The 115,343-nt window shown below is 28.4% G+C and carries 96 protein-coding genes, 1 tRNA gene, 1 other RNA gene and 1 pseudogene (2 of these 99 running past the window's edge); 25 read left to right on the top strand and 74 right to left on the bottom strand.

The features are described 5' to 3' along the window. The 4 genes from AC0B4N_RS02070 to AC0B4N_RS02055 all read right to left on the bottom strand — a co-directional run. Positions 1-1,624, bottom strand: partial view of a hypothetical protein gene (locus AC0B4N_RS02070; protein ID WP_465102223.1) — the 5' portion only. 914 nt of this gene lie to the left of the window's left edge; only the first 1,624 of its 2,538 coding nucleotides appear in the window; it begins with the start codon at positions 1,622-1,624; its stop codon lies off the left edge, out of view. A gap of 209 nt (positions 1,625-1,833) precedes the next feature. Beyond that, the gene (locus AC0B4N_RS02065) at positions 1,834-2,925 is read right to left on the bottom strand and encodes a M42 family metallopeptidase (RefSeq protein ID WP_465102222.1); all 1,092 of its coding nucleotides are present in this window, start codon (positions 2,923-2,925) and stop codon (positions 1,834-1,836) included. Between the two features lie 64 nt (positions 2,926-2,989). Further along, positions 2,990-3,073, bottom strand: a tRNA-Leu gene (locus AC0B4N_RS02060). A 14-nt stretch (positions 3,074-3,087) separates the two neighbouring features. After that, on the bottom strand, positions 3,088-3,588 hold the full coding sequence (locus AC0B4N_RS02055; RefSeq protein WP_465102221.1) for a dUTP diphosphatase: 501 nt from the start codon (positions 3,586-3,588) through the stop codon (positions 3,088-3,090). Between the two features lie 399 nt (positions 3,589-3,987). Here AC0B4N_RS02055 and AC0B4N_RS02050 point away from each other — a divergent pair, with 399 nt between their 5' ends. Further along, complete coding sequence (locus AC0B4N_RS02050) at positions 3,988-5,268, top strand: transposase family protein (RefSeq protein ID WP_465102220.1); 1,281 nt, start codon at positions 3,988-3,990, stop codon at positions 5,266-5,268. A gap of 483 nt (positions 5,269-5,751) precedes the next feature. Here the strand turns inward: AC0B4N_RS02050 and AC0B4N_RS02045 are convergent, their stop codons facing one another. From AC0B4N_RS02045 to AC0B4N_RS01970, 16 genes are all read right to left on the bottom strand, one after another. Then, positions 5,752-6,135 (bottom strand): hypothetical protein, encoded by a 384-nt coding sequence (locus AC0B4N_RS02045; RefSeq protein WP_465102219.1) that lies wholly within the window; start codon positions 6,133-6,135, stop codon positions 5,752-5,754. Positions 6,136-6,207: 72 nt separating this feature from the next. After that, entirely contained in the window at positions 6,208-6,522 is a 315-nt protein-coding gene (locus AC0B4N_RS02040; protein ID WP_465101385.1) for an HNH endonuclease, read from the bottom strand. Between the two features lie 14 nt (positions 6,523-6,536). Beyond that, the gene (locus AC0B4N_RS02035; RefSeq protein ID WP_465102218.1) at positions 6,537-7,799 is read right to left on the bottom strand and encodes a hypothetical protein; all 1,263 of its coding nucleotides are present in this window, start codon (positions 7,797-7,799) and stop codon (positions 6,537-6,539) included. A gap of 538 nt (positions 7,800-8,337) precedes the next feature. Further along, a complete protein-coding gene (locus tag AC0B4N_RS02030) occupies positions 8,338-9,174 on the bottom strand; it encodes a hypothetical protein (RefSeq protein WP_465101382.1) in 837 nt (278 codons plus the stop codon). 173 nt (positions 9,175-9,347) lie between these two features. Continuing rightward, positions 9,348-10,217, bottom strand: a complete 870-nt coding sequence (locus AC0B4N_RS02025; RefSeq protein ID WP_465102217.1) for a hypothetical protein — start codon at positions 10,215-10,217, stop codon at positions 9,348-9,350. A 270-nt stretch (positions 10,218-10,487) separates the two neighbouring features. Next, a complete protein-coding gene (locus AC0B4N_RS02020; RefSeq protein WP_465101889.1) occupies positions 10,488-11,672 on the bottom strand; it encodes an IS30 family transposase in 1,185 nt (394 codons plus the stop codon). Positions 11,673-11,843: 171 nt separating this feature from the next. Then, on the bottom strand, positions 11,844-13,640 hold the full coding sequence (gene dnaK / locus AC0B4N_RS02015; RefSeq protein ID WP_465102216.1) for a molecular chaperone DnaK: 1,797 nt from the start codon (positions 13,638-13,640) through the stop codon (positions 11,844-11,846). 97 nt (positions 13,641-13,737) lie between these two features. Continuing rightward, positions 13,738-14,553: a nucleotide exchange factor GrpE gene (grpE, locus tag AC0B4N_RS02010; protein WP_465102215.1), complete on the bottom strand. Its 816-nt coding sequence runs from the start codon at positions 14,551-14,553 to the stop codon at positions 13,738-13,740. Next, positions 14,537-15,574 carry a heat-inducible transcriptional repressor HrcA gene (locus AC0B4N_RS02005; protein WP_465102214.1) on the bottom strand — a complete coding sequence of 346 codons (1,038 nt, stop codon included), beginning with the start codon at positions 15,572-15,574 and terminating at the stop codon, positions 14,537-14,539. Before AC0B4N_RS02005 ends, grpE begins: the two co-directional genes overlap by 17 nt. Positions 15,575-15,820: 246 nt before the next feature. Further along, positions 15,821-17,005, bottom strand: coding sequence for an IS30 family transposase (locus AC0B4N_RS02000; RefSeq protein WP_465102213.1), 1,185 nt, complete (start codon positions 17,003-17,005; stop codon positions 15,821-15,823). Positions 17,006-17,143: 138 nt separating this feature from the next. Then, positions 17,144-18,475, bottom strand: coding sequence for an ABC transporter ATP-binding protein (locus AC0B4N_RS01995; RefSeq protein ID WP_465101377.1), 1,332 nt, complete (start codon positions 18,473-18,475; stop codon positions 17,144-17,146). Continuing rightward, positions 18,456-20,687, bottom strand: coding sequence for an ABC transporter ATP-binding protein (locus AC0B4N_RS01990; protein ID WP_465102212.1), 2,232 nt, complete (start codon positions 20,685-20,687; stop codon positions 18,456-18,458). The genes AC0B4N_RS01995 and AC0B4N_RS01990 overlap by 20 nt, the downstream gene beginning before the upstream one ends. A 10-nt stretch (positions 20,688-20,697) precedes the next feature. Then, positions 20,698-21,738, bottom strand: a complete 1,041-nt coding sequence (locus AC0B4N_RS01985) for an ABC transporter permease (protein WP_465102211.1) — start codon at positions 21,736-21,738, stop codon at positions 20,698-20,700. Further along, positions 21,731-22,768, bottom strand: a complete 1,038-nt coding sequence (locus tag AC0B4N_RS01980) for an ABC transporter permease (RefSeq protein ID WP_465102210.1) — start codon at positions 22,766-22,768, stop codon at positions 21,731-21,733. The genes AC0B4N_RS01985 and AC0B4N_RS01980 overlap by 8 nt, the downstream gene beginning before the upstream one ends. 2 nt (positions 22,769-22,770) lie before the next feature. Further along, positions 22,771-25,788 carry an ABC transporter substrate-binding protein gene (locus AC0B4N_RS01975; RefSeq protein ID WP_465102209.1) on the bottom strand — a complete coding sequence of 1,006 codons (3,018 nt, stop codon included), beginning with the start codon at positions 25,786-25,788 and terminating at the stop codon, positions 22,771-22,773. Between the two features lie 8 nt (positions 25,789-25,796). Next, positions 25,797-31,151 carry a PDxFFG protein gene (locus AC0B4N_RS01970; protein WP_465102208.1) on the bottom strand — a complete coding sequence of 1,785 codons (5,355 nt, stop codon included), beginning with the start codon at positions 31,149-31,151 and terminating at the stop codon, positions 25,797-25,799. 142 nt (positions 31,152-31,293) lie between these two features. On the opposite strand from AC0B4N_RS01970, the gene AC0B4N_RS01965 reads away from it, so the two are divergent. Beyond that, positions 31,294-34,167 (top strand): hypothetical protein, encoded by a 2,874-nt coding sequence (locus AC0B4N_RS01965; protein ID WP_465102207.1) that lies wholly within the window; start codon positions 31,294-31,296, stop codon positions 34,165-34,167. A 32-nt stretch (positions 34,168-34,199) separates the two neighbouring features. Here AC0B4N_RS01965 and AC0B4N_RS01960 read toward each other — a convergent pair whose 3' ends face one another. From AC0B4N_RS01960 to AC0B4N_RS01910, 11 genes are all read right to left on the bottom strand, one after another. After that, entirely contained in the window at positions 34,200-36,272 is a 2,073-nt protein-coding gene (locus AC0B4N_RS01960; RefSeq protein WP_465102206.1) for a type 2 periplasmic-binding domain-containing protein, read from the bottom strand. Between the two features lie 13 nt (positions 36,273-36,285). Next, positions 36,286-37,071 (bottom strand): ABC transporter permease, encoded by a 786-nt coding sequence (locus AC0B4N_RS01955; protein WP_465102205.1) that lies wholly within the window; start codon positions 37,069-37,071, stop codon positions 36,286-36,288. After that, entirely contained in the window at positions 37,064-37,897 is an 834-nt protein-coding gene (locus AC0B4N_RS01950; RefSeq protein ID WP_465102204.1) for an ABC transporter permease, read from the bottom strand. The genes AC0B4N_RS01955 and AC0B4N_RS01950 overlap by 8 nt, the downstream gene beginning before the upstream one ends. Beyond that, on the bottom strand, positions 37,881-39,263 hold the full coding sequence (locus AC0B4N_RS01945) for an ABC transporter ATP-binding protein (RefSeq protein WP_465102203.1): 1,383 nt from the start codon (positions 39,261-39,263) through the stop codon (positions 37,881-37,883). The genes AC0B4N_RS01950 and AC0B4N_RS01945 overlap by 17 nt, the downstream gene beginning before the upstream one ends. 254 nt (positions 39,264-39,517) lie before the next feature. Further along, positions 39,518-39,778: a 30S ribosomal protein S18 gene (rpsR, locus tag AC0B4N_RS01940; RefSeq protein WP_465102202.1), complete on the bottom strand. Its 261-nt coding sequence runs from the start codon at positions 39,776-39,778 to the stop codon at positions 39,518-39,520. Positions 39,779-39,787: 9 nt separating this feature from the next. Then, positions 39,788-40,348: a single-stranded DNA-binding protein gene (locus AC0B4N_RS01935; protein ID WP_465102201.1), complete on the bottom strand. Its 561-nt coding sequence runs from the start codon at positions 40,346-40,348 to the stop codon at positions 39,788-39,790. Between the two features lie 51 nt (positions 40,349-40,399). Next, the gene (gene rpsF, locus AC0B4N_RS01930) at positions 40,400-40,783 is read right to left on the bottom strand and encodes a 30S ribosomal protein S6 (protein ID WP_465102200.1); all 384 of its coding nucleotides are present in this window, start codon (positions 40,781-40,783) and stop codon (positions 40,400-40,402) included. Positions 40,784-41,129: 346 nt separating this feature from the next. Beyond that, positions 41,130-42,314 carry an IS30 family transposase gene (locus AC0B4N_RS01925; protein WP_465101889.1) on the bottom strand — a complete coding sequence of 395 codons (1,185 nt, stop codon included), beginning with the start codon at positions 42,312-42,314 and terminating at the stop codon, positions 41,130-41,132. 306 nt (positions 42,315-42,620) lie between these two features. Then, positions 42,621-43,127: a transposase gene (locus AC0B4N_RS01920; RefSeq protein ID WP_465102199.1), complete on the bottom strand. Its 507-nt coding sequence runs from the start codon at positions 43,125-43,127 to the stop codon at positions 42,621-42,623. 138 nt (positions 43,128-43,265) lie between these two features. Further along, positions 43,266-44,240, bottom strand: a complete 975-nt coding sequence (locus AC0B4N_RS01915; RefSeq protein ID WP_465102198.1) for a hypothetical protein — start codon at positions 44,238-44,240, stop codon at positions 43,266-43,268. Next, complete coding sequence (locus AC0B4N_RS01910) at positions 44,227-46,332, bottom strand: S8 family serine peptidase (protein ID WP_465102197.1); 2,106 nt, start codon at positions 46,330-46,332, stop codon at positions 44,227-44,229. The genes AC0B4N_RS01915 and AC0B4N_RS01910 overlap by 14 nt, the downstream gene beginning before the upstream one ends. Before the next feature lie 129 nt (positions 46,333-46,461). Between AC0B4N_RS01910 and topA the strand changes: the two genes are divergently transcribed. Next, on the top strand, positions 46,462-48,276 hold the full coding sequence (gene topA, locus AC0B4N_RS01905) for a type I DNA topoisomerase (protein ID WP_465102196.1): 1,815 nt from the start codon (positions 46,462-46,464) through the stop codon (positions 48,274-48,276). Positions 48,277-48,317: 41 nt separating this feature from the next. On the opposite strand, the gene AC0B4N_RS01900 is transcribed toward topA, so the two are convergent. Beyond that, complete coding sequence (locus tag AC0B4N_RS01900; RefSeq protein WP_465102195.1) at positions 48,318-49,814, bottom strand: DUF2130 domain-containing protein; 1,497 nt, start codon at positions 49,812-49,814, stop codon at positions 48,318-48,320. 571 nt (positions 49,815-50,385) lie between these two features. Between AC0B4N_RS01900 and AC0B4N_RS01895 the strand changes: the two genes are divergently transcribed. The 4 genes from AC0B4N_RS01895 (at position 50,386) to AC0B4N_RS01880 (ending at position 55,880) form a co-directional block, all read left to right on the top strand. After that, positions 50,386-51,570 (top strand): IS30 family transposase, encoded by a 1,185-nt coding sequence (locus AC0B4N_RS01895; protein WP_465102145.1) that lies wholly within the window; start codon positions 50,386-50,388, stop codon positions 51,568-51,570. A gap of 127 nt (positions 51,571-51,697) precedes the next feature. Beyond that, positions 51,698-52,357, top strand: coding sequence for a DUF4357 domain-containing protein (locus AC0B4N_RS01890; RefSeq protein WP_465102194.1), 660 nt, complete (start codon positions 51,698-51,700; stop codon positions 52,355-52,357). Positions 52,358-52,834: 477 nt separating this feature from the next. Continuing rightward, positions 52,835-54,901, top strand: coding sequence for a S8 family serine peptidase (locus AC0B4N_RS01885; protein ID WP_465102193.1), 2,067 nt, complete (start codon positions 52,835-52,837; stop codon positions 54,899-54,901). After that, entirely contained in the window at positions 54,888-55,880 is a 993-nt protein-coding gene (locus AC0B4N_RS01880; RefSeq protein WP_465102192.1) for a hypothetical protein, read from the top strand. Before AC0B4N_RS01885 ends, AC0B4N_RS01880 begins: the two co-directional genes overlap by 14 nt. 234 nt (positions 55,881-56,114) lie before the next feature. Here the strand turns inward: AC0B4N_RS01880 and AC0B4N_RS01875 are convergent, their stop codons facing one another. From AC0B4N_RS01875 to AC0B4N_RS01860, 4 genes are all read right to left on the bottom strand, one after another. Next, complete coding sequence (locus AC0B4N_RS01875) at positions 56,115-57,302, bottom strand: phosphopentomutase (RefSeq protein WP_465102191.1); 1,188 nt, start codon at positions 57,300-57,302, stop codon at positions 56,115-56,117. Between the two features lie 149 nt (positions 57,303-57,451). Then, a complete protein-coding gene (locus AC0B4N_RS01870; protein WP_465102190.1) occupies positions 57,452-57,943 on the bottom strand; it encodes a hypothetical protein in 492 nt (163 codons plus the stop codon). Positions 57,944-58,022: 79 nt separating this feature from the next. Beyond that, positions 58,023-58,721: a 23S rRNA (guanosine(2251)-2'-O)-methyltransferase RlmB gene (gene rlmB, locus AC0B4N_RS01865; protein ID WP_465101346.1), complete on the bottom strand. Its 699-nt coding sequence runs from the start codon at positions 58,719-58,721 to the stop codon at positions 58,023-58,025. A gap of 37 nt (positions 58,722-58,758) precedes the next feature. After that, positions 58,759-59,979 carry a class I tRNA ligase family protein gene (locus tag AC0B4N_RS01860; RefSeq protein ID WP_465102189.1) on the bottom strand — a complete coding sequence of 407 codons (1,221 nt, stop codon included), beginning with the start codon at positions 59,977-59,979 and terminating at the stop codon, positions 58,759-58,761. Between the two features lie 70 nt (positions 59,980-60,049). Here AC0B4N_RS01860 and argS point away from each other — a divergent pair, with 70 nt between their 5' ends. From argS to AC0B4N_RS01820, 8 genes are all read left to right on the top strand, one after another. Next, positions 60,050-61,702, top strand: coding sequence for an arginine--tRNA ligase (gene argS, locus AC0B4N_RS01855; RefSeq protein ID WP_465102188.1), 1,653 nt, complete (start codon positions 60,050-60,052; stop codon positions 61,700-61,702). Between the two features lie 675 nt (positions 61,703-62,377). Next, positions 62,378-63,484, top strand: coding sequence for a hypothetical protein (locus tag AC0B4N_RS01850; protein WP_465102187.1), 1,107 nt, complete (start codon positions 62,378-62,380; stop codon positions 63,482-63,484). Positions 63,485-64,163: 679 nt separating this feature from the next. Continuing rightward, positions 64,164-64,445, top strand: a complete 282-nt coding sequence (gene rpoE / locus AC0B4N_RS01845) for a DNA-directed RNA polymerase subunit delta (protein WP_465102186.1) — start codon at positions 64,164-64,166, stop codon at positions 64,443-64,445. Between the two features lie 8 nt (positions 64,446-64,453). Continuing rightward, on the top strand, positions 64,454-65,320 hold the full coding sequence (gene fba, locus AC0B4N_RS01840; protein ID WP_465102185.1) for a class II fructose-1,6-bisphosphate aldolase: 867 nt from the start codon (positions 64,454-64,456) through the stop codon (positions 65,318-65,320). A 322-nt stretch (positions 65,321-65,642) separates the two neighbouring features. Continuing rightward, positions 65,643-65,804 carry a hypothetical protein gene (locus tag AC0B4N_RS01835; protein WP_465102184.1) on the top strand — a complete coding sequence of 54 codons (162 nt, stop codon included), beginning with the start codon at positions 65,643-65,645 and terminating at the stop codon, positions 65,802-65,804. Beyond that, the gene (locus tag AC0B4N_RS01830) at positions 65,791-66,558 is read left to right on the top strand and encodes a hypothetical protein (protein ID WP_465102183.1); all 768 of its coding nucleotides are present in this window, start codon (positions 65,791-65,793) and stop codon (positions 66,556-66,558) included. The genes AC0B4N_RS01835 and AC0B4N_RS01830 overlap by 14 nt, the downstream gene beginning before the upstream one ends. A gap of 93 nt (positions 66,559-66,651) precedes the next feature. Beyond that, complete coding sequence (locus AC0B4N_RS01825; RefSeq protein ID WP_465102182.1) at positions 66,652-67,242, top strand: thermonuclease family protein; 591 nt, start codon at positions 66,652-66,654, stop codon at positions 67,240-67,242. Positions 67,243-67,311: 69 nt separating this feature from the next. Beyond that, a complete protein-coding gene (locus tag AC0B4N_RS01820; RefSeq protein WP_465102181.1) occupies positions 67,312-69,258 on the top strand; it encodes a DNA topoisomerase subunit B in 1,947 nt (648 codons plus the stop codon). 90 nt (positions 69,259-69,348) lie between these two features. Here the strand turns inward: AC0B4N_RS01820 and AC0B4N_RS01815 are convergent, their stop codons facing one another. Then, positions 69,349-71,040: an MAG3090 family protein gene (locus AC0B4N_RS01815; RefSeq protein ID WP_465102180.1), complete on the bottom strand. Its 1,692-nt coding sequence runs from the start codon at positions 71,038-71,040 to the stop codon at positions 69,349-69,351. Between the two features lie 262 nt (positions 71,041-71,302). Between AC0B4N_RS01815 and AC0B4N_RS01810 the strand changes: the two genes are divergently transcribed. The 5 genes from AC0B4N_RS01810 to AC0B4N_RS01790 all read left to right on the top strand — a co-directional run bounded on the left by AC0B4N_RS01810 (position 71,303) and on the right by AC0B4N_RS01790 (position 77,124). Next, positions 71,303-72,487, top strand: coding sequence for an IS30 family transposase (locus tag AC0B4N_RS01810; RefSeq protein WP_465101920.1), 1,185 nt, complete (start codon positions 71,303-71,305; stop codon positions 72,485-72,487). A 252-nt stretch (positions 72,488-72,739) separates the two neighbouring features. Continuing rightward, entirely contained in the window at positions 72,740-73,177 is a 438-nt protein-coding gene (smpB, locus tag AC0B4N_RS01805) for an SsrA-binding protein (protein WP_465102179.1), read from the top strand. A gap of 4 nt (positions 73,178-73,181) precedes the next feature. Next, positions 73,182-73,552, top strand: a transfer-messenger RNA (tmRNA) gene (gene ssrA / locus AC0B4N_RS01800). Positions 73,553-73,725: 173 nt separating this feature from the next. Next, positions 73,726-75,351 carry a GmrSD restriction endonuclease domain-containing protein gene (locus AC0B4N_RS01795; protein ID WP_465102178.1) on the top strand — a complete coding sequence of 542 codons (1,626 nt, stop codon included), beginning with the start codon at positions 73,726-73,728 and terminating at the stop codon, positions 75,349-75,351. A 294-nt stretch (positions 75,352-75,645) separates the two neighbouring features. Beyond that, positions 75,646-77,124 (top strand): type I restriction-modification system subunit M, encoded by a 1,479-nt coding sequence (locus tag AC0B4N_RS01790; protein WP_465102177.1) that lies wholly within the window; start codon positions 75,646-75,648, stop codon positions 77,122-77,124. Here AC0B4N_RS01790 and AC0B4N_RS01785 read toward each other — a convergent pair. Together AC0B4N_RS01785 and AC0B4N_RS01780 are read right to left on the bottom strand one after the other, a co-directional pair. Further along, positions 77,104-77,562, bottom strand: coding sequence for a restriction endonuclease subunit S (locus AC0B4N_RS01785; protein WP_465102176.1), 459 nt, complete (start codon positions 77,560-77,562; stop codon positions 77,104-77,106). The two genes, AC0B4N_RS01790 and AC0B4N_RS01785, sit on opposite strands and share 21 nt — an antisense overlap. Position 77,563: 1 nt before the next feature. Next, complete coding sequence (locus AC0B4N_RS01780; RefSeq protein WP_465102175.1) at positions 77,564-78,049, bottom strand: restriction endonuclease subunit S; 486 nt, start codon at positions 78,047-78,049, stop codon at positions 77,564-77,566. Between the two features lie 3 nt (positions 78,050-78,052). On the opposite strand from AC0B4N_RS01780, the gene AC0B4N_RS01775 reads away from it, so the two are divergent. Together AC0B4N_RS01775 and AC0B4N_RS01770 are read left to right on the top strand one after the other, a co-directional pair. Beyond that, positions 78,053-79,096, top strand: a complete 1,044-nt coding sequence (locus AC0B4N_RS01775; protein WP_465102174.1) for a restriction endonuclease subunit S — start codon at positions 78,053-78,055, stop codon at positions 79,094-79,096. Positions 79,097-79,127: 31 nt separating this feature from the next. Continuing rightward, complete coding sequence (locus AC0B4N_RS01770; protein ID WP_465102173.1) at positions 79,128-79,928, top strand: tyrosine-type recombinase/integrase; 801 nt, start codon at positions 79,128-79,130, stop codon at positions 79,926-79,928. Between the two features lie 2 nt (positions 79,929-79,930). On the opposite strand, the gene AC0B4N_RS01765 is transcribed toward AC0B4N_RS01770, so the two are convergent. Together AC0B4N_RS01765 and AC0B4N_RS01760 are read right to left on the bottom strand one after the other, a co-directional pair. Further along, positions 79,931-80,455 carry a restriction endonuclease subunit S domain-containing protein gene (locus tag AC0B4N_RS01765; protein ID WP_465102172.1) on the bottom strand — a complete coding sequence of 175 codons (525 nt, stop codon included), beginning with the start codon at positions 80,453-80,455 and terminating at the stop codon, positions 79,931-79,933. 34 nt (positions 80,456-80,489) lie between these two features. Beyond that, complete coding sequence (locus AC0B4N_RS01760) at positions 80,490-81,110, bottom strand: restriction endonuclease subunit S domain-containing protein (RefSeq protein ID WP_465102171.1); 621 nt, start codon at positions 81,108-81,110, stop codon at positions 80,490-80,492. Between the two features lie 189 nt (positions 81,111-81,299). On the opposite strand from AC0B4N_RS01760, the gene AC0B4N_RS01755 reads away from it, so the two are divergent. Both AC0B4N_RS01755 and AC0B4N_RS01750 read left to right on the top strand, forming a co-directional pair. Further along, positions 81,300-84,410: a type I restriction endonuclease subunit R gene (locus tag AC0B4N_RS01755; protein WP_465102170.1), complete on the top strand. Its 3,111-nt coding sequence runs from the start codon at positions 81,300-81,302 to the stop codon at positions 84,408-84,410. Between the two features lie 65 nt (positions 84,411-84,475). After that, positions 84,476-86,068: a type I restriction-modification system subunit M gene (locus AC0B4N_RS01750; protein ID WP_465102169.1), complete on the top strand. Its 1,593-nt coding sequence runs from the start codon at positions 84,476-84,478 to the stop codon at positions 86,066-86,068. A 165-nt stretch (positions 86,069-86,233) separates the two neighbouring features. On the opposite strand, the gene AC0B4N_RS01745 is transcribed toward AC0B4N_RS01750, so the two are convergent. Next, entirely contained in the window at positions 86,234-89,368 is a 3,135-nt protein-coding gene (locus tag AC0B4N_RS01745) for a type I restriction endonuclease subunit R (protein ID WP_465102168.1), read from the bottom strand. Between the two features lie 851 nt (positions 89,369-90,219). On the opposite strand from AC0B4N_RS01745, the gene AC0B4N_RS01740 reads away from it, so the two are divergent. Next, a complete protein-coding gene (locus tag AC0B4N_RS01740; protein WP_465102167.1) occupies positions 90,220-91,638 on the top strand; it encodes an ICP22 family protein in 1,419 nt (472 codons plus the stop codon). Between the two features lie 98 nt (positions 91,639-91,736). Here AC0B4N_RS01740 and AC0B4N_RS01735 read toward each other — a convergent pair whose 3' ends face one another. The 32 genes and pseudogenes from AC0B4N_RS01735 to AC0B4N_RS01580 all read right to left on the bottom strand — a co-directional run. Then, on the bottom strand, positions 91,737-92,522 hold the full coding sequence (locus AC0B4N_RS01735) for a hypothetical protein (RefSeq protein WP_465102166.1): 786 nt from the start codon (positions 92,520-92,522) through the stop codon (positions 91,737-91,739). After that, positions 92,509-94,533 (bottom strand): S8 family serine peptidase, encoded by a 2,025-nt coding sequence (locus tag AC0B4N_RS01730; protein ID WP_465102165.1) that lies wholly within the window; start codon positions 94,531-94,533, stop codon positions 92,509-92,511. Before AC0B4N_RS01730 ends, AC0B4N_RS01735 begins: the two co-directional genes overlap by 14 nt. A gap of 251 nt (positions 94,534-94,784) precedes the next feature. Continuing rightward, on the bottom strand, positions 94,785-95,225 hold the full coding sequence (rplO, locus tag AC0B4N_RS01725; protein ID WP_465101307.1) for a 50S ribosomal protein L15: 441 nt from the start codon (positions 95,223-95,225) through the stop codon (positions 94,785-94,787). A 2-nt stretch (positions 95,226-95,227) separates the two neighbouring features. Further along, positions 95,228-95,908, bottom strand: a complete 681-nt coding sequence (rpsE, locus tag AC0B4N_RS01720; protein WP_465102164.1) for a 30S ribosomal protein S5 — start codon at positions 95,906-95,908, stop codon at positions 95,228-95,230. A 2-nt stretch (positions 95,909-95,910) separates the two neighbouring features. Continuing rightward, a complete protein-coding gene (gene rplR, locus AC0B4N_RS01715; RefSeq protein WP_465102163.1) occupies positions 95,911-96,261 on the bottom strand; it encodes a 50S ribosomal protein L18 in 351 nt (116 codons plus the stop codon). Positions 96,262-96,282: 21 nt separating this feature from the next. Continuing rightward, on the bottom strand, positions 96,283-96,825 hold the full coding sequence (gene rplF, locus AC0B4N_RS01710) for a 50S ribosomal protein L6 (protein WP_465101304.1): 543 nt from the start codon (positions 96,823-96,825) through the stop codon (positions 96,283-96,285). An 8-nt stretch (positions 96,826-96,833) separates the two neighbouring features. Further along, the gene (gene rpsH, locus AC0B4N_RS01705; RefSeq protein WP_465101303.1) at positions 96,834-97,229 is read right to left on the bottom strand and encodes a 30S ribosomal protein S8; all 396 of its coding nucleotides are present in this window, start codon (positions 97,227-97,229) and stop codon (positions 96,834-96,836) included. Between the two features lie 2 nt (positions 97,230-97,231). After that, a complete protein-coding gene (locus AC0B4N_RS01700; RefSeq protein WP_465101302.1) occupies positions 97,232-97,417 on the bottom strand; it encodes a type Z 30S ribosomal protein S14 in 186 nt (61 codons plus the stop codon). Continuing rightward, positions 97,417-97,962: a 50S ribosomal protein L5 gene (gene rplE / locus AC0B4N_RS01695; protein WP_465102162.1), complete on the bottom strand. Its 546-nt coding sequence runs from the start codon at positions 97,960-97,962 to the stop codon at positions 97,417-97,419. Before rplE ends, AC0B4N_RS01700 begins: the two co-directional genes overlap by 1 nt. Before the next feature lie 6 nt (positions 97,963-97,968). Then, positions 97,969-98,301, bottom strand: a complete 333-nt coding sequence (gene rplX / locus AC0B4N_RS01690; protein ID WP_465101300.1) for a 50S ribosomal protein L24 — start codon at positions 98,299-98,301, stop codon at positions 97,969-97,971. A gap of 9 nt (positions 98,302-98,310) precedes the next feature. Beyond that, positions 98,311-98,676, bottom strand: coding sequence for a 50S ribosomal protein L14 (gene rplN, locus AC0B4N_RS01685; protein WP_465101299.1), 366 nt, complete (start codon positions 98,674-98,676; stop codon positions 98,311-98,313). After that, entirely contained in the window at positions 98,676-98,936 is a 261-nt protein-coding gene (gene rpsQ / locus AC0B4N_RS01680) for a 30S ribosomal protein S17 (RefSeq protein WP_465101298.1), read from the bottom strand. Before rpsQ ends, rplN begins: the two co-directional genes overlap by 1 nt. Then, positions 98,936-99,130, bottom strand: a complete 195-nt coding sequence (gene rpmC / locus AC0B4N_RS01675) for a 50S ribosomal protein L29 (RefSeq protein WP_465101297.1) — start codon at positions 99,128-99,130, stop codon at positions 98,936-98,938. Before rpmC ends, rpsQ begins: the two co-directional genes overlap by 1 nt. A gap of 3 nt (positions 99,131-99,133) precedes the next feature. Beyond that, positions 99,134-99,550 (bottom strand): 50S ribosomal protein L16, encoded by a 417-nt coding sequence (gene rplP / locus AC0B4N_RS01670; protein WP_099309247.1) that lies wholly within the window; start codon positions 99,548-99,550, stop codon positions 99,134-99,136. After that, positions 99,550-100,200 (bottom strand): 30S ribosomal protein S3, encoded by a 651-nt coding sequence (gene rpsC / locus AC0B4N_RS01665; protein WP_465101295.1) that lies wholly within the window; start codon positions 100,198-100,200, stop codon positions 99,550-99,552. The genes rplP and rpsC overlap by 1 nt, the downstream gene beginning before the upstream one ends. Continuing rightward, entirely contained in the window at positions 100,200-100,544 is a 345-nt protein-coding gene (rplV, locus tag AC0B4N_RS01660) for a 50S ribosomal protein L22 (protein ID WP_465101294.1), read from the bottom strand. The genes rpsC and rplV overlap by 1 nt, the downstream gene beginning before the upstream one ends. After that, positions 100,544-100,822 (bottom strand): 30S ribosomal protein S19, encoded by a 279-nt coding sequence (gene rpsS / locus AC0B4N_RS01655; RefSeq protein ID WP_099309244.1) that lies wholly within the window; start codon positions 100,820-100,822, stop codon positions 100,544-100,546. The genes rplV and rpsS overlap by 1 nt, the downstream gene beginning before the upstream one ends. Then, positions 100,822-101,667, bottom strand: coding sequence for a 50S ribosomal protein L2 (gene rplB, locus AC0B4N_RS01650; protein WP_465101293.1), 846 nt, complete (start codon positions 101,665-101,667; stop codon positions 100,822-100,824). The genes rpsS and rplB overlap by 1 nt, the downstream gene beginning before the upstream one ends. A 116-nt stretch (positions 101,668-101,783) precedes the next feature. Further along, the gene (gene rplW, locus AC0B4N_RS01645) at positions 101,784-102,251 is read right to left on the bottom strand and encodes a 50S ribosomal protein L23 (RefSeq protein WP_465102161.1); all 468 of its coding nucleotides are present in this window, start codon (positions 102,249-102,251) and stop codon (positions 101,784-101,786) included. A gap of 2 nt (positions 102,252-102,253) precedes the next feature. Beyond that, on the bottom strand, positions 102,254-103,030 hold the full coding sequence (gene rplD, locus AC0B4N_RS01640; RefSeq protein WP_465102160.1) for a 50S ribosomal protein L4: 777 nt from the start codon (positions 103,028-103,030) through the stop codon (positions 102,254-102,256). A gap of 131 nt (positions 103,031-103,161) precedes the next feature. Further along, positions 103,162-103,821, bottom strand: a pseudogene (gene rplC, locus AC0B4N_RS01635) (50S ribosomal protein L3); the annotation flags it as partial. A gap of 20 nt (positions 103,822-103,841) precedes the next feature. Then, complete coding sequence (gene rpsJ / locus AC0B4N_RS01630; RefSeq protein WP_465101290.1) at positions 103,842-104,150, bottom strand: 30S ribosomal protein S10; 309 nt, start codon at positions 104,148-104,150, stop codon at positions 103,842-103,844. A 193-nt stretch (positions 104,151-104,343) separates the two neighbouring features. After that, positions 104,344-104,682 (bottom strand): thioredoxin family protein, encoded by a 339-nt coding sequence (locus AC0B4N_RS01625; RefSeq protein ID WP_465101289.1) that lies wholly within the window; start codon positions 104,680-104,682, stop codon positions 104,344-104,346. Between the two features lies 1 nt (position 104,683). Next, positions 104,684-105,874 (bottom strand): hypothetical protein, encoded by a 1,191-nt coding sequence (locus AC0B4N_RS01620; protein ID WP_465102159.1) that lies wholly within the window; start codon positions 105,872-105,874, stop codon positions 104,684-104,686. 1 nt (position 105,875) lies between these two features. Further along, positions 105,876-107,534 (bottom strand): ribonuclease J, encoded by a 1,659-nt coding sequence (locus AC0B4N_RS01615; RefSeq protein ID WP_465102158.1) that lies wholly within the window; start codon positions 107,532-107,534, stop codon positions 105,876-105,878. Positions 107,535-107,761: 227 nt separating this feature from the next. Beyond that, positions 107,762-110,266, bottom strand: coding sequence for a hypothetical protein (locus tag AC0B4N_RS01610; protein ID WP_465102157.1), 2,505 nt, complete (start codon positions 110,264-110,266; stop codon positions 107,762-107,764). A 123-nt stretch (positions 110,267-110,389) separates the two neighbouring features. Beyond that, positions 110,390-110,770 carry a hypothetical protein gene (locus AC0B4N_RS01605; protein WP_465102156.1) on the bottom strand — a complete coding sequence of 127 codons (381 nt, stop codon included), beginning with the start codon at positions 110,768-110,770 and terminating at the stop codon, positions 110,390-110,392. Then, positions 110,770-112,170, bottom strand: coding sequence for a glutamate--tRNA ligase (gene gltX / locus AC0B4N_RS01600; protein WP_465102155.1), 1,401 nt, complete (start codon positions 112,168-112,170; stop codon positions 110,770-110,772). Before gltX ends, AC0B4N_RS01605 begins: the two co-directional genes overlap by 1 nt. Before the next feature lie 63 nt (positions 112,171-112,233). After that, positions 112,234-113,520 carry a glucose-6-phosphate isomerase gene (locus AC0B4N_RS01595; RefSeq protein ID WP_465102154.1) on the bottom strand — a complete coding sequence of 429 codons (1,287 nt, stop codon included), beginning with the start codon at positions 113,518-113,520 and terminating at the stop codon, positions 112,234-112,236. A 98-nt stretch (positions 113,521-113,618) separates the two neighbouring features. Beyond that, on the bottom strand, positions 113,619-114,074 hold the full coding sequence (locus tag AC0B4N_RS01590) for an MscL family protein (protein WP_465102153.1): 456 nt from the start codon (positions 114,072-114,074) through the stop codon (positions 113,619-113,621). Continuing rightward, the gene (locus tag AC0B4N_RS01585) at positions 114,067-114,810 is read right to left on the bottom strand and encodes a pseudouridine synthase (RefSeq protein WP_465102152.1); all 744 of its coding nucleotides are present in this window, start codon (positions 114,808-114,810) and stop codon (positions 114,067-114,069) included. Before AC0B4N_RS01585 ends, AC0B4N_RS01590 begins: the two co-directional genes overlap by 8 nt. Next, on the bottom strand, positions 114,810-115,343 hold the end of the coding sequence (locus AC0B4N_RS01580) for a nicotinate-nucleotide adenylyltransferase (protein WP_465102151.1). Its footprint extends 540 nt past the window's final position; 534 of the gene's 1,074 nt are visible here — the last part of the coding sequence; its start codon lies off the right edge, out of view; the stop codon is at positions 114,810-114,812. The genes AC0B4N_RS01585 and AC0B4N_RS01580 overlap by 1 nt, the downstream gene beginning before the upstream one ends.

The raw sequence follows: 115,343 nt of genomic DNA, 5'->3' as shown, positions 1-115,343 counted from the left end.
CTTTTTTAGATTTATCTTCACTAGTTAATGCATTATCAGAAAATTCTGTATTATTTGGAATTTCAAAATTTTGTGTGATTTCTTGATCACCAATGCGATATGTTATTGTTAAAATTCTAGTTGTTTCATCATATATTGATGGAATTTTTTGATCTTTTTTCCAAGGTGCTACAACTCCTTCTTTTACATATAAAACACCATTTTTACCTCTTGAAGCAGTAATAGAAAGGAATGGTATTCGCCTTTTTGTTGTAACAGTATACCATTGCAAGGTAATAATTTTATCTTGCTCAAATTTTGTTTTGTTTGAACTTTTTGACTTATATTGAGCTAACATATCATCAAAAATTTTACCAAAGTTTTGATCCTTGTTGTTTAAAAACAATATTCCTTGGTTAGTTTGCTCGTTATTTTTTGAATCAATGGTACCTTTATTTTTACCATCTAAACCTTGACCAGTATTTTCACGGTTTTCGTTAGTTTCTCTAGAATCAGTAGCTTCATCTTCTTTTTGAATTGGCGGTTCTGTTTTATCTTTACTATTATTTTTGTTATCATCTTTTGGTGCTGGCGTTTTATTATCCAGTTGGCGGTCTTTATTTTGATCCTTAGGTTGCTTAGGTTTTTGACGTTTTGGAATAATAAATTCTCTTGTATAGTTTTTATCACCCATTTGGTATGTTAATATTAATGATCTTGTTTCTTCATTAAAAGTTGCATTTACAATATAACCGTTTTCTCATCCTGTTGTCTTACCTTCTTTAACATAAAATAAGGCATATTTCTCATTTGAATTATCAAATGATAAATAAGGTTTAGAACGGCTTTGGTTTTTTCCGTATCATTTTAATTGAATTTCTTTTTTATTTTGGTTTTTTTCTTTGTTTTTAGTGTTTTTTATATACCCTTCGATCATATTATCAAATACATCACCAATATTTCCACCCATATCATTTAAAACTAGTAATTCATGTGCAGTTGAATCTTCTGATTCAACTGCGTTTTTGTTTTCTGTTTGATTGTCTTGATTATTTTTTGGTTCTGGTGATTTATCACTAGAATTTTCGCTACTATTATTTTTAGGTGTTGTATTTTCTTGTTTAGTTTGGGTTGTTTTAAATTCAAAAATTTGACTAAAAACTTCTTTTGAATAAATAAATTTGTCTCCATCTTTTGTTGCATATTTATAGTAAATTATTAATTTATCATCCTTAATTTCATAAGTAATTAGATAATTGGGTTCAGTTTGATTTCTATGATTTACAATAAAATAGTTGTTATTTGGATTATTAGCTCTAAAAACGGTTGTGGTTTCGTAATCTACATCAGCCCAATCAAACTCTTGATCTTTATCTCATGCAATGATAGATTTTTGGTATGTACTATAAAATAATTTTTGTTGGTTTGATACCACCTGTGATAAAAGATTATTATCACTTAAGGTAAATAAATTACGATTATCTTTCCCATATTTGTCTAACTCGTTTTGGATGTTTTGAGTAGTATTTTCAGAATCATTTTGATCATCTTTAAGTTTTCTATCTATATTTGTTACGCTATTACAACTTACAACAAAACCAATTGGCGCAAGTGCTAAGGTTAACTTTAAAAAGTGCTTTTTCATTGTTTCATTCCTCCCGTTTAAATAAGTATAGTTTCAAACTTAAAACAAAAGAAATAAAAACTTAGAAAAAATGGAATAAAAAATATTTGTTCAGCATTGTGGCAATTTTCCAGAATATACCATATTAATTTTATTATTTATTTGGAAAACAAACCTATCTAGATTATAATTGAAAGTTTTTAAAAATACCTTGACAAGTGCCAAGGTTCTTAATTGTATTGCAATTTTTGTTTATATGTGTCTTTTGTAAGATCTTTGATAAATTCAGTTAATAAATCAATTGTTGCTTGAATATCAACTAAAGATGAAACACCAATAGGGCTATGAAGATATCTTTGAGGAATTGAAATAGTCATTACAGCCGCTCCACCTGGTGCAAATTGTAATTCAGCAGCATCAGTTCCACCGCCACCAGCAACATATTTATAAGCTGGAATATTTTTCTCTTTAGAAATTTCAAATAAATATTTAATTAATTTTGGATCTGGTAACGTTCCTCCATCTTTAACTAAAATACTTACACCTTTTCCTAATACTGGTGTACCTTCTTTGGCGCCAGTTGTATCATGTGCGGCGCCAGTGTCTAAGGCAAAGGCAATATCAGGGTTAATAAGTTGTACAGCAGTCCTTGCTCCTCTAGTTCCAACTTCTTCTTGAACTGTACCTACTAAATATACATCGCATTCTAATTCTAAATCTACAATATTATTAGCAATAAATTCTAGTGCTGTAACACCAGCGCGGTTATCCATTGCTTTACCACCTACTAAATTATTAGCTAAGTTAATTGTCTCACCAGTCATTAAAATTTGATCACCAATATTAATGTTATTGTCTTGAACTTCTTGTTTAGTTTTAAATCCTAAATCAACATATAATTCATCATTAGTCATGGCTGATTTATACTTTTCATTAGTAATAATGTGAATGCTTGTATGCCCAAAGACTCCAGTAAATCTTTGGTTAGTTTCTGATGATATAACAATAGCTTTTGTTCCAATCACTGTGGAAGGTCAAATTCCTCCAATTGGTGTTACCATTAAATTTCCATTATCTTTAATACTACGTATCATATAGCCAACCTCATCCATATGGGCTGCAATCATTACTTTAGGTACATTTGGTTTATTTGATTTTTTATAAAAAATCACTGAACCAAGTTTGTCTCGTGAAATTTTAAACGTTCCAGGTTTAATTCCTGATTTTAAGCTATTCACAATAGTTTCTTCAAATCGAGAAATTCCTGATAGTTCCATATAATGTTTTAAACGTTCAAATAATATTTGATATTTAATATCCATTTTACCTCCTATTATGTAAAAATAATTAAAAAGCTGATTTATAATCAGCTATATATAATTTATTTGGTGCCTTAGACAGGACTTGAACCTGCACGGATTGCTCCAGCGGATTTTGAGTCCGCAGCGTCTACCATTCCACCACTAAGGCAAAATTAAAGCAAATTAGTAATTGCTATATAATCTTTTATAGTTTTTTTGATTCTTAAAAAAGTAAGCTTCAAATAACTCATTATAATTATACCCTAACATTTCAAAACAACCTAATGCTATTTCAAAAGAAATTTGAATATTTTCTTGACTAGGACTTTTTAAAATATCACTAATATTTATAAATAAATTTTTGAACTGTAAGTTTAGATCATTATACTCATTAACCTTTGGAGTCAAAGTATATGGAACGTTATGTTGGTATGATAAACTAATAAAAAAATGAAGCAAGTCCACAAATTCTTCTAAAATTTTGTGTTTTGAAATATTTTTATTTTGTTTTCAATATTTAAAGGATTGAACTTCATTAACAAATTCACCAGCCTCAACTATTAGAGCAAGAGTACGCTGCAAGATAATTTCTTTTTTATTTAAATTAGGTGATAAAGATTCTTGTTTTTTTTCGATCTTTTCATCTAATTTTTTTTGCATTTCAAATAATTGAATCAAATTCATAAGTTAACTTTATTATACTATTTTTGTGAATTTTCATAATATATTTTTATATGAGTGTTGGAACGTGTCCAATGACAACTATTTAGGCCCATATATAAATCCCATGGAAAGTGAACTAATTTAATTAAAATATGGTATAAATTATTTATGAGAATCAAACATAACATAGATAAGTACAAAAACTTAACAAACTACGAACTAAAAAAATAGCAATCTCTCATATTAATTGCTGCTAATATTGAAAAATCTTTATCTCAACTTAGTTTAATTACAAACCTTAGTGTATCAACTGTAAAAAGATATAAAAAAATAATAAAAAGTAATCAAGAAATTGACATCAGTCATAAAAATAAAAATCAACAAAGAAGTTGCAAAGTTACAGATTCAGAAATTGAATTAGTGTTTAAAGATTATTTAAAAACATGTGAAATTATTTTAAATAGCATTCTAACAAATAACCGACTTTCGTTTAAAAGTTATTATTATTCAGAATATGGTTCTTTTATAAGGCAAAAAATTTCTTACAAAACTTTGGTAAGAAGATTCAACCAATTAGGATTATTTAATATACATACAACCAAAAGAGGAAGAAAAATAGCAAAATTATCAAAGAAGAAAACTTCACAAGAGACAACATTGCTATTAAAAAAATATTATAAACAAATTAAACAAAATGAAAAACAAAGACAAGTTTTGGGTCTAAAGAAAAATTTAGAATTTGGTGAAATTGTTGAAATCGATGCTCAGCTTGAACCATATTTAAAAAATAATAAACCATTCTATCTTTATCATGCAATTGATGTTGCCACTGGAACATTATTAGCAGCATGATTTGAAGAACAAGAAACAACATTAGGATATCAAAGACTGTTAGAAATAGTATTTAAGAAATATGGATTTCCAAAGAAAATTTATACTGATAAAAGAAGAACTTTTTGGGGAAACGAAAACACACAAACAATTTTTGAAAAAGATTTAAATAAAAAAGGAATAGAAGTACTCAGTTCATCTAATCCCAAACATAAACCACACGTTGAGAGATCTTTTAGAACATCATTAGATCAATACCCATTATTAATTCATGAAAACGGATATAAAGATATTAATGATTTAAAGCAAAATAACGAAGTATTTCAAAATTATTACAACACGAGGAATAAAAAAATAATTTCTAAACATAATGTCTTTCAAAAAGAAGGAAAGAAAAACGGCAATTGAGCCGTTGATTTAGAGATTAATAGAAAAGTTTTAAATGGTGTTGTTAGATACCAAGGTAAAAACCTTGCAGCTTTCGATATGCATGACAAAAGGATTATATTTCCTTATAATTCTGATGTTGTGTTAGTACATTCTTCTGATGATAATTTGTATTTTAAATATAATGGAAAAAAATACTTTGCCAAAGAACCTAATGGAAAATATCTAAGCTTTACAGAAATGTGAGCTCTTGAGAAAGGTTTAGATTATTCTATCCCTGCCGTTGGAAAACTAGCATTTATCCATAAGAAAACAAACTCATTTTTTAAAACTCTTGAATTATACATCTCAAAGTTTAATAGTGTCTCTGTGAATGCACAAGGAAATAACCTTGAAGCCAATAAGATTATGGCCGAGTATTTAGAGATACTTCGAACATTACACAGAAGCATCAATGATGAAATAAAAATTGATGCATATTAATTTTAATATTTTTTAATAAAAAAGAAAATAATAAAAATAGAAAACACGGGACGTGTTTTCTGGGAGTTTTGCTTACTTTTTCAAAAGTAAGGCCCCTTTGATTGCAATCAAAGGCGGGGGGTTTAAAAATCTTTTTGTTTCATTTTGAAATTTTATAGTTAATTTAACAATATACATAATTATGTCTTGATTTTTTAGACAGTAAAAATATCAAAAAATATATAAATTTTCCAATTTAGTTGCAAAAGAAGAAAAAATTTTTTTCTTTGTTTTTTCATTATTTTTTTTTGGAACAAAAGCATCATAATATAAATCAAAAAATAAAAAAATGATTAACCCCAACAGTCTGGGCAGAAAATTAAAAATGTAGTTCAAAAAAGTAGTTATTCTACATTAGGCTTGTAAACAATTTTTAAAAATTTTTGTGTTTGTTTTTTGGAAAAGTCGTTTGCGAGTTATTAACAAAATAATTATGCTTTAATTTTATCATAATTTTTTACTTAAAAAAGATATGGGAAAATAGAAAACACTTAGTGTTTTCTCGTTTGTTTTGCTTACTTTTGTCAAAAGTAAGGCACCTTTAATTGCTATTAAGGGTGGGGAGATTAAAAATATTTTGGTTTGCTTTGGTGTTTCACCAAACGAAAGTCCTGCTTGGCTTCATTTGATTACTTGTTCTTTGTTAGTTTGTTGGAACATAACTATGCTCCTTCCAAGCCTCAATGGACAAGTAACTATAAAACTGCTCATTTTCAGGCAATAAAAAAGAGTCATAGCGGTTAAGCTACAACTCAATTTTGAAATCAACTTAATTTTTGCTACCATTTCCTTGATAACTGCTGTTATTCGGATTATGCTGATTTGCATAATGATTTAATTGCTGCTTAGTGTGTGTATTACTAGAAACTTTGTGTCCTTTTGACATTTTATAACCTCCTATTATTCTTGTTCATATATTTCATATTTATTTCTTGTGCCTCTGACACGCTTGGCTAGATATCTAGTGCCATTTGCCGCCCAATGAGGAAATAAATCATCTTTTTCTTCATTGGTATCACGATGGCAAATTATAATGTTTTCTAGAATATCGCTTCCGCCTTTGGCAAGTGGTCTAATATGGTCTATAGTTGGAAAAAACTTGCTATCTGGATTACCACAAGCCGACTTTTTTATAAGCCTCCCTGCGTAATCTTCAAGCTCAGTTCTATTTCCAAATACCTTATTTCACACTTCGATAGTATTGTACTTTGACATTTTGATTACCTCCATTAATTTTCAAGGAGTTCATTATTCATTACTAAATGGTTTTTAATATCAATGATTTTATTATGAATCTCATTTAACTTTTCAATTTTCGCTTGGATTTCAACATCCTTTGATTTAACGTCAACTCGGATAATATTTGTTGCTACTACATCACAATGATCTCTATAGTTAAAAAAATCGAAAGTTATGATATCCTTTTCTTCACTTATATGATAATATCTCAAAACATCGGCTATTACGTCTTGAAAACTCCTATTTACATGTGGATTTTTTTCAATTAGTTGAGCCACTTTAAGAATCTCATTTTTTAGAGCGGTATAAGTGTTTTTGTTATGTGAAATTGCCACATCAAGTAGCATTGATGCTTTACTATTACACATTTTTACAGCATGAATAATGAGTTTATCAAAGAAAGGATATAACCATAAAAATTTTCTCTCTTCTTTCCGATACGACACCACCACATACTCTTCACAAAAATAACTGATAACTTTTTTAGACTTCGATTGTAAAATCACATCAATGAATGTTTCGTCATAATAATCGCCAAAATTAAGTTCTCTTGGACAATATCTAAACATATAGGTAGACATGGTATGTTGAGGAGGTATTTCTCTTGCCCTCATTTTCTCCAACACATCACAATCACCATTTTCTAAAGCCATTGAAATAATTTGAGTTCTCAGAATCTTGTTTTCGTAAAATGCATCCTCAAGGGTTTTTGCTTCGTATGGTCTTGTTTTTATGGATGTTCCAGCACCAAAATTAAAGTCACCATTCCAGCTTTCGTCTGAAATTAAAGCTATATAACCATTTTCTATTAAAAACTTAATAAAACCATAATTTTTGAATTCAATAGCGTAGTCAACAACCGTTTTACCAAATTCATCTGCATATGCTGCAATACAGTCCTCTCGATTAATATATTCAATCCAATCTTGTTTATTTTTTGAAAAGGCTATATTGTAGTTGGTTCGTCTATTAATTATTGGTGTAAAATATGATCCTGCACTAAGCATTTGTTCACAAGATACATCTAACAGCCTAGAGAATATTGGCAAGTCGTAAGTTTGAATACCTTTTTTTCCTTTGAGTATTTGTGAAAGCCTATTTGTCATTTTTCTTATTTCACCACTACGCAAGTCTTCTGGATCTACCGCCAAATCAACATAAGCTTTACAAAACTGCCTATCTGAAGGATATTTTGATGAAATTAACTTTTTTAAATAAGCACCAATTTCTTTATTTGATCTAAGTTTAAACATGCTATTCAACTCCTTGTATGAATATTATATCATTATCAACTTTTTCTGTGTATCCAGTTATCGTGTACATTAAAAGCATACACTTTTTTGTTACTAATAATTATATACACTTTTGGTGTATATGTCAATCATTTTGGACCAAAAAGAAAAAGCCTACCCAGGATGTTACTCCCAAGTAGGGTAGTTCTTATTTACTATTCTTTAAGATATTAATTGTTGCCTCCAGCTGCGTATTAAGTCAATTCTCAAGGTCACGATAGTTCTTGGTTATGTATTCTTGATACCGTCAATCATTTGAACAAGTGCCTCTACTTTACCTTTGTAAAGGCGATTTTTTGGCTTTCTAGGTCAAATGTGCCGCTCTTCTTATGAATGTCCACATAAGTTTGAAAGATGCTTCTATCAGCATTCATGACAATTTTGCTGGATACGGTAAGCTGAATTTTACCATTCCATCTTTACAGAGTTAAATTTATTAATCAGTTCTTTATTTTATTTATAGATAAAAGCCAACAAATATTGTTGGCATTTCCCTATATTATTCGTTAAAATGTTTCTTAAATTTGCCATTATACCATTCTAATAATACTCTTTGAAAATTTAATAAATATTCTAATTCAGATTCTGATTCTCTATATTCAACACTAACTCTTTTAACTGAAACTGTTTTATCTTTTGGTAAACTAAAAACGGCTCAAGTTGTATATGGAATTACATCAGTTGTTACCCATCTACGTAATACGTCATCAATTATATTTAATTCTATAGAATTATCTGATTCAAATGGTACCATATGATAATATTCAAAAGCTGTATGCGGATCATCATCATCAATATAAATATCATTGGTTTTTAAAAATTCATATACATCTTGATTTTTAAGAAATATTTTTTGAAATTCTTCTTTGATTTCTGTTTCACTTATTATTAAATCATCACGATTATTTAATTCTTGGAACCTTTTAATAATTATTTGGTCAAATTCTTCTTTAGTTTGAATTTTAGTTCAATTGGCAACTTTTTTGCTTGCATCAACTGGTTGGAAAAAATTCATATTTAACATATAGTAAGGGCCACCAAGAATTTTATCTCCATTAAATGAAGTTGTCGGGGTATTAAAAACGTTTATTGTGACAAGATCTTTAAATTTAGGTTCAAGTTTATCATAAATCTTTTGAATTTCTTCTTGTGCTTTTCATTTAGGTTCCTGACTCTTTCTAAATGCAGCGAAAAAAGGATCATTTATTGGTTCAGGATCCCAAGGGTTAGTTGGTTTTTGTGGAGTTTCTCCGCTATTACAAGATACAGTGGCAAATGTTGCAATAGGCAAAATTGATAATGAAATACTTAAAAATAGTTTCTTTCTTGTGGTCATGGTACATCCTTTATAATAGTTATTATATCGAATTAAAAATGCTTATATTTTAATTATATAATAATTTTAGGATAAATATTACTTACAATTCAATAATAAATTTGCAATACTTAAAGGAAATAAAGTAAAAAATAAAACTACTTATTAAAGTGAAAATAAGTAGTTTTATATAATTACTCGATAGCTTGCTCTTTATAAAAATTTACATACTCAGTGTTATATCATTTAAACAATTTAGGGAAAAACTCTAAAATGCCGGTCAATGCATCTTCTGATTTCATAAAATCAAGAATTTTGAAGGTAACATTTTTGCTTTTAGGTAATGTGAAAACATTTCAAGTTGAAGTTTGTAGTTGAAGTAAATTTTCAAATTGAGCTTGCTGCTCATTAGCACCTGTGCCGGGGAAGAGATTTATCACAATTGAATCACCAGAATCAAATGGTACTACAATATTAGATAAAAATCCATTTGTCAAATTAAGTCCTGTGCCCATATCAGCAACATAAATATCATTATTTTGTAAAAATGCATAAACATCTTGATTATTTAAATAATTTTTCTCAAATTCTTGCTTTATTTCTGCATCACTTGTTACAACACCATCTTTATTGTTTAATTCTTTAAATCTATTGATAACTAATTGGTCAAATTCATCTTTAGTTGTAATTCTGATTCAAGCAATTGAATTATGTAATTTATTCTTTTGTGGTACATTATCAAAAAATCCTTTGTTAAGCCTAGTTCCTGCTGGTGCTAATTTATTTAAATTTTGCTTAGCTGTAGGAGGAACAAAGTCTCTAGACTTAACTAAATCTTGCATCTTATCAGCAATATTCTTAGAAACTTTTACGGATCTTGGTATATTATTCTCGTTAGTTGCTGCAAAATTTTGTTTTTCTTGCTCTGTTAATTCTATATTTGAAATTACTTCTATTACTGGTGTTTTAGAAGTTCCCGGTTCTGAGGAATTGGTGCATGAAAATGTAATAATTGGGGTTAATATTGAAAATGTTAGAGAGGTAAATAATAATTTTTTCTTCATATTGAATCTCCTTTATAATTTAATAGTGTTATTATATCATAAATATATTTTTATTTAAATATACTATTTATATAAAGTATAAATGTTTTTTGGAAAAGTCACTTGCGAGATATTAACAAAATAATTGCGTTTTAATTTTAACATAAATTTTACATAAAAAATGTATGCGAAAACAGAAAACACGGCAGTGTTTTCTCGTCGGTTTTGCTTACTTTTGCCAAAAGTAAGGCCCCTTTGATTGCAATCAAAGGCGGGGGATTAAAAAAGTTTTTAGGTTATCTTATATTGCCTTACAACTTGCCGATAGTTATTTATTTTATCCATCATATAATCAATTTCTTGCTGAGAGTATTTATCTAGACTTTTTCCTTTGGGAATGTAATACCTAATTAAGCGGTGCATATTTTCTATTGAACCTTTTTGTCATGAACTATATGGTTGGCATTTAAATAGTCTTTCAGTTGGAATAACCTGGTGCAATAAGACATTTTCACTACCATTATCAACTGTTAAAGTTTTAATGTCTAAGTTATGTTTCTTGATTAGCTTTAGAAGAGTTTGTTTTATAGCTTTGGAGTTGCGTTTTGAGAGCATAGCATAAGACATTCTGGTTTGCCGTTCAATTATGGTTACAATACAATATGTATCATTGATTGTACCAATAACGGTGTCTAATTCAAAATGGCCGTGTTCAGAGCGATCATTAATATAAGCTGGACGTTTCGAAATTTCTGTAGCATATTTTAATGTTTTAGGTTTGGTTTGTTTCTTCTTCCTTATGCCATATTTTCCTTCAGATTTTTTAACAATGTGGTCAAATTCAAGGAAATAAGGGTATTTTTTGATTATTTTATAAATTGTACTAGGTGAAGGAGCGAATTCATCAGGTGATAATTTTTTAAAAGAATTCACAAGATAGGTAACTGATTTCTTAACTTCTTTTTGCTGCAAATTCTTTTTATTTCTATTTTTATTGTATGTATTAAGCTCACTATACCAATATTTTCTGTAGGCCTTTCATTTCTCTTTAATTGTATCACTTACAAAAAAGAGTCGCGAAAACGAATACCCTGATAAATGTTCATATAGTTTGGTAAAATTAAGGGTTTTAACCCGCATTACTCTTTTTGAACACTTCGGACAAACATAGCGATTTTGTTTATCTAAACTAAGTGGTCTGCGATTTGTAATAATTTGGATTTTGCTTTTTATACTTCGAATGTCTCTATCAAAAATCTTGGCTACTTCTTGGATTGAGAAGCCTTCAGAAAGTTCTTGTAAAATATTATAAAGTTGTTCTAGATCGATTTGATCTGATCGTAATTTTCGTTGTGTCCCAAGAGCTCCTTGCATTTTCAAAATAGTGTTGTAATTCTCTTCGATTTTAAAGTGTTGATATTTATTTTCTTTTCGATATTTGTCAAAAACACAAATATATTTTTCTAAATTTTTCATATAATTTTAAAGTCTCCTTTCATTTTTTTAAAATTTATTAATACAACTATTTTATTACAAGGTAGACAAAAACAATGTCACATGCAAAAAACTTGCATGTGACATTTCCAATTAATATATAAAGTATAAATTAGAAAAATATTCGTTTAGAAAACGAATATTTTAATTTAATTATTCTTCAACAACTGTTGCTGTATCTTCATCAGCTTCTGATTGGTTAGCTTGATTAGTAGCATTTTGTTGTGCAGCATAGTTTGCAAAGTTACGCATCATGTTTTCAACTTCATCAAGTTTAGTTTTAAGAGCTGGGATGTCTTTTTTATCTAATAAATCTTGTAATTCTTTGATAAGTTTTTCAGATTCTTCTTTAGATTTAGCATCAAGTTTATCACCTTGTTCTTCGTTTGCTTTTTTTATTTGAGCAATTAAAGATTCAGCACGTACAACTGTTTCTGCTTCTTCTTTACGTTTTTCATCTGCTTCTTTATTAGCTTCAGCTTCTTTAATCATTCTTTGGATTTCTTCCTCAGAAAGTTTTGATGAATTAGATATGGTTATTGTTGCATCTTTATTAGTTTTTAAATCTTTTGCAGTTACGGTTGTAATACCGTTAACGTCAATTGAAAAGCTAACCTCAATTTGAGGAACTCCTCTAGGGGCTGGCTCAATGCCACCAAGGTTAAATTGCCCAAGTAATTTATTATCTGAAGCCATTGGACGTTCCCCTTGTACAACTCTAATGGTAACTTCTGATTGATTATCAGCAGCTGTTGAAAATACTTGAGATTTAGTTGCTGGAATTGTGGTATTTCTTGCAATTAAAGGTGTTGAAACTCCACCCATTGTTTCAATTCCTAAAGTTAAAGGTGTAACATCTAATAATAAAATATCATCAATATCTCCAGCTAAAACAGCTCCTTGAATAGCAGCACCAATTGACACAACCTCATCAGGATTAATTGAACGGTTTGGTTCTTTACCTAAAGTTCTTTTAACCATATCTTGCACAGCTGGCATTCTAGTTGATCCACCAACTAATAATACTTCATGTAAATCTCTTGCAGTAACTCCTGCTTCTTTTAAAGCATCTTCAATTGGTTTACGAGTTCTATCTAATAAGTGGGCTGTCATTGTTTCAAATTCACTACGTTTTAATTCTAATTCAACATTAACCGGTCCATTTTCTGTTACAGCTAAAAATGGTAAATTAATAGTAGCAACAGCTTGACTTGAAAGATCAATTTTAGCTTTTTCAGCAGCTTCCTTCAATCTAGCTTTAGCCATTTTGTCATTAGTTGCATCAAAGTTATATTCTGATTTAATTTTTGCAACTAATCATTTAACAATTTCGTTATCTCAATCATCTCCACCAAGGTGGTTATCTCCACTAGTTGAAAGAACTTCAAAAGTTCCGTCTTCTAATTCTAAAACCGAAACGTCAAATGTTCCTCCACCAAGGTCATAAACTAATACTTTCATTGATTTATCAGTTTTTTCTAAACCAAATGCAAGTGCCGCAGCAGTTGGTTCGTTAATAATTCTTAAAACATCTAAACCAGCAATTTTACCGGCAATTTTTGTTGCTTCACGTTCAGCATTATCAAAATATGCTGGAACTGTAATAACTGCTTTAGTTACTTTTTGTCCTAATTTTGATTCTGCGTATTCTTTCATATATGAAAGGATCATTGCTGAAATTTCTTCCGGTTTATAATCTTTGTTATTTGCACGTACTGTTTTATCAGTACCCATTAATCTTTTAATTGATGTAATTGTGTTTGGGTTTGTTTCTACTTGACGTTTTGCAACATCTCCAACAATTACTTCTGAATTTTTAAAACTTACTACTGAAGGGGTTGTGCGTTTTCCATTTGGATTTTCTAATACAATTGGGTTTTTCCCTTCTGTAATTGATACAACTGAGTTAGTTGTACCTAAATCTATTCCTAATACAATTTCTTTTGCCATTAACTCTCCTAATAATATTTATATTTATTTGTTTTTCTAAAATAGTTGTCTAATCCAACTAAGAATATTATAGCACATAAATTAGCAAATGAAGTAATTAATTGCTAATTTTTTTAGAAAGTACTACAGAGGCAGGAACAATAACTCTGCCATTTAAATATAGTCCATAACGAACTACTCTTAAAATTTTATTTTCTAAACCATTTGATTCCTTAAAATCAACTGCTTCTTGGCTTTTAGGATCAAATTCCTCATTTAAAGCTGGAATAATTAATTCTATTCCATGATTATTTAATAATTCTTCAAATTGCTTTGATACAATATTGAAACCATAAATATAGTTTTTAACTTCTGTTGATTGTGAAACTTCCCCAGCTCTTATAGCTGCCATAAAATTACTAAATGGAATTGCAAAGTCTTGTGCAAAACTTTGAATTGCATATTTTTTTACTTCAAGCTTTTCTTGATCTAATTTATTTTTGTATTCTAAAGTAGCTTGATCAATTTTTTCTTGTGCTTTTTGACTAAATTCTTGTGCCTTATTTTTATATGTTTGATTTAAATTAAATAATTCAACATCTTTAAGCATTAATTTTTTTTCTAGTTCTTCAATTTTTGCTTTTAATTCAAGAATTTGAGCATTTTGCCCTTCGCTCACTTTTATTTGTTCAACTAATATTAATGCTTTTTTGCCAGCAAAATTACTAATTTCATAATTTCTTGGAAAAGTTAGTTTAATTTCTAAAGCGTCTTTAACTTTGCGACCTTTTAAATAATCATCAAAGTTTGGTAAAAATTCATTTTTACCAATAGTAATTTGCTTTTCAATTGAATATTCTTTAATTTCATTTCCATCAATTAATAATTTAAATCTCGCTGTTAATAAATCATTATGTTTAATTTTTAAATTCACTATTATTTACCTCTTTATTTTTATTTGATTCTTTGAAAAATGAATCAAGTACATTTATTGCAGTTTTCATGACATCAAAATCAGTGTTAGTAGCACCAACGGCTGATATTTCAGTTATTTTAGAATTATTTTCAATACGTTTCGACATAAATGTACCAGATGGCCCAACTGAAATTTTAATATTTTGATCAACCTCACTAGCATCTTGAATTTTTTCCCATACTGAACTATGCTCAATTAAATCGATCATTTTAGTTAAATCCTGGCGCTGAATTTGTTTACTTAAAATAATATTATTTTTTCCGTAAATGCGTTTTTGTGTTTCTTGTTGTTTTAAATACGTATTAAAAACTTGGTTTACAATTGAATCAATAATTGATTGATAATTATTTACTGATTCAGATAACAAATCTTTAAGCAAAGCAACTTTGCCTGGTAATTCTTGCAACTTAGAATCAATTAAGCGTTCTTTAAAAATCCGAACCGCAATTTTTAGATCACTAACTAAAACTTGTCTGTCAAATGTAATTATTTTAGAAAATACTTCACCTGTTGAAATAACTAATACAACTGTTGCTTTGTTTAAAGCAATTGGGACTATATCAATGCTTTTAAGCAATGAATCTTTAATAATTTCGTTAGTTACTAAAGTAATTCCAGCCATATCAGTTATGATACTTGCGGCTTCCTCTACAGTTTGATCAATACTAATATGTTTTTGCATTAAAATCTTATCAACTTTATCTTTCATCTTTTGATCTCAAGATCGTGATAAATATTTAGCATAATAATCCAATCCTTCAACAGTTGGGGTACGCCCGCTAGAATTATGTGATTTTTTAAGATATCCATCTTTTTCTAATTCATTCATAATATAGCGTACTTTAGCACTAGAACAATTTAATTTCTCACCGTATTTTTCAATTAAATATCCACTACTAATTGGATTTCCTTCTTCAATATATAGTAAAACAGTATACTGTAAAATCGGTTCTTTTTTCTTACTAATTTTTTGATGCATAGACGTATTATACCATAAGAAATAAAAAAATTAGCAACATAATTATTTTATTGCTAATTTGTTTTTTGGAAAAGTCACTTGCGAGATATTAACAAAATAATTATCTTTTAATTTTAACATAATTTTTAAATAAAAAAATGTATGCGAAAACAGAAAACACGAAAGTGTTTTCTCGTCGGTTTTGCTTACTTTTGCCAAAAGTAAGGCCCCTTTGATTGCAATCAAAGGCGGGGGATTAAAAAAATTTTAGGTTATCTTATATTTCCGGACAATTTGCCGATAGTTATTTATTTTATCCATCATATAATCAATTTCTTGCTGAGAGTATTTATCTAGACTTTTTCCTTTGGGAATGTAATACCTAATTAAGCGGTGCATATTTTCTATTGAACCTTTTTGTCATGAACTATATGGTTGGCATTTAAATAGTCTTTCAGTTGGAATAACCTGGTGCAATAAGACATTTTCACTACCATTATCAACTGTTAAAGTTTTAATGTCTAAGTTATGTTTCTTGATTAGTTTGAGAAGAGTTTGTTTTGTAGCTTTGGAGTTGCGTTTTGAGAGCATAGCATAAGACATTCTGGTTTGCCGTTCAATTATGGTCACAATACAATATGTATCATTGATTTTACCAATAACGGTGTCTAATTCAAAATGACCATGTTCCAAGCGATCATTAATATAAGCTGGACGTTTTGAAATTTCTGTAGCATATTTTAATGTTTTAGGTTTGGTTTGTTTTTTCTTCCTTATGCCATATTTGCCTTCAGATTTTTTAACAATGTGGTCAAATTCAAGGAAATAAGGGTATTTTTTGATTATTTTATAAATTGTACTAGGTGAAGGAGCAAATTCATCAGGGGATAATTTTTTAAAAGAATTCACAAGATAGGTAACTGATTTCTTAACTTCTTTTTGCTGCAAATTCTTTTTATTTCTATTTTTATTGTATGTATTAAGCTCACTATACCAATATTTTCTGTAGGCCTTTCATTTCTCTTTAATTGTATCACTTACAAAAAAGAGTCGTGAAAACGAAAAGCCTGATAAATGTTCGTATAGCTTTGCAAAATTAAGAGTTTTAACACGCATTACTCTTTTTGAACACTTAGCACAAACATAGCGATTGTGTTTATCTAAACTAAGTGGTTTGCGATTTGTAATAATTTGGATTTTACTTTTTATACTTCGAATGTCTCTGTTAGAAATCTTAGCTACTTCTTGGATTGAGAAGCCTTCAGAAAGTTCTTGTAAAATATTAAAAAGTTGTTCTAGATCGATTTGATCTGATCGTAATTTTCGATGCGACTCAAGAGCTCCTTGCATTTTCAAGATAGTATTATGATTCTCTTCGATTTTAAAATGTTGATATTTATTTTCTTTTCGATATTTGTCAAAAACACAAATATATTTTTCTAAATTTTTCATATAATTTTAAAGTCTCCTTTCATTTTTTTAAAATTTATTAATACAACTATTTTATTACAAGGCAGACAAAAACAATGTCACATGCAAAAAACTTGCATGTGACATTTCCATTTAATATTTATTGCTAATTTTTAATTATTAATAGTGTCCATTCTTTCACTCATTGATTTCACGGGGTGTGCCTAAAACATAATGATCATCATTTATCTTAATTCATTCAGGCTGGTTATCTTCATTATAATCATGCATATTTATATCATATACATAACCAATTAAACTACCTTTTTTAGCTTTAATTGATGGAACTGCATCTAATAAACTTTTGGTATAAGGATGAAGTGAATTATTCATAATTTCTTCAGTTTTACCAACTTCTAATAAGCGACCTTTATTCATAACTGCAATTCGATCAGAAATATATTCCACCATACGTAAATCATGGGCTATAAATAGGATTGTTAAGTTATATTTTTCTTTCAGTTCGTTAAAAATATTAACAACTTGCGCTTGGATTGAAACATCTAACGCGGAAATTGGCTCATCTGCGACAAGAAGTTGCGGCCTTAAGACAACGGCACGCGAAATACCAATCCGTTGCTGTTGACCTCCTGAAAATTCAAGTGGATATCTACGTAAAACTGATTCATCAAGCCCAACAGAAATTAGGATATCACGAACTAAAAGTCTCCGAGCTTCTTTTTCAGTAAGGTTACTCATTTGATCTCGTTCAAGTTTATATTTTTCTAAAACTGATAAAGCTGCTGGAAGTCTTTTAACTTGTAATTTATGTAAAAATTTATTATATAAAGCTTCATAGGCAGCAAATTCATCTTGGTAAATATTTTGATTTAATTCATCTAAATATTTACCAAAGAAATCTTTATTTTGGTCATTATTCTCAATTTTCTCATAAACTTCTTTCAAAGTATTTTGATCAAAATTATAGAATAAAATTTCACGTGAGTTTTTAGTATTTAATAAACCTTCTGAAACAATGGTTTCAACATTTGCATGCGGATTTAAAGAGTTTGCAGGATCTTGGAAGATCATTTGAACTTTATTAGTTAAAAAGTTTTCAATTGCTTTATATTCTTTTAGTGCTTTTCCAATTTTTAAGCCTCTGGTAAGTTTTTTAGGTAAAACCTTATCAAAAAGTTTAATTTCACCAAAACTGTATGGAACTAACCCAACTAAAGTTTTTCCAATTGTACTTTTCCCAGAGCCTGATTCTCCAACTAAACCTAGCACTTCACCATGGTAAATATTTAAATTTAAATCTGAAACTGCTTTAAATGATTTATGCCCTTCCCCATAAGTAATGTCAACATTGCGCAATGTTGCAAGAATCTTCTCGTTATGTTTAGGAGTAAGCATATCTTCAACACCAGGTGTTTGGTAACGAACTGTAGTTACTTTTTGGAATAAAAATTTATTGTGAGTATATTCAACTTTAGTTCTTTCTGGTTTCATTTTTATTGAGATACTCCTTTCATATATCTTGAATTAAATAAGGTGCATAATATTTTTGTGTTTTATCATCTAATAAAGCAGATTTAACACGGTGTGTGTCTGAAATTCAGTAAAAATCTGGTTCGTTACTTAAATCCTTACCTATTGCATAGTCATTTCTAACGGCAAAGGCATCTCCAACAATTTTATTTAAGTTAGACGGAACACTTCCTCGGATTGTTGCTAGGCGGTTACCTTTATTAACATCAGGCATACTTGAAATTAATCCTCATGTATAAGGGTGTTGAGGGTAATTTAAAATTTCAGTTGCAGTTCCTTCTTCAATGATCTGCCCTGCATACATAATAGAAATATAATCAGCTATAGAAGCAACAACTCCTAAATCGTGAGTAATGAATACAATAGCTAATTTTAGCTTTTCTTGTAATTCTCTAATAACTTCTAACACTAGGGCTTGTACTGTTGGATCAAGGGCTGTAGTTGGTTCATCCATAACTAAAATTTTTGGCTCAAGTGCAACAATAGCAGCAATTACAACCCTTTGGATCATTCCACCACTCATTTCATGAGGGTAAAGTTTCATAACTGCTTCAGGGTCATTAATTTTAGTTAATCTTAAAAATTCTAGAGCTCTTTCATAAGCTTCTTTTTTAGTTTTAACAACCTTATTAAGTAACATCCCCTCCATAATTTGAGCTCCAACTTTCATTGTTGGATTTAATGTTGACATTGGGTTTTGAAAAACCGCAGAAACAACTCTGCCACGGTAGTTTGATTTCTCCCAATCATTAAAACTAAAGTTTTCAACATGGTTATTATAAAGTTTAATTTCACCTGAATCAATCACAGCATTGTCTCCAGTTAATCCATATAATAATGATGTAATAACTGATTTACCTGATCCTGACTCTCCGATAATTGCATGAACTTTCCCTTCATATACTTTAAGAGAAGTACCTCTTAAAACTTTATTTTTTTGTCCAGGGACAGCAGGGTTAGTAAATGATAAATACAAGTCGTTAATCTCAGCAGCAATTTTTAATTTAGTTCCATTTGAAAAAGTTTTATATTGAACATTTTTTGAAAATTGTTCAAAATCAAATTGACTCGTTTTATTTTTATCAAATAATTTAGAAAAAACTTTAAAGTATGTTTCTTTATGGGTATGTTGCCTATCACATTGGCAAGCATAAAATCTTCCAAAATATTTTTCAATTTTACAGATTTTGTTGTTTTTAGTATTATGTACAAAAGTTTGTTGCTTTTCTACCTGTAAAACTTCTGGTTTGTGATAAAAACCTTTAGGACCAAAATATTCATCAGTTTCAGCTTCACTATCATTTTGGCAAACAAAAACTGTATCTTGAGGATTTTTGTCTACGACTGATTTTTCATTGATAAATTTAGTATCTTCTATAATTTCTTTTTGAACTAGTTTATCAATAATTTGATTAGGTGGAGAAGTTATATATTTTTGAACAACTGGTTCAAGTCTAATTATTTCTGGCTGTTTTGCTTCGTATTTATATTGTTCGTGTTTAAAAACTACAATTTGTCTAGTTACGGGAGCTTTGGCTGTAGCGACCTCTACTCCCTGGTTAAAAACCTCGGCCTCAGTTTCTCTGAAGCTTAGTGATGGAACAAATTCTACAGCTGGTCCACATTCTTCCAGGCAATCATGAACCTTAGGTTCTTCAAATACCGGAACTGGTTCTGGTTCTGGTTCTGGTTCTGGTTCTGGTTCTACAATTGGTTGTTCCTCTTCAATGGTTTCTTCATTAATTGGACCAGTGTACAAGTAGTCTGTTTCTTCTTCTGGTTGTTTCACAACCAAAGGAAGATGAACTGGTTCTTCAGTTTCTTCGTTAATAGGGCCAGTATAAGTTTCTTCTTCAAGAACCACAGGTTCTTCAATAATTTCTGGTTTCAGGTCCTCCAATGCTTGGACTACTTCTGGTTCTGGTTCTGGTTCTGGTTCTGGTTCTGGTTCTGGTTCTGGTTCTGGTTCTGGTTCTGGTTCTGGTTCTGGTTCTGGTTCTAACACAGGCTCCATTACAGGTTCTGGTTCAATAATTAGTTGCTCTTCTACTTCTTGTTCTACTTCAAGAATTGGTTCTTCAACAATAATTTCTAAAATATCATTATTAAATTCAGTACTTTTTTTGGCTTTTTTAGGTTTTTGGAAACGATATTTTTTTGAGTATTTTTTCATGATTCTCCTTTTATCTTTGTCTTCTAAGTGCATCTTGCACACTAGATCCAATAAGTTGGACACTAGTTGTGATTAAAATTAATATAGTCGAAGGCACAAATACATATCTTAAATATGCAGGGAATTGTTTTTGGCCTTCAGAAATTAAATTCCCTAATGTTGAAGCATCATCAATTGCAAGACCAATAAAGGCTAATGATGTTTCTGATAGTACAACTCCAGGAATTGTGAATACCAATTGGGTTATTAAAATTGGTAAAATTACCGGAATATAATTAAGTAAAATTTTTGTCATTGGAGTCCCCAACACACGTGAGGCAGATACTCATTCAAAGTGTTTTGCACGTTTAACTTGGGCTCTAATTTGGTTGGCCATACCCGTTCATGAAGTTAATGATAAAGCTAAGGCAATGACCCAAAACGTAGGACTAACAACAATAGTAATTAAAATTAAGATTAAAATCGTTGGGACAACTGAAATAATTTTAATAATAAAAGTAAAAAACTTATCAATTTTTTCAAATTGGCCCATCATTATACCTATTGTTAAGCCAATAATAACTTCAATTGTCGTTACGACAATGGCTAAAAGCAGCGAATACCTTAGCCCATGTCAAAGTCTTGCTCATAAGTCTCTTCCTAAATGATCAGTTCCAAAAATATGATGAATACCATTTGAATCTGTGGTATTAAAAGTTAAATAACGATTGTTAACATCAGTTGCTAATGGTGCTTGGGTAGTAAATGGAATTATAAATGATAATAAAATTAGACTTACTAATAAAATAAAGCCAAAAACACCAGTAAAGCTTTTTGAATATCTGTAAACAAATTCCTTGAATGGTTTTGCCTCAGCATTCATGTGTTGGTTAGTTGAATAATCAATTGTTTTGCCAATGATTTTCCAAGCTTGGTATTGAAATGGTGAAATTAATGGGTTCGGAGTAGTCGCTAAATTATTTAAATTTGTTTCTCCTAAATCATTACGATTTTTCAGTTTGGTTAAATAATTATTAAATTTTTCGCTAATGCTTTTTTTGCTATTAGGCACCTGACCCCCTTCTTCTGACCCTTGGGTCGATTACTTCATATAAAATATCCCTTGTAGCATAAGATAAAATTGTTAATAATGTAAACATCATAATTAAGAATAAAATGATGTTGTAATCTTTAGTTTGAATAGCTTGCAGCAATGTTGCCCCTGATCCAGGAATAAAGAAGATTTGTTCAATAAAAATACTTCCAATAAATGAACCAAAAATTACTGCTGGGAAAAATGTCGCAATTGGGAATAATGCTGGTTTTAAGGCGTGTTTTCATACAAAACGATTTTTTGAAAGACCTTTTAAATATGCAAATTTTGCATGCACAGAGTTTAGTTCGCGATTTAATTCAGTTCTTATATATTTAATATAAACAATAATGCTTCCAAGCGATAAGGCAAAAGCTGGTAAGATATAAGTAACTAAGTTATTTTCATTAAAAATATATGGCAGACCTACTAAACGGCCAATAAAGACCAAGACTAAAGCAAAGATAATTGACGGAACACTTGAAAAAATACTTACAAGTACAGTTGAAATATTATCAACTCATCCACCCGGATTTTTACCAACTCAAATTCCTACTGAAATACCTATTGTCACAGTTAAAATAACTGAACAAATTCCAACTAAAAATGATTTGTAAAATCTGATTCAAATAAAATCTTGAATTTCCCGACCTGGAAATAATGAAATAGAAATACCAAATTCCCCTTTGAATAATCCACCAAGATAATTTAAATACCTCTGGAATATTGGCAAATTAAGTCCGTATTTAGTTTCGATTGCTCTTCTAGCACCTTCGTCAAGTCCGGCTGTTAAAGAGTTAGATCCAGGAACTGCATTAATTAAGAAAAATGTTATAGTAATAACAATTATTCCAATAATAAAGAATTCTAAAATTATTTTAGTTAATCTAATTAATGATTTTGCAAAAGTAGAATTAAATGAAAATAATTTTTCAAATAATGAATAATCATTAGTTCGTTTTCCTGCAAAATAAATTGGATTAAGATCGTGTACAACTTTATTAAACATTATTAATTATTTCTCCCTCTTGGTAATCCTGATCTTGGTGGTCTTGTATAGTCATATGCATATTGTAATGAAAATTTATATAATGATGAAACTCCCGCAACTCTTGTAATTTCCCAGTTTGTATCAACTTCCATTAATGTCACGATAAAGGAAGCATCGCGCACAATTTTTTCAAGTTCTCCAATAAAGACAAATACATATTCTTGGGTTCAACCCTGAGCTATTTCTTCATTTGTGAAGTTGGCTGAGAAAAAGGCGCTTAAACGATCGCTATAATCTACCAATGATTCACCATCTTTGCTAAATGAAAGTTCAATAAATTTCTTTCAAAAATCAAATGTTACTTCTTGGTTATTAATAGACTGTTGAATATTCAATCTTTCTTTAGTTGTTTTTGTTAATTTAACAATATCATCGACTGACATTGTATTAATCAAAAAGTTTTTGTATGCTTTTTTAAGGCGAGCATATTTCATATTATCATTATTTAATAATAGGTATTCTAAAATATAAGAAACAAATTCGGTTTTAAAATTCATCCCTAGATCACTAGCTAATTTTGCAGCATTCTGGTTAACAAAATTATTAATTTGACCGTTTTTTGAAGCACCTTCTGGTTGATTTTTTAAATTATTAAAGTCTTGCCCAAAAGCAGCATTAGCAGCATTTTCAACTTTTGTTACTTCAGCTTGCAATAAACTTTGGAAAGTTGTTAAATTGCTCTTTAGGTTATTTGCTTCTAATATTAAATCAATAATATAGTCAGTATAACCAAATGAACCTACAGGATTAGTTTTAAAACCAATTGATTTTTGTGATAAGGTATTAATTCCGTCATCTTTAAAGAAGGCAGAAACATAATCTTCAGCTCCATTACCACCTAGTTTATCGTAATTTTGATAGATAATATCATATTTTCCTTCTTCGATATATGAAGCAAATGTGTTTTCTGGTAAACTTTTAATATCTAACTTAATAAATCCATTAAAAGCAATTTGCAAGGCTTCTTTTAAGAAAAGTCCTGCGTTTTTTTGTTCATCAGATGAATTGTTTAAATATCTTAAAGATAATTTAGATAAATTAGGATATTTAGCTTTAAATCTGTTCATGTAAAAGCGTGCGGTATCTAAGTTATAGGCAAAATCTTTACGATCTGTTTTTTCAAATAAGAAGCTTTTAGCTAAGTGCACAACAAAATCGTAGTTTTGCAATGGATATTCAACATTATCTTTAGTTTTAGAACTTAAATCACTAAAGTAAGTTTCAATATTTTTACCATTCTCAGTACGGTATTGACCATATGATGTAAAGGTGTTTACTGGGAATGAAAAATCCCAACCAACAAACTTAATGATATTTTCGCGGTTAATTGAATAATAAATTGCATTTCTTAAATCGGTATCTTGTAAATAACTTGCACCGTTTGTTTCAGAATCTAAGTTAAATCCATAAGCAATTGTTCCATAACCTGTATTTTTATTTAAAAAGTTTTTATATTGAGCATCAGATCAATAACTACTAATTTTTGTAGCGGGAATATAGGTTTGTGAAATATATCCATCTTCGAAAAATGTTGTATTTATGTTACGATCAGATGAAAAATAAATTTTAATTTTGTTTGATATTGTATTTTTAGCATCAAAGTATTCATTATTTTTCGTCAAGATAATTTGCCCTTGTGGACCTAAAACAACATCTTTACTATCCATTAAAAATGGTCCACTTGTTAAAAATGTCTTAGGATCTGATCCATATTTATCAATCCCACCAGCGACAGTTTCCACATAGCGGCGGTTAATTGGGTATAACTCTTTCATGATTTGGAAGGCCAAAAAGGTTAAAGTTGGTGTTTTATTTTGATCAAAAATCATAGTAAATGAATTTTCTGAGTTTGCTAATTGGTTATATACGTTAGCTAATTTTCCATCCAGTAATTTAAATTCCTGATATGGGTTCATGTATGGATTTTTAACAAGTTTGATTGTTTTTACTACACCATTTTTAGCAATATTGAAATTCTGAACTTGAGCATCTAGTTTGAACTCTGGATTAAGAACCATGTTTTCACTAATTGTTTGATTGCTATAATCTAAGAACAATTGCCCCGTATAAAATCCAAATTCTAAAGCTGCTTTTTTTATTTTTTCAACTTCTTCAGTATCAACAAAGTTACCTGAAGCATCTTGAATTTGTGGTTCCCATACTTTTTGATCTGGGTCCTGAATATATTCGTTAAATTCATTTAAAACATACCTACGACGTCCAAATGGATTTAAATAGTTTTTATTATGTTTAGCTAAATAATCTTTTTGAGCATTAACAAATTTTTCTGCTCCTCGAATTCCAAATTTAAGAATTTCATCTAATTTTTGAGATCCAGTATTTAAATCAAGGATGTATTCAAAATAATCACGAATGTGCTGTGCATCAATATAATCTCCGTTACTCCAACGATTAAGTTTATCATTTACAAAGCCCGTAACTGCCATAAAGTTACCTGAGTTTTTTGGATTTCTAAAACCATAATATGTTCCTGTTTTGGTAATATCTGATGTTGATGAAGCTTTGCCTAAACCACCAATAACATTAAAATTATTTAATTGGTAATAAGATGAAGAAACTAACCCATAGCCATTTTCATTAGGACCTTTTAATGAATCTTTTAGTTTTCAAAAATCATCAAAGGATGATGAAAGTTCACCTTTATCATTTACTGATCCAGAAGTATCAGTTAAGACTAGTGCATAATCATTTGTTTTAATCAATCTTTTTAAGTTTTCATCTGGCCCGTCTTTAATGAATGAGTCTACTAAAGAAGGTAAAATTTTGTCAACAGATTTATATTTAACATAATTTAAGTTATTGATTGGTTCTGTTGCTAAACCCAAATCATAATCAATTGCTGAGTTTCGTCGTTGTTCATATCTTGGATCTTGGTTAGTAGTACAAGATGCAAGAGCTACAAAAGGAGCAATTGATGTATTTAAAAGTAAAAAAGTTTTTAATTTAAATTTTTTCACACTACCTCCTATCCTGTAATATTAAATTGGTAATCAATTGATATGATTGCTTTTCCTGTTTTTTGATTATTATTAATTTCATTTGTAATTTTAATAGGTGCTTGAGAAGAAGTTTTACCATTTTCAGCAATAGTTTCTAAATCACCTAAATTAAAGTTGGCAACAAAGTGTTGATTTTCATCAACAAATTCTAATAAATATGAATGTTTAGGTAATAATAATGCATCACGATATTTACCCATGATTCCGTAGTCAGAAACTCACGAAGTATATCCTAAATCTTCAATATGTACTTTTGAATTTGCATCACCTTGTTTTTGTAAGTAAAAAATATTGTTTGTCTTATTGATATTTACTGATAAATATTTAACTTCTTTAGTTTCTAAATCGGTAAATTTAATAAATTTAATTTTTTGAGCAAGGTCATTTTTAATATAACCATACATTGCAACAGCATCTAAACCTTTGTGACGGAAAATTCCAGCAACATTGCGAGACCCTACACCATAGTTAAGTAATTGCGAAACAAAGAATGCTTTTGGTCGTGATGTAATTTTGTTTCCATCAAAATCTTTAAGGCGAATTGATTCATCAAATATTTCGGTGCCATTATCATCATATAATTCCATGCCAATTTGCACTTTTTGGAAACGGTCTTTAAAGTAACCGTTATTTTTAGATAATAATTTCCCAAAGTATGAAGAGGATCTACTTTCGCTCCGAGACATAGCGCTAGATTCATTATTTGCAAATTCATCATATATTTTGGTTTTTTCTGCTAATATTTTTGCAGTAAACACAGCAGTAATACCACCAAATGTGCCTTGTACAGCTGCATATTCTAATTCATAATTTCTTTTATCTTCTTCACTAGCAAAAGGAACTCTTTGACCATTTACAATTCTACCGTTATTTTCTAGCGCATCCTTATACTCAGCTATTTTTTCTAAATAAGGTTTACTTTGTTTTTGATATTCATAATATACATTTTTTACATTCTTTAAGTATAAATCATATTTAGCTGCATTAACTGCTTTGTATACTGAAGCATTAAGATCACTTTGAACATTTCTTCTATCTAACCAAAAGTCAAGGCCAGTAGCATCAACTACGTAATCAAGGCCTGTTTTAGCCTCATTAACCCCTGTAACATATTTAGGTAAGCCACCAAAATCATCTCAATTTGGAATATAAGTAGTTTGCACATAATCTCTGGTTAAAGTTTCTGAAATATTGTAAACATAATCGGTAAATTTATCACTAAGCAGCGGTTCAACTCTAGTTAAATTGTAATTTAATACATCACTAGATGGAGTTCCATCGCTAAAAGCAGAATAAAGTAAATCAAGGTCAACTGGGGATTCGCTACCATGAGCATCAAACCACATTGTGTTCCCAACTAATCTTCACAAATCTTGTGTATTTAATTTATCAATAATCTGGTTAATTTTGCTCTCACTTTCATCAGAAAATATCCTGTGGATATATTCAGAAAAAGCATTTTGAATATCATTAACGTCAAATACATTTGTCGTTCCTTCTTTATTTGGAGTGACATTTTTATCTAACACAAAACCTTTTACAAAATTAGGTTCGTCAAAGATAACACCATATTTTTTACTAAATAAAGCAGTATTATTAACTAATTCTTTTGCAGGGTTGAAATCCTTAACAAAGATAAAGTGCCCTGATTTAATAAATCGCTCCATAATTTCATTAGCAAGTAATTGGTCATCGTTTAAGATGCCTTGGATTTCAGCTTCATTTGTTGCTGCTTCTTTAAATTTATCAAAATCTATTTTAGTTTTAACGTAATTTATATCTCAATTATATGATTCAGTAACAGCATCAACTAATCTAGCTTTTGAATAATCAACTGAAACATATTCAAATAAATCCCGTAGCGAACTAAAGCTTGGTGATTTGTTAGTTTGTCCATCATCAGTTATTTCTGAATATTTGCCTTCAGGGTATGCTTCATAAAGTGTTTTTTGATCTTTGCCAGTTAATCTTGAGCGAATGTTATTTAAAACAATTCTTTTAAAACTACTATTAATTTTTTCGGCATTTTGGTTAAAGTTGTCCAATAATTCAGGATCTTGTAACTGATTTTGATCATTTATGAATAAAAAGATATATCTTGCCCTTGCATCCCTAATTCCAGTAAAGGTTCTTGCAAATAATGAATGAAAGGCTCTTTGAATTCGTGAAGTAGCATTAATACCTTGATTTCGTAAAGCTGCAAGCGCATTAGTATGTTGGAAGTATGAAGCAACATGAGCATCATTGTATTGTGTCCGCGGCATTGTATAGGCTGTATTAATCTTAAATTCATTGTTATCTTTATTTACAAAGGCATAAACATTATTTGTTTGTGAAATAAAGTAATAGTAGTATCCACTATTGTCGCTAATTTTATCAGGTTCAGAAGCAAGCAAAAACTCTTTAAGTTGCTCTATTAAAGAAAGATTATTTTCAACTGCCGTATATTCAAAAGCCCTTCTTGGATTCGATTCAGAAAACATATTGTTGTTTAGGGGATTGAGCTCGGCATTATCATTACGATATAATAAATTATTTGATAAAAATGGGCTTAAGGGTTGGCCATAAAATGAGCCAATACTTAACTGCGGCTTCCCACCAATAATAGTATTAGTTGTATTTCAGCCACTGTCTGAAACTAAACGAGTAATTAAAGCATTAAATGTATCACGAATAATTTTTACTTTATCATCAACATATTTTAATTCTTGAGAACTTAAAATAGTATTTAATGGTACGTTAATTACAGGGTTACCTTGATTATCATACATGTTAACTGAACTAACCATTCTTCCATTTTCTGTTACTTCAAAAGTAACAGGATCTAAAGTATATTGGTTTGGATTTTCAGGATTAATTCTTAATGCTTTTTCAGTTAAACTTGTAGACATTCCGTCTTTTAAACCTGAGAGTAAAGTACCAATGACAACTTCTTCAAATTTATAATTATCTTTAGTTCCTGAGAATGACTTTAAAATTCCACTTATATATGGATTTAAAGTCCCAGATTCTTCATCAAATGAGTTGGCAATAAATAAATCACCTAATTTAACATCGCGCAATTTTGCCGCTTCTTGTAATCCGGCAAATGATTGTAAAAATCTACGTTTAGGATTTGCGATAATTTTTGAAATATCTTGACGATTGTTATCATCTGATCCTCAAATATCTGATGTTGTTTCAATGTATTTTGTTCCATCATTTTTAATGAAGTTAAACTTTAAAAATGTTCCCTTGTCTGATTCTTTACCTAGTGAATTAACTCTAGTGACTTCTAAATTAGTGCGAGCATCTAAATAATTCTTTAAAGCATCAATTGAATAATATGAAGATTCACTAATACCTCCACGAGTTGATAATCCGCCAACTACTACAGCCTTACCATTATCATTTAATGACTGGCTTTGATCTAAAGTAAAGTGATGTCCATATTCATGAGCTCCAACATATTTTAGGAAATCAGTAGATAAACCATCAAAGTCATCTAAACTAGCTGCTAAAAGTAATGGAACTCCAATACGGTCTGAATCAATAATTCCATAAAAATCACCTTCAGCTACTGAATATTCATAAACATAATTTGAATTTAAAGTTTTAACAATATGCGGACCAGTTCTTTTAACTCTGAGGTGTGGGTATTTTCTTAAAACACGCTCAATTAAACCATCATAAATTTCCACGTATACTTGGTATTTACGAGTTTCTAAACCTGGCAATGGTTTTCCATCATTATCTAACATTGAAATATCTTCAGGTCCATATTGCAAGGCAACCGGATTAATAGCTCCACCATACCCTAGGCTACGCTTAAATTCATCAAATGCATTAAGCATATCGCTTGTCAAGTTTTTAGCATCAAATTCGATACTAATATTTTTGTCAAATTGCGCTTTAAATACACCATCACTAACTGATAAAGATTGAAGTTCAATCTCAAAAATATAATTAGCTAATGATTCACTGAGGTTTTTAATTTTTATAGCAGATTTATTTTTATCTAAAGCCTCGGTTTTAGTTTGATAAATTTTTTGCACATTACCATCTTTGAAAATTCAGAACTTACGTTTAGATTTATCTTTATTAAATTCATATGCCTTATATCCATAAAAATCTAAGAAACTTTCAATATTAGTATCTAAAGTTTCTTTAAATGAAGTGTATGTTGAATATCAATAAGGAGTTAAAGTTGTTGGTTTTTCTTGTTCTAATGTTTGTACATATTCATCGCCATTTATTAAAAGAGTGAAACCTAAAGAATTTTCAGTTAAATTAACATTAACAATCTTTGATTTTTCAAATTTACGACTGGCATTAGCATTTGAAGAATTTTTAAAAATTTCTAAAAATTCATTAATTACATTTTGATCAGAAAAATTGTCTTGAAGAAATTCTTTTAAACTTGCTTCAGTGCTATTAACTGGGATAATTAATGTTTCTTCATTTAATAATGTAGTTGGTTTTTTTCCATCTTCGCCTGCTGGTCCAGGTTTTCCTTGGTTTGGAGCTAGCAACACCAAAAACTCTTTATTTAATAAGTTATCTGGATTAAGAAGCGAAAGGAATTGCTGTGAAGCATTATTTTTTAATGCAGTAGCATACGGAATAGTCTTTAAGAAATTATCAAGAATAGCTTTTGAACTTTTATCTCTAAATAATGAATAACTTAAAGCATCACGAGCATTACCATTTCCTGTTATTGAAGAATAAATTGGCATTGATCCAAAAAATGCATCAGGGAAAAATTTAATTTCACTACTTTCTTTATGTAATGAAGAGTGCGAACCAAGCGTAATAGCATTACCATTTTGTTCCACTCCAGGGACAATCCTAAAACTATTCAGCGTTAATAAATCTGGACCTCATGAAATATTATTAAAGAATCATAGAGTAAAGTCAATGAATTGTTTTGGCTTCACTGCAGTAACATATTCATTGTAAAAACTAAATGATCCATACTTAACTTGCAACACAAAACTTTCAGAAAAAATTGCGAAATATCTTTGGAAAAATTCATCAAAATCATATGAATTTTCCGTATCAAAAACAAATGTGAATTTATCATATGTTTCATTAATAGTCGCAACAGTTCTAGATTTAGAAGGATCTAAAATAGCAATTTCTGGTTTAAGTTTATTATCTGCATCTCGAATTTGAGAGAAATCATTTCTTAGTTGTTCTCTAGTAAATCCTGAATATGTTCCATTTAGTTCATCTGAATTTTTTGCATATAAAAACATTCCACCAACCGTTGAAGCGGAAACAAGAGTAATTAATGCAACAGATAAAAGAGCTTTTGTTTTTAAACTTAATTTCTTTTTCATTTTTACCTCATTTTCTATATTTTTTTAATAAATATTAAAATTTTTAAATTTTTTTATATTTTACCATAAAACTGAAAATATCGCATTAATTTTTGTTTTAGTTCGTGCCTTAAAATTAGTTATTAAACTATTAGGAGGAAAAATGACACTAAAATTAAAAAACAAATTAAAATATTTAATAGTTATAGGTGCTTTAGGAACAATTGCTGGTTCAATACCCTTAACATTAATGCTGGTTAATAAGCAAAGCCAAGGCCCAAAAGATGCAAAAACTGTTAATATTACAATTGATACAAAATTATTACAAAGTGAATTAATTGCATTAGAAAGTCAATTAAAATTTGAAACAAATAATTACAGTGCTGAAATAGAATCATATAAGCAAAATATTAGTGAAAATGACACTAAGATTAACCAAAACAAAGAAATTTTAGCTACGATTAACACTAAGCGCGATTTATTAATAAAACATGATCAATTAATTGAATCAATCAATAACAATATGAATTATCTAATTGAAATAATTAATAATGATTTATACAGGCAAAATTTAGTTAAATATCTTTATGACACTCAAAACACAAATGAATCAAATGAAAAACTATATGAACTTGTTAAAAATGCAGCAAATAATTGAAATGCATTTTTAACAAGCATTAAAGAAAAAAACAACTCATTAAATGAGTTAATTGCCAATAATAAAGATAAATTTATAAATTCAGATCATAACCTTGCAATTCAACAAGAAAATATGAATTTATTAACTGGTATGAATGAAGCTATCGAAGCAATTAAAAATGATAAATACACTATTGTAGCTACAAAAGATTTTTTAGATTTTTATGATAAATTTTTGATAACTATCAAAAATTATCAATTTATTGAAGAATTTAATCCTGAATTATTGACACTAGAATCTAATATAGCTGAAAAATCAGTTGATAATGCAACTATAGAAAACAAACTTATAAATCAAACAATATCTTTATATCAAATTCTTATTAATTACAACAATGTAATAAATAGTTTTTTAAGTGAAAATATTGAGAAAGTTAATAACGCAATTGTTAATAATCTTGAAAAAACACAAATTAACAAGATATATACTGAAGCATTGCAAAACCTTAAAACTTATCAAAATCAAATTGTTTCAGATTACAAAAAGATAATTAATGCATTAAAATTAACCTTTTCAAATGATCAGGATTTAATTTCAAATATAGATAAATATGAAATAGAGCATGAACAATTAATTAATAAATTAGATAAAATCTTAAAAGATGCACAAATTGAAAAACAACTCAGAATTTCGTCTCAAAATATTCAAGAAATTACTAAGTTCATGAGCACTTCTTTTTCTGATTTATTAAAAGAATTGCCACAAAAAATATCTGGAGAATTTCAAAACTTGGAAAATATTCATTCTAATCTTAAGGAAGATTATCTTAATTTACAAAAAAAATTGGTACATATACAAAATTTAGAAAATGAGCATAAAATTTTAAAAACTAAATTGACGAATTTAGAATTAGAATTTAAAAACTTTAATGATGAAAGTGATGTCAATAAAGTTATTTCTGATGCAAATTTGAAAAACTTAAATGAAAAAATTCAAAACCGTAAAACCCAATTACAAGACTTAGAAAACCAAATATTACAAAATAAAGAAGATGTGAATTCTCTTAAAACAAATATACAAGCATCTACTAGTGAAATTAACACCACAATAAATGAAAATAATAAATTAGTTGTGAGTCACACTTATTTTCAAAATGTTTTAAATAGCAAATTATCACAAATAGATAATTTAACAAATGAAATAAAAATACTAGCTTTAAAAAATGAGTTTAACCAAAATAAAAATATAGAACTTCAAAACCTGCTTCAAAAACGCGATGAGGATATAAAAGATTTGAAAAAACAGACCCAAGATTTAAAGGACAATATTTTACTTAAACTAAATGATATTGATGTATTAAACAAAGAAATCGCAAGGCTAAATGTTGAATTAAATAATACACAAGATGATAATCTTGCATTACAAAGATCAATAAACGAAAAAAATAACCAAGTTTTAAATCTGGAAAACGAAGTTTTATTATTACAAAATCAAATTAATGAAATAAACATAGTTTTAGCTCAAAGAGATGAGTTAATCAAGCAATTAGAAAAAGAAAATAGTAATTTACAAAATGAATTAAATGCCCAAAGGAATAATAATTCTGAATTATCAAATCAGAACAATACATTAGTAAATGAAAATAATTCTTTAACTGCTCAAATAGCAAATAAAAATAACATAATCACACAATTAAATACCCAAAAAGCGGAATTAGACAGCAATTTAGCATCTCAAAGAGAAAAAAATGCACAATTACAAACTCAAAATAATCATTTAAATAAGGAATTAAATACTCAAATGGCTACTAATGCACAATTATCAACTCATAATGATGACTTAACAAGCGAAAATAATGCATTAAAAGCCCAAATATCCGATAAGAATACCTTAATTAGCCAATTAAGAAATGAAAACCAAGATTTAACTAAGCGTATTCTTCACCAAAACCAAGTTATAAATAATTTAAACCAACAAAACCAAAATAATAACAACCGTATTGATGAATTAACACAAGAATTAGACAGGGAAATATCTAAAAATAATGAATTAATAGCTGAAAATCTAAATAAAATTAGTGCACTTAATCAAGCAAATAACATGATTAAAAACCTTCAAAGTCAAATTGAAATTTTAAAAAATAACATTAAGAATTTAGATTATGAAAATTCCACATTAAAGGGCAAAATTAGTAACACTCTTACTAAATTAAATAAAATATTAGAACAACTTAATTCTTATACACCAACAAAAACACACCAGGCAAATACCACCAGTACTTATACATATACTAGGTATGAATATCGTATTAATTATGAATATTCTTATAATAACTTAGAAACATTACGAACCACAATTATTGCGGCAATTAACGAAATTATTAATCTTTTAAAATAAGAGAGAAAAAAACCCTAATGAGGGTTTTTTGTTTATGATTTTGTTTTATTAAAATAATAAGTTGTAATTTTAGACTGTAATTCATCTGAAACAGGGTGGATATTTTCGTGAATTAAACCACCACTATTATTAATTTCATAAAGATTTATCGCAATTGCATCTTGGCCACTAACCGGATCTAAAAAGTAATTTTGTAAAACTTGTTCATAATCAGCAATATTAGTTGGCACATAATTTACATAATCAAAATTAGTAAAATTATATTTATCTTTAGCATTACTAAAATCTAGTATTACTATTTTTCTTGCTAAAAATAAACCAATAAAAGTTTTTTTCTCATTGATATCATTTAAGTCTTTTAAAGTTTCCTTTAGATCTTTAAAACTATCTCTAATAAAACCAGTAAATAAATCAATTTCAAATTCGTTGTTTAATGTATCTTGTGAAGTGGTAAATTCTTGCGGAATTTGTTCATTACTATTAACAATTTCGATAATCTTTGTATAAAAATCATTTGCATAAGTATCAAGATGTTTTTTAATAATCTTGATAAAGAGATTTATACGGTCCTCAAATTCTACATCTTGGCCATTTTGGTATTTTTTTTGTATTGATAAGTATTCTTGATAATTTTCTCTATTTTCATCTAAACTTAAATCAATTAAATTGCTAAATTTATCGATAAAGTTTTCAATATCAGAACTTTTATAAGAATCATTTAGCTCAGTTAATTCAGTAAATTTAAGTTGTTTCCAATTAGTTGCTAAACGTTTAAACATTGTTTTATGTTGAATATCAATAAATTGGTCTTGATTAATATCATTTGTTAATGCTTTAACATTATTATTTTCTAGTAATTCTTTATATGAATTAATGATTTCTATGGTTCCTTGGAAAAAACTTTCAGATGCCTTTTGTGCATATAATTTTGAATTTTCTTTAGATACACCAGATGAAACAACTAAGCCATCAAGTAATAAAATATTGTTTTTAGGTTTGATGGCTCTGATGTGCCCATCTTCCACTAAATTGGGAAAATTATCTGATCCATAATAAGCATCAATTGCATCACCATTATACATAATAGCAACATTAACATCATTACGATTAGGATTAATTAAATTATTAACAATCTCCAAACCATCACCATTAAAGGAAATGTGTTTTGCGTCTTTTACATGGTATCCGGTACCATCCTTAATTAAATCAGCAAATGCATCAATTAAAATTTTATAGGTTTCGTTACCGTCAGTTTCATTGTCTAAAACTTGACCAGTAAAATTATTTTCGGTTCTACCTTGAGGTAATGGCCAATATGCAGAGCCATACATCATATTATCCCTAATTGCATCAGTAATATATCATTTATTAAAATTATTCATACCAAGAATCTTGAGAACATTTATAAATGATAAAGGATCTTTAATATCAGTATTTTTAAAACTATCTTCATACTTTTTAATATCAATTGATCCTTCTTCATCAGAAATTTCTTGAGCAACTGGGTTTTTCTTAATATTATAAGCAACAACCATATCTTGAGAAAAATATGGATAGAAATATTCCCACATTTCAGCACCATTTTCAAGTTGATATTTTTGAAGATGGTCCCATATTTCTGGTCGAAGTGTTAATTTTACATATGCTTTAATTAATTGTTTTTGTTTTAAAGCGGCATTAAGTTTATCCTTATATAAATTTTGCTCACTTACTGATAGATTAGAAAAAGCATTAGAATTAACAAAAGTTTTTAAATTATCAGATTCTAAAAACCCATCTAATTCAGGCAAATTTAGTAATGCAGCATAGTCAATTTTGCCAATTAGTTTCTTTTTAACTAATTCAGCAGCTAAAAAATCAGATCCAATACCAGCAACTGCTTTATTATTAATTAAAGCAGTGCTGAATTGGTTAATTTCATCAAATTCTTTGTAATCAAATGTTTCATTTAATTTGTCAATATTGTCACTTGACATATATGATTTATAGTTATAAAAACTTGGTTTGAAGTTTGTGGTTAATTTTGTACCTAAAACTGCTCCAAAAACAGAGGCAATTGCAACAATTCCTCCAGATAGCAATATTTTTGTTTTATATTTTTTCATAATTTCATTTTAATTACTTTTTAGATTTATAAACTGCATAAGCAATGTTTGAAATTAAAACGATAAATAGCACAATCGAACCAAGAACTAAACCTCATGGTTCAAAAGCACCTTCATAAAGTTTTGTACCCAGTGTTGAGGTATTAGATACAGTTCTTGTGATAATAAAATCATCAAAACTAAAAACTAAACTAACAACTAAAACACTAATAATTGAAGGAACCATATAAACTAAATATGTTTTAACTCATGATCTAAATTTAGAGTAACCTAAGTCTTGCGAGGCTTCGTATAAGTTATTATTAAATTTTTCACTTCTGGGTAACATCAATAGAATTCCATATGGTAGAGTCATAACTGTATGACCAATAATAACCCTTCCAAATCCTTCGCTATCTACTGCAACAATTCCAAAAAAAGAGCTAAAAACTAAAACCAGTCCAATTGCAGTGATATTGTCAGGGTTGATTAATGGAATATTTGACGTAACTGAAAGTGTAGTACGTATTAAACGATTTTTTCTGCGGTATATTGCATAAACAGTTATTAGACTAAGGCTAATAACTAAAGCACTAACAATAAAACCTAATAGCATTGTATTAATTAAACTTAAATCACGTCCAGCATCAAATAAACCTTTTCAATTATCAAGGGTGCTGCCAACTCAAGTTGGGTTAAATTCACCTTTTGGAGTTGGTTTATTAAAACTAAAGATAACCCCAAAAACTAATGGTACATAAATAAAAGCTAAAATTAAATAAATATAACTGTTTCTTAAAAAACTAGTAATTTTATTCATAGTGAGCCCCTTTTTTAAGTTTAAAAATTAGTTTTGGTGCTAGTTGTAATAATGAATATAATCCAATAAAAATGGCTGATACAACAATAACTAACATTGATCCACTGCTTAAATCATATTTATTACCTGGATTTATTTTTGAGTTAATCACTATTCCAATTAATTGTTTTTGTGAACCATCTGGTAATAATTTAGCACTAACGATAAATGTCGTAGCACTTGATAAAAAGATGATTCCTAGCCCACTTAAGATAGCTTTAGTTCCATAAGGAATTACTACTTTAAAAAGTGTCCCAGTTAAACCATATCCTAAATCATGACTTGCTTCAATAATATTCTTTGGCATATCTTTGAATACTGTATATAAAGGCATAACCATTAAAGGAATATTAAGATAAGTTAACCCAAAAATTATAAAGAACTCGTTGTTTAATGATTTAGGATTTGAAGCAAAAACTGCTAAGGCTAATCCTTTAATTGAATAAATCCTTGCAACTGTGAAAATTGCTAAAGGACTAACAATTAAACTTAGTGCGAAAATTTTGAATAATTTTGATTTTGAAGTTGACACAAAATATGCATATGGAAAACCAATTAGCAAGCATAAAATTGATGAAACAACACCAATTCATAGAGATCTGAAAATAATATTTCAAGTATTTGTATCTTTGATTAAAACATAAGCATCAAAGTCTTCAGTTGAAAAGGCACTAATCACAATCATTAAAATAGGTAATAAAATTAAAAAGATTGCTACTAATAAGTAAGGCAGAAATAAATAGGCTTTTTTATCGAAAGTGAATAATGATTTAATTTTTGAATTCATTATGGTTATAATCTCACTTTGGATCATTTTTCATTAAATGGATTGAATCAATTGTTCAACTTAAGTATACTTTTTCATTTAGATCAAATTTCTTTGCAGTTTCAACATTAAAAATATTACCATCATTTGCTTCAATTTTTAGGTAGTAATATGACCCACGGTATGAAACGTCCACAACTTCACCAACAATCTTACCTTCTTTTTTGACTTGTTGGCCACTAGTAATATCAATATCCTCTGGGCGAATTAAGACATCGACTTCCATGTTTTTTGGAAAGTCTTCTTCTTCATGAATAGTTTTATATTCACGTCCAAATAATTTAACATTTCCATCTTCAGTCATTTTGCCATGGAAAACATTTGAATCACCGATAAATTTAGCTACTCAAATATTAACTGGATAATCATAAATATTTTTAGGAGTATCATATTGCTCAATTACTCCATCACGCATAATTGCAATACGATCAGATAATTCTAAGGCTTCATCTTGATCATGGGTAACAAAAATAAAAGTTAAACCAAGTTCTTGTTGAACACTTCTCAGTAACACTTGCATTCTTTGACGAATTTTAGCATCTAAGGCACTAAGGGGTTCATCTAGTAATAAGATTTCTGGTTCAATAACAAGGCTACGAGCAAGTGCCACTCTTTGCTTCATCCCTCCAGATAATTCAGAAATCGCTTTTGTTTCGTTACCTGATAATCCAACAATTTCAATAATTCGTTTGGTTTTTTCGTTAAGCTCATCTTTAGTCATGCGACGCTTAAAGTGTTTATTTTCGTAATCTTGAACCTTTAAATCCACAAAGTTTTCTCAATATGAATATTTAAAATCTGAATCATCAAGTCAAGTTTGACGCTTGTTAAATTTATATGTTCCTGGTTTTAAAGTTTGTAATTCTTCTAAATATTTATCTTGAATTTTGTCTAGGTCAGCCATTTTAGCTTTTGCTTTTGCTTCTCAAGTTACTTTTTTCTTTTCTAATTCATTTAATCTAAAACTACTTACTGTATCACGTGGGACGCGTTTAAGTTTTAACCCATATAGTATATTTCCATAGACATTTAAGTGGGTAAATAATGCGTAGTCTTGGAAAATAGTTGAAACATTTCTTTTATGAGGTGAAAGGTCCTTGATATCACGACCATTAAATTTAATTTCACCACGGGTGGCTCATTCAAAACCACCAATTAATCTTAAGATAGTTGTTTTACCTGACCCAGAAGGACCAAGTAAGGTGACAAATTCACCACGATTTATTTTTAAGTCAATATTGTTTAAAACTGTTTTATTATCAAACGTTTTAACAATATTTTTTAATTCAATAATGTGTTTAATATTTTTTTTAGTATTTGTTTTCAAATTGCTCCTTTCTAACTATTAAAATATGTAATTAGTCAGAGGGGAGACGGTATCAAAAAGATTCTCGCAATATTCTTCTCTATTGCAAGGTGTACAAGGGTATGAAATATCTGTAAAAAGATTTAAAATTTTCTTATTTTCTAAAATTTTAAATAAAATTAGTCTATTTTTCATATTGGTAGATATTATAATAAAAAAAAGAAAAACTGTTAATGAAATTTTCAGTTCTTCTTTTTATATTTTAAAGTTTCAAATTATCTTGAATTTGAACGTGTACGTACAATTGTAAATGGTAATAAAGCAATGAATCTTGCTCTTTTAATAGCAGTTGCTAATTTTCTTTGGTGCTTAGCACATGTACCTGTTAATGATTTTGATTTGATTTGTCCAGTTTCTGAAATATATTTAATTAAAACTTCAGTATCTTTGTAATCGATATATGATTGTTTGTTTTCACAAAATAGACAAACTTTTCTTCTATTTAAAAAAGTTTTTTTGTTTTTATTAAATGCCATATAAAACTCCTAATTTTCTTCGTCAAATTGGAATGTCAATCCAGAAGTATCATCATTAAAAATAATTTCATCTAATTCATGTAATTGTTCGTTAGGTTTTGGATCAGTTGTTTGCGATGAATCATCAAGCACATTGCTAAAGTCTGAGCCAGGGAAGTTATTATAATTTTCAACGTTATTGAGCTGCGGTTTGCTTGTATTAGGCTGATTTTGGTTAGAGAATGTTGTTTTTTGTTCATTACCAAAACCTTGTGTTCGTGATTGCAGTATTTTAACATCAGTTACAACCACATCAAAAGATCTTTGCATTTGGTTTGTAATTGCATTGGTATATTGACTAATATGAATCTCTCCTTCAATGCATAGCATTGTACCTTTGCGAATATAATTTTTAGCAAATTCAGCTTGATTTCTCCATAATACAAATGGAATAAAATCAGTCTGACGCTCATTATTAAATCTTTTGCGGTCAACTGCTAAAGTTAACCTTGAATATGCAACACCTTGCTTAGTATAAGATAATTCAGCTTCTTGGGTTGTGCGCCCAATTAATATAACTCTGTTTAACACTTCAACTTCCTCCTAATTTTAATAAATGATCTTTCTAGATTAAATACATTCTTATTCTTGAACTGTTTGTTTTTCTTTAGAATCTTTTGTATAAACTCTTTTACGTGGTTGTCTATTTAATTTTTGTCCAGCAGAACCTGATTTTTGGTTTGGTTCAAATCCTTTTTCTGTATCTAAGTTAATAACAAGTACTCTTCAAATTTCTTTAATAATATTTGTACGACGGGTAAATTCTGCAATTTTTGAACCTTCTGTTTCAACATTTGCTAAAACATATTGTCCAAATGCAGATTTATTGATTTTGTAAGCTAAACGATTGTTTTCTAATTTCTCTGATTTTTTAACACCAGCCCCAAAAACATTTGCTAATAAATCAAATGCTACAGCTGCATCAGCTTTTGGGTCAACAATCATCATAATTTCGTATTTGTTCATTGTTTCTCCTTATGGTCTTACTGGGCTATTGAGATTTTTTAATAGCCAAGGAGTATTTAGCTTATTTCTAAATAATTTATATAGTTTGCTTATATACTCTTGTATATTATATTATTAAACCTAAAAAATCAAAATGGTTAATTGAAGAAATTTTTCCTTTGTTTTTTGGAAAAGTCACTTGCGAGATATTAACAAAATAATTGCGTTTTAATTTTAACATAAATTTTACATAAAAAATGTATGCGAAAACAGAAAACACGGCAGTGTTTTCTCGTCGGTTTTGCTTACTTTTGCCAAAAGTAAGGCCCCTTTGATTGCAATCAAAGGCGGGGGATTAAAAAAGTTTTTAGGTTATCTTATATTGCCTTACAACTTGCCGATAGTTATTTATTTTATCCATCATATAATCAATTTCTTGCTGAGAGTATTTATCTAGACTTTTTCCTTTGGGAATGTAATACCTAATTAAGCGGTGCATATTTTCTATTGAACCTTTTTGTCATGAACTATATGGTTGGCATTTAAATAGTCTTTCAGTTGGAATAACCTGGTGCAATAAGACATTTTCACTACCATTATCAACTGTTAAAGTTTTAATGTCTAAGTTATGTTTCTTGATTAGCTTTAGAAGAGTTTGTTTTATAGCTTTGGAGTTGCGTTTTGAGAGCATAGCATAAGACATTCTGGTTTGCCGTTCAATTATGGTTACAATACAATATGTATCATTGATTGTACCAATAACGGTGTCTAATTCAAAATGGCCGTGTTCAGAGCGATCATTAATATAAGCTGGACGTTTCGAAATTTCTGTAGCATATTTTAATGTTTTAGGTTTGGTTTGTTTCTTCTTCCTTATGCCATATTTTCCTTCAGATTTTTTAACAATGTGGTCAAATTCAAGGAAATAAGGGTATTTTTTGATTATTTTATAAATTGTACTAGGTGAAGGAGCGAATTCATCAGGTGATAATTTTTTAAAAGAATTCACAAGATAGGTAACTGATTTCTTAACTTCTTTTTGCTGCAAATTCTTTTTATTTCTATTTTTATTGTATGTATTAAGCTCACTATACCAATATTTTCTGTAGGCCTTTCATTTCTCTTTAATTGTATCACTTACAAAAAAGAGTCGCGAAAACGAATACCCTGATAAATGTTCATATAGTTTGGTAAAATTAAGGGTTTTAACCCGCATTACTCTTTTTGAACACTTCGGACAAACATAGCGATTTTGTTTATCTAAACTAAGTGGTCTGCGATTTGTAATAATTTGGATTTTGCTTTTTATACTTCGAATGTCTCTATCAAAAATCTTGGCTACTTCTTGGATTGAGAAGCCTTCAGAAAGTTCTTGTAAAATATTATAAAGTTGTTCTAGATCGATTTGATCTGATCGTAATTTTCGTTGTGTCCCAAGAGCTCCTTGCATTTTCAAAATAGTGTTGTAATTCTCTTCGATTTTAAAGTGTTGATATTTATTTTCTTTTCGATATTTGTCAAAAACACAAATATATTTTTCTAAATTTTTCATATAATTTTAAAGTCTCCTTTCATTTTTTTAAAATTTATTAATACAACTATTTTATTACAAGGTAGACAAAAACAATGTCACATGCAAAAAACTTGCATGTGACATTTCCAATTAATAATTCTTCTTAAGAATATTAAACAAAAATGTAACTTATGTTTGTAAAAATTGTGTGAGTATTATTAATAAAAAATTACAGGAGGGATTATAGCAAACCCCTAAAATTAGACTAAAAATTAATTTAGGATCGATGCCTATATCCTAAAGGTGTAGTCATTTTAATTTTGTAATAATTTATATACTTATGTATTACTTCTTCTTATTTTCTTGCTCTGTTCTTTGTTCAACCAAGGCTCTCAATTTTTTAAGGAGATCTAACTCCATTTTTAATTTTGCTCTTTCTTCTTCAAGTGCTTTAATTTTGGCTTGTGTTTTATCTGGTTTTGGTTTGTTATTCTTTTGTATGGTCATGGGGGATCTACCTTTCGTTTTGTTTATAATATCATTATACCCGAATAATTGATATTTTTTTACTCAAGAAAGAATTAAGCTAATATTAATTAGTAGCTCAGATCCAATGCTTAGATAGGATCTCCCTTTCAAAATTTGGTTTACAATATCAAATTTACAGTCTGCACTATATTTTGTCCAGCTTTTTCTTTCTTTGAATGATTCTAATCCATGCTGGCGGTACTGGCGAATTGTGGTATTAATTGTTGTTTTAGTATCGCGGAATATCTCACCCATCTTACTATAGATTTCGCCAGAATGATATAGCTTTATAATCTTCAGTTTATCTTCTAATCTTAATTTCATAATAAAAACCCCCTCAAGTTTTACCAATTTGTTTGGTCCAACTTTTGGGGTTCACTATATTTTTAGTATTAATTTTTCATTCAACACGCCTGGTTAATTATACATTTTATACATGTAATTTTTTCCGACAAGGAAAATTTATGAGAATTTATTTAAAAATTTATTTTTGTATCAATCAGCGATTTCATTTCTGAACTCAAGAGTTGTGGTATTGACGTCGCGCAACATAAACCTATATTCTACTGCAAAATCCTTTTTAATTAAGAATACTTCTCAAATACGAGATGGATCAGGTAAGTAAACAGTAGGTGCTACAATTTCTGACGGATCAGGTGCATGATAGAATCCTAAATAAGTTATTGTTACTTCTTTGTCATCATAAATAGGGATTATAAATCCACCATCAGTGTTTTTATAGTTCCCTGATACTTTTTTAATAAAAATATCATTTTCGTTTAAAATCTCATAGACATCTTGATTATTTAAATATAATTCTTCAAATAATTTTTTAATCTGTGAATTTTGATTAAAATCATTAGATTTATTCAGTTCTTTAAACCTTTGTACAATATAGGTATCAAACTGGTCTTTTGTAGTTATTCTTATATATTGTGCTTCTAATCTTCTTTCGTTTTCAATGTCCTCTAAATAAGGAGGATAGTTATTAAAAAATGTTATATTAAATGTGCCCTTTCGTTCTTGTTTGTATTGTTCTTTAATTGTTTCTTGGTCTTCCTCCAATCATTCTTTGGGAGCAAAAACTCCAGTTTTTGTAAAGGGTTCATATATCCTGAACATAACTTCATACATTTCTTGCAGTTCTTTAATAAGTTCTTCTTCTTTATTTGGTGCGGGATCACCTATTTTATCCTCTACTTTTTTTGGTTCATGAGTTTGTGATGTTTGGACATCTTTTTTATCATTAATATTATTATTTAAAATTGGGGGTTCTGGGTTCTTATCTTCTGAAGGTTTATTTTGAGTTTTTTTATCTTTACTTAGATCTGGTTTAAAAGGTTCTTTAATTACTTGTGGTTGCTTTGAGTTACACGCAAAAGCAAGCAATGGTATTGAGATATATGTAGATAATAATAATTTTTTAATAATCTTCATCACGTACCACATGTGTTACTGCCACAATATCATCTACTGAATGCTGGAATGAACTTTCAGATAGTTTTCTTACTGTATATCTATAAATTCCGTTTTCAGGAACTTTATATTCAATTAATTCATCATTAGTCACAATTGTAACTATGCTTTCGGCTGTTTTCCAGATTCCATTTGGTTCTTGTTTTTCTAGAATTAAGTCATAGTCAGAAAAAAACCTATTATTTTGTTGTTTTTTTGCTTCTTCTTTTTTAAGTCACAAATAAGCATTGTGAGTCTTTGGGTTGTAAGATTCATACCTTGTATCAAAGGCACCTATTGGCTCTCTTGATTCAATATAACGAGATAAAGCAAATCTACTTATTTTATTTTTCCAGTAGTTGTTATTTGTTAAAGAATAATATGATTGCATTGGGTCAACTTTTAACATTCCTGCATTAAAAGTTCATGAACTTGATACTTTAATGGTTTGACCCTTTCGAAGCTCAAGACGTTCACTTGCTAATACATAAGTGCCTGATTTTGTCGTTGGAGTAATTTGTGCAGCTTTATGGTTATTAGCAGCTTGTAACATTGCTTTAAAATCAACAGTACCAGCACCATATTTTTGCTCATAACCACTAAATTTATATTTTAAACCTTCACCTTTTGGACTAATTGCAGAAGCAGATAAAATAGATTTTACAATTGGAACCCTATTATCACTATTTTTTATCCCTTCGTTATATTTAAATAAGTTTGAAATTAACCCAGTTACCACAGGAGCGGCATAACTAGTGCCATTATAATAGTTATTAACATTATAAACAGGGTTATAAAACTGTGCAGGAGCAACAACTAATGGTTTAGAGATATCTTTGAATTCATCGGTTATTCTATAATTAGAATATTCAGCTATTGCATTATATTTTAAATTCTTTTTTGTAGCATTGTCATCAAGTGCACCTACGATAATTGAATTAAATGATAATTGCGTACCCGTAATTAAGTGTTCATCATCTTTTCCATCATTACTTGCTGCAAAAACATTTATTACTCCATATTTACGCGATATATAGTCTAAGAAATATGCATTTTCGTCATAACCAGCTAAATATCCAGGACGAATTTCTCTTTTACCATTTTTTTCTCAGTACATAGTATATCCATAACTATGGTTTATTAATCTTATACCATCATCTTTAACCATTTTTTCGATTGCGGGGATTCAGTTGCTATCTAATTTATTAAATGTATGCAAATATATTTTTGAAGATCGATCTATTCCATACTCTCCACCTGCAATCATTGATACCATGGTTGAATGAGTTTTTTTCTTGTTGGATTTTTCTGCATTTAGATCATTAATTTCAATGCCATTTTTAAAATATTTTTGGTAATTTTTGTCAAATGGATGTGTTCAAGATTCTAATATTCCAATTTTGTTTACCTCAGAATTACCCAAATGATCCTGGGCATTAACAATATTTACATTTTTATTTACTGAATCAATATATTCTTGAAAGAATGGATCAATATTAAGATTATAATATACGAGACCTTTATCTTTTAATGGCGGCTCAAGTTCGAGTGGTGGTTCATCAATGGGTTTGAGTGGATCGCGATAGTTTGATTCAATATTGTCGTTATTTTCAAAAATAATAAATTTATAAATTTCTTTTCAACTCTTTAGTTTTTGCACAAAGTCTTGACGTTCTTGTTCAGTTTCGAAATAAAACCAAACAATGGGCATCATTGTAGACTTTTCCATTGTTTTGTATATTAAATTATTTTTATTGACTTTATTTATAAACTCGTTGTTAAATTTGCTTATAAATTCTTCATTTTCTGTTTCAAAACCAGGGTTTAACAATAATTTAAGTTCAAAATTATTGTTAAGAGGTACTAAAACTGCTTCATTGTTTTGGTTTAAAGAAATTCTTGCACCCTGACCCCTAACTTCAAACTTTTTGTTATCTAAGTTATCATACCAATTTATTGATTGATTTTTTTGTTTCTTTGCTGTTGAAACTGTAAAAGGCAGCACCATGATACCAAGAGGTAATACTGATAAAGTAATTAATTTTTTCAATTTTTTGTAATATATTTTTTTCATAATTAAATTATACCATATTTGCTACTTTTATAATTGTATATTTCTAAACATATTAAACTAAAAAATAGTAACAAAACCTTTTTTAGTTTTTTTATTGTAAATAATTAAAAAAAATGTATATTTTATAATATGAAAAATTTAGTTATAGTGGAGTCACCAAATAAAGTTTCCACAATTCAAAAATACCTCGGAAGTAATTATAAAGTTATAGCTTCTGTTGGTCATTTCTTAAAAATGAAAACAGACGGTCAATATAGTTTGGGAATTGATTTAGAATCATGAGAGCCAAAATATTCATTAGATCGTACTAAAACTAAAATAGTTAATGCAATTAAAAAAGAATTAAAGGACTCCGATTTTGTATATATTGCAACTGACCCAGACCGCGAGGGAGAAGGGATTGGAAACCATTTAGTAAGCTATTTTAAAATTGAAAACTTCAAAAGAATTAAATATAATGAAATTACTAAAGATGCAATTATAAAAGCAATCCAAAACCCTGTTGATTTAAATCAAGGTTTAATTGATGCTCAAAAATCTCGAAGAATGCTTGATCGTATTATTGGTTTTCGGCTATCAAATTTAATGAAAGCCAAATTTAAAAATTCGCCAGGTATCCCAACAGCAGGGCGCGTACAATCTATTGCCCTTAAATTAGTTGTTGACCGTGAGCGTGAAATACAAAATTTTATACCTGAAGAATACTTTATGTTAAATGCTAAATTAGAAAATAATCCGCTTTTAACATATTATTATAATCCTAATAATCCATCTGATCGTAAGGGTTGAATTTTATCAAATGAAATAGATAAAATTAAGAAGCATTTTGAAACTGCACCTAAAACATTGCTCGTTGAAAACCTTGCCGTATCCCAACGTAAAGTTAGTGCAATAAGTCCACTGAAACAAGCAGCATTATACAAGAAAAGTCCGTATTCTGCAGCATCAACCCAAGGGATTTTACAAAAACTATATGAAGGTTTTGGAAATGGTGGATTAATTACCTATCCGAGAACCGATAGTACACGTTTATCAAATGATTTTATAAATGCAGCCCAAAAGTATATTAAGCAAAAATGAGGCGATAAATATGTTGCTAAAGAAATTAAAGGTTTCAGTGGTGATCAAGACGCTCATGAAGCGATTAGACCTACTGATGTTTTCTTAACACCTGAAAAAGCAGCAAAAATGCACCCTGAATTAACTGAGTATGATTTAAAAATTTATAAACTAATTTATGATACAACACTCATGGCTTTAATAACTCAACCTATCAGGGAATCTAAGTTATATGAATTCTCTAATGATAAATATAATTTTAGACAATCATATTCTAAAATTATATTTGATGGGTATTATGTAGTTACACAAAAAGAACAAGAACATATTGATCCAAATTATATAAAAGGTCAAATTATAAATGTAGAAAAATTTAATTTTGAAGAACACGCTACAAAACCTGCTCCAAGATATAATGAAGGTTCCCTTATCGAAATGCTTGATTATATTAAAGTAGGCAGGCCATCAACTTTTGCTACTACTGTTAATTTAATTAAAGAACGTAAGTTTGTTAATAACGAATCATCACAACTAGTTCCAACCGAATTTGGTTTTGCAATTTGTGATTCATTAACTGATGTATTTTCAAATATTATTAACGAAAGTTATACAGCAAAAGTTGAAGAAGAATTAGATAAAATTGCTGATAAGCAATTATCTAAAAACGAGGTATTACAAGATTTTTGAGATAAATTCCAAGAAGAATTTGCATATGCTTCGCAAAAAATGAATGTTTATACATTTGAAACACCATCTATTAATCAAACATGTCCACAGTGCCAACAAGAACTATTAGTGCGTAATAACAAAAAAGGACAACAATTTATTGGCTGCACTGGATTTCCTAAATGTAAATATACAGCAAGTTACGAAGAGAATAAATAATATTAAAAAATGTTTAGGGTTATAAACCTTAAACATTTTTGTTAGTCTTCGATAGGGTCAATTTCTTTAATATTTTCTAATTTACGACGGTTAAGTGAATCTAATTTTTCTAAGAAATCTTGTTTTTGGAATTTCTTTTCAAAAGCAGCTTCCATTTTCTTAATTGAAGTACGTTCAATTTCATCCATTTTTTCTTCAATTTTTCGTGCTGATTTAATGATGTCTTCAGCAGCTACACCAATAACCTTTAAACGATCTTTTAATCTTTCAAAGTTCTTCTCAACTTCTTCTTCAAAGAATTTTTTAAATTCAAATTTAATTGTTTCTTTATCCTTAAAATCTTTCAAATCAACATTTACTTTAGCCTTTGTTTCAAATAACAATCTAAGCATTCTAACTAGAGTGATAAAAGAACGATCCCTTACTACATAAATATTGTTATGACCTTGAACCATTTCAATAAAAATATCTTCATCTGGATTTAGTTCAGTAATTAAAATACCATAATCTGCATCATTATTGTAAGTATCTTTTGATAATTTTGAGTAAAATTCCTCATTTTTCTTTGAACCTTTTTCACTAACTTTAGCTTTTATTTCTACAACTATTTTACCAATTAAAATACGATCATAAGATTTTTTATCATAAAACTCAATAATAATATCTGGTTTTAATCCGTTTTTAGTTTGTGTTGCTTTATAAAAATTAATGTGTTCATCAAAATTAAAGTTATTTTGCAATAAAGAGTGAATATAAGTTTCATAATCTTCACCGGCTGCTTGAATGTGACCTAAAGAGCTACGTTTAATAGTTAACCCATTAATTTGATTTTTTAACGCTTCTATTTCTTTGTTTTTTTCTTGTAGATTTTTATCTAAGTTTTGGTTAGTATTTTTTAAAACTACTATTTCTTTTTCTTGGTCATTTAGTTGTTGTGATAATTCGTGCCTTACTTGCATTTCTTTATTTTTAAGTTTATCAACAGTTTGTAGTTCGAGATGTTTCTTTGCATCATTTATTTCATCTTTTTTAGATTGTTTTAATTCTTCTAATAGCTTATTTAATGCTTTAATTTGTTGATCTTTTTCTGTTAGTTTAGTTTGTAAATTAATAGAGTTATTTTTTGCATTATTCAATTCTTCTTGTAATTTAAGTTTTATTTCTTGCTCTTTTAATTTAAGGTTATTTTCTTGTTTATCTGCTCATTCTTTTTTTGCTAATTCAATTTTGTTTGGTATTATTTTGTTATAAAAATCATCTTTTTGGGCTGATAATTTTTTTTCATTACTTAATTTAAGATCATTATATTCTTGTGATTCTAATATGGCTTTAGTATTTTCCGAAATAGCTTGCTGATAAATTTTTTCTTTAGCCACTTTATCAATATTGTTAATTGCACTTGCTATATGTGATGAAATTATTTGGCTTTGCTCGTCTGTTAAACCTTTTAAACTAATATAATCACCTGGATTCGCATATTCTAATATTTCAAATTCCATTTTTGCAATATCTTTAATTTTAATATTTACTTTTTTCATTTAAACTCCTAACTTTGTTATACGTTAATTACTATTTTGTAATTAAAATTATATACTAAAATAAGTAGAATATAAATTATTATTACATAATAATTTATAACTTATTTAAAAGTTATTATTGTACTTGCATTATCAAGTTTTTTAATTTTTTGTCTTTTTATATATATATTTATATATATATTAAATGTTATAATATATTTAACTTAATTAAATATGTTTTTTGGAAAAGTCACTTGCGAGATGTTAACAAAATAATTATCTTTTAATTTTAACATAATTTTTAGATAAAAAAATGTATGCGAAAACAGAAAACACGGCAGTGTTTTCTCGTCGGTTTTGCTTACTTTTGCCAAAAGTAAGGCCCCTTTGATTGCAATCAAAGGCGGGGGATTAAAAAAAAAATTTTAGGTTATCTTATATTGCCGTACAACTTGTCGATAGTTATTTATTTTTTATTAATTGGAAATGTCACATGCAAGTTTTTTTGCATGTGACATTGTTTTTGTCTGCCTTGTAATAAAATAGTTGTATTAATAAATTTTAAAAAAATGAAAGGAGACCTTAAAATTATATGAAAAATTTAGAAAAATATATTTGTGTTTTTGACAAATATCGAAAAGAAAATAAATATCAACATTTTAAAATTGAAGAGAATTACAACACTATCTTGAAAATGCAAGGAGCTCTTGAGTCGCATCGAAAATTACGATCAGATCAAATCGATCTAGAACAACTTTATAATATTTTACAAGAACTTTCTGAAGGCTTCTCAATCCAAGAAGTAGCCAAGATTTTTGATAGAGACATTCGAAGTATAAAAAGTAAAATCCAAATTATTACAAATCGCAGACCACTTGGTTTAGATAAACAAAATCGTTATGTTTGTCCTAAGTGTTCAAAAAGAGTAATGCGGGTTAAAACCCTTAATTTTACCAAGCTATACGAACATTTATTAGGCTATTCATTTTCGCGACTCTTTTTTGTAAGTGATACAATTAAAGAGAAATGAAAGGCCTACAGAAAGTATTGGTATAGTGAACTTAATACATACAATAAAAATAGAAATAAAAAGAATTTGCAGCAAAAAGAAGTTAAGAAATCAGTTACCTATCTTGTGAATTCTTTTAAAAAATTCTCCCCTGATGAATTTGTTCCTTCACCTAGTACAATTTATAAAATAATCAAAAAATACCCTTATTTCCTTGAATTTGACCACATTGTTAAAAAATCTGAAGGAAAATATGGCATAAGGAACAAGAAGCAAACCAAACCTAAAACATTAAAATATGCTACAGAAATTTCGAAACGTCCAGCTTATATTAATGATCGCACTGAACACGGACATTTTGAATTAGACACCGTTATTGGTAAAATCAATGATACATATTGTATTGTGACCATAATTGAACGGCAAACCAGAATGTCTTATGCTATGCTCTCAAAACGCAACTCCAAAGCTACAAAACAAACTCTTCTCAAACTAATCAAGAAACATAACTTAGACATTAAAACTTTAACAGTTGATAATGGTAGTGAAAATGTCTTATTGCACCAGGTCATTCCAACTGAAAGATTATTTAAATGCCAACCATATAGTTCATGACAAAAAGGTTCAATAGAAAATATGCACCGCTTAATTAGGTATTACATTCCCAAAGGAAAAAGCTTAGATAAATACTCTCAGCAAGAAATTGATTATATGATGGAAAAAATAAATAACTATCGGCAAGTTGTCCGGAAATATAAGATAACCTAAAATTTTTTTAATCCCCCGCCTTTGATTGCAATCAAAGGGGCCTTACTTTTGGCAAAAGTAAGCAAAACCAACGAGAAAACACTGCCGTGTTCTCTGTTTTTCTCATACATTTTTTTATCTAAAAATTATGTTAAAATTAAAAGACAATTATTTTGTTAACATCTCGCAAGTGACTTTTCCAAAAAACACTTTAAGTTTTGTCAGTAAATATAAAACTGATTTAAATAAATCTTTGGTAAAATACCTAGAAAATGAATTAGTTTCAATTGCAAAAAGTAATAAACAATTTAATGTTTTAAACAAAAATACATATAAGAATACAATCCTTAGCGAAAGCGAAATATCATCAATGAATGAATTTCTTTATAACATTAAAATGTTAGTTAAAATATTGGGTTATTCTGTTTTAGATATTAATAAGAAAAATAACAAAAATTTACATAATAATAACCATGACATTAAAGAAACAAAACAAAGGTTATTTTATATAACAAATAGAAATTCAAATGGAATTGGGTATTGATCAAATAATGTGTTTACCGTCCTTAAAGGTTCAAGAATATCAGACACAACAACAAAATCATTTCCTGTACATTGTAAAAATGCATTAAAACTTAGAAATCAATTAATAAATGATGGAGTTATTGTAAATAATATTCTACTAAATGACTATAAATTCGCCTCACCTTCAGGTGCAGCCGATTTTGTGATAGGTAGCTCAAGCAATGGGTGAGAGGATTGGAAAACTAAGCGCGGGATTAGTTTAAGTAAAATTGTAAAGAGATAATGAATTATATACATAATTAAAATAAGAATTTTTAAAGTATCAAGTTTTAACTTATAAGTTATGCACATTATGGCAAATAATTTTATGTATAATTATGTTTTATTATTTAATAACTACAATTTAATCTTTTTTATTAAATTTATTAAATAACATTCTAACTTTGTAGACATGTAAAAGATATTTGGACAAAATCCGAATATTTTTTATTCGTAATTGTTTAAATTTTATACTTAACTAAGTTGTGTATTATTCTCATAAATAATTTATACTATTTTTTAAATAAATTTGGTTTCTTCAATATTATATATATATATATATATATATATATATATATATATATAAATAGTTGTCATTGGACATCCGAAAAATACCAGTCTAACACAATAGTTATTCTACAAACTTTTGGTATAATTTAATATATACAAAATAAACAAATAATAAAACTTATGTTTAATATAAATATTTAGGGAGCAAATTATGAAAAAGAAGTCAAAATTATTATTTTCGTGTTTAATCAGTTTTTCAGGATTACCAGCGATTTTTACACCTTCACTTGCTAAGAAGTCTGTGATTGTTAATGAATGATATGATAATTTAAAAAGTGAAATATTTGAAATTAGAAAACAACCTATCACAGTTGCACAAAATTCAAATAATCATATTGTTGATATACAAGTCAATAACTACTTTGAACTGAAATTATTATTAAATCCAGGTTTTGAAACTGAAAATGAGGAATTTATAACTAAATTCAATAATGACTTTATAAACAAAGTAAATAAAAATAATTTAATGTATAAAAATTTTAATACTATTAGTATTTTACCAATAGTATGGTTTTACTTTGATACCGAACAGGATAGGAAACATTTTGTTACTGAGGTATATAAATGAAATATAATTTATAAATTTATAATTTTTGAAAACAAATTAAATAATATTAATTCCAACAATCTTGATCCACTTAAACCCTTTGATAAAGAACCTGAAGAAGTAGAGTCGCCAAAATCCGTTGTTAGACTTTTAGATGATGATAGAAATATTGATCTTAACTTAAAAAAATTCATTGATTCAGTAAGTAAAAATTCAAATATTGTCAATGCTTCAAATCATTTAAATAATTCATATGTTAACAAAATAGGTGTTTTAGAATGGTGATCATATCCATTTGATACAAACTACCAAAAATATTTTAAAAATGGTATTGAAATAAACGACCTTAATGCTGAAAAAAATCCCGACTCCAAAACTCATTCAACTATGGTGTCTCTGATTGCTGGAGGTCAATATGGAATTGATCGATCTTCTAAAATATACTTGCATACAATCAATAACTTCGATAGCATATGGATGTCATCAATTGAAAAAATGGTTAAAAAAGATGGCATAAAATTAATTAACCATAGTTATGGTCGTAAAATGAGACATAATAGAGAAATACAACTATCATATATAAAAGATTATGCAGAAAATGCATATTTTCTAGATTTTATCTCTAGAAAATATGGAGTTATAAATGTTTATTCTGCAGGTAATGATGGAACAGACAACGAACATTCATTTGCAGGGGAGACATTATCATTTAATTCAATAGTTGTTGGCGCTCTTGATGATAATGCAACAAAACAAAACCTAAAATATAATAAAGTTGCAAAATACTCAAATTATAAGATAATTGAAGAATTCAAAGATATTTCAAAACCTTTAGTTGTTGCACCAGCTAAGTTTTATAATCCTGTATATAACGTAAATAATTACTATAACGGAACTAGTTACGCTGCCCCTGTTGTAACAGGTTTAATTTCAAACCTAATGAAATATAATGAAAAAATAAGAAATAGTGATAATCGGGTCCCAATTGTAAAAGCGATTTTATCAGCTTCAGCTGTAAGCCCAAAAATAGAAGGTTTAAAATATAAATTTAGTGGTTATGCAGAAAAGTATGGAGCAGGAACTGTAGATTTTCAAGCGATGCTTTTAGCAGCACAAAACTATAAAGTTAAGGAAATTAACCCAACTGTAGGTTTAGGTACTTATGTGCTTGCAAGTGATGCACTAGAACTCAAAAAAGGCCAAACAATTAAAATATCTAGTTCCTGAACTTTTAATGCGGGTATATTAAAAAGTTCGCCACTTTTTTCATATTATTCTTTAAATAACAATAACTATTGAGGAAACAGGTTAAACAGATTTGCTATAGCAAGGGAATACAATGCCAATCAATCTTTGTTAATTTCTAATTCTTATGATGTAAGTACACATAAAGATGCCCACTGACTTAAAAAAGAAGAAGCTAAAAAGAGGCAAAAAAATAGATGATTTTCAGACTATGATTTAATTCTTGAAAAATTAGAAAATAATGGAATCTGAAAAACAGTTGAAAGTATTGTTACAATTGTAACTAACGATGAATTAATAGAATATAAAGTTCCTCAAAGTGGCCTTTATAGATATACAGTTAGAAAACTATCAGAAAGTTCATTTGAAAACTCTGTTGATGATATTGTTGCTGTAACCCATGTGGTAAGAGATGAAAATTATTAAAAAATTATTATTATCAGGGTCATTTTTTCTTCCTTTGATAAGTTTTTCATGTAGTACAAATGAACCTCAACTAATTATTAAAAAACCTTTGGTTGATGACAATACCAAAGATAAGAAAACTGAAAATAAACTACCTATAGTAATAACAATAGAACAACCTCCAGTTTTTGTGGATAAGATTAGTGATGTTAATGGCAAAGAAGATGAACAAAAAAAACCTGATAAATCCATAAATAATATACAAGACACTAAAAAAAAACCTAGTCATGAGCACTGACCATTTTATGATACAATAGATGAAAAAGTAGCCCATGCCGAAGTTAACCAAATATATAGTATCATCAATAAAAAACATAAAAAATTTACCAAAAAAGCCATATTTGCACCACGGGAATGGGTAAATCAATCTAATTTTACTATTAAAAAAGAATACATGCAAAAAGACCAGGATGTATTTAACAAAACATTTTTTAATAAAAATCCACATTTTGAAAGTAACCTCCAATGAATAAAAGAAGATTTTATTAAAATAACTACCAATGAAGAATTTGATAAGTTCATAATAAATCGCTTCAAAGAATTAAATAAATTTCATGATTTTAATCAAGATGTTCAAATTAAAAAATTATTTGAAGAATTATATTTAGATAATCAAGATGTATATGTTATTTTAAAAGAAAGTGATATTTTTATAGACAGTGCTAATTATCATGAGGATAGCCCCGATGATAGATCAATTATAGTTACTTATGAAAATACCATTGCAACCTTAAATATAATATTCCCATTCGACTCTTTAGCTCCAGGTGTAACACATCAATACTATGAACCTGATCCTTCCTTTAGAGTTTTTTTAGTTAAAAAAAATTATAACCTTAATTGAAACATTATTACTCCAAAGGAAAGTGAAAGACCTACTAGTTTCAGAGATAGATTAAAAAAATGATATGATATTGAATTTAAAAAACATTTACCTTAGGTATAAGCAAAACATAAAATAAATTTGTTATATTTCTATTTATCATTGATTTCTTTTCTAAACGTCATTTTCATTAAATGGTTGCTAAAATGACTCATATATTGTTTTTATTAATCAATTGCTAGTATTTAGCATACTGTTTATTGCAAACAAACAATGTTTTTAGAATTAAATAAATATTAAAAACATGCAGTTATGATCACTGCATGTTTTTATTAATATTCTGAATTTATTTTATATTAATTGATCAAAAATATCATCACCTGTTTCACTTACAATATCAACACCAAAGTTTCTGGCAACAATATTTCCTAAGGTTCCTAACCCTTCAAAATTAGGTAATACTTTTGGTTTAGTAAATGATTTTGAAAAAATAGTTGCTGGTAAAAATTCCCTAGTGTGGTTGAAACCTGGATAAAGCGGATCATTACCATGATCTGAAGTCATAATTAATAAATCATCTTCATTCATCGCGTTAATTAATTTACCTAGTTTATCATCTAATGATGCAATATTTGATGCAAAGCCACGAACGTTTCTTCGATGACCATAATGTGAATCAAATTGTACTAAATTTGTGAAAATAAATTTATTTTCACCGCCTTTTGTTGCTAAATCAATAGTAATGTCCATTCCATTAGCATCACCTTCACTTGGATAGTGTGTGCTAATTCCTTGACCCACAAAAATGTCATTAATTTTACCAATTGAAATAACCTCAACACCTTTTTCTTGTAAACGGTTTAAAATCATTTCTTGTGGTTTATTTGCATAATCATGACGATTAAAAGTGCGGGTGAAATTACCAAAATCACCAACATATGGGCGAGCAATAATCCGCCCAACATTCCACTCAGGACGAGAAGAACAAATTTCACGCGCTGCTTTAGCGTATTTATATAAATTATCTAAACCAGTTCATTCTTCATGTGCACAAATTTGTAATACTGAATCATTTGAAGTATACACAATTATAGCACCACGTTCCTTTTCTTCATGAGCTAACTCGTTAATAATATCAGTTCCCGATGCAGATTTATTTCCCACAATTGGACGGTTATCTCAAGCTTTTGATAAAGCTTCAATTAAATCTTCTGGGAAACCTGTTTCAGTAAAAGTAGGAAATGGTACTAAAGTTTTAATTCCCATCATTTCCCAGTGTCCAGCTAAGGTATCTTTTGCATTAGATACTTCTTGTACTTTAGCCATATATGCTAAAGGTTTTGATACATGGTAATTCCCATTTAAATCAGTAATATTACCAATTCCTAATTTTCTCCATGTATCTATTTTAAATTCTTCAACCATAGAAGCAGATCTAAGTGTGTTTGCTCCATGATCACCAAAACTCTTTTGGTCACGGTCTGGTCCAATACCTAGTCCGTCTGTGACTATCATAAAAATTCTTTTAAATTTTGCCATAAAATCTCCTATATTAGATTAATAAAAAATATCACATTTGATATTTGTTAATATTATACTATTTTATTCAAATTTTATTGATAAATAATAAAGAAAGATAATGAAAAAGGCTTAATCATTATTAAGCCTTTATTATATTTTTCCCATGATTAGAAAAATGAATTATTGTTTAATTTGTTTTTTATTGCTTGTATCATTTCCTTTTGCTTTCAAGTTGAAAGTCTTGTGTTTTTAAAATTTATCTTATTCTTTAAAAACTCGTATTCATCTGCTGAAATATATTTTTTCATGTCATCAATCGTTTGACACGAACCATTTCAAATATCGTATTCACGTTTTAATTTAGAATTTAATTCATTTAAATTCAATTGGTTATAACTAACGTTTGATTCAAATTTATATTGTGAATTATAAAATTTATTAAAATAATTTTGGGTTTTTAATTTTAAAGTATTTCAAAACCAAGCTTCGTAATTATCAATATTTTGAAGCATATCTTGTGATAACATGTCTAAAAATACCATGAATAATTGATTTCTAATTTCATCTAGTTCAATATTATATTTACGGTATAATCAGTAAATTCTTCAAACTAAATTACGAATTCTTTCATAATATAAATTATCAAAACGATTAATCAAATTATTCGTTGTAATAAGTTTTTTGTCGTGTAACTTTAAAAGCATTATAAATTCAGGACTTAACTTATTAATAAATATCTTATTCATTTTTAGCTAAATAATCAAAAAGCAAAATAGCAGTTGCTACTGATACATTTAATGATTGAACAGTTCCCTTTTGATCAATATAAACTTTAGAGTCACAAACTGATAAAACACTTTTTGAAACTCCTTCACCTTCATTCCCAACTACAATAATAGTTGGGCTATTATACTTAATTTTTGTGTGCGAGGTTGCGCTTTTATCTAATGCACTTGCATAACTTCAATAGCCAGTTTTCTTCAGTTTTGTAATTGTTGCCGATAAACTATTAACGCGATAAAAATTTAAACCTACAAAACCACCAGAAGCTACCTTTAGTGCTGTAGAATTAATTGAAGCAGCATTTTCCTTTGGTAAAATAACATCTTTTACCCCAGCTGCATTTGCACTACGAATAATTGCTCCTAAATTATGTGGATCTTGTATTTTATCTAAGACTAAAACAATTTTAGGTTTATGTTTGATTAAAAACTCAAGATCACGATAGTTTAAGGATTCTAAGTAAGCAATAAATCCTTGGTGATTATCTTTGGTCAATTTATTAAGATAACTAAGTTCTTTTACTTCAACATGAAAATTTTTATTGTTAAATAATTTTAAATTATCTTTATTACTAATTATAATTTTTGAAATTTTCATATTGCTCTTTATCGCATCAATAACTGAATTTTTCCCACACACTAATAATTCTCTCATATATCAACCCCCTTTTTTTCCTATTTTTAGTACTTTTTTATAATAATTTTTCTTTTATTAACACTGATCTTAATTTATCAGCTTCAAAATAGTTTTTATCTTTTAAAAATTCCTGCCATTTTTTGTAAATATTTTTATATTTTTCAAAATTTATTTTCTGAAAATCAAAGCCTAAATCATCAAAAACTTTAATAATTGTGCTAATTAATAATGGATCCTTATTTAAATTTATTGATTTTATTATGTCATTTAAGGTTTTCATAAAAGCAGCAAAATTTAACTCAAAAATATTTTGCATTAATTTTTGATATATTTCTTGATTATAAATATTAAAATTAAGATTATGCAATATACCCATAAAATATATTTTAGTTATTTTAGTTAATATTGTTTCAACATTATTAACTATATTATCATCAATATTTATTATGGATGTATATGAATTTAACAATAAAATAAATTTAAAATGATCAGGAGAATATTTGCTAATAAACTCATTAGCCAATATAATATTATTTAAAGATTTAGACATTTTTTCATTATTTAAATTAATTTGCCCAGTTCTAAGTCATTTTCTAGCTAAGTCTTTTTGATATAATGCATAAAATTGAATATTTTCATTTTCGTGGTGTGGAAATGTTAAATCCACGCCACCCCCATGTAAATCAACTCCACTTGATCCAAAATGCTTATTAATTAATGCAACACATTCAGTATGTCACCCGGGACGACCTAATCCAAAACTAGAATCATATTTAATACCTAAATTTGTTTTTTTTCAAAGTGCAAAATCAGCTTGATTATGTTTTTGAAAACTAGTTTTTTCAAAAACCATATGTTTTAAATTTTGTCCAGATACTTCCCCATAATAATCTTGATATTTATGGGTATCAAACCAAACATTATTATCTAAAACATATGCACTATCCTTTTTAACTAAGCGGCTAATAAAATTATTAATTTCAGTTAAATTAGTTGTTACATATTCTAAGTTTGTAATAGTATTAACATTAAATAATTTTAAAATATTTAAATAATCATCAGAGTATTTTTTAGCAATTTCAGTTTCACTCACACCTTCTTGAATTGCTTTATTAATAATCTTATCATCAATATCAGTAATATTATGCACAAACTTAAAATTAACTTTTAATGCTCTTGCTGCTTTAAGCATTAAATCATAAGTGATAATCGGGCGCATATTACCAATATGTACGTAGTTATACACTGTTGGCCCACATAAATAAACTTTTAACATATTTATATTATAAATATTTTTAAATTTAATACAATTTATATAATTAAAAAAAAAGAAATTAAGGAGCATAATGAACTTAACAAACCAAATTAAAGATTCTTTAAAGAAAGTTGTCTTAAAATTACAAAACGAAAAATATTTTGATTCAAATTTTGATGCAGATCATTTAGTTTTCACCTTATCTGAGCCCAATATTCCTGAAAATAAAAAAACATCTGAAATTGAATTTGATTTTTCTTCAAACCTTGCTTTTATTTTAAAAAAATACACAAAAAATAACCCTTTAGCAGTTGCAAATGTTTTAAAAGAAAAATTAGATAATCTAGATATGTTTGAACTTGTCGAAGTAACAACACCTGGATTTTTAAACTTTGTTTTAAAAAATTCAATTTTAAACAAAGTTTTAAGCAACATTATTTTACAAAACAAAAATTATGGATCCAACTTTGTTAAACCTGAAAAAATTAATGTCGAATTTGTATCTGCAAACCCAACAGGTTTTTTACATGTTGGTCATGTGCGGGGGGCTGTTTTTGGAGATTCACTAATAAGAATTTTAAGATATGCCGGGCACCATGTTGAAGCTGAATATTATGTTAATGATGCTGGAAATCAAATTGATAATTTAGCTAAATCGGTATATATTCGTTACCAAGAACTCTTTGGAATTTACGAGCAAATGCCAGAAGAGTCTTATAAAGGTGATGATATTATTTGAGCTGCAAAACAAATAAAAGACAAAGTTAATGATTATTTTTTAAATAATTTTGCTACTAAAGAAAGTGAGCTAAAATCATTAGCAACCCAAATTTTACTTGATAAAATCAAAGTGGATTTAGGAAAAATTAACATTTATTTTGATACTTTTTCAAGCGAAAAAGCATTAACAACCAAGAATTTAATTAAACCTGTTTTAATTAAATTAAATCCAAATACATACCAAAAAGATGGAGCTTTATTCTTAAATACCACTAAATTCGGCGATGATAAAGATCGTGTATTAATTAAAAGCGATGGATCATATACTTATTTAACACCTGATATTGCTTATCATGAAACTAAATTACAAAAAGCAGATAAATTAATTAATATCTGGGGCGCTGATCATTCTGGATATGTTGCAAGAATGAAAATTTCACTCCAGGCATTAGGTTATGACCCTGATAATATTAATATTTTAATAATCCAATTAGTCAGATTATTAAAAAATGGACAAGAGTTTAAAATGTCTAAGCGTGCTGGAACAAGTGTAACATTAAATGATTTATTAGATGTCGCCTCTTCTGATGCAATTAGGTTTGGTATGCTGACTAGAGAAATTGGCACAAAATATGATTTTAATATTGATCAAGCTAACTTAATGGATGCCTCTAACCCAGTTTATAATTTACAATATGCTCATGCTAGAACCGTATCATTACGTAATAATTTAAAACCTTTTTTAGTTGATCCAAACAATCAAATTACTAATAAAGCCAGAAAATTAATTATTGAATTAGATCAATTCCCAAATTTATTGCAAACTATTGTTAAAACAACAAAAGTAAATTTATTAACTCAATACTTAATAAATTTAACTAATTTATTTAATAGTTTTTATTCACAAACACGTTTAATAAATCACCCACAAGAAGCATATTATAGTGCTTTAGTATATGCTGTTCAAGTGGTGTTTAAAATTGGTTTAAACTTACTTGGAATTAGTGCCCCTAATTTAATGTAAAATAACATAATCATGCGCATAAGAAATTGCATATGATCTTACTTTTCTAATAAATGGATTTTATAAAAAATATTGAAAATTACCTAACTTCATTATTAAAGTTAGGTAGTTTTAGTATAGTTAAATTAAGAGTTTATCATTTCAACTTTTTGACCTTTAGTAAATGTAAACTTATATGTTCCTGTTAGAAGGTTTTGTTTCTTAGGATCTGAATTATCTCATAGACTAGTCAGAGTGTAAGTACCTGTGTTTCATGGATAAAATGGCGCAACTTTGAAAGTAACTTTATCTGCAGTTTGGCTATCTATCCAAGTTTTTCTATTAGATCCGTTTGTAGTATCATCTGCATAAGTATTATTTTCTGCACGTAATTCATATTTAAATAATTTATCTTTTACTTTTTCGTAAATATCTTTATCTGCAACAATTTTGAAAATAATGTAATTTTTGTTTTGAGAGTCAACTTCAACAGTTACACTATCAAATTTTAAAGGTTTTTCTTCAGTAGGTGTTGAATCTGTTGTTTGTTGATCAGTATTGCCAGTGTTTGTACCGTTATTTGTCTTTTCTTGTTCGGGTTCTTTTGGAGATTGGTTAGTAGGTGTACTATTTGAATCTGATGAGTTAGTTTCCCCATTTAAAGTGGTACTGTCAGGTTGTGAAGCAGAGTTGCCAGTGCTAGATTCTGTAGAACCTGGTTCTGCATTGTTTGTAGATCCATTTCCAGAATTACCTGAGGAAGTTTCGTCAGTTTCAGGGTTAGCTTGTCCCCTATCATTTGAAACATCAGTATTGCTGGTTCCACCAGTAGAGTCTACATTATCTTGATCTTGTTTTTGTGTTTCTTGTTGATTGTCTTGTACAGTAGCGTCAGTTGTTTTAGAATTCTCACTACCATTATCTTTTTCAGATTCTAATTCATCTGGTTTTGTTGAACCACCATCTTGTTTATCAGATCCATTATCAGTAGGTGGTGTAGGTTCAGGAACAGAAGGTTTTTCGGGATTATCTGCGCCAGTTGATCCATTATCAGTACCATTGTTTGTCTTTTCCTCATCCTGTTGTTTTACACCAGTTCCAGGTTCTTCTGTTGCTGGATCTTTTGGAGCAGGGGCAGGATTTGGGTCAGTCTTTGGAGGTTCTTGGGTGCCATTATCATTAGCAGGCTCTTTGGTTGGGTCTTTTGGCGTTGGATCAGTAGGACCTGGGTTAGGAGGTACATTTCCTTCTTTAGGTGGTTCTTGGTTAGCATTACTATTAGTTGGATCTTTTGGAGCAGGGTTATTAGTTCCTGGATTCGATGGTTCATTTTCTTCTCTTGGTGGATTAGGATTTACTGGCTCTTCTTATTCTCTATTTTCAATAGGTGGATTTGTAGTTACTGCATCAGTTAATGTTGTAAATGGACGTTTGACATTAAATAATGTGTCATTGTCTACCTTAATGGTATCTAATAAATATGTAGTTCCTTTAGTTAAACCAGTAATAGTAATTTTATATTCATTATCAGCTGGTTTGTTTAAACTTGAAACTGTAAAATTACGAACTGTATCATTAGTTTTTACATTAATTTGGTCATTTGCTTGTAGACCAGTAATTTTAGCGGTGAATTCAGCACTTGTTTGAGTTACTGTAATTTCACTAACATTTTGAATTCTAAATACTCTTTTGTCTGGTTGCTTTGCATTGCACGAAACAGCAGTAATTGTGGAAATAGTAACTAAGTTAGTTGTTATTAATAAAAATTTACGTAATTTCATAACGTATTTTCCTTTCATATAAATATATTTATATAATAATTAATTTGTTTAAAATCAAATTAATAGATTTGTTAATCTACTTTAATTTTAATATATATATAAATAAAGTTGAAAAACTTGACAGTTTAAAAATATTCAAGAGAATTAATTTTTTGTTTGTATTTTTAAAATTTAGTGATATAATTTAGTTCTTAAATTGTTTAATCATAAATATGTATCAAAAATAAAGTGGGATTTTCAAAATCTCACTTTTCAAATAAAATAATTTTATGAGTTTTTTTATAATAACTGTGTCCAAATCATAATGCCAGTTTTATTAAAATATTGAAAATAAATAAGAAAAGTTAAATACAATTTTATCGATTAAAACATTATTTTTTGGTTCTTTTGAAAAAATTGAATAAAAACGATATGAGGCTTCAATTCCTTATTAAAATTTAGAAAAAATGGTTATCCTTTCGATAAGTATCAGTGTTTTTGTATCATACTTAAATTTTATATAATTGCTTTATATAAACAATACAGGTTATATAGGCAAATGCACAACTTAAAAACAATCAAAAATTTAAATATCTGAATAAATTTATATAACCAAAATCCATTATATAAATTTTTATCATTAATTAATAATAATTATACTTTTTTAATATATAATAATAATCAACTTAATAAGCAAGTTAAAACAAAATTAAAAATTCAAAATGGAAAGGCTCAAAATGAAAAACACAACTATGCTCGAGGTAGCGAGCCAATTTGTTTTAAATAATTCAGAACAAAACTTTACTTTTAATGAAATTTTTGAAATAGTTGAACAAGAACTTAAGGAAAATTGAATCAATAAATTCTTAATCAATAATTCAGAAATTTCATATGAAGAAATTAGAGAACGTAAAATGGGAGAATTATATCGTCTATTAACTGTAGACAAAAACTTTTTAAGAAACGATGATGGAACTTGATGTTCTAAACATAAAATTTATTAGGAGATAAGATGGCATTAGTAAACGCAAAAGAAATGTTAAAAAAGGCTAAAGCAGGAAAGTATGCAATTCCTCATATTAATATTAACAACTTAGAATGAGCAAAAGCGGCTTTAATTACAGCACAACAAGAAAACTCACCTATTATTATAGCAACTAGTGAAGGCGCAATTAAATACATGGGAGGGTTTAATGTAGTAAGTGGGATGGTGCTTGGTTTAATCAATGATTTAAACATTACAGTACCTGTTGCGCTTCATTTAGACCATGGATCATATGAGGGAGCAAAACAAGCCATTAAAACTGATGGATATACATCATTAATGTTTGATGGTTCACACTACCCATTTGAACATAACTATGCAAAAACTAAAGAATTAGTTGAATTAGCAAATGAAAGAAATATGTCTTTTGAAGCTGAAGTTGGAACAATTGGTGGGGAAGAAGATGGAATCGTTGGTAATGGCGAATTTGCAGATCCAACTGAAGCAAACAAAATCGCTCAATTAGGAATTGATGTTTTGGCGGCGGGAATAGGTAATATACATGGTCCATACCCCGCTTCATGAAAATCACTTAATTTTGAAAAATTACAAGAAATTTCAGCAGCTGCTGGAATTGGAATTGTACTTCATGGCGGAAGCGGTATTCCTTTAGATCAAATTCAAAAAGCAATTAGTTTAGGTGTAACCAAAATTAATGTTAATACTGAATTACAACAAGCAAACCACAAAGCCCTTAGAACTTATATTGAAAGTGGCAAAGACCTTGAAGGTAAAAACTTTGATCCACGTAAATTATACAAACCTGGTTTTGAAGCAATGTGTGAAACTGTAAAACAAAAAATTCATGAATTAGGTTCAAACAATAAAGCTTAATAAATTGTTTATATAAAAAGAAAATATTTAATTCGAAAGAAATTTATTTAAATTTCAAAACATACATCATGCTTATTTTATAGAAAACCCCACAAGCTAAACCTAAAAAATTGGTAAGCTTGTGGGGTTTTTATTATGAAATTAAAAAGTAAATTTTTAATTCAAACAAAATGCTTTGTTAATAAATTAAGAAAAACTTTTATAAAAAATATTATAATTATTATGTATTATATTTACTAATACAAAATTAAAGCAATAAAGCAATTATAATAGCAAAATATATTTAAAAAAGGAAAATTCTATGAAAAAGGAGTTAAAAAACATGTTTTTAATATGTGAAAGTTTAGCGGGTTTTGGATGCTTTCTAACTTTAACGACCATTAATAATACAATGCAAAAAACTAAAAATCATTATTATCCAGATGCTAACTCTATAGATGACTTAATTGCAGTTACTCACGTGGTTAGAAATGAAAACAATTAAAAAAATCCTTCTTGGAATTATTTCAACAATTACACCTCTAATTACATTAGCTTGCACAAGAATTTCAAACCCTGAAACAGAAATTAACAAAATAAAAATGGAACTTCTTCCAATTCATAAATCTTTTATAAAAAAAAGCCCATTTATTCCCTTAGATTGATTGGAGAATCAGTATCTTGATGTTAAAGAACATAGACAACAAAAATACACAAAAGATGATGGGACTCAAGATTCAATTAATTTCAACTCAGAATTCTTTGATAATTTTCCCAAAGATCCACATAATAAATTCAATAATGCCATAAAAATATCTAGTAAAAATCAATTCGATAAATATATTATTGAAAGATTTAAGGAATTGCATAACTTTGAAGATTTTAACAATAATTTTCAAATTAAAAAATTATTTGAAGAATTATACTTAGATAATCAAGATGTATACAAACTCCTTGAGAACAATGATATTTATATTTGACAACATTTTTCATTAAGTAATGCAAAATGAAACGAACAAACATTTGTTATTCCATTATATGATAAAAATAAAGTTACTCTATTTTTTTTAGGATATCATGTACCGCTAACAAGTAATTCAGTTATACCTGGTGTTTATCCATGGGAGGTCTTCGTGCTCCCTAAAAATTATGAAATTAAAATAAAATTCCTTGAATTCGAGAAAGATGAATCAGGTTTAAATTACCTGTATAGTCTAGAAAAATGATACTATAGAGTCTATAAATCATATTATAAGTAATACCTTTAAACCCCAAAATAAATTTGTAAGGGGTTTAAAGGTATTTTTTAGTCAATTTTTAGTTATGTAGGGTTTTAATATTATTATATAAATATGAAAAGTTTTTTTAGTTTTGTTCTTATATTACTTAACTTTAGTTTAGTATCTTGCGCGCTTAATCCTATAAATAAAAACTATGAACAAATTAAAGTGTTAGAAATAACCGATGGAGATACTATTGAAGTTTTAAACCAAAGTAGGCAAAAAGAAATTATACGCCTCTACGGTGTTGATACTCCTGAAACACTAAAACCTCGTTATAATGATGATCAATTAGCTAAATATGAAGATCAATATGCTAAACTTGCTAAGCGAATGCTTATTAGTAAAATTAATAGCAATGCAAATATTTTTATTCAAAGAGTTACTACTGATTCTTATAAGCGCACCGTTGCCCTAGTTTATTATAATAATAATTTTAATTATTCCATTAATTCATTAATAAATTCATGGTTAATTTCCGAAGGTTTAGCCAGAGTTGCTTTTATTCAGGCAGAAAATCCTAAAAAACCTTACTATACACAAACAAAAGAGCAATTTGAATATTATAAAACAATTATAGAATTGGAAAATATCTCTAAAACTACTAAAAAAGGTTTTTGAAAAGAGTCTATTAACGATGTATTTTATAAAAAATTACAGTAATCCATGGTTTATGTTATAATATATTTATATATTATAACATTCATAAAATTAATCAAAATGGAGGTTTAAATGGAAGATAAGAAGCAAAAATACGATGCAAGTGCTATTGCGCATTTAGAAGGTTTAGAACATGTTCGTAAACGTCCTGGGATGTACATTGGTTCAACATCAAAAGCAGGATTACACCATTTAGTATGAGAAATAGTAGATAACTCAGTTGATGAAGCAATGGCTGGTTTTGCCAACAAAATTAATATTACAATTACAAAAGATAACGAAATAAAAGTTCAAGATAATGGACGGGGAATTCCTGTTGGAATCCACCCACAATTTAATATTAGTGCCTTAGAAGTTGTTTTAACTAAATTAAATGCTGGTGGAAAATTTGAATCAGGTGCTTACAAAGTTAGTGGTGGATTGCATGGAGTAGGAGCTAGTGTTGTTAATGCCTTAAGTTCAAAATTAGAAGCATGGGTTAAGCGTGATGGTAAGATTTACTATGCTAAATTTGAAAATGGTGGAAATACTGTGCATCCAACAAATGTTATTGGTGAATATGAAGGCGATGAATCAGGTACTACTATTCAATTTACTCCTGATTATACAATAATGGAACAAATGCCATTTGATAAAAGTTTAATTATTGATCATGCACGTCAAATTGCATACCTAAATAAAGGTTTATTTGTATCAGTTGCTGATGAAAGAGATGAAAGCTATGTTGAATACCAATATAATAATGGTATTATTGACTATGTTAGCGAATTAACGAAACGTTCATTACCATTAACAAATATTATTTATGCAAGTAATTCATATAAATATCGCCAGGAAATAAATTCAAGGGAAATTAATATTGAAGTTGAAGTTGCTATGCAATATTTAAATGATCTGTATCGATCTAATTTAATTTCCTATACTAATAATATTTCTACCCATGAAGGTGGATCACATTTAACTGGATTTTATGATGCAATTATGAGGCTAGTTAATAACTATGCTTTAGAAAAAAACTTCATTAAAAATGAAAATGATCGCTTTACCCGTGAAGATTTAGTTGAAGGTATTGTTGCTGTTATTTCAATAAAACACCCTGAACCACAATTTGAAGGGCAAACAAAAGGAAAACTTGGTTCAAAAGATGCCCGTAAAGCTGTGAATGAAGTTTTTTCACAAGTCTTTGAACGTTTTTTAAATGAAAATCCTGATTTAGCTAAAAAAATTCTTGAAAAAGCAAGTTCAGCACGTAGAGCAAGAATTGCATCAACTGCTGCTAGAGATAAAGAACGTAAAAAACTTCCATTTGAAACTGGTTCAATGCCTGGTAAATTAGCCCCGTGTTCATCAAAAAATGCTGAAATTTGTGAACTTTTCATTGTTGAGGGTCAATCTGCTGGTGGTTCAGCTAAAATGGGACGCGACAAAGTTTTTCAAGCTATTTTACCCCTTAAAGGTAAAATCCTTAATACCGAAAGAGCAAGACTCGAAAGCATCCTTAAAAACGAAGAAATTATGTCTTTAATTACTGCTATGGGTGCTGGACTCGACAGCAATTTTAATATCAATAAATTAAGATATCATAAAATTATTATTATGACTGATGCTGATGTAGATGGAGCCCACATCCGCACCTTGCTACTAACCTTCTTTTATAGATATTTTAAACCCCTTATTGAATATGGATTTATATATATAGCACAACCTCCTTTATTCAAAATTCAACAAAATAAAAATATTTACTATGCATTTAATGAAAAAGAACGTAGTGAAATTATCGCGACTTTAAACCCTAACATCAAAATTACAATTCAACGTTATAAAGGACTAGGTGAAATGGATGCTCAACAGCTACGTGAAACAACCATGCTTCCAGAAAAGCGTAAAATGCTTCAAGTGCAAATTGAAGATGCATATCGTGCTGATCGCATCTTTGAGACCTTAATGAGTGAGAATGTGGAACCTCGTCGTGATTTTATCTCACAAAATGCAAAATACGTGCAAAATATTGACTTATAATTCAAAAATACATTCAAAGATAATTGAATGTATTTTTTCTTATTTTAAAGTATATAAAAAATACAAACAAATGTTTGCATTTTAAGTTAATTATAGCCCATTGTAATATCAGACTGCTAAAATAACAACAACAGCTAATAAGATTACATATCCTAAGGCATATAGGATAAGTGCTCAGAATCCAACTGGTCATCCTTCATTTGTAGCTGGAGCGTCAACTGGTTTTTCAACAATTACTTCCTTTACTACTTCTTTTACAACTTCAACAGGTTTTTCTACTACCACTTCTTTAATAACTTGAACTGGTACTTCTTTTACAATTTCAATTGGTTTTTCAACAATTACTTCTTTAATAACTTCAACTGGGCGGTCGATAACTTTTTCAACGACCACTTCTTGCACTACTTCTTGGACACTTGGAACTAATTTTTCAACAGTTTCAAATGATTCAAATACCACAAAGTGTGATTTTTTACATGAATTAGGTGAAAGAGTGTATTTATAGTCTTGTTCCGGTACAAATGCAACATGCTTATTACCATATAATACAAATGATAGCACACGTGCTAAACGTGACTCTGGTGTTTGTTCTTTGTAATAAATAAAGGTTTCAGGAACATAAGTAAGGTCTTCAGATCCTTTAATCTTACTTGAAAGTAATTTTGTTGAGGCTGCTAATGATTTAGCAACTAATTTTAGTAATCTTTTATCTTCTGGTAATTCTAATTCTAATGCTAATGATTTTTCAGCATTTAAAACATTTCTCAGTTGTTCTTCAATTTCTCTGAAGTCTCTAACAGATGTAACTAAGTCTTGTGGGTATGAAAGTGCGATAGCTTCAAGGTTTTTAGCATATAAAGCTAATGAACGAAGTTTAGTTGCTTTGCATCCTTCATAGAAATATACATATCTAACTTTATCACAATCTTTAATTGGACATGCACCTTGTGAAGGTACTTCTTTGTTGACAATTACTTCCTTAATAACTTCAACTGGTTTTTCTACTACTTTTTCAACAACAACTTCTTTCACTACCTCAACCGGGCGATCAACTAAAACTTCACGAATAATTTCAACAGGTATTTCTTTTAAAACTTCTTTTTCGATGTAAACTGGTACTTCTTTCACTACTTCGTGAACTTTTTGTTCAACAACTGTTTTAGTTACCATTGATCTATTTCTTAGTTCGTGAATTTCTTTAAGTAAAGCTTCTTTATCTTGGTTAGTATCTTGTAGTTTATTTTTAAGTTCTTCAATTTCTTTGGCAGATTTACCATCAAGGTTTTTTAATAATTCATCTAATGAATTTAATTCTTTAGTTAATTCTTCAATTTTAACATCTTTAGAATTTTTTCTTACAGGTGGAATAAAGTCGTCAACTGCAGGGAAATAAGTAGTATGATCATCTAAAATTTTATAATCAACATTTGGTTCTAAAGTTGCTAAATGATTTTCAACTTCAAAGAAATTAATTGTATTAAATTCAGTTAAATTAATTTCTTTAGAAGTTTCCCCATAAGATAATTTACCATCGTATTTGTCAACTTCTAGTTCGTATTCTAATACACCGTCTTTGTTAAAGACACCATATACGTGCCCTCCTCAGATTTTTTTAGGTGTATGGAATTGTGCTCATGATTCATATCTTAATGATAAGAATCAGTTTAAAGCATCCTTACGAGTTTTAAAAACTCCTAATGCAGTTTTAACCTTTGGGTGTCTTAAAACTCAAGGAAATTGCTTATTTTGAGTTGGTTTGTATTCGCATAATATACGTTTCATATATTGCTCCTTTGTTCTATTATAATAATTAAGTATTAATAGTTTCTTAAAATGAATTAAATTTTAATTAATAATATTATAAAGTTTTTTTTATGATTGTAAAACGTTTTTTTAAATATTACAGCCATAACAAACAAAAACAATTTATTAATTGGAAATGTCACATGCAAGTTTTTTGCATGTGACATTGTTTTTGTCTGCCTTGTAATAAAATAGTTGTATTAATAAATTTTAAAAAAATGAAAGGAGACTTTAAAATTATATGAAAAATTTAGAAAAATATATTTGTGTTTTTGACAAATATCGAAAAGAAAATAAATATCAACATTTTAAAATCGAAGAGAATTACAACACTATCTTGAAAATGCAAGGAGCTCTTGAGTCGCATCGAAAATTAAGATCAGACCAAATAGATCTAGAACAACTTTATAATATTTTACAAGAACTTTCTGAAGGCTTCTCAATCCAAGAAGTAGCCAAGATTTTTGATAGAGACATTCGAAGTATAAAAAGTAAAATCCAAATTATTACAAATCGCAGACTACTTAGTTTAGATAAACAAAATCGCTATGTTTGTCCTAAGTGCTCAAAAAGAGTAATGCGTGTTAAAACCCTTAATTTTACTAAACTATACGAACATTTATTAGGTTATTCATTTTCGCGACTCTTTTTTGTAAGTGATGCAATTAAAGAGAAATGAAAGGCCTACAGAAAATATTGGTATAGTGAACTTAATACATACAATAAAAATAGAAACAAAAAGAATTTGCAGCAAAAAGAAGTTAAGAAATCAGTTACCTATCTTGTTAATTCTTTTAAAAAATTATCCCCTGATGAATTTGCTCCTTCGCCTAGTACAATTTATAAAATAATTAAAAAATACCCTTATTTCCTTGATTTTGACCATATTGTTAAAAAATCTGAAGGCAAATATGGCATAAGGAAGCAAAAACAAACCAAACCTAAAACATTAAAATATGCTACAGAAATTTCAAAACGTCCAGCTTATATTAATGATCGCTCTGAACACGGCCATTTTGAATTAGACACCGTTATTGGTAAAATCAATGATACATATTGTATTGTAACCATAATTGAACGGCAAACCAGAATGTCTTATGCTATGCTCTCAAAACGCAACTCCAAAGCTATCAAACAAACTCTTGTCAAACTAATCAAGAAACATAACTTAGACATTAAAACTTTAACTGTTGATAATGGTAGTGAGAATGTATTATTGCACCAGGTCATTCCAACTGAAAGATTATTTAAATGCCAACCATATAGTTCATGACAAAAAGGTTCAATAGAAAATATGCACCGCTTAATTAGGTATTACATTCCCAAAGGAAAAAGCTTAGATAAATACTCTCAGCAAGAAATTGATTATATGATGGATAAAATAAATAACTACCGACAAGTTGTACGGCAATATAAGATAACCTAAAAATTTTTTAAATCCCCCGCCTTTGATTGCAATCAAAGGGGCCTTACTTTTGACAAAAGTAAGCAAAACCGCCGAGAAAACACTGCCGTGTTTTCTGTTTTCTCATACATTTTTTTATATAAAAATTATGTTAAAATTAAAAGACAATTATTTTGTTAATATCTCGCAAGTGACTTTTCCAAAAAAGAAACAAAAACAATTTAATTAAGATAAATATAAACTTTAAAAAATATAGTAAAATATTAATAACTTATGAAAATCATTACAACAAATAAAAATGCAAAACGTGATTATGAGATTTTAAAAACATTTGAGGCTGGAATGTCCTTAGCTGGTTGAGAAGTTAAGAGTGCCAGGGCTTCTGAAGTTGCATTAACAAATTCATTTTGTTCAATATATAAAAATGAATTATGACTTAAAGAATCATTTTTTAAACAATATATGCAAGTAAAATGTAATGAAACTCAAGATCGAAAATTACTAATGCATAAAAATGAGATTCGTAAGTTAAAATTTAAATTAGAATCTCAACCCTTAACATTAATTCCTTTAAAAATGTATTTTAACAAGAATTCCCTTGTTAAAATAGAGTTAGCCTTAGCAAGAGGTTTAAAAAAATACGACAAACGGGCAAAACTCGCTAAAGAAGAAGTTAATAAAAAGATTCTCAAAACCTTAAAAAACTATTAGATCTGGGGATATAATGGTTTCGACATGTATGGGTTCTTAGTTATTGCAGTAGTGTGGGAGACTATAATTCCTACTAGGCTTTCTTAAACGGAAAATCTGAAGATAAAGTTGCTACATTAAGCATGTACCAACAACAAGCAAATCTTGCATTCGCTTAATAAATAGCATGCAAGTTGTTTAATTAATGCTCCTTAAGTTAGTTAAACAAGGCTTTTAAGGATAGTTATTAAAGTTGCGACTTAATAATGAGATTAGCATAATAATATAAGTTGTTTTGGTTATTTTTTGCTTATATTATTATTAAAATAACCTAAACTGTAGAAGTAGCTAAGTATTCATATGTGGACAGGGGTTCAACTCCCCTTATCTCCACCAAAATTACAAAAGTAAAAAAAGTTTTAATTTTAGACCAAAAGGTATTTACCCCAATTAAATAAGGAAAATTCCTTATTTAATTGGGGTAAAAATTGTCTTTTACAATAAAACTGGCGGATTAAAATATAACAAAAAAGTTAGCATGAAATTTTTAAAAAATGGAGAAATAAAATATGAAAAAAGAACTACACTTTAAATCAAAAGATTTAACTATTCGCGAGTTTAATACAATGGAACAAAAAGGCAGAATTCAAACAAATCCAGAATTTCAAAGGGAATTTGTCTATTCGATAGAAAAATCATCAAGATTGATTGAGTCTGCGTTAATGAAAATTCCACTTCCAACAATTTATTGTAGCGAAGAAAAAAATGAAAAATTATTAGTGGTAGATGGACAGCAAAGAATTATGTCATTCTTAAATTTTATTAGAAATAAATATAAATTAAAAGGAATGGCAGTTTTTAGCGAATTAGAAGGGAAATATTTTAAAGATTTAGATGACAAGCTTCAAAATGTTGTAGAAGAGACTGATATTAGAACCATAGTTATTGATAAAGATTCAAATGATGTTAAATATGAGATCTTTGAAAGACTAAATCAAGGTGCTGTTACATTAAAAGAACAAGAAATAAGAAACTGTGTATATCGTGGATATTATAATTCAATGATTAACCAACTTGCTAAAAATCAAAATGTAGCAGTTATGTTTAAGTCAGAAAATAATAGAATGAATTATCAAGAGAAAATTTTAAGATTCTTTGCTTTAATTGATTTTGGATCATATAAACAAAGTATGAAAGTTCACCTAAATAATTACATGAAGGAACACCAATATGATGATGAAAAGCAAGTCCAACAAGACAAAGAAATATTTAGCAAAACTTTAAGTATTGTAAAAGAAGTGCTTGGCACTGATGCATTTGCTGCAGTTGATTATGATAATAAAAAAATATTAAATACATTTAGTGCAACTTTTTATGACTCAATAATGGTAGCATTTTCTTTATTTGATAGAAATAAGCTTATTGCAAAATCTGATATCATCCGTAAAGAGATTAATTATAAAAAACTTTATGATGATGAGTATCATAACGCTTGTTACGCTGCTAGTGGTTCAAGGGATAGGGTACTAAAAAGAATTTTAACTATAATACATTTAATATCATCAATAGTGGGAGATGACCCCTTTAAAAAAGATTCAAGAACTTTTGATACATATTTAAAACCACAACTTGCCGAAAACCAAAAATCTTTATGTGCTATTTGTCAAAATGAAATTCTTGATGTGAATGAAGGCGAAATAGACCATATCGTTCCTTATTCACATGGCGGGCAAACAAAATTTGAAAATGCACAGCTTGTTCACAAAATTTGCAATAGGCATAAAGGCAAGAACATAGATATTAAAAAACAGGAAATAGGGGAAAATAACAGTCTCACATATAACCTTAGTGAAAAGCCAAACCTAGCATTTACAAAAATTAAAATGTATACATTCAATGGTAAAACAATATCAATTAAAAGTTTCAGACAATTTTTCATAAGTCTAATGGATGAAATTAAGGATATAGTTCCAGGAAAATTTAATGAATTAGCTGATAGGGATTATACACTTACTAAGACATCCAAACCATATATTCGCCATTCTAGTTTTGGAATGCATGTTCCATACGAAATTCAAAATAAGGTATTTGTTGAAACATGTTTTAGTGCCGATAGAATAGTAAAATTAGCTAAAAATATATTAAAAGAATTCAACATTGATCCTTCAAGTGTAGTTATTTATTTAAAAAATTAAAACAAGTCTTTAAAACCTTTCAGAAAGTTAACATGAAATTAGACATGGAAAATCATTCAAGTACTTTAGGTTGATTTTTCCATGTCTAATTTACTATAGTTTATAATTCACTAAAATGTTAAAATTTTTATCTATTTTAGGGGCTAGTCTGCCCTTATCTCCACCAAATGAAATTTAATTCAAGCAAGCAAAAAGCTTGCTTATTTAACATTAACAATTAAGTTATTTAATATTTATATAGTTTAATTGTTAATGTATAATATATAAATTATTATAAAAAGGAGGTAATTTGGTATGTCACAAATAATAAATGAAGATATCTTATGGAAAGCTGCTGAAAAACTAAGAGATAAAGTTGATCCTGCTGATTATAAGAATATCGTTTTAGGGCTAGTGTTTTTAAAATATGTTAGCGATAAATATATCGCTAAATATAATGAATTAATTAAGTATAATGATGGACGCGAAGAAGATGAAGATTATTATACAGCTGAGCACGTTTTTATAGTACCTAAAGAATCATTGTGAAGTTATGTAGCATCACATTCCAAACAAGATAATTTAGGGCAAGTAATTGATAATGCATTTGTCTTACTTGAGAAAAATAATAACCAATTAAAAGGGATTTTGCCAAAAACATATTCAAAAAGCGATTTAGATAAAACTGCTTTAGGTGAATTAGTTGATTTTTTTACTAATAATTTAAATATGGAAGATGCTGATGGGGACTTTTTTGGTCAAGTATACGAATATTATGTTGGAGCTTTTGCTAAATATATTCCAACTAAAGGTGGTGAATTCTTTACCCCTAAATCAGTAGTTCAATTAATGGTTGATATTTTAGAACCTTATAAAGGCAGAGTTTATGATCCTTGTTGTGGCTCAGGCGGAATGTTTGTACAATGTTCTAAGTTTGTTAAAGAACATCAAGGTAAGATTGATAACATTTCAATCTTTGGTCAAGAATCAAATCCTGGAACCTGAAAAATGGCTAAAATGAATTTAGCCATTAGAGGACTTGAAGGAAACCTTGGTGATCGTAATGGTGATACATTTACCGACGATTTACATAAATCATTGCGGGCAGATTATATAATTGCTAATCCACCATACAACTTAAAAGAGTTTTGGAAACCTTCGCTGCAAGGAGATCCACGTTGAGTCTTTGGTAAACCATCTGAAAAAAACGGTAATTATGCTTGATTATCATTAATGTATGCAAAGCTCTCTCCAAAAGGAAAAGCTGCAATCTTAATGCCTAATGGAGCAACAACGTCTAATACCCAAGATGATTATAAAATTCGTAAAGCTATGATTGAATCTGGTAAAATTGATGCAATCTTAGCTTTACCTAATAAATTATTTGCCAATGTCAGCATTTCAGTGCAATGTTGAATCTTAAATAAAGATAAAACAAATAAAGATATTTTATTTGTTAATGCTGATGCAATGGGTAAACTAATTTCTCGTAAAATTAGAGTATTAGAAGATGATGATATAAACAAAATCCTTAAAGCCTATAAAGACTTTAAGTCTAATACTTTAATAGATCTTCCAGGTTTTTGTAAAAAAGCAACATTGGAAGAAATAATCGCCCAGGATTATAGTTTAAACCCTGGGCGATATGTTGGAGCAGATGAATCAAATAAATTATCTCCAGAAGAGATTAAAGAACAACTAAAGGTTGCATCTGCTGAATTATTAAAACTAATGAAGGAGGGCATGGAACTAGAAGAAAAAGTTAAAGAGATTTTAGAAGAAGAGATTAAATAAGATAGTGTTAACTATGTGGTTACGTTCATTATCAGAATGTATATTCAATTGAATGGAAAATAGTGCATCTTTGTTTATAGATTCAAAGATTGTTCCAGTTGAAGAAGTAAAGAATTTTTTTCTATTAGCCTTAAGAAGGTAGAAAAGATATTTTGATGATACCTTTGTTGGTTTAATCGAAGCAATACCTCTACCAATAGCAATTTTAGTATTAGCTATATTTAATTGGCCAACAGGTGCCCTTACAGAAAATAAGATGTCACCAATATCCGCTTCTTTATTCCAATCACTGGTTCAAATATCAAAATATGGATATGTATCACCAAATGTAGTGCTTCCTTGCAAAAATGGCAGCCCATTTTGGATTCTATTATATGAAGACGATTTAGGTGATTGTCCCATTGTTATTATCGATATATCAGATAATTTACATTTCATATTAATAACTCCAATTAGTGTTAACTATGTGTTGTTGGGTATTTAAATTTGGTAATTTTATTTCGACGTTTTCTAATATATTTGTAGTTAGTTCTTTCATAACAGCACCACTAGATATGGAACTAAAAAATTCGATTTTTGTCGAAAGTCAATAATACATATATTCGTTATTAAGTAGACCTGGATTACATGTCAATGATTTAAATCCCTGGCTTGTGCAAAGTTCAACCCCTGCAATAGCTAAATAGCCAATTGATGCTTTTGATGAAAGCAAAACAGTACCTTTAGGAACTAATGTAGTTGAACAACTATCATAACCTTCTTTAGTAATTAATTTATTGGATGTATAAATATATTTGCCATTAAATGATGATAAATCAGATGGGGTTATTCAGATAATATCACCATTTCAATATGCTTTATTTTTAGTAGATGGAGTTGAACCATTAATAATTTGTGCAATCTCTTTAATTTTATAAGTTCTCATATTATGAAACTAAAAGAAATATTAAAAATTTGTTATGGAAAAGATCAAAAAAATGTTGAAGTTGATTCAAGTGAAATACCAATTTTAGGGACTGGAGGAATAATTGGATATTCTTCAAAATACCTATATGATAAAGAATCAGTATTAATTGGAAGAGTAGGTACAATTGCAACACCTTTTTATATTAATAAACCTTTTTGAACTGTTAATACGTTATTTTATACTAAAATAGATGTTACAAAAGTTATTCCTAGATATTTATATTATTGATTATTAACAAAAAACTTAAATGTTCACAGGGAAGGTTCTGCAGTCCCTAGATTAACCAGAAAAAATTTAAATGAACTGGAGTTGACACTACCACCACTCAATACCCAACAACACATAGTTAACACTATCGGCAGTGTTGATGATTTGATAGAAAATTATCAAGAAAGAATCAAGATAATATGTAAGATCTTATCAGTATCATTGAAGCAGTTTAAAGAAAAAACGTTTATCAAAGACTATGATCCACAAATAATAAAATCTGGCATTGATAAATTTGATAATACAAAAATTTATATTAATACTTCGAAAGTAGATGGTATAAATACTATATCAGGCGGTGATTTAATTACATATGAAAATAAACCATCAAGAGCAAACATGACACCTATTAAAAATAGTGTTTGGTTTGCTAAAATGAGAGATTCAAATAAAAAAATAATTCTCACGGGTTATGATTTGGATATTGTTAAAAATTCGATCTTTTCAACTGGTTTTTTAGGTATTAGTGAATCTACCAAATTGCCAATTTCACTATTATCAGCAATAATTATTTCAAATGATTTTAATATTCAAAGAGATTTAAATTCAGTAGGGACAACTATGGCTGGAATCAATAACGAAACATTCTTAAAAATACTTGTACCAAAATTATCTGAAAATCAGATTGAAGAATATGATAAAAAATATAAATCATTTATTTATGAATTATCTTTGCTAAGACAAAAGATAAATAAATTCAAACAAATAAAACAACAATTATTAAATAAATATTTTTAAAATTTGGTACCTTCAATAGTGGAGGTACCAAATGAAAGATTTTAAAACATTTTTACTTCATCAAAATTTATCAAAAAATACAATTGATTCATATCAATTTGCATTAGATTTATACTTTAAATATTTTGATGAAATTAACAAACAAAACCTATTAGCTTTTAAAGCACTTTTAGTTGATAACTATAAAGGAAAAACAGTAAATTTAAGAATTCAAGGTATTAACAAATACCTTGAATATATTAACAAAGAAAAACTAAAACTAAAATTTATTAAATTGCAACAAAAAAGTTACCTTGAAAATGTCATTAGTGATGCAGATTATGAATTCTTAAAAAACAAATTACTTAAAGATCAAAATTATGAATGATATTTTATTGTAAGATTTTTAGGAGCAACAGGGGCTAGAGTTTCAGAACTTATTCAATTTAAATACGAACATTTAAAACGAGGTTATATAGATTTATATACTAAATCAGGAAAAATAAGGAGAATTTTTATACCTAAGAAATTGCGGATAAAAGCATTAGAGTATTATGATTCAGTTGATAGGGATACTGGTTATTTGTTTCTTAATAAAACAAAGAAACAAATAACCACCAGAGGACTCTCTCATCAACTAAAAGTTTTAGCTAAAAAATATAAAATGAATTTAAATGTTGTTTATCCTCATTCCTTTCGTCATAGATTTGCTAAAAACTTTTTAGAAAAAAGAAAAGATATATCCTTGCTTGCAGATCTCATGGGACATGAATCAATCGAAACAACAAGGATATACCTTAGAAAAACTAGCGAAGAACAACAAGCAATTGTTGATAAAATTGTTGACTGGTAAATCTAAAAGTATTTATTTAGAAGATTAGCTTTTATTTGCTTTAAAATGTTAATCTTCTTTTTGTTTTGAATTATTTGCTTGAAATATCAGTTTAATATTTGTTTTTCTTTATAGGATACATTAGCATAAACTAAGAAATTTATTGATTTTGAAGCATGCATTATTGTTGTTCCATATGTATGAATATCAATTATTTGTTTATTAATTTTGCTATTTATTTCAAAAAAGACTAAGCCTTTATCTTCATTAAGACAAATAAGTTTATATATACCAGAAGAATAGGCTCCAACTAGACCTATATTGTTTCGCCCTGGTGCTCCATCAAAAGCTACAAGTATATCTTCAAAATCTGCATATGTGCAATTATCCAAAGTATCAACAAATGTATTTCCCAAAGTTTTTAAATCACCAACTCTAATGTAATTGATTTTTCCAGGGTTTTTAGTTTCACTATATTTAGATGAACCAACCTCAAAGCCTTTTTGAAATTGAACAATATTAGTTAGGGGATATATTTTTGCTTTCATTTAAGTTATCAACAATACCCATATTCTTAATTAACTAGAAGTACTTATTTAATAAATGTTGTTTTATTTGTTTTAATTTTTCTATCTCGTTTTTTAATTTTAATTCGATATTTAAAATATTTTCCATACTTTCCTGATATTTAAATAATATATCCTTACTTAATAATGGCATTTTTATACCAATAAATGTTTTTTCATTTAGAGATGGTCTAGTTGATGCTTGTGATGATAAATATAACAAGTCTTTTATTTTCTTTTGTGATAGAAAATCTCTAATATATTCTATTTCGTAAAAATTTTTAGGAATAATTTTAAACAAAGCTACGTTAAATGCTCCTGCAATACCATATCTAACGGCCCCCGCATCTCCATATTTATCCATCATAATATCAGAAATACTGCATAAATGATTTCTTTTTGAGATTGGAATATATGTAAGATGTGCATCTGAGCTATAATCTCTGTTCTGGACAAATCTTACATATCCTGGAATAAGTTGATATACATGTTGCTCCTTAGGTGGTTGGGCACCATTTTCTAATTCGATGTGTTCTAAAATATCTTCTTTTAAATTAGATAATGAAGCATATTTCATGAATTTAATTCTGCGATATTCTTTGATTTTTAATATTATTTCCTGCTTTTTCTCTATCAAATCATCAACACTGCCGATAGTGTTAATTAACTAGATATTGTTACATATATGATATGTACACTTACATTGCATAAAATTACTCTTCTTTTTGATATAATACATAAGAACTATTTAATATAAAAATAACCTAATCCTATAATATTAAAAATATAATTTTACTTACACTAAATAATATAGAAAGTTACAATTATGATAAAAGAAAAAGACATTGAAATAAGTATTATATCTTTACTTGAACAAAAAGGTTATCAATGAATAACTATTGATAATGATCATTGAATCCAAACTAGAAATTTGGATGATTTTATTAATGAATCTTTATTAAGAGATTCATTAATAAAGATTAATAAAATTAATGATGATAATGTAATTCAGGAAGCTATAAATACTGTCAAAAACCTTGATAATCCTTCATTATTCGAAAGGAACTATGCATTTCATAAAATATTAGTTGATGGAATTACAATTGAATCAAAGGATTTTTTTGTAAATCCTTTGATTAGATTTATTGATTTTGCTAACCCTGAGAATAATACTTTTCAAGTTGCAAACCAAGTTAAATTCCAAGAGGGAAAAAGTATCAGAATCCCAGATGTTATTATTTATATTAATGGTATTCCTTTAATTGTGATGGAATTAAAATCATTTAATGAAGATGCTCAAGAAGCAACTTTAGAACATGCTTATGCACAACTTGGTTCTAATTCAGAACATGATGGTTATAGGTATGATATTCCAACTTTATTTAATTACAATTCTTTTTTAGTTATTTCTGACGGTATTGATACTAAAGTGGGTACTTTAACATCAAAAATAGATCGCTACAATGAATGAAAGAGTGTCTCAGGTGAAAAAGGTTATAATGATGATTATATTAATAAACTTGATGTTTTTATCAACGGTTTATTTGATAAAAACAGACTTATCGACATTATCAAAAATAACATTTTTTACATAATTGATAAAAATGATAAGCCAATTAAAATTATGGCTCAATACCATCAATATTTTGGTGTTAATAAAGCACTCAATTCAATTATAAAAACAGTTAAACCAAACGGAAATGGTAAAGCTGGTATTATCTGACATACACAAGGCAGTGGAAAATCATTTTCAATGGTAATGCTTGCACATAAATTACTAATTGAAAAAGAACTTAATGTTCCTACAATTGTTTTACTAACTGATCGAATTGACTTAGATATTCAATTATATAAAACATTTTTTAGTGCTAAAGATTATTTAAAGTGCGAGCCTGTAATTGCAAGTTCACGTGAAGATTTGGTTAAAAAACTTTCAAATATTAAACAGGGCGGGATTATTTTAAGTACCATTGCTAAATTTGATAAAGAACACTTACCAAAAAACAAGCGTAATAATATTATTGTTATGGCTGATGAAGCTCACCGTGGCCACTACGGAATTTATGAAACTGTTTCATATGAAAAAAATGCAGAAACAGAAGAGATGGAAGCAATTTTTAAATATGGTGTTGAGAAATATATTAGAGATGCTCTACCTAATGCAACATTTATTGGTTTTACAGGAACTCCAGTATCAACTAAAACAAAACAAACAACAGATATTTTTGGCGAAATAATTGATGCATATGATATGACCCAATCAATAATTGATGGTTCAACAGTTAAATTGTATTATGAATCACGGTTAGCTAAGGTTTGAACTAATGATGAGGTACTCAAAGAAATTGACCAATATTACAAAGATTTAGAAAATACGCAGCAAGCTGATGCAAAATCCATCGAACGTTCAAAAAATGAAATGTCTAAGATCAAACAAATACTTGAAGACCATGACATGATTAAAGTTTTTGCAAGTGATATTATTGAACATTATGAAAACCGTAAGGGAATTATTAATGGCAAAGCAATGATTATTTGTCAAACTAGAATAGCAGCAGCCAAACTATATAAAGAAATAATATCTCAATATCCAGTATACAAAGATAGCACTATCTTAGTTGTTACTGAGTCAAACAAAGACCCTGAAGAGCTAAGAAAATTATTTGGTAATAATGCATTGCGTAAAGAATTGGGTGACGAATTTAAAAAAGATACTTCTAAATACAAGATTGCAATTGTTTGTGATATGTGATTAACTGGTTTTGATGTACCAGATCTAGAAGTTATGTATTTTATTAAACGTTTAAAATCATATAACCTAATGCAAGCAATTGCCAGGGTAAACAGAGTTTACCCTGGAAAATCTTCTGGTTTAATTGTTGATTATATTGGCTTAAATAGTGCATTAGAAGAAGCCTTAGATCAATATACTCTTCGTGACAAAGAAAACAACATCCAAGATATTAAAAATGAAATATATGACGTTATCAAAGAAAAATTAAGTATCCTTAATGAATGGTTTCATAAATTACCAAAAGATAAATTCTGGGCCAAGGATTCTTTAACTAGATTTCGTGCAATTCAAGAAGGTGCACAATTTATCTTAGAAGATAAAGCAAAACGCGAAGATCCCTTTATGTTTGATTTATCACTTTCCTTAAAACAAGCATTTGTGGTTTGTGCCGGAATTGTTACCAAACAAGAAAGAAAAGACATTCTTTATTATCTAGCTATACGAAGTTATATTTTAAAACTTCGTAACAAACCTGGTATTATATCCACCAAAGAGATGAATGAATATGTATCGCAGTTACTAGCGGAAGCTATAAAAGGTGATGAAGTAAGATCATTAACAGCAGAGCAAAAATCATCATTTAATGCAATTGAATTATTAACAAAAGAAAAAATCGATCAACTACGTAAAAGCAATCCTCCCCATATCTTTGTCGAAATAGTGCAAAAGTTACTACAAAGAGCAATTGCTGAATCTCGTAGACACAATTACTTTAAATCACAAGAATATTCAAAAAGGCTCAGAAGAATTCTTGAAGAATACCATGGTCGTGATGCAAGTTTTACACCTGCTTTAACAATTTTACAACTAACTAATTTTGCCAGTGAAATGGTTGCTGATGAATACGAAGCACAAAAACTCGGAGTCTTCGGGCGTGAAAGGGCTTTTTATGATGCACTAGCACGGGATAAAGATGCTCTAGAATTACTTGGTGATGAGACATTAATCCTCATTGCTAGAGAACTCAAAGAAGTTGTTGAAGAATATGCACTAACTGATTGAGCGTCAAAAGAATCCACCCGCTCACAAATGAGGGTCAAAATTAAAGAATGTTTAAAGAAATATAATTATCCTCCACAATATCAAAAGTCAGCTATTAAAGATGTAATTAAGCAAGCAGAATATATAATGCTTGAGGATTAAAAGTCTAAAATATGTTATAATAAAACAACTTAATAATATTTAAATTATAGAAAAGGAAGGTTAATATGAATAATGATAAAGAAAATTTAATGCACAGAGATGAATTACATAGAAATTTATGAAAAGCAGCAAATGATCATCGTGGTCAATTAACAGGTATCGAACTAATGCCATATATTTTAGGTTTCATGTTCTATAGATATATTTCTGAAAACTTAACAAATTACATAAATAAAGATGAACATGATATAGGTGATATTGATTTTAATTATGAAAATTTAACTGACGAGCAAGCAAAAGAAATAAAAGAAGAAATAGTTAAGGATAAAGGTTTCTTTATCTTACCTTCTGAATTATTTGCAAATGTAGTTAAAAGAGCAACAAACAATCCAGATTTAAATATTGAATTAGGGGATATCTTTAAGAACATTTCTAAATCAGCAAGTAGTAATGAAAAAGCAAGTAGTAATTTCAATGGGTTATTTAATAATATAGACTTAAATGATGTAAAACTTGGCCAAACTGTAGAACATAGAAATCAATCTATAGTTAAGTTTTTAAATAATATTAAAAATATAAAATTTGGCGATTATAATGATATTAGTATTGATGTTTTCGGTGATGCATATGAATATTTAATTGGTATGTTTGCTGCAAATAGTGGTAAAAAAAGTGGTGAGTTTTATACACCACAAGAAGTTTCTGAATTATTAACTAAATTGTCTAGTGTTGGCAAAACTGAAATTAAAAATATTTATGATCCAGCTTGTGGATCAGGTTCATTACTATTACAAGCTATTAAAATACTTGGCAATAATAATATACAAGGATTTTATGGCCAAGAATTAAACTATACAACATACAACTTATGTAGAATGAATATGTTCTTACACAATGTAGGTTATGATAAATTTCATATTGCTCTTGGAAATACCTTAACAAATCCTCAATATTTTGCAAATGATAACGGTAACCAAATTTTATTTGATGTAATTGTTTCTAATCCTCCATATTCTGTTGATTGAGACGGTGACAAAAACCCACTTTTAATTAATGATGAACGTTTTTCTCCAGCTGGTGTATTAGCCCCAAGATCTAAAGGTGATTTTGCTTTTATTATGCATTCATTAGCATACTTGGATGTAACAGGTGTAGCATCTATTGTTTGTTTCCCTGGTATTATGTATCGTGGCGGAGCTGAACAAAAAATTCGTCAATATTTAATTGATAATAATTATATTGATACCTTAATCCAATTGCCAAGCAATTTATTCTTTGGAACATCAATTGCTACTACAATCATGGTCATAAAGAAATCCAAAGCCGATAATAATATTTTATTTATTGATGCAAGTAATGAGTTTGTAAAGGTAACTAATAGTAATAAGTTAACCCCAGAAAATATTCAAAATATTCTTAATGCTTTTGTCAAACGTGACGATATTGACTATTTTGCCAAAGTAGTTTCAAACACAGAAATTAAAGAAAATAACTATAACTTATCAGTTTCAAGTTATGTACAAAAAGAAGACACAAGAGAAAAAATTGATATTAAAACTTTAAATATGCAAATTGATCAAACAGTTAAAAAGGCAAATGACTTAAGAATAGCGATAGATCAAATTATTAAAGATCTTGAAAGTTTGAAAACTAGTTAGATATTTTAAAAATCAAACAATAATTACATTAGTTCAACAATTAAAAAATCTACTAAAACTAAATCGAAAAATACCACTATACTATTTGTGGTATTTTTCGATTTATAAAATATACAATTTTATGTATTGGGTGTTTAATAAAATTTTGCATGCTATATTTAATTATTACATAGTATCTTTATACTTTTCAATTAAATCAAGCAACTTAGGGATAACTAATTCTTTCCTTGTTTTGATATTAACAATTTGTTTGCTAAACCTAGATCTATTATTAAATATTTGATTTACATCATCGCCATATAATAGTTTTGAAGGACCTGACTCAAAACAATCTTTAACTATACTATATGTTTTTTCATAATTCAAATTTTCTTCTTTTGTTATTGTATCTAATTCTTTTTCTAGGTTTCTTGAAATATATTTATTTCATAGTTCTAAGATTTGTTTATAATCTAAGCTTTCTTCAGATTTATTTGAATTTAGTTCTGCAATAAATTCTTTAATTAAATCTTTTTTATTTCTTAATTCTGTGCTAGCATTTAACAACCTTTCAATTGATTTAAAAATATCACTTACATCAATTTCTTTTGGATCTTTGGCTTTTTCATAGTACTCAGCAAGGTTATTCATAATAAAATCAACATCAATATCATGTTCTTTCACTAATTCCATTTCAAAGATAATATCATCAAGAATACTTTCTTTAGGGTTTGAGTCTAGTTTTTTCTTTCATTCATCTTTAATATCTTGGTAATGGCTTAAATAATCTTGATGGTCTCGTTCACTCAAAATTTCTTTTCCTTGGAACTTATCAAAAGTTGCAAGTAGGTTTTTCATGTTTAAATATGCATTAAACCATTTTATGAAATCTTTTTGCTCTTGCTCTGAAACAATTGGTCATTTATCTAATGAAAATTTTTCTTGTAAGGCATTAATAATATCTAAATAACCTTCTTTGTAATTTCCCTCCTCATCTGTATATCCATTATAATATTCTTCAAACGTTTTTATAAGAGCTAGACCTAAAGCTTTTTCATCGCTAAATAAAGCAATAGCATCCTTAACTCGTTTTTCAATACGTCTAAAGGAAATAATATTACCATATGTTTTAATACTATTTAAAATCCGGTTGGTACGTGAAAATGCTTGTATCAAACCATGCATTCAAAGATTTTTATCAAGCCACAAAGTATTTAATGTTGTAGCATCAAAACCAGTTAAAAACATATTAACTACAATAAGGAGATCTAATTCCTTATTTTTCATTCTTAATGAGATATCTTTATAGTAATTTTGAAATTTATCACCTGTTGTGTCGAAGTTACAATTAAACATCTTATTATAATCCAGAATTGCATTGCTAAGAAAATCACGAGATGATATATCTAAATCATTAGTACTCTCGCTATTTTCTTCTGATAAAACTTGATTATTAACTTCTTCATTTGGAGCATAAGAATAAATCAAGCCAACTTTTAGTTGTTTTTCTCGCGGAAGGTCTTTTTGTTGTTTTTTAAATTCCTCATAGTATTTTTTGGCCGCTTCTATAGAAGCAACAGCAAAAATAGAGTTAAATCCTTTGACATATTGTTCTTGCTTTGTTTGAGCTTTTGTTGTAATTGAATATTTATAGCTTTTGCTTCGATATGTTTTTTGATCAAAGTGTTCAATAATGTAACTCACTATATTTGATATACGAACAGGATTTAATAAAACTGCTTCTTTGTCAATATCTTGCACATATTTTTCATCAATCTCACTTTTTTCTTTAACAGTATTGACATATTCAACTTTAAATGGTAAAACATTTTTATCTTCAATTGCATTCAAAACTGTATAGCTATGTAATTTTGGACCAAAGAGCTTTTGAGTTGTTCAAATTTTAATACCACCACTACCTGCAGCATTAGCTTCTAAAATTGGCGTACCTGTAAAACCAAACATATAGTATTTTTTAAAATTACTTTTAATTGCTTTATGCATATCTCCAAATTGAGAACGATGGCATTCATCAAAGATAATCACTACTTCATCATTATAAACTTTATGTCTAGGATATTTTTTGATAAAGTTGGACAATTTTTGGATTGTTGTAATAACAATCTGTGCACCATCATCTTCAAGTTGAGTTTTTAAAATTTTTGTAGATGAATTAGAGTTAGCGGCACCTTTTTGAAATTTATCATATTCAAGCATTGTTTGATAATCAAGGTCTTTACGATCAACCACAAACAAAACTTTTTTAATACTTTTATTTCCATTATTATCTTTTAATTTAGTAGCTAATATTGCGGTTTTAAATGAAGTTAAGGTTTTACCACTTCCGGTTGAATGTCAGATAAAACCACCTGATTTATCAGTGCCATATTCTTTATAATTTTTAGCCAACTTAATTTTATTAATAATTGCTTCAGTTGCCGCAATTTGGTATGGTCGCATGATTAATAATTTATTATTAACAGTAAAAACACAATATTTAGTTAAGATATTTAAAATGGTATGCTTTGCAAAGAATGTTTTGGTAAAATCAAATAAATCTGTGATTGTTTTATTTTTCTTATCAGCTCAAAATGAAGTAAACTCAAAGGAATTACTTGATGTTGCTTTTGGGTTTTTAATTGTTTGTGATTCAAGGAAATTATATCGGGTTGTATTAGAATAATATTTTGTATTTGTTCCATTTGAAATTACAAAAATTTGGATATAACGAAATAAAGAACTTTCATCACTCCAAAATGATTCACGGTGATATCTATTAATTTGGTTAAAAGCTTCTCTAATTGGAATCCCTCTACGTTTTAATTCAATATGAACTAAAGGAAATCCATTAACTAAGATAGTTACATCATACCTATTTTCATACTTTCCCTTAGTTTCATACTGGTTAATGACTTGTAGTTTATTATTGTGTATATCCTCTTTATCAATTAATTTAATATTTGCTTGGTGACCATTTTCAAAGCTAAAAGTTTTTATATAATCTTCTTGAATAGTTTTTGTCTCATAATAATTATAATTGTAATCAGTTTTCTTTATGATTTCTTGTTGAAAAAAAGTTTTTCATTCACTATCATTAAATTTGCAATTATTCAAATTTTCAATTTGGATTCTTAAATTTTTCACTAAATCTTCATTATTATGAATATTTAAATATTCATATTTTTGGTCTTGTAATTGTTTAATTAATTCGCTTTCTAATTGTGCTTCACTTTGAAATGATGTTTTTTTGCTTGTACTTGGTGTAAAGTCATCAACTAATGTTCATTCATCTGCTTCTATAATTATCTTCTTAGTTTTCATAATTCTCCTTAATGATTACATTTTGTTATTTTAATTTTTAAAGCTTATTAATTTAGGCCAGTAATATAAAATTTTCTATCAAGTTTTAAACTGCCAAGTATTTTTAATAATTTATACTTATATTTGAAATAAACTAGAATTTAGTTTTTTAATATAACAAAGCTAAAAATAGGTTATAAAACTTATTTAGTTTGCAATAATTGAAACATAATTAATCAATAAAACAACCCAAAAAAAACTTTAAAAATTAAATTGCTATCTAATTATACAGCATTACAAAAAAAGGTGAATTTTGTGTCCAATAATAAGTTAACGGTTTTGTTGGCTTCTAGGATCTTTTGACTCTATTTTAATAAAACTATATAAAACGTAGGGATATATATTATCTACATCATTTATATATTTTATATATAATGAATTAAAGGGTCACTTTTTAAATTCTTCCGTAAAGCGCTTTATACTCTTTCATTATATTTTGAATGCTTTTTACCAATATTCCATAAAATTTGAGGCACTTTATATTAGACAGGGAATAAATATTCCAGTTTTAACTATATATTTGTTCCCTGTCTTTTTCTATTCACCTTTTTTTAGTATTAAACAAATTCTAATAAAAAGAAATAGCTGGAGGAGAAATATAATAACTTATAAATTATTATTTAATAATTTTAGAATTTCTAATTTTCTAAACAAAATATCATATATTATAGTATTTTTTACACTAACAAGATTTTTAACATTTTTCTTGGTATATATATATATATATATATATAATTGTAAGTATAGACATAAACTTAATACTTTTTTAAAATTAAATTTATTAAAAAAAATTCATTATGGAGGTAAATATAATGAAATTACGTAATTTTATACTCATAACTACAAACTTAGTAGCCATAACAACTTTTTCTACTGTTTCATGCGGTAAGCAAGTTGAAAAACCAATTGATCCTGCTGAAACTGTTGTAAAAGCATTCAAAACAACCTATGCTTCAGTTTTAAACAAAACTGAAGACAATGTAACTTTAGATGATGAAGCACAAGTAACCCAAGCTTTAAGTACATATAATAATTTAGACACAAATGCTAAAACTAAATTAAGTAGCAAAAAAGAATTATTAGATAAATTAGATGCTAAAATTAAGCAATTAAAAGCGGAAAATTCTGGCAGAAATAATACTGAACCAAATCCACCAGCCCAAGATCCTGCAAGAGACAATGGAAACCACAACCAAAATACTGGAACAGGTAATGAATCAGAACAACCTGGTTCAGATATAAAACCAAAAGATACAAATAATACTCAAGAAGACCCAAAAGAAGAAAATGTACCTTCTAATCCAGGAACTAGTGATCCTGCACCAACAGACCCAACTAAGGAACCAACTAATGGTAATGGTAACCAAGAATCTCTTAAGCCGACCCCAAAAGATCCAGTAACACAAGAACTCGGAAACGGCGGAAAACAACCAGATGAAGAAAATCCAAACAATAGCACAAATAATGTATCTAATCCAGAAGATACTAAAGATCCAAGTGGTTCTCGATCAGGCGATAATAAAGAACAAGCTCAAAACCAAACACCACCAGATAAACCAAATCCACCATCCGATGAGGCTGTTCCAGGCGACAGCGGAAATAGCCAAAATACTGGAACAGGTAATGAATCTGAACAACCAGGGGATAGTGCAGAACAAAAAACTCCTAACAGTGAAACTCCTCAAGAAAATTCTAATGTAGAAGAAACTAAAGATTCAAAGAACAAAGAGGAGAAAAATACTACAGATGCACAAAATAATGAAACAACTCAAAACCCTGTCAAAAGCAATACAGATGAATCTCAAATTCCACCAACAGAACCAAAAAAAGAATTGCAAGAACAAAAATTCAAAATAACTAATTTAGTAGTGCATAGGGATTCTCATTATAGGGATTACTTATTTTTTGTACTAACTGTAACAAAAGACTTATGACTTAAACTAGAAAAAAGTAATTTTAACATTAATATTGAACCTGAGTCTAACAGATTAAGAGTATATAATGATACAACAAGCCTAAACCCAAAACAAAAGTTAAATGAAAATGGTGGAAACGTAACTTTTATAATTTTTCTCGACTACCCTGGGTTAAGAGAAGGTGATTTGTTAACCCCAGGAAATTGGATAGTAACACAACTAAGTGACACAAAAGAACCTGGTTATAATCTTCTTGATAAAGAGTATAAATTCGCTATAGATCAAAACAAAAATATTAAAATGATAAATAACTAAAGATAAATATTTTTAATTAAGAAATATAATTATAATTTAAAAGATTCCTAATTGAACTTAGGAATCTTTTAAATTATAAATTCAACATTATTATTTTCCTATAAATAATGCTTAGCAAACTCTTGAGTAAATCACCTTAATACTTTATCCCTAAAATCTTTTACCGTTTCACCACTTTCATTTGTAATTGCGTGAAATTGAACATTATAATTCTTTTTAATTAAAAATACTTCTCAAATTCATGAAGGATCTGGTCTGTATTGGTCAGGTTGATTATAATTAAAATTAGGTCCAGCATATGAAAATATTGTATTAATTGTTACTTGATTATTATTATTATATATTGGGATTATAAATCCACCTCTCGGGGTTTTAATATTATTAGATCGCATTTTTATATAAATGTCATTAGTTTTCAAAATTTCATAAGCATCTTGGTTATTTAAATATAATTCTTCGAATAATTTTTTAATCTTACTACTATCATTATATTCTTGAGATTTATTAAGTTCTTTAAACCTTTCTATAATATAAGTGTCAAAATCTTCTTTAGTAGTTATTCGAGCAAAATCAGCTGCACGTCATTTTTGTTGTTTAATATCTTCTAAATAAGGTGGGTAAATACTAAAAAAAGTAATATTAAATGTGTCAATACCTTTTTGTCTATATTGCTCTTTAATTGTTTTTTGATCTTCTTCTAATCATTCTTTAGGAGCAAAAACAGCAACTCTTGTGAAATCATTATATTTTGGAAAAATCTCGTCGTACATTTCTTGAATTTGGTTTTTATAATATTCTTCAGAAAATAATGAAGCACATGAAAATGTAGTTAGTGGTGTTAAACAAGATGCTAATGCAAATACAAATTTTTTACTCATTTTCATTTCTCAACACATGAGTTACAGCAATTAAATCATCTATAGAATTAGAATCTGGATAGTAACCAGGTTTAGTAATGCTATATCTATAAATCCCTGAATCAATCACTTTATATTCAATTAATTCATCGTTTGTCAGTCGTTCTTTTACTTCTCTGATAATATGCCAAGTACCATCACTTGCGAGTTTTTCAAGTCTTAAATCATAGTTAGTAACTAAATTATTGTAACTTCGATTCTTAACACCAACTAAACTTAGTTGATTTTCATTTTTATGTTCACTATCTCACTTTTGTTCGGCAGCAGATCAAGTAGGAGAAAATCAAGATAAAAATGAATTTCATCAATTTCTCGCTCATGGTCTAGATTCTTTTTGGTTCAAAATTCCAGCATTAAACATTCAAGAACTTGATATTTTAATCTTTTGACCTTTTTCTAACTGTATTTGTTTGCTTGTAAAGACATGGTCTTTATATTTTGATAAATTAGAAGTAACAACAGAATAATTATTAGCAGCTTCTAGCATTGCTTTAAAATCAACTGTACCAGATCCAAATTTTTGTTCATAACCACTTGTTTTATATTTTAAATCTGATCTTTGCGGAGTAACGGCTGATGCTGATAAAATAGCTTTAACAATCGGAACCCTAAAATTACTATTTCTAATATCATGCCTATATTTCATTAAATTAGAAATAAGACCTGTTACGACCGGAGCTGCATAACTTGTTCCATCATAGTAAGCATTAGTATTATAAACAGGATTATAAAATAATGCGGGTGCTACCACTAAGGGTTTAGAAAGATTGTGTAAATCCTCCCTTAATTTATAGTTTGAATAATAAGCAACCGAGTTATGTTTTACATATTTCTTAGTTGCATAATTTGATAGTGCTCCAACGACTACACTATTAAGTGATAATTTCTTATCAGCTATTAAATGTTTAGCATTTGTTCCGTTATTTCCTGCGGAAAAAACATTTATTACACCATACTTACGTGATATATAGTCTAAAAAATAGGCATTTTCATTGTAACCATTAAAATATTTTTCGTTTTCAATTGTATTGCCGGTTTTGTTAACATACGACATTCAAGGTCCATAACTATGGTTAATTAACTTTATACCATCATTTTTGACCATTTTTTCTATAGTGGACATTCATTGGTTGTCATCTATCATTGAGTATAAATATACTTTAGAAGACCTGTCAATTCCATACTGCCCTGCAGCAATCATAGATACCATTGTTGAATGTGTTTTTGATTCGGGATCATAATTATTAGTAAACTCATTTAATTCAATACCATTTCTAAAATATTCTTTATATTTACTATCAAAGGGATAGGCCCATGATTCAACAATTCCTATTTTGTTAACATAGGAATTGTTTAGATGATCTTTAGCATTCACAATATCTGCATTCTTCAACACATCTAACTTGTATTGTTCAAAATTAGCATCAATTCCATATCCACCATAAACATATACATTTCTTTTGGGGGAAGTAGAACTAGAACCCATTCTTTCAAAATCATGAATAACACGAGCTTCATTATTTTGAATATTATTTTTAAAAACTATAAATTTAAAAATCTGATTTCAGTGCTTTATGACACTGACAAAATTTTCCCTATCGTTTTCTGACTCAAAAAAGAATCACACTACTGGCATCATTGTCAAAGAGTTAAAAGATTTATATCTTAATTTATTTTTGTTAACCTTCTCAATAAACTCATTATTAAATTTATTTATGAAATCCTCATTATCGGTTTCAAATCCAGGGTTTAAAAGTAGTTTTAGTTCAAAATTATTATTAATTGGTTTTATTTCTAAATCGCCATTATTCTCAACTCTAATAACTGACTGATTCCTTACTTCAAATTTATTACTTTCTAAATTTTCGTATCAAATCGTATTTGAAACCTCTTTTTTTACAGTTGATGTAACAAAGAAAGGTGTTAAGCTAGCTATACTTATTAAAGTTAAAGAAAAAATTTTCATTTTCTTTTTCATAAATATCTCCTTATTTATTATTTAAAAGTTTTCAATATTGTTTTTTGTTTTAAACTATAAATAACATAATAGATGTTTCTAAAAAACAATATAAAGGTATTTAATATATGCCCATTACAATATTACCACAAAAAAATTTTTTATACAAATATTTTAATATAACAGTATTTTTCTTAAAATGGTAATGATACTAAGCCACGAATATGCCAGTATTAAAAAAACTTCCTTTTACAAGGAAGTTTTTGTATAAATTATTCTTCAATAACTGTCCCGCCAGCTTTTTCCACAGCTGCACGAGCTGAATTGCTAGCTTTTTGTACTGTTATAGTTACTTTTTTAGTTAGTTGACCATTTCCTAATAATTTAATTGGTAAACGTCTTTTTACAAGACCAACTTCAAATAATGATTCAACGGTAATTGTTGCATTATTTTCAAATCTTTCTTCAATATCTTTTAAATTAACCACTTGGTATTCTACGTGATTTACGTTGGTAAACCCACGTTTTCCAATACGACGGAATCATGGAGTTTGCCCACCTTCAAATCCTAATCTATGACCTTTACGCTTGTTTTGTCCTGATTGCCCTTTACCAGCTTGTTTCCCTTTACCAGCTGCATGCCCACGACCTTTACGGTGTTTTTCAGGTCTTGAACCTTCAGTGAATTTTAGATTATGTAATTTAACTGCCATAATTATTTTTTAAGTTCCTTTACATCTTTATCTCTAATCTCTGCAATTTGTTCAGGTGTTCTTAAAGTTAAAAGAGCTTTAACAGTTGCTTTAACAACATTAGCTTTTGAACGTGAACCATATGTTTTAGTAACGATGTCAGTATACCCAGCAAGTTCAACAACAGCACGAACTGTCCCTGAAGCAATAAGCCCTTTCCCTTTAGATGCAGGTTTTAAGATAACTCTTGAAGATAAGAATTTAGCATTTACTTCATGAGGAATTGTTCCAGTTTTTTCATTTAATGGAACTGTCACCAAATGGTTTCTAGCATCTTTAATAGCTTTTTTGATTGCATCCGGAACTTCGTTTGCTTTACCATGTCCAAATCCAACACTACCTTTTTTATTTCCGATAACTACAAATGCTGAAAAACTAAATCTTCTTCCACCTTTAACAACTTTAGTAACACGAGCAACATCAATTAATTTTTCGCTGTATTCAGATTCGACTCTTGGTGCACGGTTCTTTGAAAATGTTTTTCTTCTTGGACTAAATTCTCTTTTTTGGTTTTCGCCGTCTTTTTTAGGTCCAGGTTTTTGATCACGGTTAAATGGAGCTCTAGGTGCTCTTTTAGCAAAAACCTCTTTAGTTCCTGTTTTAGGTTGTGTGTTATTTACTTTGGTTTCTTTTTCTGCGTTCATAATTAGAAATTAACTCCTTTTTCTCTAACTGCATCTGCAAATGCTTTAACACGTCCATGGAAAATATATCCACCACGGTCAAACACAACTTCAGAAATTTTTAATTTGTTAATTTTTTCACCCATTAAAGCACCTAATTTTGCTGCTGCTGCAACATTCCCGCCATATTCAGGGCAAGCTAAAGTTGAAGCGCTTGCTAAGGTAACTCCCTGAATATCATCGATTAATTGAGCATATAAGTTTTGGTGTGATTTGAAAACGTTAAGACGAGGTTTAGCAGCTGTTCCTTTAATGTAGTAACGGCTACGGTTATGTTTTTGTTTTCTAGCTTGATTTCTTGATAATTTTGCCATAATTTTAACCTATTAAGCTTCTTATTTTTTAGAAGCTGTTTTCCCTTCTTTACGTCTGATTTGTTCACCTTTATAAGAAATACCTTTACCTGAATAAACACTTGGTCTTCTAACATTACGAACTAATGAAGCAAAGTGGCCAACACTTTGTTTATTAATTCCTTCAACTGCTACTTCAGTTGGTTTCGCAACTGTAACTTTAACATCTGATGGAACATTTAAAGTAACGTTGTGGCTGTAACCAGCAGAAATTACTAACTGAGATCCAGTTAAAACTGCCTTATATCCAACCCCTTTAATTTCTAAATCTTTACGAAATCCTTTTGAAACTCCTAAGATCATGTTTGAGATATGAGAGTTTGTTGTACCATGTAATTGTTTGGTAGTTTTTTGCTCGTTAGCACGAACTGTTCTAACTTCATTATTTTCAACAAGAACTGAGATTAATTGACTAAATTCTCTGGTTAATGTTCCTAATGTTCCTTTTACAGTAACTTTAGAACCTTCAACAGTAACTGTTGTTCCAGCAGGAATTGCTAGAACACGATTTCCAACACGAGACATTTAATTACCTATCAAATGTAAGCAATGATTTCACCACCTACATTTTCCTTTCTGGCTTCTGCCCCAGTCATTAATCCTTTTGATGTTGAGATAATTACGGTACCATAGCCTGATAAAATAGCTGGAATTTCGTCTGATTTAACATAAACTCTTAAACCAGGTTTTGATACTCTTTTAATACCAACAATGGCTGATTGATTTTTCTTGTATTTTAAAGTTATTACTAATGATTTATTAACTCCTTCACCTTCAACAGAATATGAAGAAATGTACCCTTCTCTTTCGATTAATTTAACGATAGCTTCTTTTTTAACTGAATAAGGAACTGAAAGTGATTTATGTTTTCTAGCATTTGCATTTTTAACACGAACAACTAAATCTGAAATCGGATCTGTTATAAACATAATTATCAACTCGCTTTCTTCACACCAGGAATTTTACCTTCGTGTGCTAAATTTCTAAAACATACACGGCAAATTTTAAATTTTCTTAAAACCGCATGTGGACGACCACATAATTCACAACGTGTGTAAGCACGGGTAGAAAATTTTGGATGACGTTTTGCTTTTTCGATTAATGCTTTTCTTGCCATTATTTAGCTCCTTTTTTCTCGAATGGTACACCAAGAAGTTCTAATAAGCTTCTTGCTTCATCATCAGTATTTGCACTTGTAACAATTAATACATCTAATCCCTTAATACGACGAATTTTGTCAAATTCGATTTCAGGGAAAATAATTTGTTCTTTAATACCTAAAGCAAAGTTTCCTCTACCATCAAATGCTTTAGGGTTAACACCACGAAAGTCACGCACACGTGGCAATGCAATGTTAATTAATTTTTCTAAGAACTCTCACATTCTTTCTCTACGTAGGGTAACTTTTCCCCCCATAGGCATACCTTCACGTAATTTTCATGAAGCGTTTGATTTTTTGGCTTTAGTTTCAAATGGTTTTTGACTTGAAATTAAAGTTAATTCATTTAATACTTCTTCAATAGCCTTTGAATTTGATACTTCTTTACCAGCAGTCATATTTAAAACAACTTTCTCAATTCTTGGAACTTGCATTAATGATGAGTAGTTGTATTTTTCTTTAAGAGCAGGAACAGCTTTTTCTAAATATTTTTGTTTTAACATAATTTACTAAATTTCCTTCTGAGTTTTTCTTACAACTCTCACTTTTTTACCATCTGCATTTACTCTGTATCCAAGTTTTGAGAATTGATTACCTTTTGATTTTGAAGCTTTTTTAACTAAGTATGCAACATTTGAAGCATGGATTGGAGCAGCTATTTCTGTAATTGAACCATCTTGGTTTTGTTGCGTTGGCTTGTTGTGTTTTTTAACAATGTTAACATCTTTAACCACAACTCTTTGTGATTCATGTAATACTTTTTCAATTGTTCCGATTTTTCCTTTTTCTTTACCGGCAATAACTATAACTTCATCATTTTTCTTAAATTTAATTTTAGCCATAATTTCCTCCTATAAAACTTCTGGTGCTAATGAAACAATTTTTGGGAATTTTTCACGTAATTCACGTGCCACGGGACCAAACACACGTGTTCCACGTGGTGTTAAATCTTCTTTAAGTATTACAACTGCATTGTCATCAAAACGAATGTATGTACCATTGTTACGGTGAATTCCGTATGATGAACGCACAACAACTGCTTTAACAACTTGCCCTTCTTTTACCATTCCAGTAGGAATAGCTTTTTTAACTGAACATACAATAATATCACCAATGTTAGCTGTTTTCTTTTTAGATCCACCTAAAACACGAATAACACCAATTTCTTTTGCACCTGAATTATCAGCAACTTTAGCTCTTGATAGTTCGTGTAACATTATTCATTACCTGCTTTTGAAATTGATACTAATCTAAATCGTTTAGTTTTAGAAAGTGGTCTAGTTTCCATGATGACAACAATATCATTTAATTTAGCACTTTGATTCTCATCGTGTACAGCAAATCTTTTAGTTGATTTAAAACGTTTTGAATATAATGGGTGTTTTTTGTATGTATCGACTGCTACAATAATTGTTTTAGCTGATTTACCAGCTGAAACAACAGTTCCTGTTAATGTTTTTCTTGCGTTTCTAATCATTATTTAGCTCCTTTAATTTCATTTAAAGCAGTAAGGGCTTTTGCTATGTTGGTTCTTAATTCTTTAATTTTGTGGGTTTCTTTTAAATCACCAATTGAATTTTTGTATTTTAAGGAGAATAATTCTGCTTTAAGTTCTAAAACTAAAGTTTCTAATTCTTCAACTGATTTCTTTTTTAAATCTGCGTAAGACATATTTTAATTATCTCCTTTTTGTACTATTTTTCATTTAACTGGTAATTTGTGTCCTGCTAGACGCAATGCATCACGAGCAACTTCTTCAGAAACTCCACTTACTTCAAACATCATTGTGTTTACTTTAACTGCTGTATATCATAATTCTGGTGCACCTTTACCTGATCCCATACGTACACCAATTGGCTTAGAAGTTTTTGAGAAGTGTGGGAAAATTCTAATGATAACATCTCCTTCACGTCCCATTCTACGAGTTGCAGCAATACGTGCTGACTCAATTTGACGAGCTGTTACTCAAGCTGATGTTACAGCTTGAAGCCCAAATTCACCGAAAACCACAGTATTACCTTTAGTTGCTTTTCTTTTATCATGTTTCACTAAAAATGGTTTTCTATATTTAGTTCTTTTAGGTTGTAACATTATTTATCACCTCCTAAAATTTCTCCAAGTGAAATTCATACCTTAACACCAATAGCACCATATGTTGTACGTGCTGTTGCTGTTGCATAATCAACATCTTGTCTTAAAGTATGTAATTTCATTTCTCCTTCAGAATAACCTTCTGAACGTGCCATATCAACACCATTTAAACGACCACTTACCATGGTTTTGATACCTTTAGCTCCTGACTTCATCGCTAACCTAATAGCAATCTTTTGAGCTGAACGGAAGCTTTCACGATTTTCTAACTTAGTAGCAATCATTTCTGCCAATAATCTTGCATTTAAATCAGGTTGTTTTAATTCAATAACTTGTAAGTTAAATTTAGCTTGTCTGTTTTTAAGGAATTTTTGTAATTGTAAGGTTAATTCTTGAATATTTTTACCTTCTTGACCTAAAATAGCTGCTGGTTTTGTGGTGTGTAATAAAACTGTAATTTTATTATCTTTGCTTCTTCTAACTTGAACCTTACCTAATTGGTATTGACGTACTAATTTATCAAAGAATTTATAAATTTTAGCATCTTCTACTAATAAGTTTCCAAAGTTTGCTTTATCAGCAAATCAAGTAGAATTATGTTTTTTAGTAACTCCGTAACGGAATCCATTAGGATTAACTTTTTGTCCCATTAGTTTCTCTCCTCTAGTACAATTGATAAATTAGATGTACGTTTAAAAATTGAATAAGCATTTCCGCGACTTCTTGGTTGAAATCTTTTTAAGGTTGGACCTTCATTTACATAAACTTCTTTTACGTATAGTTTTGATGCATCCATTCCGTGGTTGTTTGTTGCATTTGCAATTGCTGAGTTTAATAATTTAATGAATATTTTAGAAGATTTTTTAGCTGTGTTGTATAAGATACCAAGAGCTAAATCAACGTTTTTTCCTCTAAATAAGTTAGCAACTAATTTAGCTTTTGAAACACTAACTCTTTGTAACTTAACGTGTGCTTTTGCTTGTTGTCTTGCCATTATTTTTTCTTACCTTTATCTGCACCATGTCCAGAGAAAGTTCTAGTTGGTGAAAATTCACCTAATTTATGTCCAACCATATCATCTGTAACATATACTTCATTAAATTGTTTTCCATTGTGAACTGCAAAAGTTAAACCAACAAAACTTGGGAAAATTGTTGAACGTCTTGATCATGTTTTAATTGGCTTTTTAGGTGCCTTGCCTTCAACAATAGCATCAACTTTTTTTAATAAGTGGTCATCGGCAAATGGGCCTTTTTTCAAACTACGAGCCATTATTTAGCATCCTTTCTTCTTCTTACGATAAGTTTATTTGAAGATTTCTTAGTTTTTCTAGTTTTAACACCAAGAGCTTTTTTTCCTCATGGAGTAAGAGGAGCTTTACGACCAACTGGTTGTTTTCCTTCCCCTCCTCCGTGTGGGTGGTCTACAGGGTTCATAACTGAACCACGAACTGTAGGTCTAATTCCTTTATGTCTGTTAATTCCAGCTTTACCAACATTAACAAGCAAGTGTTCTTCATTTCCAACAACACCTATTGTTGCACGGCAACGTGCTAATACACGACGAGTTTCTCCTGATTTTAATTTTAAGACAACGTATTTCCCGTCATCATCTTTACCTAGGATTTGTGCAGAAACTCCAGCACTACGCGCAATAATTCCTCCACCTCCAGGTTGCATTTCAATGTTGTGCACAAATGTTCCTTCAGGGATAAATGTTAATGGTAATGCATTACCTACCATAATATCTGCTTTTTCACCTGAATATACAACTTGTCCTACTTTAATGCCTTTTGGAGCTAAGATGTATCTTTTTTCTCCATCTGCATATGCTAATAAACAAATGTTTGCTGATCTATTTGGATCATATTCAATTGTTTTAACAATAGCAGGAATATTATCTTTATTACGTTTGAAATCTACTAATCTGTAGAATCTTTTAACACGTCCTCCATGATGTCTAACAGTAATTTTACCTTGGTTATTACGACCAGCATTGTTTTTTAAATTAACTAATAATGATTTTTCTGGTGCATGACCTGATAAATTTTGTCTAAAATCTAGAGAAGACATATTTCTACGACCGTTAGTAGTTGGCTTATGATATTTCATTGCCATATTTATGTTCTCCTTTGCTTAAAAATAGTTGCGGATCTTTCTTTTAAGCATTAAATTCCGCTTAACTTTAATCTAATATTTGTAATATTGTGTTTTAACAATATTTGGGCAAAATCTTATTCTCCACCCACTTTACGTTTTTGTACTGGTTTAGCTTTAGTTGTTGCTTGCTTTGTAGCTACTGTTTTTTTAGCAGCTAATTTTTTAGCAACTTTTGCTTCAACGTCTGAAGCTTTTTTAGCTTTTTGTTCTTTTCTAGCAGTTTCTTCTTCGCTTACAACTTTAGCAGCATCATTGGTTGAAGGTAAGTAATTTAATGTTCCTTCAGATAAAGTTACTAATGCTTTTTTGTAGCGAGTTGTAAATCCACTGAAACGACCAACTTTTTTAGGTTTTTTGTCAACTTTAATAGTGTTTACTGATTCAACCTTTACTTGGAAAATTGTTTCAACAGCTTCTTTAATTTGGAACTTATTAGCAGCATAGTCTACTTTAAAAACATAAACAGGTTTTTTGTCGTTTGATCTTAATCTATCTGTTTTTTCAGTAAGAATAGGTGATTTAATAATTCTCGTTAATTCCATAATTATCTACCTCTTTGTTTTAAGATTTCTAAACTTTCGTTTGAAACAATCATAATATCTGCACCAATTAAGTTTTCAACTGTTATTGAGTTAGCCTTAACAACATTAACATTTTGTAAGTTTTGCGCTGATTTGTAAACAAGTGTATTTTCATTAACTACTAAAATGTGTTTTAGGTGATTTACTTTGAAACCTTCTAACTTTTTAACTAAATCTTGTGTTTTAATTCTTTCTAATGCTAAATCATCTACCAATACAGATTTATCTTGAGCTAATAATGTTAAAGCAGATACAAATGCTGCATATTTAACTTTCTTATTAACTTTCAATGAGTAATTTTTGTTTGCTTGAGGACCAAAGGCTCTCCCTCCACCAACTCAAATTGGTGAACGTCTTGAGCTGTGACGAGCACGGCCAGTTCCTTTTTGTCTTCATGGTTTTTTACCACTACCAGATACTTCAGCACGGTTTTTAACTTGGTGAGTACCTTGTCTTCTTGAAGCTCTTTCAGATAAAATAGAATCGAAAATCGCTTGTTCATAAATTTTTTCACTTCCAAATAAGTTTAATGGTAATTTAGCCGAAAATTCAACTTTTTTAACATTAAGGTCTTTTTGAATTGAAACTTTAGTTGTTTTTGGTTTTGGAGATTCATTTTTAACAACTGGTTTTGCAGCAGGTTTAACTGTTTTAGCTGTTGAAGTTTTAACAGCTGGTTTTTTAACTGCAGGTTTTGCACTTGTTTTTGGTTTGGTTTGTGTTTTTTTAGTTTCAGCCATTATTTGTCTCCTTTTTCAGCCGCTTCTTTAATTAATGCTTCAAGTTCATCTGAATGCATTCCAACTTTAACTTCAATACCAAACTTTTTAGCTTGTTCAACTAATTCATTCATTTTAACAACTTCGACAACATCAACAAGTTTAACTTGTTCACGGTTTGGCAATCCTTTAACAGCTTGTTTTACTACTACAAATGATTTTTTTGGTCCAGGGATTGAACCTTTGATTAAAAGTAAATTGTTTTCAACATCTACTTTAATTACTTCTAAGTTTTGAACTGTTGTTTTAACATGTCCAAGGTGTCCAGGCATTGTCATGCCCTTGAAAACTCTGTTTCCAGATATATCTCCAAGAGATCCTGTTTGTCTTACTGGTTGTGAACCACCACCACCACCGTGTGATTTAGGTCCAATGTGTTGATTGTGTCTTTTAATTGTTCCAGCAAAACCCTTTCCTTTTGAAACACCTGTCACGTCTACTAATTCACCAGCTGCAAAAATATCAGCTTTTATTAATTGTCCAAGTTCGTATCCTGACATTTCACGAACTTCTTTTACGTAGCGCTTAGGTGTTGTATTTGCTTTTGAAAAATGACCTTTTTCAGGTTTATTTGATCTGCTGTCTTTTTTATCAAATGATGCTAATTGAGTTGCAACATAACCATTTTTGTAATTTGTTAAGACTTTAGATACAACATTTGGTTGTACTTCTATCACAGTAACAGGTATTCTAGTTCCTTGTTCACTGAAGATTTGAGTCATACCAATCTTACGTCCTAAGATTCCTTTCATTTAATTCTCCTTATTTTTGTTTATTTTGTTTCTTTAACATGAATTCCTACACCAACAGGCAATTCTAATCTTTGAAGTTTATCAACTGTTTTAGCATTAGCATCGCTAATAACAATTAATCTTTGGTGTGTTCTGCTTTCAAATTGTTCACGTGATTTTTTATTAACGTGCACTGATCTTAAAATTGTGATTTCTTGGTATTTTGTAGGCAACGGAATTGGCCCACTAACTTTAGCGCCTTCTTCTTTAGCCGCTAAGTAAACTTTTTTAGCAGCTTGGTCTACAGTAACGTGGTCAAATCCTTTGATTTTAATATTTAATTTGCTCATGTGTTGTTTCCTCCGTTCTATATTTAATGAACATAACTCCCTATAAAAACTTAACACAACCTCAACAACTTATGTTATGTTAACAACCTTATAGTTCACTGTTATAGTTTCCTATCTATTATAATAAAAAAATAGAAAAAATAAATTTTTTTCCTATTTTATTTTTTGATAACTGTTTTTGGTGTATCGGGGCCTAGAATTGCTTCTCAATTCAGTACGTTAAGACTTGTTCTGGAACATATTCAAAGCCTTTTTCAATGATTTCTTGTCCTTTTAATAGAATCATAGTTGGAACCTTTAAAACTCTTCATTTGGTGGTTGGATCTCTTAATAATTGAGCTTCTTCAGCATCAACATTAATAAAGGTAATTTCACTGCGATCACTAAATTTTTCAGCTAAATTGTCAAAGGTTCTTTTCATCATTTTACAATCGCCACATCATTCAGCGGTAAATGTAAGGAAAGTTAAATCATGTTTTGCTGTATTATTAATGTAATTTTCAGCATCTTTTCAAAGCATTTTCTTAAACATCTTATTCTCCTTTGTTAATTGGTGATATTTCATCTAATCAATGAATTTCACCTTGCTTTGGTTTAATTATACTACTTTCAGAATTTTCAATAACATTAATTTTTGGTGTTTTTTCTTCTAAAATTTCACCTTTTTCAAATGGATTAGTTTGAAAAATTGAATCAGATAAATCAAGTTCTAAACTTAATTCATCATGTACATTGTTATTTGTTTGTATTTGCATAAGTTCTATGTTTTCAGTATTTTCATTATCTAAAAACTCTTTTAAATAGTCTTGTACTGGATGAGAATCTAATTCCTTTAAAAGTGTTTTTAGTTTACCATCCTTTAATCTAAAATTAATGATTTTGGATTCTAAGAAAATTAAAAACTCATAAAACATTTTGGTTTGTTTTGAATAAGTATAAAACTTTTTAGAACTTGTTAACATTATTCTTTCATTTAATAATGATAAATTAAAAGCAAAAATAACTTTATTTTTTGTTTTAATTCGTAAAACTGGAAAAAATAAGAGCTTGATTAAATATAGAGTAATCAAAATAATACAAACTAAAGCTAAAATATACGAAAATGAAATTACATATAGTAAGTTCAAAATTGAATCAAATAAAAACCCAATATTATTACTTATTAAATAATGATTAATTAAATTTTCAATAATTGTTGAATTTGAATTAATAAACCCCACATTATAAAATTTATCCCATCATCCGTATAAATAAATATTTTGAAACTTATCATAATTAAAATCAAATTCTTTAAGATTAACATTAACAAAATGTAAAACCAAATGATAAATTAACAAAATTAAAACAAAACTTACAAAGATAAGTTTAAATAATTGTTTTTTAAAATTTCACCATGAAACTTTAAAACGTTTATTTAACCAAGCAAAACATTTATTTTCAAGTCCTTTATTAAATAGTTTTACAAACAAAATTATAAGCCATAAAATTAAAACAAACCATATAGAACCACCAAACAATAGTCCATAACTAAAAATATAAAAAACTTTAAATTCATAACTTGGTGATAAAAACACAAAAGAAATTGAGCATAAAAAACTAAATGTTCACAACAATAAACTTACAAACTGGTATAAAAGTTCTTTTTTAGGAGCTTTTCGTGTAAAGTTTAGTTCTTTCTCAACAAAACTTATCTTTAATAATTTATAAAATTTGCTTAATTTCATTTTATACCGGAAGTAGTGTTAAGGCAACAAGCGGATCTTTATCAGTTAATTTAAAAATTTTCTTACGAATGGTTTTACGAATTTTCTCATTTACTTCATACATTGAGGTGTAAACCCGATTAGATAGTAAATCAATAAAAACCTGCTTAATTAAATCATTTAACCAATTCACTTTATTTTCATCAATTACACCAATGCTTTTTATATTTAAATAGCTGACAATTTGTCGAGTTTTAGGATTATATTGAGCATTAATAATAATCACTCCTTCTCGTCCTAATACTTCTCGCTCAGCGATAACTTCAGAGGAGATATCACCAACTCCAAATCCATCAACAATAACGTCTTTTACTTCTTTAATTTTCGCATTTTGCGAAAATTTAATCCCGCCTTGAAAATGTAATACTTTTCCATTTAAAATTACAATTGATTTAGTTTTGCTATTTTCAATACCATCAACTACATCAGCACAATCAGTTAAATATCTAAATAGACCTTGGGATGGCAAAAAATAATCAGGTTGTAAATATTTTACTAAACTAACAATGTCTTCGCGAAATGGACGACAATAAAAATAATTTTGATCAGGAATTTCAATTACGTGTGGTGTAATTCTGGCTATTTCATCAAGAATATAACTAACTTTTGATTCTAAACCATTGACCATTGGAGTATTCATAATAAAATGATCATTTTTTTTGAAACTTAAATATAAATCCTCGCCTGCAACAGTTTTTAAAAGTCTGTTATATAACCTTTCTGGTGAACCAGTTACTAAAATTACCACATTATTATATTTTTCAATCTCACGATAATCAATACTTGTTGGTAATTTCATAGCATCTTGTTGATTGACAGTTATCCTCTGCATTGTTTCAAGTAATGTCCAATAATTTTTACCATATACAGCAACAGGCCTTTTATATTTCAAAGCTAAGTTTAAAATATTATGTAAACTAACCATATCCTCGCTAAAAGCTCCAAAAATAATTCTTTGGTCTTTGCGAGCTCTTCTGAAAGTATTTGTAATACTTTCAGGTAAACTAAAACGCTCATATGCTTTACCAGCATAATTTGTTTTACCAGCATCTGATACTAATGCCCTCACTTTACGACCTGAAAATAGTTTTGGTAAATGTAAAAATCATGATTTACCAAAAAGACCTAAATCTCCTTCTAAATAATTAAACATAAAGACATAATCTCCAGTTTTTGTGATAAAACTAAAACCAAGGTTGCCTGGCACACTTCCAGATAATGCAATTGGCTGCACATAAATTCTACCTATTTTAGTTTTTTTAGTGATTATAATAATTTTATAACTACTTGGTTTGATATTGTATTTTTCAAGGCGATCAATAATAATATCTTTACTAAATTCTGAAGTATAAATTTTTAAACCTGCCACTTTCATTAATAATCAAGGAAGTGCCGAAAAACTTTCATTTCTAACATCAGTGATAAAAACACCTTTGATATATTTTTTGTTTTTTTCTAAATATTCAAAATTAGGGATAATTGTATCAATACCATTCTCTGCATTAACAGGTATTTTCACACCACTATTAACTAAATATAAATCTTCATTATAAGCAAAAACATAGCTGTTTTTACCATTTTCATCTTGCCCCCCAAGGGCAAAAATTCTCACATTCTCCATGTTTGCTCCTTTTTTTATTATTATTAAATAATTTAAATTAAATGTCTAAATAAATGCAAATATTTATTATTTTTTATTATAACATATGTTTAAGAATTCATGCAACAAAACCTTTGAGTAAACTGATGAATATTTAAATAGTTTTTATATTGAAACATAAATCAAGTATTAGTAATTTTATTTAACGAAAAATAACGAGTGCAACCTCGTTATTTTGAAAATTAATTTTAAGTTGTTTGCTTTTGTTTTTCACTTTCTTCAATTTCCTGTATAGTACGTAAATTAACTGTTTGCGTTTCTTTTGAAGCATTAAATTTAAGTACTTTACCTTCTAATGGAAGTTCTATAGTTTCTTTATTTGTTTGTATAATCACTTTATCTATATAAAAATCACGGTTGTAATTACGTTTATTTGGTCCATTAAGGTCAGTTGAAAAGTTTATTTTAGTATCATTATTTATAAAATTAGAATTGTGTCTATTAAAATTTAAAGTGAAATAAGTAATATTGTCTTTTGTATTCATAACTCTTATGTAAGCATCAGATCTATTATGAAAGCGTCTCATAAAGTTTTGACCACTAAATACAATATTAAAATCTCTACCACTGCCCCCTGGTTGCACAAATAGTTGTAATTTATTATCATTACCAGCTATATTTAGTTTATTTTCTTCTTTCTTACCTTCTTCAAGTCTTAGTTTATCCCAAAGTTCTTTTAGTTTTTTGTTAACTTCCTGTAACTTAGCTAAATCAGCATTTTCACTTAATTCAGATTTTAATCGTGCTAATTCTGTATTATTAGCAAAATTGTCATCAACTATTTTAGCAATTCTGCTAAATTCAGAATTTAGCTCTGTTTCTTTTTTCTTTAATAATTCTTTTAGTTCATTAATTGCTTGAATTACTTCAGAACTAGAAGAATTATCGGAAATTTTAGCAGTAATTGTTTTAATTTGTGCATTATTTTCACCATAAGTAGCTTTTGCTTCTTCTAAAGTCTTATTGTAATTAGAATCAAGAATAATTCTATTAATCTTTTGAGTAGCATTTGCTAACTCAGTTGATATTGGATTGGTAGGAAGCAGATTTTTAATTTGCACAACTTTAGCTTTATCTTCTTCATCTAAGGTTTTAGAATCATTTAGGGATTTATTATAATCTTCTTTTATATTAACTAAAGCCTTAATTTTGTCTAATACTGATTCTAAATCAGCAGTTGTGGGATTAGTAGGTAATGAATCGATAATTGATTTAAGTTCAGGATGATTTAAACCATAATAATCTTGTGCTTTTTGTTTTTGTTTATTATAATCATCTTTTACTAAAATATCTTTAAGTTTATTAATTGCATTTTGTAATTCTGATGAACTTGGATTAGTTGTTGGAACTTGTGCTTTAATTTCTTCAATTTTGGTTTTATCTTCTTGGATTAAATTGGTATTTTCACTAGCTTGCTTAACTAATTTATTATATTCAGAATTTAATAAAATATTTTTGATTTTACCCGCAGCCTGAATTCAATCATTTGAGGTTGGATTCTCAGGTAAAGCATCTTTAATTTCATTAACTTTTTGCTTATCAGTTTCATCTAAAACTTCAAGTGCTTGTTTTAAAATTTTGTCATATTCTGATTTTGCATTAACAATTACATTAATCTTTTGAGTAGCATTTACTAATTCAGCTGATGTTGGATTGGTAGGAAGCAGATTTTTAATTTGCACAACTTTAGCTTTATCTTCTTCATCTAAGGTTTCAGAATCATTTAGGGATTTATTATAATCTTCTTTTATATTAACTAAAGCCTTAATTTTGTCTAATACTGATTCAAAATCAGCAGTTGTGGGATTAGTAGGTAATGAATCGATAATTGATTTAAGTTCAGGATGATTTAAACCATAATAATCTTGTGCTTTTTGTTTTTGTTTATTATAATCATCTTTTACTAAAATATCTTTAAGTTTATTAATTGCATTTTGTAATTCTGATGAACTTGGATTAGTTGTTGGAACTTGTGCTTTAATTTCTTCAATTTTGGTTTTATCTTCTTGGATTAAATTGGTATTTTCACTAGCTTGCTTAACTAATTTATTATATTCAGAATTTAATAAAATATTTTTGATTTTACCCGCAGCCTGAATTCAATCATTTGAGGTTGGATTTTCAGGTAAAACATCTTTAATTTCATTAACTTTTTGCTTATCAGCTTCATCTAAAACTCCATGTGCTTGTTTTAAAATTTTGTCATATTCTGATTTTGCATTAACAATTACATTAATCTTTTGAGTAGCATTTGCTAACTCAGCTGATGTTGGATTGGCAGGAAGCAGGTTTTTAATAGTTAGAAATTCAGAATTATTTTCACCTAAAACATTTATAGCATTTTCAAATGCTTTATCATAAGATGTCTTAGCAATATTATAATTCTCTTGATCTTTAGCGAGAATTAGGTTATTAATTTTATTTATAGCTGTTTGTAAATCAATTGCATTTGGATTTTCTGGCAATTCATTTTTAATAACTTGAATTTCTGAGTTTTGAGAACCTAATTTCTCATTTGCTGTACTTAATAAAGAGTCATATTCATTAGTTAATGAAACAATTCTTTCTTTTTCTCTTTGTTGCTCTGGAGTATCTTTAGTAGGCTTATTTAAAATACCTAACGTAACTCCAGCAATAACTGTACTAGTTGCAAATATCGAACCAACAGTTATTAAAAGTAATTTCGTTTTCATAAATATTCCTTTGTGTATTTAAATTTGCATTAAAATAAGTTTTATTTTGATGCAAAAAAATTATACTCCAAACCAAAAAAAAAAAAAAAAAAAAACGTAAATATTTAAAGAAATTTACGTTTTTTATTCTAAATTTAAGGTTATTTTAAATTCACCAATGTGGGTGTCTTTAGTCTTTAAAGTATATTGAAAGATATAAGTGTTTTCATGGAAATCTTTAAAAGTTCATGCTGTTATACATGGAAGCATAAATTCTTTACCTTTATCGTTAACAACATAATTAAATTCAAATTCTTGCTGGTATTTTAGAAAAATTGATGAATTACTGGTATGTATATTGATTAGATCCTCTGAAATTTCAATCATGCTTTTGGTATTTGTGTTTGGTTCATCAAAGACAAATACTTTAAAAGCATCATTATGGTAAGTTTCTACTGGTACAGTAAATTCAATTGTTTTTAATTCATCATTTTGATTAATTAATGATTTAAAATGTAATTTCATTAGTATTGGTTTAGTGACTTAGTTACTGTTTCTTGTCCAAATAGATAAATAGCTTTAGCAAGTTCAGGACCATGTTCCCTAGAAGTAGTTGCCATGCGAAGAGGCATAAATAATTTTTTACCTTTAATGCCTAATAGCTCAGATGTTTGATTAATACAACTTTGGATATTTTCAATTGTAAATTCTTTATTTAATAACAAGTTTTTAAATGTCATAACTACTTTTAATTCATTTTGATCAAATTCAAATTTTGTAATCTTATTTTGTAATAAAATATTTAAATTATCTTTTAATTCATTTAAAGTAGCACAGCTTGATTTATATGTCTCTAAAAATAACTCAATTCAAGCTTGACTTTTTTTAATATCACCTAATTTTAAATTTGATCATAACGCATAATTACATTGATTTTTAAAATATTGTTTTGAAAATCAAATCATTTTATTAATATCAAATTTGCTAGGGCTTTTGCTTAACCTTGTTTCATCAAATTTGGATATAATTTGCCCTTTGCTAAGAAGTTCTTGACTATCACTAGAAGTTCATCCTAACAAGGTTAAAAAGTTAAAGATAGCTTCAGGTACATAACCTTCATTTTTATAATCTTCTATAAATTGTTTTAAAGATGTATCGCGTTTTGAAAGTTTTTTACCTTCCATATTAGTTATAATTGTTAAATGTCCAAATTGTGGCACTTCTCACCCAAGAGCATTATAAATTGCTATTTGTTTTGGTGTATTACCAATATGTTCTTCACCTCTTAAAATATGGGTAATTTCCATATCATAATCGTCAACAACTACTGCAAAATTATATGTTGGGTACCCATCAGATTTCATAATGACTCAATCACCAATATCTGATGAATTAAATGAAATTTCGCCACGCACAATATCATTTCAAACATACTCAACATTTTCAGGCATTTTAAACCTAATTGAATATTCTCCTTTTGCATCCCTTACTTCTTTTTCAGCTTCAGAAATTTTTAACCAATTTCGGTTATATCTAAAACTTGGAATTCCTTTAGCAGAACTTTCATCTTTTTGAGCTTGTAATTCTTCACTTGTATCATAAGCTTTATAAGCATAACCTTTTACTAACAAAAGGCTTGCTATTTCTTTATACCGATCTAGTTTTTCACTTTGGCGATATGGTCCATATTTTGGATTAGGAACAAGGGGTGATTCATCAGGAATAATTCCAAGCCAGGCAAGATTATTAAGTTGTGATTTTTCGCCACCTTCAACATTACGCTTAATATCAGTATCTTCTAACCTAAAGATAAAATCACCATTATAATGTTTTGCAAATAAATAAGCAAATAATGCAGTTCTTGCTCCTCCTATATGTAAATAACCTGTAGGGCTTGGTGCATATCTTGTTCTAACTCTTTTCATAATTATCTCCTATTATACTAAGTTTAATAATAAACTCCATATCAAGCTGGAGTTTATTATTAATTATTTTTTACCTAAAATCTTAAACATATTTGTTTTGTAAACTTCAACACCAGGTTGATCAAAAGGATTAACTCCTAATAAATAAGCTGAAATTGCACAAGCTCTTTCAAAGAACATTACCAATCAACCAAAACTACGTTCGGCAGAATTTTCTAATAAAATATGAATGTTTGGAACATTACCTACTTGCACGTGTGCATCCATAGTCGCTTGAAAGGCTGCATTATTAACAAAATGAACTGTTTTTCCTTCAAGATAATTCAATTTATCTAAATTTTCTTGATCATGTGGAATTATTAAATCATATTCTGGTTTTTGTAATGTAACAATTGTTTCAAATAAAACTTTTGAACCTTCTTGAATAAATTGCCCAAGTGAATGTAAATCTGTTGAAAAAACTGCTGAAGTAGGTAATAATCCTTTACTTTGCTTCCCTTCACTTTCACCAAATAATTGTTTTCATCATTCATTAAAGTATGCAAAATTTGGTTCATATGACACAAGCATTTCGGCTTGGAACTCTTTACCTAAAAGATAACGAGCAACGGCATATTTATATGCATCATTTGTTTCTAATGAATCTTCTTTGTAAACTAAGTTTGCTTCTTTAGCGCCAGCTAATAATTCATCAATATTTATTCCAGCACATGCCAGTGGGAATAATCCTACTGGTGAAAGCACACTAAAGCGTCCACCAATTGAATCTAAAATTACAAATTTTTGATAATTCTTTTGTGTTGCTAATTCAAACAACGTTCCTTTTTTAGAATCAGTTGTCGCAAAAATTAATCCTGATGCTTTTTGTGTTCCAACTTTTTCTTCTAATAAATTTTTAAAGAATCTAAACGCAATAGCTGGTTCAGTTGTAGTTCCTGATTTGGAAATAACATTAATTGCAAATTTCTTACCAGCTGCATATTTTAAAAGTTGATCCAAGGCACTAGAACTAATTGAAGTCCCCGCAAAGATAACTTCCATTTTGCGCTCTTTTCCAGGGTATAAACCTTGGATAAAATCTAAAGCAGCTTTGGCACCAAGGTATGAGCCACCAATTCCAATTACTACTAATAATTCAATTTCTTGTTCATGTAACTTTTTAGCTGCTTGTTTCATATCATTGACTTCAGCTAAATTAATATTTTCAGGTAAATCTTTTCACCCTAAAAAATCTGAACCAAGTGAAGTGAAATTATTCATTGCTGCATTAATTTCGCTTACTTTATCTTGGTATTTTAAAATTTTGTTTTGACAAATTGCGTTTTCTAAATTTAAAACTAATCTTCTCATGTTTCCTTCTAATTAAAATTGTTATATGGTTTGTTTATAATGCTTTAATTATAACACTTTATAAAATATAAAATAATACTTAGCAAAATTACTAAGTATTATTTAATTTCATTATTTGTATCATCATTCGGTGGTAAATTTTGTTTGCTTAATTTAGAATTTAATTCTTTTAATTCTGCTAAAATTTGTTCTTCAATTGTGGGAACATGTACTTTTGGTTTTTCAGGTTCTTTTGGCTTTTTAGACAAACGGTAATTTTTTATATAAAAATATAAAAATAAAATAACAAATAATAAGCCCGTAACAATAATGAAGTTAATTACTGTTCCTAAAAACTTACCAATAAACATTCCTCCAATTTTTCAGTTTTCTAATTCTTTTTTTCCAATTAATTCTGAAATAGCACTCATAATAATATCATTAGCTAAAGATGATACTACTGCATTAAATACTACCCCAGATAAAAAAGCAACAGCTAAAAAGAAGATATTTCCTTTTTTAATATAATCCATTGCATTTTTAAAGGTTTTTTTTGTTAAATGTTTTTTAATCATATTGCTCCTTTTTAAGTAACTTTGCTTCTTGCAATCTTACTAAATTTTTTAAATCTTTAATTTCTTTTAAGGTTAATTTACGATATGTGCCTAAGGGCATTTTGTCAACTGTTATGCCTGCATATTCAATACGTTTTAAATTAAGCACAGTTTTATTAACTAATTTAAATAATTCTTTAACGTGGTGATATGTGCCAACTGATAATACTACTAAATAGGATTTAGGAGTATCTGGAATTGCTAGCACATCTTGTTTACTATATTTTTTATTAATAAAAACTTCTTTATTTAATTCTTTTAATTCTTGCTTTGTTAATGATTCATTCAACCTGGCCCGATACACCCTAAAGATTTGATATTTGGGGTGTAATAATTTATTTGATAATTCACCATCATTAGTAATTAATAAAACTCCGGTTGTATCATAATCTAAGCGTCCAACTGGAAAAACTTTATATGGGGTATCAATTAAATCAGTAACTAAAGTTCGATTAAAATTATCTTTTAATGAGCAAATAGTTTTAGGTGGTTTATTTAAAACATAATAAACTTTTTCTTCGGGTTGATTAATTGGTTTATTATCAACTAATATTTCATCATTAAATGATGCTTTATCACCAAGGTTTGCAACTATTCCATTAACTTTAATTCGTTTTTGTAAAATAAGTGATTCAGCTTCTCGGCGTGAAGCAACTCCAGATAAAGAGAGAATTTTTTGTATTCTTTGTTTTTCCATTATTTCTCCATATATTTATGATAAATTTTTAATGATTTTTCATTAAATTGAATTCCTTTAGATAAATTTCATTCATAAGTAATCTTAGCTACTTTTGCAAATCCTTTATCTAAATCCTTAAAGCATAATTCACGCACTTTTTGAATACCAGCAAATTTACGCCCAGCACAAATTTTATCGGCGATAAACAAAATTTTATCTAAGATATTCATGTCTATTTTCATTTCTGTATGACAATTTATAGCCTCAATAATTTCAGGATCTTCAAGCAAATAACCATGTTTTGCTCACATTGCAGAGCAATGTTGGTGCAAGAAATGTTTGGGGACTTTTGCATATTCAGGTGCATATTCATTTAAAAAATATCGTGATTCATTTTCACTTCATTCTTTAGCAATATCGTGCATTAAACCCGCTAAATAAGCTTTTTTAGCATCGTATTTATGAGATTTAGCAAGTTCAGCCGCAAAGGATCCACATGCAACACTATGTTTAGCACGTAATGCACTTAATGAATTATGAATAATTTTTTC

It is taken from the genome of Mycoplasma sp. 13536 (assembly GCF_055523495.1).
This window is presented reverse-complemented; position numbering and strand designations above follow the sequence as displayed.